The organism is Paracidovorax cattleyae (assembly GCF_900104515.1).
GTDB lineage: Bacteria > Pseudomonadota > Gammaproteobacteria > Burkholderiales > Burkholderiaceae_C > Paracidovorax > Paracidovorax cattleyae.
Genome location: NZ_FNJL01000004.1, coordinates 111,579 through 222,918, shown reverse-complemented (window position 1 = coordinate 222,918; position 111,340 = coordinate 111,579). Strand labels below are relative to the sequence as shown.

General features: G+C 67.6%; 109 protein-coding genes, 1 pseudogene and 1 riboswitch (2 of these 111 only partly in view). Of the genes and pseudogenes, 34 read left to right on the top strand and 76 right to left on the bottom strand.

What is annotated here, in order from left to right:
* The 5 genes in view from BLR05_RS05010 to BLR05_RS04990 are tightly spaced (at most 16 nt apart) and all read left to right on the top strand, a layout consistent with a single transcriptional unit that may run on beyond the window.
* Nucleotides 1-465, top strand: the end of a protein-coding gene (locus BLR05_RS05010) for a BMP family ABC transporter substrate-binding protein (RefSeq protein ID WP_092832719.1). The gene continues 642 nt to the left of window position 1, outside the view; the window shows 465 of its 1,107 coding nt (coding positions 643-1,107); its start codon lies beyond the left edge, outside the window; the stop codon is at nt 463-465.
* Between the two features lie 2 nt (nt 466-467).
* Entirely contained in the window at nt 468-1,976 is a 1,509-nt protein-coding gene (locus BLR05_RS05005; protein WP_092832718.1) for an ABC transporter ATP-binding protein, read from the top strand.
* Complete coding sequence (locus tag BLR05_RS05000; RefSeq protein WP_092832717.1) at nt 1,969-3,078, top strand: ABC transporter permease; 1,110 nt, start codon at nt 1,969-1,971, stop codon at nt 3,076-3,078. Before BLR05_RS05005 ends, BLR05_RS05000 begins: the two co-directional genes overlap by 8 nt.
* 16 nt (nt 3,079-3,094) lie before the next feature.
* Entirely contained in the window at nt 3,095-4,021 is a 927-nt protein-coding gene (locus BLR05_RS04995; RefSeq protein ID WP_092832716.1) for an ABC transporter permease, read from the top strand.
* Nucleotides 4,018-4,728 (top strand): cysteine hydrolase family protein, encoded by a 711-nt coding sequence (locus BLR05_RS04990; protein WP_092832715.1) that lies wholly within the window; start codon nt 4,018-4,020, stop codon nt 4,726-4,728. Before BLR05_RS04995 ends, BLR05_RS04990 begins: the two co-directional genes overlap by 4 nt.
* Before the next feature lie 22 nt (nt 4,729-4,750).
* Here BLR05_RS04990 and tyrS read toward each other — a convergent pair whose 3' ends face one another.
* On the bottom strand, nt 4,751-5,986 hold the full coding sequence (gene tyrS / locus BLR05_RS04985; RefSeq protein WP_092832714.1) for a tyrosine--tRNA ligase: 1,236 nt from the start codon (nt 5,984-5,986) through the stop codon (nt 4,751-4,753).
* Between the two features lie 182 nt (nt 5,987-6,168).
* Here tyrS and BLR05_RS04980 point away from each other — a divergent pair, with 182 nt between their 5' ends.
* Together BLR05_RS04980 and BLR05_RS04975 are read left to right on the top strand one after the other, a co-directional pair.
* Nucleotides 6,169-7,530, top strand: coding sequence for a M23 family metallopeptidase (locus BLR05_RS04980; RefSeq protein ID WP_092832754.1), 1,362 nt, complete (start codon nt 6,169-6,171; stop codon nt 7,528-7,530).
* A 189-nt stretch (nt 7,531-7,719) separates the two neighbouring features.
* Nucleotides 7,720-8,847 carry an anhydro-N-acetylmuramic acid kinase gene (locus BLR05_RS04975; protein WP_092832713.1) on the top strand — a complete coding sequence of 376 codons (1,128 nt, stop codon included), beginning with the start codon at nt 7,720-7,722 and terminating at the stop codon, nt 8,845-8,847.
* 21 nt (nt 8,848-8,868) lie between these two features.
* Here BLR05_RS04975 and mdtD read toward each other — a convergent pair whose 3' ends face one another.
* The 7 genes and pseudogenes from mdtD to BLR05_RS04940 form a co-directional block, all read right to left on the bottom strand.
* Nucleotides 8,869-10,317 carry a multidrug transporter subunit MdtD gene (mdtD, locus tag BLR05_RS04970; RefSeq protein ID WP_092832712.1) on the bottom strand — a complete coding sequence of 483 codons (1,449 nt, stop codon included), beginning with the start codon at nt 10,315-10,317 and terminating at the stop codon, nt 8,869-8,871.
* 78 nt (nt 10,318-10,395) lie between these two features.
* The gene (gene erpA / locus BLR05_RS04965; protein ID WP_011797076.1) at nt 10,396-10,761 is read right to left on the bottom strand and encodes an iron-sulfur cluster insertion protein ErpA; all 366 of its coding nucleotides are present in this window, start codon (nt 10,759-10,761) and stop codon (nt 10,396-10,398) included.
* Between the two features lie 66 nt (nt 10,762-10,827).
* Entirely contained in the window at nt 10,828-11,229 is a 402-nt protein-coding gene (locus BLR05_RS04960) for a bactofilin family protein (protein ID WP_092832711.1), read from the bottom strand.
* A gap of 71 nt (nt 11,230-11,300) precedes the next feature.
* Entirely contained in the window at nt 11,301-12,011 is a 711-nt protein-coding gene (locus BLR05_RS04955; protein ID WP_092832710.1) for a DUF6776 family protein, read from the bottom strand.
* 119 nt (nt 12,012-12,130) lie between these two features.
* Nucleotides 12,131-12,523 (bottom strand): 30S ribosomal protein S9, encoded by a 393-nt coding sequence (gene rpsI / locus BLR05_RS04950; protein WP_092832709.1) that lies wholly within the window; start codon nt 12,521-12,523, stop codon nt 12,131-12,133.
* Nucleotides 12,524-12,532: 9 nt separating this feature from the next.
* Nucleotides 12,533-12,961 (bottom strand): 50S ribosomal protein L13, encoded by a 429-nt coding sequence (rplM, locus tag BLR05_RS04945; RefSeq protein ID WP_011797080.1) that lies wholly within the window; start codon nt 12,959-12,961, stop codon nt 12,533-12,535.
* A gap of 201 nt (nt 12,962-13,162) precedes the next feature.
* A pseudogene (locus tag BLR05_RS04940) lies at nt 13,163-15,081 on the bottom strand (serine/threonine protein kinase).
* A 191-nt stretch (nt 15,082-15,272) separates the two neighbouring features.
* Here BLR05_RS04940 and BLR05_RS04935 point away from each other — a divergent pair.
* Nucleotides 15,273-16,172: a 23S rRNA (adenine(2030)-N(6))-methyltransferase RlmJ gene (locus BLR05_RS04935; protein ID WP_092832708.1), complete on the top strand. Its 900-nt coding sequence runs from the start codon at nt 15,273-15,275 to the stop codon at nt 16,170-16,172.
* A gap of 6 nt (nt 16,173-16,178) precedes the next feature.
* Here the strand turns inward: BLR05_RS04935 and BLR05_RS27005 are convergent, their stop codons facing one another.
* The 5 genes from BLR05_RS27005 to ahcY form a co-directional block, all read right to left on the bottom strand.
* Nucleotides 16,179-16,862: a septal ring lytic transglycosylase RlpA family protein gene (locus BLR05_RS27005; RefSeq protein WP_244160045.1), complete on the bottom strand. Its 684-nt coding sequence runs from the start codon at nt 16,860-16,862 to the stop codon at nt 16,179-16,181.
* Nucleotides 16,840-17,469, bottom strand: a complete 630-nt coding sequence (locus tag BLR05_RS04925) for a DUF4124 domain-containing protein (RefSeq protein ID WP_092832707.1) — start codon at nt 17,467-17,469, stop codon at nt 16,840-16,842. The genes BLR05_RS27005 and BLR05_RS04925 overlap by 23 nt, the downstream gene beginning before the upstream one ends.
* Nucleotides 17,470-17,542: 73 nt before the next feature.
* Nucleotides 17,543-18,391 carry a methylenetetrahydrofolate reductase [NAD(P)H] gene (metF, locus tag BLR05_RS04920; protein WP_092832706.1) on the bottom strand — a complete coding sequence of 283 codons (849 nt, stop codon included), beginning with the start codon at nt 18,389-18,391 and terminating at the stop codon, nt 17,543-17,545.
* Complete coding sequence (locus BLR05_RS04915; RefSeq protein WP_092832705.1) at nt 18,388-19,389, bottom strand: TlyA family RNA methyltransferase; 1,002 nt, start codon at nt 19,387-19,389, stop codon at nt 18,388-18,390. The genes metF and BLR05_RS04915 overlap by 4 nt, the downstream gene beginning before the upstream one ends.
* Before the next feature lie 365 nt (nt 19,390-19,754).
* Nucleotides 19,755-21,185, bottom strand: coding sequence for an adenosylhomocysteinase (ahcY, locus tag BLR05_RS04910; RefSeq protein ID WP_092832704.1), 1,431 nt, complete (start codon nt 21,183-21,185; stop codon nt 19,755-19,757).
* 69 nt (nt 21,186-21,254) lie between these two features.
* Nucleotides 21,255-21,350, bottom strand: a riboswitch (S-adenosyl-L-homocysteine riboswitch).
* A 97-nt stretch (nt 21,351-21,447) separates the two neighbouring features.
* Here ahcY and BLR05_RS04905 point away from each other — a divergent pair.
* From BLR05_RS04905 to BLR05_RS04880, 6 genes are all read left to right on the top strand, one after another.
* Nucleotides 21,448-22,485, top strand: a complete 1,038-nt coding sequence (locus BLR05_RS04905; RefSeq protein ID WP_092832703.1) for an acyltransferase family protein — start codon at nt 21,448-21,450, stop codon at nt 22,483-22,485.
* 176 nt (nt 22,486-22,661) lie between these two features.
* Nucleotides 22,662-24,290, top strand: a complete 1,629-nt coding sequence (locus BLR05_RS04900) for a peptide chain release factor 3 (RefSeq protein ID WP_092832752.1) — start codon at nt 22,662-22,664, stop codon at nt 24,288-24,290.
* The gene (locus BLR05_RS04895; protein WP_244160044.1) at nt 24,253-25,689 is read left to right on the top strand and encodes a hypothetical protein; all 1,437 of its coding nucleotides are present in this window, start codon (nt 24,253-24,255) and stop codon (nt 25,687-25,689) included. The genes BLR05_RS04900 and BLR05_RS04895 overlap by 38 nt, the downstream gene beginning before the upstream one ends.
* Nucleotides 25,690-25,741: 52 nt before the next feature.
* Nucleotides 25,742-26,095 carry an EamA family transporter gene (locus BLR05_RS04890; protein ID WP_092832701.1) on the top strand — a complete coding sequence of 118 codons (354 nt, stop codon included), beginning with the start codon at nt 25,742-25,744 and terminating at the stop codon, nt 26,093-26,095.
* Nucleotides 26,092-27,105 (top strand): glycosyltransferase family 2 protein, encoded by a 1,014-nt coding sequence (locus BLR05_RS04885; RefSeq protein ID WP_092832700.1) that lies wholly within the window; start codon nt 26,092-26,094, stop codon nt 27,103-27,105. The genes BLR05_RS04890 and BLR05_RS04885 overlap by 4 nt, the downstream gene beginning before the upstream one ends.
* Nucleotides 27,106-27,205: 100 nt before the next feature.
* Nucleotides 27,206-28,108: an HAD-IIB family hydrolase gene (locus tag BLR05_RS04880; RefSeq protein ID WP_092832699.1), complete on the top strand. Its 903-nt coding sequence runs from the start codon at nt 27,206-27,208 to the stop codon at nt 28,106-28,108.
* A 28-nt stretch (nt 28,109-28,136) separates the two neighbouring features.
* Here BLR05_RS04880 and BLR05_RS04875 read toward each other — a convergent pair whose 3' ends face one another.
* The 8 genes from BLR05_RS04875 to BLR05_RS04840 all read right to left on the bottom strand — a co-directional run bounded on the left by BLR05_RS04875 (nt 28,137) and on the right by BLR05_RS04840 (nt 35,286).
* A complete protein-coding gene (locus BLR05_RS04875; RefSeq protein WP_092832698.1) occupies nt 28,137-29,096 on the bottom strand; it encodes a tripartite tricarboxylate transporter substrate binding protein in 960 nt (319 codons plus the stop codon).
* A gap of 157 nt (nt 29,097-29,253) precedes the next feature.
* The gene (locus tag BLR05_RS04870; RefSeq protein WP_353615659.1) at nt 29,254-29,688 is read right to left on the bottom strand and encodes a hypothetical protein; all 435 of its coding nucleotides are present in this window, start codon (nt 29,686-29,688) and stop codon (nt 29,254-29,256) included.
* Between the two features lie 242 nt (nt 29,689-29,930).
* On the bottom strand, nt 29,931-30,668 hold the full coding sequence (locus tag BLR05_RS04865) for an amino acid ABC transporter ATP-binding protein (protein WP_092832696.1): 738 nt from the start codon (nt 30,666-30,668) through the stop codon (nt 29,931-29,933).
* 32 nt (nt 30,669-30,700) lie between these two features.
* The gene (locus tag BLR05_RS04860) at nt 30,701-31,393 is read right to left on the bottom strand and encodes an amino acid ABC transporter permease (protein ID WP_092832695.1); all 693 of its coding nucleotides are present in this window, start codon (nt 31,391-31,393) and stop codon (nt 30,701-30,703) included.
* 1 nt (nt 31,394) lies between these two features.
* Entirely contained in the window at nt 31,395-32,126 is a 732-nt protein-coding gene (locus tag BLR05_RS04855) for an amino acid ABC transporter permease (protein WP_092832694.1), read from the bottom strand.
* Nucleotides 32,127-32,251: 125 nt separating this feature from the next.
* Nucleotides 32,252-33,154 carry an amino acid ABC transporter substrate-binding protein gene (locus tag BLR05_RS04850; protein WP_092832693.1) on the bottom strand — a complete coding sequence of 301 codons (903 nt, stop codon included), beginning with the start codon at nt 33,152-33,154 and terminating at the stop codon, nt 32,252-32,254.
* Nucleotides 33,155-33,274: 120 nt separating this feature from the next.
* Nucleotides 33,275-34,165, bottom strand: coding sequence for an amino acid ABC transporter substrate-binding protein (locus tag BLR05_RS04845; protein ID WP_092832692.1), 891 nt, complete (start codon nt 34,163-34,165; stop codon nt 33,275-33,277).
* Between the two features lie 182 nt (nt 34,166-34,347).
* Nucleotides 34,348-35,286 (bottom strand): LysR substrate-binding domain-containing protein, encoded by a 939-nt coding sequence (locus tag BLR05_RS04840; RefSeq protein ID WP_092832691.1) that lies wholly within the window; start codon nt 35,284-35,286, stop codon nt 34,348-34,350.
* Nucleotides 35,287-35,476: 190 nt separating this feature from the next.
* Here BLR05_RS04840 and BLR05_RS04835 point away from each other — a divergent pair, with 190 nt between their 5' ends.
* The 3 genes from BLR05_RS04835 to BLR05_RS04825 are packed head-to-tail and all read left to right on the top strand — an operon-like array spanning nt 35,477 to nt 38,422.
* On the top strand, nt 35,477-36,046 hold the full coding sequence (locus BLR05_RS04835) for a TRAP transporter small permease (RefSeq protein WP_192883807.1): 570 nt from the start codon (nt 35,477-35,479) through the stop codon (nt 36,044-36,046).
* A complete protein-coding gene (locus BLR05_RS04830; protein WP_092832690.1) occupies nt 36,043-37,341 on the top strand; it encodes a TRAP transporter large permease in 1,299 nt (432 codons plus the stop codon). The genes BLR05_RS04835 and BLR05_RS04830 overlap by 4 nt, the downstream gene beginning before the upstream one ends.
* Nucleotides 37,342-37,393: 52 nt before the next feature.
* On the top strand, nt 37,394-38,422 hold the full coding sequence (locus tag BLR05_RS04825) for a DctP family TRAP transporter solute-binding subunit (protein ID WP_092832689.1): 1,029 nt from the start codon (nt 37,394-37,396) through the stop codon (nt 38,420-38,422).
* Nucleotides 38,423-38,432: 10 nt separating this feature from the next.
* Here the strand turns inward: BLR05_RS04825 and BLR05_RS04820 are convergent, their stop codons facing one another.
* Complete coding sequence (locus tag BLR05_RS04820) at nt 38,433-40,253, bottom strand: ABCB family ABC transporter ATP-binding protein/permease (RefSeq protein ID WP_092832688.1); 1,821 nt, start codon at nt 40,251-40,253, stop codon at nt 38,433-38,435.
* A gap of 45 nt (nt 40,254-40,298) precedes the next feature.
* Here BLR05_RS04820 and BLR05_RS04815 point away from each other — a divergent pair, with 45 nt between their 5' ends.
* Nucleotides 40,299-40,763, top strand: coding sequence for an acyl-CoA thioesterase (locus BLR05_RS04815; RefSeq protein ID WP_092832687.1), 465 nt, complete (start codon nt 40,299-40,301; stop codon nt 40,761-40,763).
* Between the two features lie 99 nt (nt 40,764-40,862).
* On the opposite strand, the gene BLR05_RS04810 is transcribed toward BLR05_RS04815, so the two are convergent.
* The 10 genes from BLR05_RS04810 to BLR05_RS04765 form a co-directional block, all read right to left on the bottom strand.
* Nucleotides 40,863-41,435 (bottom strand): bactofilin family protein, encoded by a 573-nt coding sequence (locus BLR05_RS04810; protein ID WP_092832686.1) that lies wholly within the window; start codon nt 41,433-41,435, stop codon nt 40,863-40,865.
* A 190-nt stretch (nt 41,436-41,625) separates the two neighbouring features.
* Complete coding sequence (locus BLR05_RS04805; protein WP_377777849.1) at nt 41,626-42,651, bottom strand: tripartite tricarboxylate transporter substrate-binding protein; 1,026 nt, start codon at nt 42,649-42,651, stop codon at nt 41,626-41,628.
* 112 nt (nt 42,652-42,763) lie between these two features.
* Nucleotides 42,764-43,537, bottom strand: coding sequence for an enoyl-CoA hydratase (locus BLR05_RS04800; protein WP_092832685.1), 774 nt, complete (start codon nt 43,535-43,537; stop codon nt 42,764-42,766).
* A 16-nt stretch (nt 43,538-43,553) separates the two neighbouring features.
* Nucleotides 43,554-44,381 (bottom strand): acyl-CoA thioesterase, encoded by an 828-nt coding sequence (locus BLR05_RS04795; protein ID WP_092832684.1) that lies wholly within the window; start codon nt 44,379-44,381, stop codon nt 43,554-43,556.
* Between the two features lie 187 nt (nt 44,382-44,568).
* Nucleotides 44,569-45,768: an acetyl-CoA C-acyltransferase gene (locus BLR05_RS04790; protein ID WP_092832683.1), complete on the bottom strand. Its 1,200-nt coding sequence runs from the start codon at nt 45,766-45,768 to the stop codon at nt 44,569-44,571.
* 46 nt (nt 45,769-45,814) lie between these two features.
* Nucleotides 45,815-46,336, bottom strand: coding sequence for a DUF4442 domain-containing protein (locus BLR05_RS04785; RefSeq protein ID WP_092832682.1), 522 nt, complete (start codon nt 46,334-46,336; stop codon nt 45,815-45,817).
* A gap of 8 nt (nt 46,337-46,344) precedes the next feature.
* The gene (locus BLR05_RS04780; RefSeq protein ID WP_092832681.1) at nt 46,345-48,747 is read right to left on the bottom strand and encodes a 3-hydroxyacyl-CoA dehydrogenase/enoyl-CoA hydratase family protein; all 2,403 of its coding nucleotides are present in this window, start codon (nt 48,745-48,747) and stop codon (nt 46,345-46,347) included.
* Between the two features lie 21 nt (nt 48,748-48,768).
* A complete protein-coding gene (locus BLR05_RS04775) occupies nt 48,769-49,203 on the bottom strand; it encodes a DUF2147 domain-containing protein (protein WP_092832680.1) in 435 nt (144 codons plus the stop codon).
* A 49-nt stretch (nt 49,204-49,252) separates the two neighbouring features.
* On the bottom strand, nt 49,253-51,058 hold the full coding sequence (locus tag BLR05_RS04770) for an acyl-CoA dehydrogenase C-terminal domain-containing protein (RefSeq protein WP_092832679.1): 1,806 nt from the start codon (nt 51,056-51,058) through the stop codon (nt 49,253-49,255).
* A gap of 65 nt (nt 51,059-51,123) precedes the next feature.
* Nucleotides 51,124-51,783 carry a TetR/AcrR family transcriptional regulator gene (locus tag BLR05_RS04765; protein WP_092832678.1) on the bottom strand — a complete coding sequence of 220 codons (660 nt, stop codon included), beginning with the start codon at nt 51,781-51,783 and terminating at the stop codon, nt 51,124-51,126.
* Nucleotides 51,784-52,066: 283 nt separating this feature from the next.
* Between BLR05_RS04765 and BLR05_RS25700 the strand changes: the two genes are divergently transcribed.
* Nucleotides 52,067-53,056 (top strand): AbiTii domain-containing protein, encoded by a 990-nt coding sequence (locus BLR05_RS25700; protein ID WP_143015858.1) that lies wholly within the window; start codon nt 52,067-52,069, stop codon nt 53,054-53,056.
* A 110-nt stretch (nt 53,057-53,166) separates the two neighbouring features.
* On the opposite strand, the gene BLR05_RS04760 is transcribed toward BLR05_RS25700, so the two are convergent.
* The 6 genes from BLR05_RS04760 to BLR05_RS04735 are packed head-to-tail and all read right to left on the bottom strand — an operon-like array spanning nt 53,167 to nt 59,727.
* Entirely contained in the window at nt 53,167-53,391 is a 225-nt protein-coding gene (locus BLR05_RS04760) for a hypothetical protein (RefSeq protein ID WP_092832677.1), read from the bottom strand.
* Complete coding sequence (locus tag BLR05_RS04755; protein ID WP_092832676.1) at nt 53,381-55,273, bottom strand: hypothetical protein; 1,893 nt, start codon at nt 55,271-55,273, stop codon at nt 53,381-53,383. Before BLR05_RS04755 ends, BLR05_RS04760 begins: the two co-directional genes overlap by 11 nt.
* 11 nt (nt 55,274-55,284) lie before the next feature.
* Complete coding sequence (locus tag BLR05_RS04750; protein ID WP_092832675.1) at nt 55,285-55,707, bottom strand: hypothetical protein; 423 nt, start codon at nt 55,705-55,707, stop codon at nt 55,285-55,287.
* Nucleotides 55,704-57,134: a LamG domain-containing protein gene (locus BLR05_RS04745; RefSeq protein ID WP_092832674.1), complete on the bottom strand. Its 1,431-nt coding sequence runs from the start codon at nt 57,132-57,134 to the stop codon at nt 55,704-55,706. Before BLR05_RS04745 ends, BLR05_RS04750 begins: the two co-directional genes overlap by 4 nt.
* Nucleotides 57,135-57,136: 2 nt before the next feature.
* Complete coding sequence (locus tag BLR05_RS04740) at nt 57,137-58,309, bottom strand: hypothetical protein (protein WP_092832673.1); 1,173 nt, start codon at nt 58,307-58,309, stop codon at nt 57,137-57,139.
* A gap of 8 nt (nt 58,310-58,317) precedes the next feature.
* Nucleotides 58,318-59,727 carry a hypothetical protein gene (locus tag BLR05_RS04735; protein ID WP_208605977.1) on the bottom strand — a complete coding sequence of 470 codons (1,410 nt, stop codon included), beginning with the start codon at nt 59,725-59,727 and terminating at the stop codon, nt 58,318-58,320.
* Nucleotides 59,728-59,737: 10 nt separating this feature from the next.
* Here BLR05_RS04735 and BLR05_RS04730 point away from each other — a divergent pair, with 10 nt between their 5' ends.
* From BLR05_RS04730 to BLR05_RS04695, 8 genes are read left to right on the top strand one after another with little or no spacing between them, the layout of a single operon-like run.
* Nucleotides 59,738-59,962 carry a hypothetical protein gene (locus tag BLR05_RS04730; protein WP_225978988.1) on the top strand — a complete coding sequence of 75 codons (225 nt, stop codon included), beginning with the start codon at nt 59,738-59,740 and terminating at the stop codon, nt 59,960-59,962.
* Nucleotides 59,959-60,255 carry a hypothetical protein gene (locus BLR05_RS04725; protein WP_092832672.1) on the top strand — a complete coding sequence of 99 codons (297 nt, stop codon included), beginning with the start codon at nt 59,959-59,961 and terminating at the stop codon, nt 60,253-60,255. Before BLR05_RS04730 ends, BLR05_RS04725 begins: the two co-directional genes overlap by 4 nt.
* A 4-nt stretch (nt 60,256-60,259) precedes the next feature.
* On the top strand, nt 60,260-60,547 hold the full coding sequence (locus tag BLR05_RS04720; RefSeq protein ID WP_092832671.1) for a hypothetical protein: 288 nt from the start codon (nt 60,260-60,262) through the stop codon (nt 60,545-60,547).
* 4 nt (nt 60,548-60,551) lie between these two features.
* Nucleotides 60,552-61,016: a regulatory protein GemA gene (locus BLR05_RS04715; RefSeq protein WP_092832670.1), complete on the top strand. Its 465-nt coding sequence runs from the start codon at nt 60,552-60,554 to the stop codon at nt 61,014-61,016.
* Nucleotides 61,009-61,299 (top strand): hypothetical protein, encoded by a 291-nt coding sequence (locus BLR05_RS04710; RefSeq protein ID WP_092832669.1) that lies wholly within the window; start codon nt 61,009-61,011, stop codon nt 61,297-61,299. The genes BLR05_RS04715 and BLR05_RS04710 overlap by 8 nt, the downstream gene beginning before the upstream one ends.
* On the top strand, nt 61,300-62,325 hold the full coding sequence (locus BLR05_RS04705; RefSeq protein WP_092832668.1) for a hypothetical protein: 1,026 nt from the start codon (nt 61,300-61,302) through the stop codon (nt 62,323-62,325).
* Nucleotides 62,322-62,657, top strand: coding sequence for a hypothetical protein (locus tag BLR05_RS26745; protein WP_092832667.1), 336 nt, complete (start codon nt 62,322-62,324; stop codon nt 62,655-62,657). Before BLR05_RS04705 ends, BLR05_RS26745 begins: the two co-directional genes overlap by 4 nt.
* A 4-nt stretch (nt 62,658-62,661) precedes the next feature.
* Entirely contained in the window at nt 62,662-63,081 is a 420-nt protein-coding gene (locus BLR05_RS04695; protein WP_092832666.1) for a Mor transcription activator family protein, read from the top strand.
* 465 nt (nt 63,082-63,546) lie between these two features.
* On the opposite strand, the gene slmA is transcribed toward BLR05_RS04695, so the two are convergent.
* The 6 genes from slmA to BLR05_RS04665 all read right to left on the bottom strand — a co-directional run bounded on the left by slmA (nt 63,547) and on the right by BLR05_RS04665 (nt 69,292).
* Complete coding sequence (slmA, locus tag BLR05_RS04690) at nt 63,547-64,221, bottom strand: nucleoid occlusion factor SlmA (RefSeq protein WP_092832665.1); 675 nt, start codon at nt 64,219-64,221, stop codon at nt 63,547-63,549.
* Between the two features lie 55 nt (nt 64,222-64,276).
* Nucleotides 64,277-65,710 (bottom strand): sensor histidine kinase, encoded by a 1,434-nt coding sequence (locus BLR05_RS04685; protein ID WP_092832664.1) that lies wholly within the window; start codon nt 65,708-65,710, stop codon nt 64,277-64,279.
* Between the two features lie 17 nt (nt 65,711-65,727).
* A complete protein-coding gene (locus tag BLR05_RS04680) occupies nt 65,728-66,447 on the bottom strand; it encodes a response regulator (protein ID WP_092832663.1) in 720 nt (239 codons plus the stop codon).
* Nucleotides 66,448-66,475: 28 nt separating this feature from the next.
* Nucleotides 66,476-67,366, bottom strand: coding sequence for an acetylglutamate kinase (gene argB, locus BLR05_RS04675; protein ID WP_092832662.1), 891 nt, complete (start codon nt 67,364-67,366; stop codon nt 66,476-66,478).
* Nucleotides 67,367-67,478: 112 nt separating this feature from the next.
* The gene (locus BLR05_RS04670) at nt 67,479-68,582 is read right to left on the bottom strand and encodes an MraY family glycosyltransferase (RefSeq protein WP_092832661.1); all 1,104 of its coding nucleotides are present in this window, start codon (nt 68,580-68,582) and stop codon (nt 67,479-67,481) included.
* On the bottom strand, nt 68,579-69,292 hold the full coding sequence (locus BLR05_RS04665; RefSeq protein ID WP_092832660.1) for a glycosyltransferase: 714 nt from the start codon (nt 69,290-69,292) through the stop codon (nt 68,579-68,581). Before BLR05_RS04665 ends, BLR05_RS04670 begins: the two co-directional genes overlap by 4 nt.
* Nucleotides 69,293-69,462: 170 nt before the next feature.
* Between BLR05_RS04665 and BLR05_RS04660 the strand changes: the two genes are divergently transcribed.
* A complete protein-coding gene (locus BLR05_RS04660; RefSeq protein ID WP_092832659.1) occupies nt 69,463-73,347 on the top strand; it encodes a methyltransferase domain-containing protein in 3,885 nt (1,294 codons plus the stop codon).
* A gap of 68 nt (nt 73,348-73,415) precedes the next feature.
* Here the strand turns inward: BLR05_RS04660 and BLR05_RS04655 are convergent, their stop codons facing one another.
* The 18 genes from BLR05_RS04655 to gspE form a co-directional block, all read right to left on the bottom strand.
* On the bottom strand, nt 73,416-74,273 hold the full coding sequence (locus tag BLR05_RS04655; protein WP_092832658.1) for a class I SAM-dependent methyltransferase: 858 nt from the start codon (nt 74,271-74,273) through the stop codon (nt 73,416-73,418).
* On the bottom strand, nt 74,270-75,220 hold the full coding sequence (locus BLR05_RS04650; RefSeq protein ID WP_092832657.1) for a hypothetical protein: 951 nt from the start codon (nt 75,218-75,220) through the stop codon (nt 74,270-74,272). The genes BLR05_RS04655 and BLR05_RS04650 overlap by 4 nt, the downstream gene beginning before the upstream one ends.
* A gap of 7 nt (nt 75,221-75,227) precedes the next feature.
* Entirely contained in the window at nt 75,228-76,520 is a 1,293-nt protein-coding gene (locus BLR05_RS04645) for an ABC transporter ATP-binding protein (protein WP_092832656.1), read from the bottom strand.
* Complete coding sequence (locus BLR05_RS04640) at nt 76,517-77,317, bottom strand: ABC transporter permease (RefSeq protein ID WP_092832749.1); 801 nt, start codon at nt 77,315-77,317, stop codon at nt 76,517-76,519. The genes BLR05_RS04645 and BLR05_RS04640 overlap by 4 nt, the downstream gene beginning before the upstream one ends.
* Before the next feature lie 90 nt (nt 77,318-77,407).
* Complete coding sequence (locus tag BLR05_RS04635) at nt 77,408-78,307, bottom strand: peptidylprolyl isomerase (protein ID WP_092832655.1); 900 nt, start codon at nt 78,305-78,307, stop codon at nt 77,408-77,410.
* Nucleotides 78,308-78,404: 97 nt separating this feature from the next.
* Nucleotides 78,405-80,009, bottom strand: a complete 1,605-nt coding sequence (locus tag BLR05_RS04630; protein ID WP_092832654.1) for a cell surface protein — start codon at nt 80,007-80,009, stop codon at nt 78,405-78,407.
* A 513-nt stretch (nt 80,010-80,522) separates the two neighbouring features.
* Nucleotides 80,523-80,942, bottom strand: a complete 420-nt coding sequence (locus tag BLR05_RS04625) for a hypothetical protein (RefSeq protein ID WP_092832653.1) — start codon at nt 80,940-80,942, stop codon at nt 80,523-80,525.
* A 24-nt stretch (nt 80,943-80,966) separates the two neighbouring features.
* Nucleotides 80,967-83,402, bottom strand: coding sequence for a type II secretion system secretin GspD (gene gspD / locus BLR05_RS04620; RefSeq protein ID WP_353615658.1), 2,436 nt, complete (start codon nt 83,400-83,402; stop codon nt 80,967-80,969).
* A gap of 80 nt (nt 83,403-83,482) precedes the next feature.
* Nucleotides 83,483-84,091 (bottom strand): hypothetical protein, encoded by a 609-nt coding sequence (locus BLR05_RS04615; RefSeq protein WP_092832651.1) that lies wholly within the window; start codon nt 84,089-84,091, stop codon nt 83,483-83,485.
* The gene (gspM, locus tag BLR05_RS04610) at nt 84,088-84,648 is read right to left on the bottom strand and encodes a type II secretion system protein GspM (protein WP_092832650.1); all 561 of its coding nucleotides are present in this window, start codon (nt 84,646-84,648) and stop codon (nt 84,088-84,090) included. Before gspM ends, BLR05_RS04615 begins: the two co-directional genes overlap by 4 nt.
* Nucleotides 84,645-85,967: a PilN domain-containing protein gene (locus BLR05_RS04605; protein ID WP_092832649.1), complete on the bottom strand. Its 1,323-nt coding sequence runs from the start codon at nt 85,965-85,967 to the stop codon at nt 84,645-84,647. The genes gspM and BLR05_RS04605 overlap by 4 nt, the downstream gene beginning before the upstream one ends.
* A 6-nt stretch (nt 85,968-85,973) precedes the next feature.
* The gene (locus tag BLR05_RS04600; protein ID WP_225978989.1) at nt 85,974-86,789 is read right to left on the bottom strand and encodes a general secretion pathway protein GspK; all 816 of its coding nucleotides are present in this window, start codon (nt 86,787-86,789) and stop codon (nt 85,974-85,976) included.
* A 41-nt stretch (nt 86,790-86,830) separates the two neighbouring features.
* Nucleotides 86,831-87,508 (bottom strand): prepilin-type N-terminal cleavage/methylation domain-containing protein, encoded by a 678-nt coding sequence (locus tag BLR05_RS04595; RefSeq protein ID WP_092832647.1) that lies wholly within the window; start codon nt 87,506-87,508, stop codon nt 86,831-86,833.
* Entirely contained in the window at nt 87,508-87,915 is a 408-nt protein-coding gene (locus BLR05_RS04590; RefSeq protein ID WP_092832646.1) for a prepilin-type N-terminal cleavage/methylation domain-containing protein, read from the bottom strand. Before BLR05_RS04590 ends, BLR05_RS04595 begins: the two co-directional genes overlap by 1 nt.
* The gene (locus BLR05_RS04585; protein WP_092832645.1) at nt 87,912-88,358 is read right to left on the bottom strand and encodes a GspH/FimT family pseudopilin; all 447 of its coding nucleotides are present in this window, start codon (nt 88,356-88,358) and stop codon (nt 87,912-87,914) included. The genes BLR05_RS04590 and BLR05_RS04585 overlap by 4 nt, the downstream gene beginning before the upstream one ends.
* Before the next feature lie 26 nt (nt 88,359-88,384).
* Nucleotides 88,385-88,840: a type II secretion system major pseudopilin GspG gene (gene gspG, locus BLR05_RS04580; RefSeq protein WP_092832644.1), complete on the bottom strand. Its 456-nt coding sequence runs from the start codon at nt 88,838-88,840 to the stop codon at nt 88,385-88,387.
* A gap of 28 nt (nt 88,841-88,868) precedes the next feature.
* Nucleotides 88,869-90,149: a type II secretion system F family protein gene (locus BLR05_RS04575; RefSeq protein ID WP_092832643.1), complete on the bottom strand. Its 1,281-nt coding sequence runs from the start codon at nt 90,147-90,149 to the stop codon at nt 88,869-88,871.
* On the bottom strand, nt 90,142-91,878 hold the full coding sequence (gspE, locus tag BLR05_RS04570) for a type II secretion system ATPase GspE (RefSeq protein ID WP_092832642.1): 1,737 nt from the start codon (nt 91,876-91,878) through the stop codon (nt 90,142-90,144). Before gspE ends, BLR05_RS04575 begins: the two co-directional genes overlap by 8 nt.
* Before the next feature lie 155 nt (nt 91,879-92,033).
* On the opposite strand from gspE, the gene BLR05_RS04565 reads away from it, so the two are divergent.
* Nucleotides 92,034-93,941, top strand: a complete 1,908-nt coding sequence (locus tag BLR05_RS04565) for a hypothetical protein (protein ID WP_244160043.1) — start codon at nt 92,034-92,036, stop codon at nt 93,939-93,941.
* 19 nt (nt 93,942-93,960) lie between these two features.
* Here the strand turns inward: BLR05_RS04565 and rfbC are convergent, their stop codons facing one another.
* The 4 genes from rfbC to rfbB are packed head-to-tail and all read right to left on the bottom strand — an operon-like array spanning nt 93,961 to nt 97,430.
* Entirely contained in the window at nt 93,961-94,506 is a 546-nt protein-coding gene (gene rfbC / locus BLR05_RS04560) for a dTDP-4-dehydrorhamnose 3,5-epimerase (protein ID WP_092832640.1), read from the bottom strand.
* A 47-nt stretch (nt 94,507-94,553) separates the two neighbouring features.
* Nucleotides 94,554-95,429 (bottom strand): glucose-1-phosphate thymidylyltransferase RfbA, encoded by an 876-nt coding sequence (gene rfbA, locus BLR05_RS04555; RefSeq protein WP_092832639.1) that lies wholly within the window; start codon nt 95,427-95,429, stop codon nt 94,554-94,556.
* Between the two features lie 28 nt (nt 95,430-95,457).
* Nucleotides 95,458-96,348, bottom strand: coding sequence for a dTDP-4-dehydrorhamnose reductase (gene rfbD, locus BLR05_RS04550; protein ID WP_092832638.1), 891 nt, complete (start codon nt 96,346-96,348; stop codon nt 95,458-95,460).
* Entirely contained in the window at nt 96,345-97,430 is a 1,086-nt protein-coding gene (rfbB, locus tag BLR05_RS04545) for a dTDP-glucose 4,6-dehydratase (protein ID WP_092832637.1), read from the bottom strand. Before rfbB ends, rfbD begins: the two co-directional genes overlap by 4 nt.
* A gap of 272 nt (nt 97,431-97,702) precedes the next feature.
* On the opposite strand from rfbB, the gene BLR05_RS04540 reads away from it, so the two are divergent.
* A complete protein-coding gene (locus tag BLR05_RS04540; protein WP_092832636.1) occupies nt 97,703-98,368 on the top strand; it encodes a TetR/AcrR family transcriptional regulator in 666 nt (221 codons plus the stop codon).
* Nucleotides 98,369-98,403: 35 nt separating this feature from the next.
* Nucleotides 98,404-99,180 (top strand): hypothetical protein, encoded by a 777-nt coding sequence (locus tag BLR05_RS04535; RefSeq protein WP_092832635.1) that lies wholly within the window; start codon nt 98,404-98,406, stop codon nt 99,178-99,180.
* On the opposite strand, the gene BLR05_RS04530 is transcribed toward BLR05_RS04535, so the two are convergent.
* Nucleotides 99,177-99,947, bottom strand: coding sequence for a type III pantothenate kinase (locus BLR05_RS04530; protein WP_092832634.1), 771 nt, complete (start codon nt 99,945-99,947; stop codon nt 99,177-99,179). The two genes, BLR05_RS04535 and BLR05_RS04530, sit on opposite strands and share 4 nt — an antisense overlap.
* 175 nt (nt 99,948-100,122) lie before the next feature.
* On the opposite strand from BLR05_RS04530, the gene lysM reads away from it, so the two are divergent.
* Nucleotides 100,123-100,614, top strand: a complete 492-nt coding sequence (gene lysM, locus BLR05_RS04525) for a peptidoglycan-binding protein LysM (RefSeq protein WP_092832633.1) — start codon at nt 100,123-100,125, stop codon at nt 100,612-100,614.
* A 45-nt stretch (nt 100,615-100,659) separates the two neighbouring features.
* Here lysM and pdxR read toward each other — a convergent pair whose 3' ends face one another.
* On the bottom strand, nt 100,660-102,144 hold the full coding sequence (gene pdxR / locus BLR05_RS04520) for a MocR-like pyridoxine biosynthesis transcription factor PdxR (RefSeq protein ID WP_092832632.1): 1,485 nt from the start codon (nt 102,142-102,144) through the stop codon (nt 100,660-100,662).
* 130 nt (nt 102,145-102,274) lie between these two features.
* On the opposite strand from pdxR, the gene BLR05_RS04515 reads away from it, so the two are divergent.
* Nucleotides 102,275-102,916, top strand: coding sequence for an FMN-binding negative transcriptional regulator (locus BLR05_RS04515; RefSeq protein ID WP_092832631.1), 642 nt, complete (start codon nt 102,275-102,277; stop codon nt 102,914-102,916).
* Nucleotides 102,917-102,922: 6 nt separating this feature from the next.
* Here the strand turns inward: BLR05_RS04515 and BLR05_RS04510 are convergent, their stop codons facing one another.
* From BLR05_RS04510 to glyQ, 7 genes are all read right to left on the bottom strand, one after another.
* Complete coding sequence (locus BLR05_RS04510; RefSeq protein WP_167361195.1) at nt 102,923-103,366, bottom strand: rhodanese-like domain-containing protein; 444 nt, start codon at nt 103,364-103,366, stop codon at nt 102,923-102,925.
* Nucleotides 103,367-103,412: 46 nt separating this feature from the next.
* Complete coding sequence (locus BLR05_RS04505; RefSeq protein ID WP_092832629.1) at nt 103,413-104,324, bottom strand: M48 family metallopeptidase; 912 nt, start codon at nt 104,322-104,324, stop codon at nt 103,413-103,415.
* Complete coding sequence (locus BLR05_RS04500) at nt 104,324-105,079, bottom strand: lysophospholipid acyltransferase family protein (protein WP_092832628.1); 756 nt, start codon at nt 105,077-105,079, stop codon at nt 104,324-104,326. The genes BLR05_RS04505 and BLR05_RS04500 overlap by 1 nt, the downstream gene beginning before the upstream one ends.
* Nucleotides 105,080-105,163: 84 nt before the next feature.
* Nucleotides 105,164-105,715 carry a D-glycero-alpha-D-manno-heptose-1,7-bisphosphate 7-phosphatase gene (locus BLR05_RS04495; protein WP_092832627.1) on the bottom strand — a complete coding sequence of 184 codons (552 nt, stop codon included), beginning with the start codon at nt 105,713-105,715 and terminating at the stop codon, nt 105,164-105,166.
* 8 nt (nt 105,716-105,723) lie between these two features.
* On the bottom strand, nt 105,724-106,380 hold the full coding sequence (locus BLR05_RS04490) for a hypothetical protein (RefSeq protein WP_167361194.1): 657 nt from the start codon (nt 106,378-106,380) through the stop codon (nt 105,724-105,726).
* A gap of 6 nt (nt 106,381-106,386) precedes the next feature.
* Nucleotides 106,387-108,510 (bottom strand): glycine--tRNA ligase subunit beta, encoded by a 2,124-nt coding sequence (glyS, locus tag BLR05_RS04485; RefSeq protein WP_092832626.1) that lies wholly within the window; start codon nt 108,508-108,510, stop codon nt 106,387-106,389.
* Nucleotides 108,507-109,517 carry a glycine--tRNA ligase subunit alpha gene (gene glyQ / locus BLR05_RS04480; RefSeq protein WP_167361193.1) on the bottom strand — a complete coding sequence of 337 codons (1,011 nt, stop codon included), beginning with the start codon at nt 109,515-109,517 and terminating at the stop codon, nt 108,507-108,509. Before glyQ ends, glyS begins: the two co-directional genes overlap by 4 nt.
* Nucleotides 109,518-109,858: 341 nt before the next feature.
* Between glyQ and BLR05_RS04475 the strand changes: the two genes are divergently transcribed.
* Nucleotides 109,859-110,902 (top strand): c-type cytochrome, encoded by a 1,044-nt coding sequence (locus tag BLR05_RS04475; RefSeq protein ID WP_092832625.1) that lies wholly within the window; start codon nt 109,859-109,861, stop codon nt 110,900-110,902.
* Here the strand turns inward: BLR05_RS04475 and fabB are convergent.
* On the bottom strand, nt 110,896-111,340 hold the 3' end of the coding sequence (gene fabB, locus BLR05_RS04470) for a beta-ketoacyl-ACP synthase I (protein ID WP_092832624.1). It continues 782 nt past the right edge of the window; 445 of the gene's 1,227 nt are visible here — the last part of the coding sequence; its start codon lies off the right edge, out of view; the stop codon is at nt 110,896-110,898. The two genes, BLR05_RS04475 and fabB, sit on opposite strands and share 7 nt — an antisense overlap.

Below are 111,340 nucleotides of genomic sequence, written 5' to 3'. Positions count from 1 at the left end.
GCCCTCATCGACCAGGGTGCCGACGTGATCGGACAGCACGTGGACAGCCCCACGCCCCAGATCGTCGCCCAGGAGCGCGGCGTCCACGGCACGGGCCACCACCGTGACCTGCGGCAATTCGCGCCCAAGGCCACGCTGTGCTCCTCCGTGTGGGTGTGGGACAAGTTCCTGATCCCCGAGATCCGGAAGATCATCGCCGGCGGCTGGAAGCCCGCGCCCTATGGCGCCTTCATCCCGATGAGCGCCGGCGGCACCGACATCGCCGGCTTCGGCCCGGCCGTGCCGCCCGACAAGGTCAAGGTGATCCTCGCCGAGCGCGACGCCCTGCTCAAGGGCAAGCAGATCTTCGCGGGCCCCCTGAAGGACCGCGACGGCAAGGAGCGTGTCGCCGCGGGCGCCGTGCTCCCGGATGCCGATCTCTGGAAGATGGACTGGTTCGTCAAGGGCGTGGTCACGCAGAAGTGACCATGGCCAGCGCACTCGAATTGCGGAGCATCCGCAAGAGTTTCGACGGCTTCGTCGCACTGGACGACGCGCACTTCCATGCGAGATGGGGAGAAGTGCATGCCCTGCTGGGCGAGAACGGCGCGGGCAAGTCCTCGCTGATGAACATCGCCGCCGGGCTCTATGCCCCCGAGCAGGGCGAGATGCTGGTGGACGACAACGCCGTACGGCTGGCAGGCCCGCGTGACGCAGCGCGCCACCGCATCGGCATGGTGCATCAGCACTTCAAGCTCGTGCGCCCCTTCACCGCGGCACAGAACATCCTCCTCGGACTCTCTGCCGGGGAACACGGCCACCGGCAGCAGCTGGCCGCGCTGGAAGAGCGCATCCGCGTCCAGGCCGCGGCACTGGGCTTCGACATCGATCCCCGCCAGCGCGTGGACAGCCTGTCCATCGCCGAGCAGCAGCGCGTGGAGATCCTCAAGGTGCTGCTGGCGGGCGCGCGCATCCTGATCCTGGACGAACCCACCGCCGTGCTCACCGACCAGGAGGCCGCGCGCCTGCTGGGCACCATGCGCGAGCTGGCATCGCAGGGCTGCGCGGTGGTGCTGGTCACGCACCGGATGGCCGACGTGAAGGCCTACGCCGACCGCGTGACCGTCATGCGCGGCGGACGGACGGTGGCCACCGTGGATCCGCGCGCCACCTCGGCCGAGGAACTCGTGCGCATGACGGTGGGCGCGGCGCCCCCGCGCGAGGCCCGCACGCGCAGCGCACCGGGTGCGGCCTGCCTGTCGCTGCGCGCCCTGTCCACGCCTGCGCGGGACGGCCGGCAGGCACTCGTCGGCGTGACGCTGGATGTGCATGCGGGCGAGATCTACGGCATTGCCGGCGTGGGGGGCAACGGCCAGGGCGAGCTGGCCGGCGCCATCATGGGCCTGCCCATCGAGACCTCGGGCGACATCGCCCTCTCCGGGTTCGGCGACCTGCGCAAGAAGACAGCCACCGCACGACGGGCCGCGGGGCTGGCCTGCATCCCGGCAGACCGCTACAGCCACGCGCTGGCGGGCGGCCTCTCGATCGCGGAGAACTTCGCCATCGGCCAGGTCCACAACGGACGGTACGGCACGCCCTGGTGGGTGCGCCGCCGCACGATCGATCAGGAGACCCGCGAAGCGGTCGCCGCCTTCGACGTGCAGGGCGTGCGCGCCCTGTCGCAGAAAGCCGCACTGCTGTCCGGGGGCAATGCGCAGAAGCTGGTGATCGCGCGCGAGTTCAGCAAGCAGCCCCGCTTCATCCTGGCGCACAGCCCCAGCCGGGGCCTGGACGTGCGTGCGACCGCCCAGGTGCACGAGCGGCTGCGTGCGGCGCGCGATGCCGGCGCTGCGGTGCTGCTCATCAGCGAAGACCTGGACGAGGTGATGTCCCTGTCCGACCGCATCGGCGTGATGGCCGGAGGCCGCATCGTGGCCGAATTCGATCCCGCCGCGGACCGCCAGGCCATCGGCCGGGCCATGGTGCACCATGACTGAAGCCGCACTCGCTCCCCCTGCCGCCGGGCGCCCGCAACCGCTGGCGAGCCGCCGCTACACGCTCGAAATCCGCCAGCAGATGCCCCTGCCGCGGCAGGCCCTGGTCCTGGGAATGGCCGTGCTCGCGGGACTGGCCCTGTCCGGACTGATCCTGGTGGCCGCCGGGGTGCCCGCGCGCGAGCTGTTCAACGAGTTCATCGTGAGCACGCTGTTCGACCTGCAGAGCCTGCAGGCCGTGCTGTTCCAGGCGGCCCCGATGATCATGATCGGCCTGGCCGCATCGATCGCATTCCGGGCGCGGTTCTGGAACCTGGGGCTCGAGGGGCAGATGGTCTGGGGCGCGATCGCCGCGACCTCCCTTTCGCTGTACGACATCGGCCCGCCCGCGCTGCGCCTGCCGCTCATGGCGCTGGCGGCCCTCGCGGGCGGCCTGCTCTGGGCCGCGGGGCCCGCGCTGCTCAAGCTGCGCCTCGGGGTCAACGAGATCATCTCCACGCTGATGCTCAACTACATCGCCGGCAATTTCCTGCTGCACCTGGTGTACGGCGCCTGGAAGGATCCGAAGGACTCCTTTCCCTACTCGCCGCAGTTCCGCAGCTTCGAACGCCTGCCCGAATTCCTCGGGCCCTCGGGCGTGGCCGTCCTGCTGTCGCTGCTGGCGATGGCGCTGGCCTGGTGGTTCGTGCAGGCCAGCCGCGCGGGCCTGTACCTGCGCTTCGTCGATGCGAATCCCCGCATGGCGCAGGCCGCGGGGGTTCCGGTGCGCGCCGTCATCCTCGGCACGGTGCTCGGATCGGGCGCACTGGCCGGGCTGGGCGGCTTTCTGGTGGCGGCCGGGCAGGAGGGGCGGCTCACCCAGTCCTTCTACCAGGGCTATGGCTTCTCGGGCATCCTGATCGCGTTCCTGGCACGCAACCATCCCGTGGCCGCCGCCGTCGTCGCCGTGCTCGTGGCCACGCTCTTCGTAGCGGGGCGCAACCTGCAGGTCTTCTACCAGATCCCGTTCTCGATGGTGCAGCTGATCCAGGCCATCATCGTGGTCTGCGTGGCGTCGTCCGACTTCTTCATCCGCCACCGGCTGCGCCGCGTGGCATCGTCCTGACCGCCGGGGATCCGCCATGGACCTGTTCACGCACTGGATCGGCAGCATCCCCGATTTCGCGGTGCCCTATGCGCTGGCGGCCCTGGGCCTGATCATCGCGGAGCGCGCGGGCGTGCTCTCGCTGGGGGCGGAGGGCCTGATGCTGGTCGGTGCGCTCTCCGCGATCGGCGCGCAGCTCGCGTTCGGGGCCACGGGCGTCTCGCTGGTGCTGGCCATGATGGCGGCGGCCCTGGTGTCGGTGCTGTTCGCGGTGATGGTGGTGTGGCTGCGCATCAACCAGGTGATCTCCGGCCTGGCGCTGGTCTTCTTCTGCCAGGGGCTCACCAGCCTCGTGGGCACGCTGATGGGCTGGACCAACCAGCCGGTGACCTCGGCGGGCCCCGTCCCCCTGGGCCCGCTCGCGCAACTGCCCGTGCTGGGCCGGCTGCTGTCGCAGAACGCGGTGGCCTACCTTACGCCGCTGGTCTTCTGGGCCGCGGTGCATTACCTGCAGCACACGACCTCGGGCCTGCGCCTGCGCGCCGTGGGCGAGAACCCCCAGGCCGCCGATGCGGCCGGCATCCCGGTCGCGGCCTACCGCTTCGCCGCGGTGGTAGCGGGTGCGGCCCTGGTGGGCCTTGCAGGCGCCTACCTGTCCCTGCTCTCGACCAAACTGTGGATCGCCGGCATGACCGGCGGGCGCGGCTGGATCGCGGTGGGCCTGGTGATCTTCGCGCGCTGGTCCCCGTGGAAGGCGCTGGCCGGCGCCCTGCTGTTCGGATGCATCGAGGCCTTGATTCCGCAACTGGCGGCCGCGGGCGTGCGCCTGCCGCAGTACTTCGTGCTGATGACCCCCTACGCGGTCACGCTGGCCGTGATGGTCTGGGTGGCGCTCGGCCGCAGCCGCCTCGACGGCGAGCCCGGCGCCCTCGGAGAACCCTATGTGAGAGAGGAACGGCGATGAAAGCCTGGATCTACGGCAAAGAGCGCGCGCTGGACGGCGGGCATTTCGCCGACTACCTCGATCCGGCGACCACCGCGGTGGTCTCCATCGACATGCACCGGGGACACCTGGAAGACAGCCCGGACTGCCCCTGCCCCGCCCCGAGGGCCCGCGACGTGGTGGCGCCCATCGACGCCTTCCACGACCAGGCCCGGGCATCCGGCGTGCGCATCGTGCACGTCAAGTCGGTCCTGCGGCCCGGCGGCGAGGACGACCTGCACGGCATTCCCGCCGCCTGGCGCCGCACCTTTCCTCTCCACGTGGGCGACATTCCCAATGCCGGCGCGCATGCGCTCGAAGGCAGCCGCTGGACCGAATGGGTCACACGCGTGGAACCCGGCGACCTGCGCGTGGAGAACAAGCGCCGCCTCTCGGCCTTCTACCCCACGGACCTGGACTTCCTGCTGCGCAACCAGCGCATCACGACGGTGGTGCTCGATGGCGGATTCACGGACTGCTGCGTGCTGAACACGGCATTCGATGCCAACAACCACAACTACCGCGTGATCGTGCTGCGCGACCTTGTGCGCGGCACCGACGACCACCTGGAGGGTGCCGCGCTGGCCATGGTGTCGCTGCACCTGGGCCTGGTGATGGATTCGGCCGAGCTGCTGCGCGTGTGGCAGCAACGGCGCATCGCCGCCGCCAGCGCGGTCGCCGTGGACTGAACGGCCCCCGCCCCTTCCGCGCTCAGGCGCCCAGCGCAACCCGGGCGAACTTGCGCTTCCCCACCTGCAGGACGTAGGTACCTGCGTCCAGCTTCAGGCCCTTGTCGCCGACCACGGCGCCATCCACCCGCACGCCGCCGCCGTCGATCAGTCGGTTGGCCTCGCTGGTCGAGGGGGCGAGGTTCGCCTGCTTGAGCAGCGCGCCGATGCCCAGCGGCGCACCGGAGATCTGCACCTCTGGGATCTCGTCCGGCACCCCGCCCTTGCTGCGGTTGATGAAATCCTGCTCGGCCGCTTCCGCCGCGGCCGCGCTGTGGAAGCGTGCCGTGATTTCCTTGGCCAGCGCCACCTTGGCGTCCTTGGGGTTGCGTCCGCCTTCGATCTCTGCCTTCAGCGCGGCGATCCCGGCCAGGCTCTTGAACGACAGCAGCGTGTACCAGTCCCACATCAGCGTGTCGCTGATGGACAGCACCTTGGCGAACATGGTGTTGGCATCCTCCGTGATGCCGATGTAGTTGCCCTTGGACTTGGACATCTTGTCCACGCCGTCCAGCCCCACCAGCAGCGGCATGGTCAGAATGCACTGCGGCTCCTGGCCGTATTCCTGCTGCAGGTGGCGCCCCATCAGCAGGTTGAACTTCTGGTCGGTGCCGCCCAGCTCCAGGTCGCTCTTGAGCGCCACGGAGTCGTAGCCCTGCAGCAGCGGGTAGAGGAACTCGTGCAGGCTGATGGAGCTGCCGTCCGTGAACCGCTGGTGGAAATCATTGCGCTCCATCATGCGGGCCACGGTGTACTTGGCCGCCAGCTGGATCATGCCGGCGGCGCCCAGCGGCTCGCACCACTCGCTGTTGTAGCGGATCTCGGTCTTCGCGGGGTCGAGCACCATGCTCGCCTGGCGGTAATACGTCTCGGCATTTACCTTGATCTGCTCCGGCGTGAGCGGCGGGCGCGTGGAATTGCGCCCGGACGGGTCACCGATCAGCGTGGTGAAATCGCCGATGAGGAAGATCACCTGGTGCCCCAGGTCCTGCAGCTGGCGCATCTTGTTGAGCACCACCGTGTGGCCGATGTGGATGTCCGGCGCCGTGGGGTCCAGGCCCAGCTTGATGCGCAGGGGGACACCCGTGGCCTCGGAGCGCGCGAGCTTGCGCGTCCATTCCTCCCGGGGCAACAGTTCGTCGGTCCCGCGCAACGACACCTCCAGCGCCCGTCCTACACCATCGGTGACCGGGAATGTTGTAACAGCGGATTGATTCATAAGGGTTTTACGGGGTTCGGCGGGTAGGTCGGTGGCTATACTTCCTGCCACCTTTGCAGCGGCGGATTCTAGTGCGCCCGCCGGCTCCGCCTTCCGGCCCGGTGCCAGCCGCTGCGACCACGGACTTTCCCTGCATGCCGCCTTCCCGGGCCCGCATGCGCTTCACCCTGGGGTACAGACTCTTGAACAACGGCTTGACATCCGCCGGCCTTGCACTGCTGGATCGGCTCTCGCGCTTTGCCCAGACCCATCCCAAACGCATCACCGCCGCGGTCGCGGCCGTCCTGCTCACCGGCGGAGGTGGAGCCTTCGCCGTGGCGTCGTTCGCGCCGGACCCGGGAGACTTGCCCCGCACCACCGTCGAGTATCCGGTCGAATCCCTCGCAGCCGGCCAGCCGCTGTCCGCTCTGGTGGACATCCCCAGCTACTCCCTCTACCGCACCGACCAGACCCGCAGCAGCGACACGGCCGAAGCGATCCTGCAGCGCATGGGCGTGGCCGACCCCGAAGCCGCCGCGTTCCTGCGCGGCGACGGACAAGTGCGCCAGAACCTGCTGGGCCGCGGCGGCCGTTCGGTGTCCGCCGAAACCACTGAGGACCACCGGCTGGTGAAGCTCACGGCGCGCTGGGTGCAGGACGACAGCGGCAATTTCCGGCGGCTGGTGGTCGAGCGCCAGGGCGGCGCCTTCTCCTCCCGCATCGAGACGGCCCCGCTGACCGTGGGCAACCGGCTCGCCGGCGGCATCATCCGCAGCTCGCTCTTCGCCGCCACCGACGCAGCCAGCATCCCGGACGCCGTCGCCATCCAGCTGGCGGAAGTCTTCTCCAGCAACATCGACTTCCACCGCGCGCTGCGCAAGGAAGACCGCTTCTCGGTGGTGTACGAAACGCTCGAGGCCGACGGCGAGCCGCTGCGCAGCGGCCGCGTGCTGAGCGCCGAGTTCCACAACAACGGCAAGACCTACGACGCCGTCTGGTTCCAGGAGCCTGGAGCGTCCAAGGGCTCGTACTACACGCTGGAAGGCGAGAGCATGCGCCGCGCCTATCTCGCCTCGCCGGTGGAGTTCTCGCGCGTGACCAGCGGCTTCAAGATGCGCTTCCACCCCATCCTGCAGAAGTGGCGCGCCCACCTCGGCACGGATTTCGCCGCGCCCACCGGCACGGCCGTGCGCACCGTCGGGGACGGCACGGTGGACTTCGCCGGCGTGCAGAACGGCTACGGCAACGTCATCTACATCAAGCACAACAACCAGCACGTGACGGTGTATGCGCACCTGAGCCGCATCGATGTGCGCAAGGGCCAGTCCGTGGAGCAGGGCCAGACCATCGGCGCCGTCGGCGCGACGGGCTGGGCGACCGGCCCCCACCTCCACTTCGAATCGCGCGTGAACGGCCAGCACCAGGATCCGATGGTGCTCGCACAGCAGAGCGCGGCAGCCCAGCCCGTCTCGGCCGCCTCGCGCGCCGCGTTCAACCGCCTGGCAGCAAACATGCGCGTACAGCTGGCCTCGGCCTCGCAAGTGCAGCAGGCCAGCGCGCAATAGCAGGGTGCATCCCCCTGAGGCGCTGCGCGCCTTCCCCCTTCTCTCGCGCTGCGCGCGGGAAGGGGGACGACGCCAGTGGACCGGCGGAGCCGGATCCACGGCGTCTCTGGCCTCTGGCCGCGCCGACTTCCACGCTGTGAACTGATTCAGCCGGCAAGGCACTTCACCTCCTTCCTGCATTCCTTTGCCGTGACTTCCGCCGCTTCCATCGAACGCTATATCGGACTCATGTCGGGCACTTCGCTCGACGGGGTGGATGGGGCGCTGGTCGAATTCGGGGAGGGGACGCCACTGCGGGTGGCAGGTTTTGCGTCGGCGCCGCTGCCCGATGCGCTCAAGGCCGAGCTGCTGGCGCTCAATGCCAGCGGCGCGGACGAGCTGCACCGCGCTGCGCTGGCGGCCAACGCGCTGACGGGCATCTATGCCGAGGTGGTCCAGCGGCTGCTGCTGGCCGCACAACTCGGTCCGGCCGATGTGCAGGCCATCGGCGCACATGGCCAGACCGTGCGGCACCGGCCGGGCCTCTTCGACGGCACCGGCTACACCCTGCAGCTCAACAGCCCGGCCCTGCTGGCAGAGCGCACCGGCATCGCCGTGGTCGCCGACTTCCGCAGCCGCGACGTGGCCGCGGGCGGCCAGGGCGCACCGCTGGTGCCGGCCTTCCACCAGGCCGTGTTCGGCCGGCCCGGCGCTACCGTGTGCGTGCTGAACATCGGCGGCATCGCCAACCTCAGCGTTCTCGGCGCGCAGGGCGGGGTCCTGGGTTTCGACTGCGGACCGGGCAACGCGCTGATGGACCACTGGTGCGGCCTCCACACCGGCCAGCCCTACGATGCCGACGGCGCCTGGGCCGCACAGGGCACCGTACAGCCCGCATTGCTGGAACGCCTGCTTCCGGAACCCTACCTGCACCAGCCGCCGCCCAAGAGCACGGGCCGCGACCTGTTCAACGCGGCCTGGCTGCAGGCCCATCTCCAGGGACTGTCCGCCCTGCCACCCCAGGATGTGCAGGCCACGCTCACCGAACTGACGGCCCGCGCCTGCGCGATGGCCATGGAAAGCCACGGCCAGGGTGGACGCCAGCTCGCCGTGTGCGGCGGCGGTGCCCGCAACGGCCTGCTGATGCGGCGGCTGGCCACCCTGCTGCCCGGGGTCAACGTCCAGACGACGGCCGCCTTCGGCCTGCCGCCGCAGCAGGTCGAGGCGGCCGCATTCGCCTGGCTGGCCCGCCGCGCGCTCCAGCACTTGCCCGGCAACCTGCCGCAGGTGACCGGCGCCGCAGGCCCGCGCGTGCTGGGCGCCATCTACCCCGCCTGAGGCCCGGCCCAGGCTCCGTGTTCAGCCCTGGCCCGACACCTCGGGCCCCTCGCGGGGCGGTGTGCGCGCCTCCCGCGGCAGCTGCCAGAACACGGCCGCCGAGACGATGGTGATGAAGCCCACCGTCAGGAAAGTGGACTGGAAGGCGTGCAGCACCGCGCCCGGCACCTCGGCACCGCCGTACGCCTGGCTCCACTCCGAGAGCACCGCGCCCGCCACCGCCACGCCCAGGCTCATCGCCAGCATCTGCACCATCGACAGCAGGCCGTTGCCGCTGCTGGCGCTGGCACCGTCCAGGTCCTTGAGGGTGATGGTGTTCATCGCCGAGAACTGCAAGGAGTTGACGGCGCCGAAGGCCGCCAGCTGGAGCACCTGCCACGCCAGCGGCCAGCCGGGCTCGCGCAGCGCGAAGCTGGCCATCAGCATCCCCAGCAGCGCGGTATTGGCGACCAGGATGTTCCGGTAGCCGCACCGGCGGATCAGCGGCGTCGCCACCCGCTTGATGGCCATGCCCGCGAGGGCCGCGGGCAGCATCATCATGCCGGCATGCATGGGCGAGTACCCCAGCAGCAACTGCAGGGACACCGGGATCAGGAACGGCATGGCCCCGCTGCCGAGCCGGCAGAACAGGTTGCCCAGCAGCCCGACCGACAGGGTCCGCACCTGGAACAGCTGGGGTGAATAGAGCGGCCGCTCGTGCCGCGCGGCGTGCAGCCAGTACACGACCAGCGCCACCAGGCCGCCCACGCCCAGGGCCGCCGCCCCGCCGCGTCCGACCACGCCTGCCGCCTCGATGGACAGCGAGATGGACACCATGCCGAAGGCCAGCAGCACGTAGCCCGCCCCATCGAAGGGATCGGGCCGCTCCGCCCGCAGCACGGGCATGAAGCGGGCTGCCGCCAGCAGGCCGATCAGGCCCACCGGCAGGTTGATGAGGAACACCCAGTGCCACGATGCGCTCTGCACCAGCCAGCCGCCCAGCGTGGGCCCCAGCAGCGGTCCGATGAGCCCGGGAATGGCGACGAAGCTCATCGCCTCCAGGAATTCGCCCCGGGGGAAGGTGCGCAGCACCGCCAGGCGCCCCACGGGCAGCAGCAGTGCGCCGCCCAGCCCCTGCAGCACGCGCGACGCCACCAGTTCCCCCAGGTGCCGCGATGCCGCGCAGGCCAGCGAGCCGAGCGAGAAGACGGCGATGGCGAACAGGAACACGGTGCGGGTGCCGAACCGGTCCGCCAGCCAGCCCGAGGCCGGGATCAGCATGGCCATGGTCAGCGAATACGCGACGATCACCGACTGCATCCGCAGCGGGCTCTCGCCCAGGCTCGCCGCCATCGCCGGCAGGGCCGTGTTGACGATGGTCGCGTCCAGCGTCTGCATGAAAAAACCCACCGCCACGATCCACAGCAGGATGCGGCGGTCCGGGGAAGGGGCAGGCGGGAGGGACGGTTCGGATGCGGCGCTGGTGGACATGGGGCAGGCAGATGTCTGACAGGAACAGGCAGGAACAAAAAAGCCGCCCTGGGGCGGCTTGCTGTCATCGGGACGGGGTCAGACCGAGAAGCTCGATCCGCAACCGCAGGTGGTCGTGGCGTTCGGGTTCTTGATGACGAACTGGGCGCCCTGCAGGTCTTCCTTGTAGTCGATCTCGGCACCCACCAGGTACTGGTAGCTCATGGCATCGATCAGCAGCGAGACGCCGTTCTTCGTCATGGTGGTGTCGTCCTCGTTCGTGATCTCGTCGAACGTGAAGCCGTACTGGAAGCCCGAGCAGCCACCACCCTGCACGAACACGCGCAGCTTCAGGTCGGGATTGCCCTCTTCGGCGATCAGGTCGGCCACCTTGGCGGCTGCGCTGTCGGTGAAGACGATGGGGGCGGGCATTTCGGTCTGGATGTTCTCGGCTACTGCGCTCATGGGGGTGTCTCCGGCTGAGGGGAGGAATTGGCTTCCGATGGTACTGCAATGGCGTTTTCGCGCCGCTCAGCCCGCCTTTGACGCCAATTTGAGTGTGGGCATTTCCTCGACGAGCACCGAGGTCGGGCTCATCTGCCCGGCGATGGTGGCCCCCTGGTGCATCTCCAGGGCCTTGTAGTGCACGTTGCCGGTGATGCGCGCCTTGGGCTGCAGTTCGAGCAGCTCGGCCGCATGCACCGGGCCGATCACCGTGCCGTTGATGATCACGTGGGCGGCATGCACGGCCCCTTCGACCCGGGCCGATTCCGATACCACCAGGATGGTGGCGTGCTCGCCATCCTGGGCGCGCACGTCCCCGGCCACCTCGCCGTCGATGCGCAGGCCCTCGGCGAACACGACCTCGCCATTGATGCGGGTGCCATGCGCGATGAGGCTCTTGATGGGGGGCTGCTTCTTGCGGGAAAACATGGTGAAACCTCCTTGGCGGGACAGCCACGCCCCGGTCCCTCTTCTCTTCGTTTCCGCAGGCGCGCCGGCGGTCACTGCATCGAGAACTGGTGGGCGGCACGGACCGCACTGCCCTCCAGGACCCGCGCGGTCACGGTTTTTACCACGGCGCCGGACGGAATGTCCGACACCCCCTCCACGCGGCGGTAATGCTCGAACTCCAGTGCCTGGGCGCCACCGGGCAGCGACTGCGCCCAGGGCTTGCCGTCCCGCACCCCTTCCACCAGCAGTTCCAGGCGCCCCCTGAAGGCGGGCGCATTGCGCACCGGCTGGATCACCAGCACCTGCCAGCGCAACTGGCCCGCACCCATGGCCTCGGCCTGCAGGCCGCGGATGCTCACGCCATCGGCCCTGCCGGCGGGAATGAGCTTCTCGAAGAAACCCAGGTCGTCGCGCAGCGTGCGGTTGTCGGCTTCCAGTTGCCGCATCCGCGCCATCACGCGCTCCAGCGCCGCGCGCTCGGCAGTGAGCAGGGAACCCTCGGCGCTGGTGGCCTCGTCGTGCGCACGGGTCTCCTCGCGCAGCCGCGACACCTCCTCGCGCAGCCGCACCAGCTCGTCCCGCGAGCGCGAATCCAGTCCGGCGATGCTCTTGCCGAACTCGAAGGCCCACAGGGCGATGGCCGCGCACAGGCCGAAGAACACGGCCAGCACCATCCAGCGCAGGGGCCAGGGCATGGCGTTGCGGATCGCCACCCGCGGGGCGCTCACGGTCAGCCTGCGGCGCAGCAGCTTGAGTCGCATGCGTCAACCCTCCTCCAAAAAGCGTTCGCCCAATGCAAAAAACCGCCAATGATGGCGGTTTTTCGTGGCCGGAAGCACTCCACAGGAGAACCTCGCGGCCGGGTGCAGCGCACCGAAGATCAGCGCTTCGAGAACTGCTTGGCGCGGCGTGCGGAGTGCAGACCGACCTTCTTGCGCTCGACTTCACGGGCATCGCGGGTCACGAAGCCGGCCTGGCTCAGTGCAGGCTTCAGCGTTGCGTCGTAGTCGATCAGGGCACGGGTGATGCCGTGGCGGGTGGCGCCGGCCTGGCCGGACTCACCGCCGCCGTGCACGTTGACCTGGATGTCGAAGGTCTCGACATGGTTGGTCAGCACGAGCGGCTGCTTGGCGATCATGATGGAGGTTTCGCGGCCGAAATACTGCTGAATGTCCTTGCCATTCACAGTGATCTTGCCGGAACCCTTCTTCAGAAACACGCGGGCGACGCTGGACTTGCGACGGCCGGTGCCATTGTTCCATTCACCAATCATGTCGGCTCCTTAGATTTCCAGCGCCTTGGGCTGCTGAGCGGTGTGCGGATGCTCCGCGCCGCCGTAGACCTTGAGCTTCTTGATCATGGCGTAGCCCAGGGGGCCCTTGGGCAGCATGCCCTTGACGGCCTTCTCGAGTGCGCGGCCGGGGTGCTTGGCCTGCAGGTCGCGGAAGTTCGTCGCCGTGATGCCACCGGGATAGCCGGAGTGGCGGTAGTACACCTTGTCCAGGGACTTGGTGCCGGTGACCTTGAGCTTCGAGGCGTTGATGATGACGATGAAATCGCCGGTATCGACGTGAGGCGTGTAAATGGCCTTGTGTTTGCCGCGCAGACGGAGAGCAACTTCGCTGGCTACTCGTCCGAGGACCTTGTCGGTCGCGTCAATCACAAACCACTCGTGCACGACCTCAGCGGGCTTTGCGCTGAAAGTGGACATGAGTTTCTCTTGCATGTAAGAGGGTTTGGCGGTCCTTTTCCACGGTCGGTGCTTCTCTGTACGGAAGCCTCTTAGGTGGTGTCTTGCGCCTCGCCGCGGGACCTGGGAATTCGCTGCGAAGCCCACCATTATACGAAAACCCTCAAGGCCACTGCAATGCCCCTGCCAGGAGCCGGCCGTGGCCGCACGATGCGGCCAGGCTCATTGGGGCTGCATCAGCCGGCGGCGCTCCTCGGCCTCCAGACGGCGCCGGTTCTCCACGCACAGCGGATGGTTCGCCACCGCGGGGCGTTGGCATTCCTGGTGGATGCACATCGGCCGCGCCAGGAAGCCGGCGTCCGCACATGCCTCGTCCGGGCCGATCACGCGCGGCGCGGGCTTCGGCGGCGGCGCGGGCACCGCCGAAGCCAGTGACGCCGCGGGCGTGGCGGGGGCCGCCGCCACGGCGGCTTCCGCCTTGCGGACCGGCGGCCGTGACCGCGGGGAAGACGCCGCCGCGGCGGCCACGGCCGGCACCGAGACCGCAGCAGACCGGGTAGCGGCCTGGGCTGCGCCCGGCGGCGGCATGGGGTCCGGCACGGCCGCGGCGGAGGACGCCGCCGGAGCCGCTGCGGCCGCGGGTGCAGGCTCCTCCTTTTCCGTGATGATCTCCTCTTCCGGTGTCCTCGGCACAGCCGCTGCAGCCATGGCCGCCGCCACGGCCGGCTTGCCGTCGGCAGAACGCGCTGCCCACCACGCGCCGCCGGCGGCCGCCGCCGCCAGCGCCACCACGGCGAGTGCCGCCACGGCCCACATGCGCGGCCTGCGGCCCGCAACGGCCCCGGCGGGCATGGCAACGCCACCCGATCCGTGCGCGCCCGCGGCCCCGAACCAGGAGTCTCCGGCATCGGTGGCACTGTCGAGGAAGACCGTATCGTCCCCCACCGCTGCGGCGCGGGAGGAGCGCCCCGGCTCGGCAGCAGGCACGGGGCTGCGGCGCAGCACCGTGGTGACCGCGGCGGGCTCGGGGACGTGCACGGCTGCGGCCATGGGCTCGGGCACCGGCAGACCCGACGTCGGCGCCGGCACGGAGGTGATGTCGATCATCGGCACGGCGACGCCCGCGGCGCGGCGGTCGGCCGGCTCGACCCAGATGTCGCCCAGTTCGGCACGGAAGTCGAATTGCTCCATGCCTTCCGGCGGGGCCGCCATCTCCAGGGTGCGCAGGAAGTCGTCGATGCTCTGCGGCCGGTCCTGCGGCTGCAGCGCGAGCGTCTGCGAGATCGCGGCGACGAAGGGCGGCGAGTACTCGACGCCGAACTGGCGCTTCACGGTCTTCGCGACACGGGAGAACGGCACCATCCGGTCGCGGATCGCGCGCAGCGTCGCAGGCAGCGGCGTGTCGTTGCACAGGCAGCCGTGCACGACGGCCCCCACGGAATACAGGTCGCTCCAGGGCCCCTGGCGCAGGTCGTTGCCTTCGTCGTTGTACTGCTCGATCGGTGCGTAGTTGACCTTCAGCACCGCCGTGAGCCGGTGGGAATGGTCGGTGATGGCATGCCGGGCGGCGCCGAGGTCGAGCAGCACCGGCAGCCCCGAGTCCTGCAGGAAGATGTTGTCGGGTGAAATGCGCGGTGCAGGGTCTGGCCCTCGTGCAGTACCCGCAGCGCGCCCAGCACGGACCAGAGCACCTTGCGCAGCCAGGCCTCGGGCGGCGGGGTGCGCATGTGGGCGCGCGCCTGCTTGAGCGTCATGCCCGCGTACAGCGGCATCACCATGTAGGCGGTCTGGTTGGCCTCCCAGAAACGGAAAACCTTCACCAGCGAGGGATGGTCGAACTGCGCCAGCAGCCGGGCCTCGGCCACGAAGGACGCCAGCCCCGCCTGGAACGACTGCTCGTGCGAGGAGGAGCGGACCCAGAGCGACTGCCCCTGCGCACGCGCGGCCAGCGCTGTCGGCATGTATTCCTTGATGGCCACGAACCGCAGCAGCGAATGGTCGAACGCCTTGTAGACCATGCCGAAGCCCCCGACGCCGAGCAGCGAGACCACCTCGAATTCTCCGAGGCGGGATCCCGCGGGCAAGGCATCCACGTGGTGCGCTTCGCTCTGGGGTTCGGTGACGAGGGTGGGAACGGACATAGGGAAAAAGCAAAAATCCAGGGGGGCCGGCACGCACGTGCGGCGGATGCTGCAGCGGCCGATGGCCGCCATCATGCAGCAACCGGGCCGCGGACGGGCAACAAAGCGCGTCCCGGGCCCGGAAACCGCCGCGACGCCAGGCACCGGTCGTTCCGGGCGGACGCGGGCGGGGCTGGTTACCATCGGGGCCTATGTTCAGCTACCGCCACGCCTTCCATGCGGGCAACCATGCCGACGTGCTCAAGCACACGGTATTGATCGCCACCCTGCAACACCTCACCCGGAAGGACGCCGCGCTCGCCGTGCTGGATACCCATGCCGGCGCGGGCCTCTTCCGGCTGGACGGCGACTACGCGGCCACGAGCGGCGAGGCGGCCGACGGCATTCTCCGCCTGCTGCCCGCGGCGCTGCCCCAGGGCACCGAGCTCGCCCCGGCGCTGCAGGCTTACGTGGACATGGTGCAGGAGTTCAATACCGGCCCGGCGGCGAAAGTCTATCCGGGCTCGCCCTTCATCGCCCACCGGCTGCTGCGCCCGCAGGACCGGCTGAAGCTGTTCGAACTGCATCCCACGGACATGCGCTCCCTCGCGGGCAACGTCGCGCAGCTCGACGCCGGGCGGCAGGTGGCGGTGCTGCACGAAGACGGCTTCGAGGGCATCCGCAAGTTCCTGCCCCCGCCTTCCCGGCGGGGTTTCGTGCTCTGCGATCCCAGCTATGAAATCAAGAGCGACTATGGCAAGGTGCTGGACATGGTGGCCGAAGCGCTCAAGCGCTTCGCCACGGGCACCTATGCCATCTGGTACCCCATCATTCCGCGGCCCGAGGCCCACGACCTGCCGCGGCGGATGAAAACGCTCGCCACCCGCGCCGGCAAGCCCTGGCTGCATGCCACCCTGACGGTGAAATCCAGCAAAATGACCTCGGACGCGGACGGAACGCAGCGGCGACCCGGCCTGCCCGCGAGCGGCATGTTCGTCGTGAACCCGCCCTACACGCTCAAGGCAGCGCTGCAGCCCGCCCTGCCCCAGATGGCACAGTTGCTGGCACAGGACGCGCAGCACGCCGCCCATAGCCTCGAATCGGGCGGCTGAGGCCGCTCACGGCGCCACCGAGTCGTCGCTGGAGCCGGGACACGGTACGTCCGGATCCGCGGGCGCCAGGCTGATCGCCACCGGCTTGATGCCCAGGCCCAGCAGGCCGAGGGATTGCGCGGCCGCCCGGCTCAGGTCCACGATGCGGCCGGGCGAATGGGGGCCCCGGTCGTTGATGCGCACCTGCACCGAACGCCCCGTGACGAGGCTGCGGACACAGACGCGCGTGCCGAAGGGCAGCGTGCGGTGGGCCGCCGTGAAGTCGTTCATGTCGAACCGCTCGCCGCTGGCGGTGCGGCGGCTGTGGAAGCGGGCGCCATACCACGAAGCCATGCCCTCCTCGCCGAATCCGGCCAGTTCGCCGCCCAGACCGAACCCCGTCCCCGAGGAACGCTCGTCTTCCGGCACCCGCGGCTCCTTCGGACGGTCGGCCGGCGCGCGCTCCGGGGCCACGGCGTCCTGGGCAGGCGCGGGCGCCGGGGCCGGACTGCGGGACGGGCGCGCCGCCGGTCTGGCAGGCCTCTCTGCCGGGGGCTTGCCCTGCACGGCAGGGGCAGGAGCCGGCGCGGCCGGCGCAGTGGAATCCCCGGGAGCGGGCGCGACCGCGCAGGCGGCCGCCAGGGCGCACAGCCCGAGCATGGCCAGCCGGCCTGCGGGGCGGCACCAGTCAGCGCTGGCAGCGCGATGCAAAAACCTCTTCAAAACGCTTCAAATCCTTCTGTTCGCCATCGGTGAGATCGGTGCGTGACCGCCTGGCCGCGAGGATGCGGCGCGATTCCGCGCACTGCTCGGCCCGCCGGGTGGTTTCCGCGCGGGCCGCCAGTTCGGCCGCTTCGGCCTGCCGGAGTTCCTCGCGGCGCTGCTGGCGGGATTCGCGCTGCTCGCGGTAGAACCGCGCGGACGCTTCCTGCTCCTCTTCCCTGCAGTCCCTTTCGTACTCCCGGCGCAGGCCGTGCAGCACATCGGACTGCAGGCCGCGCGCAGGCCCCGACCGGACGGCGTCCTGGAGCGTGCGGCACTGGGCACTCATGTACTTCCGGTATTCGTTCGCCTCCGGGAAGGTGCGCAGCGGCGGCGGGGACGGCGGCTCGTACCGCGCAGGTCCCGGGGCCACAGCGGGCTCCAGGGGCCCGGCTGCGGCGGCGGTGGTCACCGTGCCCGCCGGGCAGGGACGCGAGAGGGAGAAGACATTCCCCATGCTGTCACGGCAGCTGTAGCGCAACTGGGCCGCGGCAGAAAGGGGCAGCAGGGCCCACAGCAGGGCCGCCGTCATGGAAGAAGCGAGAGCGGGAATCATGTCAGGGTCGCGCAGGGAGGCGCCATATTACCCAACACGGCCGAGCGCGCGACCGCCCCCTTTCGAAGGAGGCTCAAAGGCCCAGGCGCCGGCAGATCTCCAGCGTCGCGGCGCTCTGGTTCATGGTGTAGAAGTGCAGCGAAGGTACCCCGCCGGCGCGCAGGCGCTCGCACAGTTCGGTCACCACGTCGAGCCCGAAGGCACGGATGCTGGCAGCGTCGTCGCCGAAGCCCTGCAGCCGCAGCCGGATCCAGCGGGGGATTTCCGCGCCGCACGCGTCGGAAAAGCGCATGAGCTGGGTCGATCCCATGATGGGCATGATGCCCGGCACCACCGGCACGTCGAGCCCCAGGGCGCGCACGTCGTCCACGAAGCGCCAGTAGGCATCGGCATTGAAGAAGTACTGCGTGATGGCCGAATGCGCTCCGGCGCGCACCTTGGTGGCGAACGCCTGCAGGTCGGCCTCGGGAGAACGGGCCTGCGGATGGACTTCCGGATAGGCGGCCACCTCGATGTGGAAATCGTCGCCCGCCTCGGCGCGGATGAAGGCCACGAGGTCGCTCGCGTAATGGAACTCCCCGCCGGCGCCGTAGCCGCTGGGCAGGTCGCCGCGCAGCGCCACCAGCCGGGACACGCCCATGGCCTTGAGCTGCGCGAGCTGTCCGCGCACGCCCTCGCGGGTGGCCCCGATGCACGAGAAATGCGAGGCCGCCTGCACGCCTTCGGACAGGATCTCGCGCACCGTGCCGAAGGTGCCTTCCTGGGTGGAGCCGCCCGCGCCGTAGGTGACGGAGCAGAACTCGGGACGGAGGGCGTACAGCTTCTGGCGCACGGCGCGCAGCTTGTCCGCGCCTTCGGGCGTCTTGGGGGGAAAGAACTCGAAGCTGACCGGAAGGCCCGCCGTGTGGGTGGAAAGGCTCATGCCCTCCTCCTTGCATGGATGAAGAATTCGCAGTTGCCGTCGCCGCCATCGATCGGGCTGTCGTGCCAGCCGGCCACGTCCAGGCCCAGCGCGGCGCAGCACTCGCGCAGGCGCTGCTCGACCTGGGCATACAGGGCCGGATCGCGCACGATGCCGCCCTTGCCCACCTGCCCCGGCTGCAGCTCGAACTGCGGCTTGACCAGCATCAGCAGCTCGCCGTCCGCCTTGAGCAGCGGCACCACCGCCGGCAGGATCAGCGTGAGCGAGATGAAGGACACATCGCCGGTGACGCAATCGAATTCGGGCGTGATGTCCACGTCCTCGCGCCCCGCACGGCGGCGCAGCTCGGTGGGCAGCGCACCCTCGGCCCGGGCGCGCGCCCTGGCCTCGCGCTCGGCCTTGAAAGCCTCCACCTCGTGCTCCTTGGCATCGTCGCTGTCGTCGTACTCGTCGTCCACCTGGCCGCCATTGCGCATCCAGGCATAAGGCGCCTCGGGCTGGGTTTCGTTGTCTTCCGGATCGCGCTCCACGCGCTCGGACAGGGCTTCCTCGCACGCCTCCCGCAGCGATTCGGCAGTCACGGAACGGGCATTCAGCCCCTCCACGCCCACCACGCGTGGGTCATCGCGCAGCCGCTCGTGCAGCTGACCATGGCCCACATCCACGCCGATCACCTGCGCCGCACCGTGCTGCAGCAGGCAGTCGGTGAAACCGCCCGTGCTCTGCCCCACATCGAGGCAGCGCAGCCCGGCCACCCGCAGGCCGGTGGTGAGCAGCGCGCCCTCCAGCTTCAGGCCGCCACGCGACAGGTACCGGGCCTCGGCAGCGTCCAGCAACTCGACTTCGGCGATCGCCGGAATGTCGTCACCGTTCTTCGCCACCTTCGTCCACGGCAGGCTGGCCGCCAGCCGCCACTGCACACCGGCCGCGATCAGGCGCTGGGCCTGAGACCGCGTGGCCGCATGGCCGCGCTCCACCAAAAACACATCCGCGCGCATCGGCGCCTTCCTCTCCAACAGGGCGGGCCGCACACGCGGCCCGCCACATTTCAATCTTCAATCGATTGCAGCGGCTGGCAGAAATGACCGGCGCCGTTGCTGCACGTTGCTGTACGGCACCTGTTGCCGCATACGGTCGTTGCGCCCAGATCGGTTCACCGAGCGCCACCAGCCGCGTTCAACCGACGACCCACGCGGACAGCCCCAACGGCCCTCAGCGCTTGCCGTTCGCCAGGGCACTTGCACACCCCCAGGCCAGCAGACGCCGTGGAACCGGCTCCGCCGGGCCACCGGCGTCGTCCCCCTTCCCGCCGCGCGCAGCGGGGCGAGAGAAGGGGGAAGGCGCGCAGCGCCTCAGGGGGATGTCAGTACCGATACGTATCGGCCTTGTACGGACCTTCCTTCTTCACGCCGATATAGGCGGCCTGCGCATCGGTCAACTCGGTGAGCTGGGCGCCGACCTTCTTCAGGTGCAGGCGCGCGACCTTCTCGTCCAGCACCTTGGGCAGCACGTACACCTTGCCCGCCTGGTAGGCGTCGGGCTTGGTGAACAGTTCGATCTGCGCGATGGTCTGGTTGGCGAAGGAGGACGACATCACGAAGCTGGGGTGGCCCGTGGCGCAGCCCAGGTTCACCAGGCGGCCCTTGGCCAGCAGCGTGATGCGCTTGCCGTCCGGAAAGATCACGTGGTCCACCTGCGGCTTGACCTCTTCCCACTGGTACTTCTCGATCGAGGCGACGTCGATCTCGTTGTCGAAGTGGCCGATGTTGCAGACGATGGCCTCGTTCTTCATCGCCACCATGTGTTCATGGCGGATCACGTCCTTGTTGCCGGTGGTTGTCACGAAGATATCGGCCTTGTCGGCGGCATACTCCATGGTCACGACCTTGTAGCCTTCCATGGCGGCCTGCAGGGCGTTGATGGGGTCGATCTCGGTCACCCACACCTGGGCGCGCAGGGCGGCCAGGGCCTGGGCGCAACCCTTGCCCACGTCGCCGTAGCCAGCCACCAGCGCCACCTTGCCGGCGATCATCACGTCCGTGGCGCGCTTGATGCCGTCCACCAGCGACTCGCGGCAGCCGTAGAGGTTGTCGAACTTCGACTTGGTGACCGAGTCGTTCACGTTGATCGCGCGGAACAGCAGCGTGCCCTTGGCGGACATCTCGTTCAGGCGGTGCACGCCGGTGGTCGTCTCTTCGGTCACGCCGATGATCTCGGCCGACTTGCGGGTGTACCAGGTCGGGTCTTCTGCCAGCTTCTTGCGGATGGCCGCGAACAGAATGCGCTCTTCCTCGCTGCCGCCGTTGCCGGCCACGAGCGATGCGTCCTTCTCGGCGCGCTGGCCCAGGTGCATCAGCAGCGTGGCGTCGCCGCCGTCGTCCAGGATCATGTTCGGGCCTTCGCCCGGGGTGCCCCTGGCGCCGAAGTCGAAGATGCGGTGGGTGTAGTCCCAGTAGTCTTCCAGCGATTCGCCCTTGATGGCGAACACCGGCGTGCCGCCCGCGGCGATGGCAGCGGCGGCATGGTCCTGCGTGGAGAAGATGTTGCACGAAGCCCAGCGCACGTCGGCACCCAGGGCCTTCAGCGTCTCGATCAGCACGGCCGTCTGGATGGTCATGTGCAGCGAGCCGGTGATGCGCGCGCCCTTCAGGGGCTGCGCCGCCGCGAATTCCTCGCGGATGGCCATCAGGCCAGGCATCTCGGTTTCCGCGATCTTGATTTCCTTGCGGCCCCAGTCGGCCAGGGAAATGTCGGCGATGGCCAGGTCGGCCTGGGGCTTGAGAACTGCGCTCATGGTTTTTCTCCGGTGAAGAAGGTGTAAACCACGCAATGCAGGGGGAATGGATCACTCACCGCACAAAAGCGTGGGCGAGCGTCGTTGCAAAATGATGATCCGAGCCTCGCGTCCCTGCAGTACCCGGGTACCGGGATGAAGGACGCTGCAACGCTCCTCGGAATGACCAGGATTATATGGAGATCGGGCCCCAGCAGCCCGCCACTCCCCGATTGCAAATGGATCTGCCCCCGGAAAGGGCCCGACAAAGGAACCAGCGCCCATGTCCACACCGCACAGGAGCAACCTGTTCGATCTGCTGCGCATCGCCGCGGCGAGCGCCGTGATCTTCAGCCATCACTTCCACATCACGCGCACGGCGCCCCCCTCCTGGCTGCACTCCAACATGGTGGGCGGGGTGGCTGTGATGACCTTCTTCACGATCAGCGGCTATCTGGTCACCCAGAGCTGGCTGCGGCAACCGCAGATCGTGCCGTTTCTCTTCAAGCGCTTCATGCGGATCTGGCCGGGGGTGCTGGTCGCGGTGTTCAGCAATATTTTCCTCTTCGGTCTTTTCTTCACCTCGCTGCCTGCTGCGGATTTCCTGGCCCATCCTGAAACGCTCGGTTATTTCCGCAACCTGCTGCTGATCAAGGACTACCCCAACCTGCCCGGCGTCTTTGAAAACAACCCGCTCAAGCATCTGATGAACGGCCCCCTGTGGACCATCCCGATGGAAAGCCTGTGCTACCTCGTGCTGGCAGGCGCTGGATTGCTGGGTGTGTTCAAGTCGCGTGCGATCGCATGCGTTGCCGGCCTGGCCTACATCGCATTCTTTCTCACGGCCCGCAATGCGGACCTGACGGGCGAGATGCGGCACTGGTTCGAGTACCCTGCCTATTTCACCTACGGCGCGCTCATCGCCGTCTTCCGCCAGGAGTTCCATGCCTGCTCCGGCCGACTCATCCTCGTGCTCGCCCCCCTGGCCGCTCTGCTCTTCTTCGGCCTGCATCTGGAGCATTCGGCAGGCCTGCTGCTGCTGCCGCCGCTGCTGATTTTCCTGGGCTCGCTGAACGTACCCTCCCTGGCCTTCCTGCAGCGCGGCGGCGATCCGTCATATGGCATCTACCTCTACGGATGCCCGGTGCAGCAGTCGGTGTATGCGCTCTACCCGGACATGCCCTTCATCCCGAGCCTGCTGCTGTCGATCGCCCTGGCGGCGGTGGCCGGATACGCTTCATGGCACCTGGTGGAGTCGCCGGTTTTGCGTTTCAAGCGCTTTTCTCCACGGATGAGGACACAGCTTCCGGGCACAGCCTGAAAGGAGCCGGCGGCGCGATGGCAGCCCCGGCGAGCCGGGAACGGCCCGGCCCGGGGGCCGCCGCTAGAATACTGCCACTTCCCCCGGCTGCTTTCCCCTTGCGGCAGTGCATTGGCGCACAGCCGCAGCGCCCGTATTTCGACCCTGCGCTGCGCCGCGCCTTCACCAGAAACACTGTGTCCTACGCTTCCGAAACACGGCGCCGCCGCACGTTCGCCATCATTTCCCACCCTGACGCGGGCAAGACCACGCTCACGGAAAAGCTGCTCCTGTTCTCGGGCGCGATCCAGATCGCCGGCGCCGTGAAGGGCCGCAAGGCCAGCCGCCACGCCACGTCGGACTGGATGGAAATCGAGAAGCAGCGCGGCATCTCGGTGGCCTCGTCGGTCATGCAGATGGCCTACCGCGACCACGTGGTGAACCTGCTGGACACGCCCGGCCACAAGGATTTCTCGGAAGACACCTACCGCGTTCTCACTGCCGTGGACTCCGCGCTCATGGTGATCGACGCGGCGAACGGCGTGGAATCGCAGACGCGGCGGCTGATCGAAGTCTGCCGGCAGCGCGACACCCCCATCATCACCTTCGTCAACAAGATGGACCGCGAGGTGCGCGAGCCCCTGGACATCCTCGACGAAGTCGAGCGCGAACTCGGCATGCCCTGCGTGCCCATGACCTGGCCGGTGGGACAGGGCAAGAGCTTCGGCGGCATCATCAACCTGCGCACGCAGGCCATGACGGTGTTCGAGTCCGGCAGCGAGCGCCGCCCACAGGATTTCGAGACCATCCCGCTCAGCGACGCGGACGCCCTGCGCGCACGCTTCGGCCCCACTTTCGACGAGGCGCTCGAAAGCATGGAGCTGGCCGTGGGCGCATCCCCGGCCTGGGACCACGAGGCCTTCCTCGCGGGCAAGCAGACGCCCGTGTTCTTCGGCTCCGGCGTGAACAACTTCGGCGTGATGGAAGTGCTCGACGCCCTCGTGGACCTCGCGCCCTCGCCGCGTCCGCGCACCAGCAACCTCGTGGTCAACAGGCAGCCCGTCGAGAAAACGGTGATGCCCGAGGAGCAGAGCTTTTCCGGCGTGGTGTTCAAGGTGCAGGCCAACATGGACGCCAACCACCGCGACCGCATCGCCTTCGTGCGCGTGGCCTCCGGCAGGTACACCCCGGGCATGAAGCTCAAGGTGCAGCGCACCGCCAAGGAGCTGCGCCCCACCAGCGTGGTGACTTTCATGAGCCAGCGGCGCGAGGCCGTGGAAGAGGCCTACGCGGGCGACATCATCGGTTTCACCACGCATGGCGGCGTGCAGTTGGGCGACACCATCACCGATGGCGCCAGCCTGCAGTTCACCGGCCTGCCCTTCTTCGCGCCCGAGATGTTCATGACCGTGGTGCTGAAGAACCCGCTGCGCACCAAGCAGCTGCAGCAGGGTTTGGCCCAGCTGGGCGAGGAAGGCGCGATCCAGGTCTTCAAGCCCGACGCGGGCGGCAACATGCTGCTGGGCGCCGTGGGCCAGCTGCAATTCGAGGTCGTGCAGCACCGCCTCAAGTCCGAATACGACTGCGACGTGCGGCTGGAAAACTGCCAGTACACGGGCGCGCGCTGGATCACGGCGGACACGCCGCCGGAGCTGCGGGCCTTCACGGACGCCTACCCGATGCGCATGGCGCACGACGCGGCCGACACGCTGGCCTACCTGTGCACCAGCCCCTACGACGTCCGGCTGGCGCAGGAGCGGTTCCCGAAGATCCATTTCCATCCGCTGCGTGAACACGCGGGACTTGCACTGCAAACCAATGCTTAAGACACACACCATGCCGCTCACCGGGGGCGCGACCGACGGCTCTACGTCCGACTGGCGCTCGGCCTCGGACTGGTGCCCGTTCGTGGTGTGCCTGGCAATATTGACGACCGTCTATGTCCTGTGGCTGATGGTGTTCTGGCCCGGGGTACTGGGAGAAGACAGCCTGGGAGTCTTGCTGGAAGTCCAGGATCCGGTCACGAACCGGTCCGGCAAACCCGTCTTCTGGTACTACTTCGTCAAGATCTTCTATGAGCCCGCCCGGAGGGTGGAGGTGCCGATTGCGGTGCTCATGATGATCTGTGCGGTGGTCTTCTCGCGCATTCTCGCGTGGTCCTGGACGCAGGGCTTCCGGAAGACGACGATCTTCCTGCTCGTGTTCATCGCGCTGGCCCCGCACACTGTCTATTTCATCGAAACGCTGTATCCGGACGGCATCTACTCCGTCGCCGTGGCAGGGCTGACCTTTGAAATATGGTTGACCGCGCGGCGCCGCAGCCTGAGCCGCGCTTCCGTGGCGATGATCGCGCTGACCCTGCCGTTCGCTGCATTCGCCAGGCCGAACGGCATCATCTTCCTGCTGCCGGTGGCCCTGCTGGCCCTGATGGTGGAAAAGGCCGGCCGCCGCTGGCTCGGCGCCATCCTGATCGTGTGGTGCGGATTGCTGGTGGCAGCATCGCAGGCGCACAAGAGCAAAGGCCATGGAGTGCTCTACCCGCTGGCCATCTACGAGACCGTCAACTTCCTGCAGCCCCGCCCGATGAACCTCTGGACTGCACAGCCGAGGGTCATGCCGGAAACGGTCGAACTGCTGAAGAAGTACAACTCCCTGGACGTCTATCTGAGCCACTACGACCCGGACTACTGGGATCCGCTTCAATTCTCTCCCAAAGGCCCCAGGGTCTCGAGCCTGACGAATGCGGACAGCAAAGCGGTCGTGAAGCAGTTCTTCAAATACAACCTGTGGCACAACATGCCGAAGTTCCTGGGCAGCCGGGTGAACATCTTCTTCGTTTCCGCCTTCGCCATGGGAGGCTTCCCGGGGCCGAAATATGCAGAAGTCATCCTGCGCCAGTTGAACACCCAATCGACCTACCGGCTCTTCCAGTGGACCGGCGCAGAGAAGATCGCGGACAGGATCTTCGAGTTCAGCTTCGAATACCGCTGGCTCCTCTGGACGCCCTTCCTGGGCATTTTCCTGGTGTTCTGCGCATTCCTCAAAGGCGCGAGGCAGCGGGATGCCGCCCTGCTGCTGGCGGCGACCCCCATGGTTGTGCAACTGGGGGCCATTTTCATCTTCTCCATTGCGGGCGAATACCGGTATTTGCTCCCGTTCTTCATGATCGCCATGCCGCTGCTGCCCATATTGCTGGCCCACCGCGGCAGGGGCGCAGCGCATTGAGGCGCCCGGACGACCGCCCTGTGCGGACATCTTCCTTCCACCCCAACTTTCTATGTCGCTGTTACTGACTTCCCTGACGCTTCTGTGCGTCCTCGGCATCTCCGTCGGACAACTCCTGTTCAAGAAGGCCGCCATGCTGCTGCCACCGCAACCCGCGATCACGGACTGGCTGTTCAACGGCTGGCTCATCGTGGCCCTGGCGCTGTACGGCCTCACGACGTTGCTATGGATCTGGGTGCTGCGCAGCGCGCCCCTGCATCTGGCCTATCCCTTCATGGGTCTTGCCTTCCTCATCGTTCCGACCTTGGGCTGGCTCTTCCTGGGCGAGCCGCTGCACCTGCAGACCTTCATCGGCGGTGCGTTGATTCTTGCGGGCATCGCCGTGGCCGGGAGGGCCGGGGCATGATGCGGACCCGCAGCACGATGTCCATCGCGGTGGCGATTCCCTGCTACAAGGTCACGCAGCACGTGCTGGGGGTGATCAGCGCGATACCGGCGTCCGTGGAACGCATCTATGCCGTGGACGATGCCTGCCCCGATGGAAGCGGCGCCTTCATCCAGGCGAACTGCACCGATCCGCGCTTGCAGGTGCTCTTCAATCCGGAAAACCGCGGCGTCGGCGGCGCGATCGTGACCGCCTACCACCAGGCGATCGCCGACGGCATGCACATCGTGGTGAAGATCGACGGCGACGGGCAGATGGACCCGGCACTGCTGCCGCACTTCGTGCGCCCGATCCTGGCGGGCCGTGCCGACTACACCAAGGGGAACCGCTTCTTCCGGCCGGAATCGGTGCGCGGCATGCCCCCGGTGCGGCTTTTCGGCAATGCCGTGCTGTCGTTCATGACCAAGCTGAGCTGCGGATACTGGACCATCATGGACCCGACCAACGGGTACACCGCCGTCCATACCAGCGTGCTCCGCGAGTTGCCGCTCGACAAGCTCGAGCGGCGCTATTTCTTCGAGACGGACATGCTGTTCCGCCTCAACACCCTGCGCGCCGTCGTGCGCGACGTGCCGATGGATTCCGTGTATGCGGATGAAGAATCCAACCTGAAGATCGGCAAGGTGCTGCCCGAATTCCTGAAGAAGCACGCCTCGCGCTTCCTGCGCCGCTATGGCTACAGCTATTTCGTGCGCGACTTCAACGCGGGATCGATCTACAGCATCTTCGGCCTGCTGCTGCTGGCCTGGGGCAGCATCTTCGGCGCGCGGCAATGGATCCACAGCGCCATGGGAGACCAGCCGGCCACCAGTGGCACCGTCATGCTGGCCGCGCTTCCCGTCATGGTGGGCATCCAGTTCCTCGTGGCTTTCCTGCACCACGACGTGAGCAGCGTGCCGACGGAGCCCCTGAGCCCGCAGCTGGCCGACGAGTGCGAGCCGGACATCGGCCGCCACGCCTCGTCCTGCTGAGCCGTCCACCCGGCAGCCTGCCGCGCGCGATGGCAGGACCGCGCCACCGGGGGAAACCGCCATTCCGTGGACTGCAACCGCCCATTTACACGACCCGCAGATGCCCCACTCCGACGTGCCTGCCCTTGCTGCTGCAGGCCTTCTCCCCCTGTCCCTCTGGAAGCCCCCCGGCGACCTGATCGGCGTCTTCACCGACATCGACGACACGCTGACCACCGACGGCGCCATCACGGCCGACGCGCTGGACGCGCTGCAGGCGCTCCGGGATGCCGGGCTCATGGTCATCCCCGTCACCGGCCGCCCCGCGGGCTGGAGCGAACCTTTCGCCCTCTCCTGGCCCGTCCATGCGATCGTGGCGGAGAACGGCGCGGTGGCGATGGTGCGCCTCCCTGGTGGCGCCGACGCTGCCGCCGGACACCTGGATGGCGTGCTGGTGCGCCCAACCGGTCCCGGCGAGCCGGCGCTGCGCAAGTTCTACCAGCAGGACGCGGCCACGCGCGCGGCGCAATACGCGCGCATGCAGCAGGTGCTGGCGCGGATCGAGAACGAGGTGCCGGGTGCCCACCGGGCCACCGACTCCGCCGGGCGGGAGTGCGACATCGCCATCGACCACAGCGAATTCACACACCTGCCGCAGGCCGCCATCGATGCCGTCGTGCGGCGCATGCGCGCCGAGGGCATGCACGCCACGGTGAGCAGCATCCACATCAATGGCTGGTACGGCGACCACGACAAGCTCGCAGGCGCACGCTGGATCGTGCGCGAGCTCTTCGGCCGCCCGCTGGACGAGGAGATCGGGCGCTGGGTGTACGTGGGCGATTCCACCAACGACCAGAAGATGTTCGAGGCCTTCCCGCACAGCGTGGGCGTGGCCAACATCGCGCGGTTCGTGCCGCAACTGGCGCACCGGCCCCGCCACGTCACGCGCGCGGAGCGCGGCGCCGGTTTCGCAGAAGTGGCGCGCGCGATACTGCAGCCCGGCCGGCCGCCGGAGCGCCGCTGACGGCGGGCCACGAAGCGGAGGCCGCGAGTCAGGCGGGTTTGGCCAGCCCCAGCCGCTCGATGATGGCCTTCTCCCGCGAGTAGGTGTCCTGGGCGAACTGGCGGTACGCCGCCGTGTCCATGTAGATGGGCACCATGTCGTAGCGCGCCAGGGCGCTGCGGTAGTTCTCCTGGTCCATGGCGACCTTGAAGGCGTCGTGCAGGCGGCGGACCACGTCCGCGGGCGTTCCCTTCGGAGCGCCGATGCCGAAGGGGGAGTTCTGCACGATGTCGATGCCCAGTTCCTTCAGCGTGGGCGCATCCGGGAACTTGGCAAGCCGCTCCGCGCCCCAGGTGTTCAGCACCCGCAGCTTGCCGGCCTCCACCTGCGGCGCGAAGCCCGTGGAGTCCGCGGCGGCCATGAGCTGTCCGCCCAGGATGCCCTGCATGAGGTCCGCGCTGCCCTTGTAGGGCACGTGCAGCAGCTGCAGGCCCAGTTGCTGCACCACCCGCTCCATGGTCAGGTGCGGGCTCGTGAGCGCACCGGTGGAACCGTAGCTGAGCTTGCCGGGATTCGCCCTGGCATAGGCCACGAAATCCGCCCAGGTCTTGAAGGGAGAGTCGGCCGGAACGACCACGCCGAACGCATAGCCCGTCACGTTGATCACGTAGCTGATGTCCTTGACGGGGTCCCAGTTGATCTTCGTGGTGTAGGGCATGCGGAAGACCCCGAGCGGGATCTGCGCGACCGTGTAGCCATCCGCTGGCGAGGACTGCAGCATCTGCGCGGGCAGCGTCCCCCCGGCGCCGGGCTTGTTGTCGATGATGACGGGCTGGCCCAGCACCTTGGATGCGTTTTCCGCGAGCACCCGCATCGTGATGTCGGTGGGCCCGCCCGCGGGGAAGGCGACGACCAGCTTGACGGGGCGCGCGGGAAAGCCCTGGGCCCGAGCCGCAAGGGCGGGCGCGAGGGCGGCGGCGCCCCACTGGATCCAACGACGTCGCTGCATGTACGTGACTCCTGAACGAAAACGGAAGAAAGAAAATGGCTCGGGGCATTGCAGCGCAGCCCGCCCGGCGTGCCAACACCGCAAACCCTGACCCACTGTCACCCGCGCGTCACGCTGGAGTGCGACCTCGGCGCCCGGAAGCCCACCGGCAGCCGGATCAACGGTCGCGGTCGGTGCGATGGACCGGCACGGGCGCCACCTGCAGCGGCGGAGCGTCGCATCCCTGCCCGGCCGCGATCCACCGCCGGGCCAGCCGGGCCATCCAGCGCAGCGCCCAGGCGCGGCGCCAGCCGGTGACGGCGGCCGGGTCCGCCACCAGGCCGCAGACATAGCGGCCGGCGATGCCCGGAGCCGTGCCCGGGCTCCACCGCAATGCCGCGCACGGCCCGCTGCGGCGGCGCGAGACCACCATGCCCAGCGGGCACGGCTCTGCCAGGCAGCACAGACCACAGCCATTGCAGGGCGCGCCGAAGGCCGGCTGGGGCGGAGCGTCGCGATGCCGGAACACCACCCGCCCGGCAACGGCGAAACCATCGGCCAGCCCCCCAGCATCCGGGACGGGGGCATCAGCAGACGATTCGGGGGAGGTCATGGTCGGGGGCCGGGGTCGGGCGGGAATGGGGTCGGGAGCGGTCAGCGGGGCAGGGGGATCCAGGATGCCCATCATCCCGTGGCCGGCACCGGAGGGCAAGCAGGACCGCTCCGCCCCCGGGGCCATCGCGCCCGGGGAGCCGGCCCAGGCAAAAAAAAGCGCCCGGAGGGCGCCTTCTTCGGTTCACGGGCCGGGATGGCTCCCGTCCGCTGGTGCGCAGCGCGGCTGTCGCCGCGCCCGCCTCAGTGCTGCAGGATCTTGTTGAGAAAGTCCTTCGTGCGGGGCTGCCGCGCATCGGGATTGTTGAAGAAGTCGTCCTTGGAGCAATCCTCCAGGATCTTGCCGCCCACGTCCATGAAGATGACGCGGTTGCTCACCTTGCGTGCGAAGCCCATCTCGTGGGTCACGCACATCATGGTCATGCCTTCGTTGGCCAGGCTCACCATCACGTCCAGCACCTCGCCGACCATTTCCGGGTCGAGGGCCGAGGTGGGCTCGTCGAAGAGCATCACGATGGGGTCCATCGACAGCGCGCGCGCGATCGCCACGCGCTGCTGCTGCCCGCCGGACAGCTGGCCCGGGAACTTGTCCTTGTGCGCGGACAGGCCCACGCGGTCGAGCATCTTGAGGCCGCGCTGCTTCGCCTCGTCGGCGCGGCGCCCCAGCACCTTGATCTGGGCGATCGTGAGGTTCTCCGTCACCGACAGGTGCGGGAACAGCTCGAAGTGCTGGAACACCATGCCGACCTGGCTGCGCAGCTTGGGCAGGTTGGTCTTCGGGTCGTGGATGGCCACACCGTTGACATAGATCTCGCCCTTCTGGATGGGCTCCAGCGCGTTGATCGTCTTGATCAGCGTGGACTTGCCCGAGCCCGAGGGGCCGCACACGACCACCACTTCACCCTTGCGGATGCTGGTGGAGCAGTCGCTCAGCACCTGGAAGCTGCCATACCACTTGGAAACGTTCTTGAGTTCAATCATTTGCTTTATTCCTCACTCACTTGCCGCACGGGTCAGCGGATGATGGCGATCTTGCGGTGCAGTCGCTTCACCGCCCACGAGAGCGCGAAGCACATGATGAAGTACACGACCGCGGCCAGCAGGTAGGCCTCGATCGGGCGGCCGTAGTTCTTGCCTGCGGTCTCGAAGCCCTTGAGCATGTCGTAGGCGCCGATGGCATACACGAGCGACGTGTCCTGGAACAGGATGATGGTCTGCGTCAGCAGCACCGGCAGCATGTTGCGGAACGCCTGTGGCAGGATCACGATTTTCATGTTCTGGCCGTAGGTCATGCCCAGCGCCTGGCCTGCGAACACCTGGCCGCGCGAAATGGACTGGATGCCGGCCCGCATGATCTCGCTGAAGTACGCCGCCTCGAAGGCGATGAAGGTGATGATGGCCGACAGCTCGGAGCGGTAGCTCGAGCCGATCCCGCCGGGCAGGGCCGCGTAGAACGAAGCCGGCACCAGCAGGAAGAACCACAGGATCACCATCACCAGCGGAATGCTGCGCATGCCGTTGACGTAGATGGTGGCCGGCACGTCCAGCCACTTCCTGCCCGAGAGGCGCATCAGCGCCAGCACGGTGCCCAGCAGGATGCCGCCGATCGTGGCGATCAGCGTCAGCATGATGCTGAAATAGAAGCCCTTGACGACGAACTTGCTGATGATGTCCCAGCTGTAGAAGGAAAAGTCGAGATTCATCATGTCAGTGGCCTCCCCCCGTGCCGCCAGCGACGATGAAGCCCGGGACGCGCGCACGCTTTTCGATGAAGGCCATGATGCGGTTGATGGCGAACGCCGAGACGACGTAGAGCCCCGTCACCGCCAGGTAGATTTCGATGCCGCGCGAGGTCTCCTCCTGCGCCTGCATGGCGAACATGGTCAGCTCGGTCACCGACACGGCGAAAGCCACCGACGAGTTCTTGAAGATGTTCATCGTCTCGCTGGTCAGCGGCGGCAGGATGATGCGGAATGCCATGGGCAGAAGCACGTAGCGGTAGTACTGCACCGTGGTGAAGCCCAAAGCCATGCCGGCGTAGCGCTGGCCGCGCGGCAGGGCCTGGATGCCCGAGCGCACCTGCTCGGCGATCCGTGCGGACGTGAAGAATCCCAGCGCCAGCACCACGAGGACGAAGCCGGAAACGCTCTTCATCACCGGGAAGATGGCCGGCACCACGTGATACCACAGGAAGATCTGCACCAGCAGGGGAATGTTGCGGAACAGCTCCACCCACGCATTCCCGAAGCCGGTCAGAAACTTGTTGTCCGGCAGCGTGCGCAGCGTGCCGATGACCGAGCCGGCCACCAGCGCGATCACCAGCGCCAGCAGGGCCACCGACACGGTCCAGCCCCAGGCCGAGAGCATCCACTGGAGGTAGGTCGGATAATCGCCCCCCGGGTCCTGCAGGAAGACCTGCCAATCCCAATTCGATCCCATGGGAATTCCTTCTCAAATCGTCATACGTCCTGAAATCCGACGGCCGTCCGCCCACCGCAGCGGGACAACAAGCAAACGCCCACCGGCGAGGTGGGCGTTCGCAGGAGCGGACAGGTCCGTGCGCATCAATCCTTGAGCGTGTATTCCTCCATGGGCTTGTCGTTGGGGTTCGCCCACGCGGCCTTGGTGGCTTCGCTCACCGGCAGGCCGATCTTCACGTTGTTCGGCGGGATGGGCTGCATGAACCACTTGTCGTAGAGCTTGGCCATCTCGCCCGACTTCATCATGCCCTTCAGGCTGTCGTCCACGGCCTTCTTGAAGGCCGGGTCGTCCTTGCGGATCATGATCGCGATGGGCTCCACGCTCAGCGTTTCGCCGACGATCTTGAAGTCGTTGGGAGCCTTGGACTTGGCGATGTTGGACGCGAGGATGGAACCGTCCATGATGAAGGCGTCCGCACGGCCCGACTCCAGCAGCAGGAAGCTGTCGGAATGGTCCTTGCCGAACACTTCCTTGAACGTCAGGCCGTCGGCGCGCTTGTTCTTGCGCAAGGTCTGCACCGAGGTGGTGCCGGTCGTCGTGGCGATGGTCTTGCCGTTCAGGTCCTTGATGCCGGCAATGCCGGAGTTGGCCTTGACGGCGATACGCACTTCTTCCACGTAGGTGGTCACGGCGAAGGCCACATCCTTCTGGCGCGCCTGGTTGTTGGTGGTCGAGCCGCACTCGATGTCCACGGTACCGTTCTGCACCAGGGGGATGCGGTTCTGCGAGGTCACGGGCTGGTACTTGGTTTCCAGCTTGGCCAGGCCGAGCTGCTTCTGCACGTCGGAGATCACGCGGGCGCAGACGTCGTAATGGAAGCCGGTGTACTTGCCGTCGCCCAGGGTGTAGGAGAGACCGGAAGACTCGCGCACGCCCTCGGTAATGGTGCCGGAGGCCTTGATCCTGGCCAGCGTGTCGTTCGACTGGGCGAACGCGCCGCCCGCAGCGAGCGCCATCACGGCAACTGCCAACAATTGTTTCTTCATCACGATCTCCTTAGCTTATGGATACAAGGGAAGGGGTCATTCTAGATAGACGCAGGCAAGGCACTCGCCGTTGCAGGGAATATCCCGAATGGGGGAAACGCGCGTGCCCGGAGGCCTGCGTCAGAACGGAACCTGGTCCGAGGGGTATTTCCAGAACTCCCGCAGCAGGTAGCTGACAGGCAAGTTCAGTGCCCGGTTGGAGGGCGGGATGGGCTGGAGGAACCACTTGTCGTAGATGGGATGGATCTCGCGGCTCGTGATGAGCCGGCGCATCTCGTCGTCCACCACCTTCTTGAATTCAGGATCGCCCTTGGGCAGCATGATGGCCAGCGCCTCGGCCGTGACGAACTTGCCGACCACTTTCAGCGCCTTGGGGTCGGGGCGGCCCGCGGCGAACGCGTAGAGCAGCACGTCGTCCATCGCGAAGGCATCGGCCTCGCCCTTTTCCACCATCTCCACGGCCCGCTGGTCGTCCGGTGACTCGATCACGTTGATCTGCAGGGCGCGCTCGCGGTTGAGTTGCTGCACGGCCCGCAGCGCGGTCGTGCCGCGGGTGGACACCAGCTTGTGCCCGCCCATGTCCTCGATGCGGTCGAGCGGGCTCGATGCCTTGACCAACAGGCGGGTGCCGGTGATGAAGTGTGGAATGGTGAACGCGACGATCTGCCGGCGCTCCGCATTGTTGGTGGTGGAGCCGCATTCGAGGTCGGCCCGTCCCCGGGTGATGGCGTCCATCCGGTTGCCGAGGTCCACCGGGACGTAGGCGATGTCCATGTCCTTGCGGCCCGTCTTGCGGCGCACGGCATCCGCCACCCGCTGGCACAGCTCCACGGCATAGCCGGCCGGTCGCCCCGCGGCATCCTTGAAGGCGAAGGGAGAAGCCGCGTCCCGGTACGCCACGACCAGCTTGCCGCCCGAAGCGATGCGCTCCAGGACTCCCGCATGGGAGGCCACGGCACAGCAGAGTGAGGCCATCCCCAGGAGGGTACGCCACGGGCGAACAGGATTCATGGTTTGTCTCGGCATGGAATACGAACCAACGCAAAAACCGCGCCAGCTGGGCATCTCTTTTGACTGCAGTTCAGTAACTGCTGCCTGGAACCGGTCGGGACTGTAAGTCCTGTCCCCACCACTTTCCAATGCCGATTGCAGGATTACATCATGCAATCAAGACATAACCAAGCCAGCGCATGCTACAGCGGCTTGTCGGTGCCATGGGCCTGCAGGTAAGCCCACAGGGATTCCACCGTCCCCTTGGCGCGCTCCTTGCCGGAGGACTTCTGCCGGTAGGCACGCACTTCCATCGACATCTGCATGTCCGGCATGCCCTCGCGCACCGCGCTCGCCAGCCGGCGCGAGCGCAGTTCCTTCTTCACCGCACTGTGCGGCAGAAAGGCGACGCCGTGACCTTCCAGCGCCATGGCCTTCAGGCCTTCGGCCATGTCGGTCTCGTACACGCGGTCCAGGTGGATGGGGATGCCGGACTGCTTGAGGATGAGTTCCGTCACCCGGCCCAGGTAGGCCCCGGGCGCATAGCCCAGGTAGGGCAGCGGATGGGCCGGTTCGCCCGGCAGCGCGTAGAGCGGCCGGCCATCGGCGTCCGCCCGGGCATACGGCGACAGGATCTCCTGCCCCAGCGTGAGCATCTCGTACCGGTCGGAATCCAGCTGCAGGGGCTGCGAGGGATGGTGGTAGGCGATCAGAAGGTCGCAGCCCCCTTCCACCAGGCGCAGCACCGCATCGTGCACGTTCAGGGCGATCAGCCGGCTCTTCACCGGCCCGAAGCGCTCGCGCAGGCCGGAGAGCCAGGCGGGAAAGAAGGTGAAGGCGAGCGTATGCGGAACCGCGAACTCGACCATGTCCTTGTCGGCGCTGGTGTGCGCCCTCAGCATGGCCCGGGTGTTCTGCAGCGACTGCAGCACGTCCAGCGCTTCCTCGTACAGGGTCTTGCCCGCCGGCGTGAGCCGGGTGGGATAGGAACTGCGATCCACCAGATCGGTTCCTGCCCAGGCTTCCAGGGCCTGGATGCGCCGCGAGAACGCGGGCTGGGTTACGTGACGCAGCTGCGCCGACCGGCTGAAGCTGCGCGTCTCCGCGAGGCTGACAAAGTCCTCGAGCCACTTGGTTTCCATGGGGCGCCATTATCGGCTCCGCGGCGTCCGCACGGCCGCGTGCACTTCGGGAAATCCTGCACCGGATTCGCATACATCCGGTTGCACAATGCTCGCCTGCGCCTACCCGGCGCCATCGACCGTCCAGCCCGGGGCCCACCACGCCGCGGACACCGGACCGCAGCCGTCCTCCGTCCGCCCGCCGCCCCCCATGCCCGAATCCCTGCCACCCGACGCAGAAGCCGATGCTTCCGCCGCCCCCACCGCGCCCGTGGCCCCCCCGCCTTCCGCGGATACCGCCACCGAGCGCTCGCTGCGCTTCGAGGACTGCCTGACCGTGGCCATCATGGCCCTGCTGGCGCTCATCACGTTCGCCAACGTGCTCGTCCGTCATTTCACCAACTCCTCCTTTGCCTGGACCGAGGAGATCTCCGTCTTCCTGATGATCGTGCTGGCGCTGGTGGCAGGCTCGGCCGCAGTGGCGCGGGACGTGCACATCCGCATCGAGTATTTCGCCGAGGGCGGCTCCGCGGCGCGCCGGCGGCGCCTCGCCCGGTTCGGGGCCCTTTCGGTCGCGGTCCTGTTCGCAGGCATCGCCGTGCTCAGCGCCCGGGTCACGTGGGACGACTGGCGCTTCGGCGAGACATCGCCGGGCATCGGGGTGCCGCAGTGGTGGTACTCCGCCTGGCTGCCGCTGCTGTCGGCGCTGATCACGCTGCGCGCCCTCGGCCTCTTCCGCCGCCAGGACGCGGCAGCCGGCACACCGGGTGCCCGGCCATGATCGCGGCGCTGCTCTTCGCGGTCTTCCTGGGCATGATGGCCGCCGGCGTGCCGATCGGCGCCGCGCTCGGCCTGGCCGGTACCGCCGCCATCGCCATCGCCAACGCCGACGCACCCTGGTTCGGGCTGCTGGCCGTGCCGCAGAACTTCTATGCAGGGCTCGGCAAGTACCCCCTGCTCGCGATTCCCATGTTCGTGCTGGTCGGATCGATCTTCGACCGCTCCGGCGTGGCGCTTCGCCTGGTGAACTTCGCGGTCGCCATCGTCGGCCGCGGCCCGGGCATGCTGCCGCTGGTGGCCATCGCGGTGGCGATGTTCCTGGGCGGCATTTCGGGCTCCGGGCCGGCGAACGCCGCGGCCGTGGGCGGCGTGATGATCGCTGCCATGTCGCGCGCGGGCTACCCGGGCTCGTTCTCGGCCAGCGTGGTCGGCGCGGCGGCGGCCACCGACATCCTGATCCCGCCCTCCGTCGCCTTCATCATCTACTCGGTGCTCGTGCCCGGCGCCTCCGTGCCCGCCCTGTTCGCTGCTGGCATGGTGCCCGGCGTGCTCGCGGGAATCGCGCTGGTGGTGCCCGCGGTCTGGCTGGCGCGCCGCCACCGCATGGGCGCGCTGGAGGCCACGATGCCCCGCCCCCCGTTCTGGAAGAGCCTGCGCGAAGCCTCCTGGGGCCTGGCCGCGCCGGTGGTCATCCTCGGCGGCATGCGCGCGGGCTGGTTCACGCCCACCGAGGCGGCAGTGGTCGCGGTGTTCTACGGCCTCTTCGTGGGCATGTGCATCCACCGCACCATCGGCCTGCGCGATCTGTTCCCGATCCTGCGCGAGGCCGGCGAGCTCTCGGCAGTGATCCTGCTGGTGGTCTCGCTGGCAGGCATCTTCGCGTTCTCGCTGTCCACGCTCGGCGTGATCGATCCGATCGCCAACGCCATCGTGCACTCGGGCCTCGGCGAATGGGGTGTGCTCGCGCTGCTGATCCTGCTGCTGATCACCGTGGGCATGTTCCTGGACGGCATCTCGATCTTCCTGATCTTCGTGCCGCTGCTCCTGCCCATCATGCAGCACTACCAGTGGGACCCCGTCTGGTTCGGCGTGATCCTCACCCTGAAGGTAGCGCTCGGCCAGTTCACGCCACCGCTGGCCGTGAACCTCATGGTGTCCTGCCGCATCGCGGGCGTGCGCATGGAGTCCACGGTGCGCTGGGTGGGCCCCATGCTGCTGGCCATGTTCCTCGTGATGGTGGCCGTCATCGCCTTTCCGCAACTGGCCCTCTGGCTTCCGGCACGCCTGGGCTATTGAAGCCCGCGCGTTTTTCCCTTTGACGAAATCGACGACGAACAGGAGACCATCCATGCAACTGCGCACCTTCCTCGCCACCGCCGTGGCCGCCGCGGCCGCCCTCGCGTTCAGCGCGGCACCGGCCGCCGCGCAGAACTACAAGAGCGAATACCGGATGTCGCTGGTGCTGGGCACCGCCTTCCCGTGGGGCAAGGGCGGCGAGCTCTGGGCGAACAAGGTGCGCGAGCGCACGCAGGGCAGCATCAACATCAAGCTCTATCCGGGCGTCTCGCTCATCCAGGGCGACCAGACCCGCGAGTTCAGCGCGCTGCGCCAGGGCGTGATCGACATGGCCGTGGGCTCCACCATCAACTGGTCGCCGCAGGTCAAGGCCCTCAACCTCTTCTCCCTGCCCTTCCTCTTCCCCGACTACGCCTCGGTGGACGCGGTCACGCAGGGCGAGGTCGGCAAGAGCATCTTCCAGACGCTCGACAAGGCCGGCGTGGTGCCGCTCGCGTGGGGCGAGAATGGCTACCGCGAAATCTCCAACTCCAAGCGTCCGATCAAGACACCCGCCGACCTCAAGGGCCTGAAGATCCGCGTGGTCGGTTCGCCGCTGTTCCTCGACACCTTCACGGCGCTGGGCGCCAACCCCACCCAGATGAGCTGGGCCGATGCCCAGCCCGCCATGGCGAGCGGCGCCGTGGACGGGCAGGAGAACCCCGTGTCGGTGTACATGGCGGCCAAGCTCTACACCGTGGCGCAGAAGTACGTCACCATGTGGGGCTACATGAACGATCCGCTCATCTTCGTGGTGAACAAGGACATCTGGAATTCCTGGACGCCCGCGGACCGCGAGATCGTGCGCCAGGCCGCCATCGACGCCGGCAAGGAGCAGATCGCCATCGCGCGCAAGGGCATGGTCGAGGCCGACAAGCCCCTGCTCAAGGAGATCGCCAGCCACGGCGTCACCGTGACACAGCTCGGCCCGCAGGAGCGCCAGGCCTTCGTGCAGGCCACCCGCCCGGTCTTCGACAAGTGGAAGGGCCAGATCGGCGCCGACCTGGTGGACGCGGCAGAAAAGGCGGTGGCCAAGAAATAGCCCGGATCGGTCACTCTTCGCGCGACTGCTGGCGCCACATGTCCGCGTAGCGTCCACCGAGCGCCAACAACTGCACGTGCGTGCCGCGCTCGACGATCCGTCCCGCATCCATCACCAGGATCTCGTGCGCGTCCACCACCGTCGAGAGCCGATGCGCGACGAGCAGCACCGTCTTGCCCTGGGCGGCGCTGCGCAACTCGGCCTGTATCGCCCGCTCGTTGGCCGTATCGAGCGCGGAGGTGGCCTCGTCGAACACGAGGATGGGCGGATTCTTGAGCAGCGTGCGGGCGATGGCCACGCGCTGTTTTTCGCCACCCGACAGCTTCAGGCCCCGCTCGCCCACCTGCGTGCCATACCCTGCCGGCAGTCCCGCGATGAAATCATGGATGCGCGCGGCCCGCGCCGCGGCCTCGATGTCCGGCTGCGATGCGCCCGGCCTGCCGTAGGCGATGTTGTAGGCGATGGTTTCGTTGAACAGCACCGTGTCCTGCGGCACGGCTCCCACGGCGCGGCGCAGGCTGTCCTGGGTGACCTCCCGGATATCCTGCCCATCGACCGTGATGCGTCCCGCCTGCACGTCGTAGAAGCGGAACAGCAGCCGCGCGAGCGTGGACTTGCCCGAGCCCGAGGGGCCGACCACCGCCACCGTGCGCCCGGGAGGGATCTCGAAATCGACGCCGTGGAGGATGGTGCGCGCCGGCTCATAGGCGAAATGCACGCCTTCGAACCGTAACGACGGCGCAGATGTGCCCAACGACAGCGGTAACGCCTGCGGCGCGTCCCGCACTTCCTGCTCACGGTCCATGAGCGTGAACATCTTGTCCAGGTCGGTCAGGCTCTGCTTGATCTCGCGGTAGATCACGCCCAGGAAGTTGAGGGGAATGTAGAGCTGGATCATGAAGGCATTCACCATCACCAGGTCCCCCAGCGTCATGCGGCCATCGGCCACGCCCTGCGCCGCGCGCCACAGCATGGCGACCAGGGCCGTGGCGATGATGAGCTGCTGCCCCGCGTTGAGCAGCGACAGCGACGTCTGGCTCTTCAGGCGCGCGCGCCGCAGCTGCTCCAGGCTCTCGTCGTACCGGCGCACCTCGAAAGGCTCGTTGTTGAAGTACTTGACGGTCTCGTAGTTCAGCAGCGAATCCACGGCCTTGGTATGGGCCGCGGAATCGAAGGCATTGGCCTCGCGGCGAAAGTGGGTGCGCCACTCGGTGAGCATCACGGTGAACAGGATGTAGCAGGCCAGCGCGGCCAGCGTGATCCAGGCGAAGGCCGGATCGAACTTTCCCCCGAGCACCGCCAGAACCAGGAACACCTCGATCAGCGTGGCACCGATGTTGAAGAGCGTGAAGGAGATCAGCGACTCGATGCCGCGCACCCCGCGCTCGATGTCGCGCGTCATCCCACCGGTCTGCCGCTCCAGGTGGAAACGCAAGCTGAGTGCGTGCAGATGCTCGAAAGTCTGCAGCGCGATGCGGCGCGCGGCGCCCTGCGTGGCCTTGGCGAAGACGAGTTCGCGCAGCTCGGTGAAGACCGAGGTGCTCAGCCGCAGCAGGCCGTAGGCCGCAAGCAACCCTGCGGGCACCATCACGATCGCGGCGGCGGAACCCGGCGCGGGAGCCATCGCATCCACGATGCGCTTGAGCAGCAGCGGCACGCCAACGTTCGCGAGCTTGGCGCCAATGACGAATACCAGCGCGGCCATCACCCGCCAGCGGTAATGCAGCAGGTAGGGGATCAGGCGGGCGCTCGTGGCGCGGTCGCTGCGGGCGGCGGCGGGCACGGCCGCAGGAGGGGAGGAGGCAGTGGCTGGGTCGCCGTGGGGGCGCATGGGGGACAATCCCGGTCGTTGTTCGTTCTTACCGGGATTGTGCCCATGACCTCCACCCTGCCCCCGCAAAGCGCCCTGCCCATCGACAAGGAGCTGGTGCTGAAAGTGATCCCTATGCCCGCGGATTGCAATGCCAACGGGGATATCTTCGGCGGCTGGGTGATGGCCCAGGTGGACCTGGCAGGCTCCGTGCTGCCTGCGCGCCACGTGCAGGGTCGCATGGCGACCGTGGCAGTCAACGAATTCGTCTTCAAGCAGCCCGTGCGGGTGGGAGACATACTATCGTTCTTTTCCACCATCACGCGGATCGGCCGCACGTCGGTGACCGTGGAGGTGGAGGTGTACGCGGAGCGCTTCGCGGCGCAGGGGCGCTACGTGAAAGTGACGGAAGCGCGGCTCACCTACGTCGCCATCGATGCGTCGGGCAGGCCGCGGCCCGTGCCGCGGCCTGCCGGGGAGGAGGCAGGACATGCCGGCCCCGCGGCACATGCAGGGACCGGAGCCCGCTGACCCGGGAGGGCAGGCAGTCCCGCGGGCCGTGCCCCGCAGCGGCGCCCCTGGCGGGCGGTGGCGTCCTTCCCCCCCCGCCAGGGACTGCCGCGAGAAGGATCAGGCGGCGAGCGGCTGGGATTCGCTGCGAGAGACGTTCGCAGCAGCGTGGTTCTGGGGCCGCACCGAGGTCACGGTGCCGGCCTCGATCTCGCCGGCCAGCTGGCCGCCTTCCTCGATCACCACCTTGCCGTAGCGGATCTTGCCGTTGACTTTGCCGGTGCTGTAGATGACGAGCTTCTGCCGGACGGTGAGCGTGCCGTCGAACTCCCCATGGATTTCGGCGATGTCGATTTCGGCCGAACCCCGGAAGGCCCCCTGCTCCGCGATCTGGATCACCCGGGAGTCCATGGTGGCCTCCACCGTTCCCTCCACGACGAGCGTGTCGCAATCGGTGATCTCCACGCCCTTGAGCTTGATGTTCGGGCCGACGGTGAGCTTGCTGCCCGCGCCTTCGGACGGCGCAACGGCTGCGGACTTGTGGACCCCAGGCTGGGTGGTGGTGGTGGTAGTTGCTGCAGCGGACGCGGCGCCGTTCACCGCGCTGCCGGAACCGCCGAGCACCGAACTGGGCGGGCGGGGCTGGAAGGACTCGGGTTCACGCTTGCCGAAGAAGGGGTTTTGCACAGCCATCAGATCTCCTTGGAAAAAGTCCGTCCGATGCTAGGAGGCCTCCTCCGGCAAAAATCCATGCGTTACGCAAGAACGGTAACCAAACCCTTCGTTCGTTGCATGCACTTGCAGGGCTTGCAGGGTCATACAGCACCGCGACCGTGCGTAGGCGGGCGACGAACCCGCGTGTCGGCCCGCGGCGCCATGTCTTTCAGGGCTGGAAGCCCGAACGGCGCACCACCGGCACCCACTGCGCCCGGTAGGCTGCCAGCATCTGCGCCGTCTGCTCCCGGGACAGGGCCACGGGTACCATGTCCGCACTGGTGAAACGCGCCTGCACGGCCTTGTCTCCCATGGCCTGGAAAACGGCCTCGGCGATGCGCCGCGCGCGGGGCCCGGGCAGCCAGGCAGGCGCGTAGAGCGCGTTCCAGCCCTGCGCGGACAGCGCCAGCCCGGCCTCCTTGAAGGTCGGCACCGTGGGCAGCGCCGGCGCACGCTGGTCGTCGGACATCGCCAGGATGCGCAGCCTGCCCGCCTTGTGCAGCGGCTCCAGCGCGTCCAGCGCATCGATGGCCATCGGAACATGGCCGCCCATGAGATCGTCCAGCAGCGGACCGGAGCCCCCGTAGCCCACCACCGGCAATGTCAGGCCGAGTTGCTCTGCCAGCATGAGCGCGAAGAAATGGGGCAGGCTACCGGTGGCCGGGATGCCGGTGGACAGCTTGTCCTTGTGGGCCAGCATCCAGGCATGCAGGTGGGAGAAGTCGCGCACCGTAACGCCCGTGCCCACGGCCACGCCGAACGCATAGCGGGTGACCTGCGCAAGCACCGCATAGTCCTTGTCGGGATCGTAGCCGTTGTCCTTGAAGACCAGCGGAGCGACCAGCATGGTGGCCGGGTTGGCCAGCACCACCACGTTCTGCCCGGTAGGGTCGCGGTGCAGTTGTTGCAACGCGAGCCGCCCCCCCGCGCCCGCGCGGTTGTCCACGACCACCGGCACGCCCAGGCGGGGCCCCAGGGCTTCGGCCAGCAGCCGGGCCGCTCGGTCGGAAGAGCCCCCCGGCGGGTAGGGCACGACCAGCCGCAGCGCCCCGCCGTCCAGCGGCCCCGCCGCAGCCTGGGACCACGCCGGCGCCCAAGGCGAAGCAGCGGCCCCGGCCAGGACTCCCCAGCGGAGCAGCGCCCTGCGAGGAACGGCCGGAGCATCAGCGGAAGAGGTACGGTGCGTACGAATCATGCCGGCAGCATCCGTCGGTGGAGATGTTGCCGAATGTAGCGCCGACCGGCCACCTGCGGCAGCTATCGTTACCCCGGGGATGCGCCGGCGCGACAGACCGGGCAGCCTGCGGTCAGCTGGCGTTGAAGTCGGGCCTGCGCTTCTGCATGAACGCCGTGAAGGCTTCGCGGGCGGCCGGCTCCTGGAGCATGCGGCCGAAGACGACGCCTTCCTCGGCGATGCGCTCGAGCAGGGGCGCCGTCTGGTCCTTCTTCATGAGGCGCTTGGTCTCGACCAGGGACGACAGCGGCTTGGACGCGAGCTTGCGCGCCTGCGTCTGGGCGACCATATTGCATTCCGTCGGGGGCACCACGCGGTTCACGAGGCCCACCTCGAGCGCGGCCTCGGCCATGAACGGCTCGCCCAGCAGCAGGGCCTCGGCGGCGCGGTGGTACCCCATCATGCGTGGCACGAGCAGGCTGGAGCCGGCCTCCGGGCACAGCCCCAGGTTCACGAACGGCATGGAAAACGCCGCGTTGTCTCCCGCATAGACGAGGTCGCAGTGCAGGAGCATGGTGGTGCCGATGCCCACCGCAGGGCCGCACACGGCCGCCACCACCGGCTTCGGGAACGTGGCGATCGCCTGCAGGAACCGGAACACAGGCGACTCCTGCGTGGAAGGCGGGCTGTTGAGGAAGTCGCCAATGTCGTTGCCGGCACTGAAGATGGCCACGTCGCCCTGCAGCACCACCACGCGCACGGCGGCATCCTGCGCCGCGGCATCGAAGGCGTCCGCCAGCGCTGCGTACATGACCCGCGTGATGGAGTTCTTCTTCTCCACACGGTTGAAGGTGATGGTCATCACACCGGCTTCGGTATGCGTGAGGATGTCCTGGGGTTCGGTCATCGAAGGCTCCTGCGCTTCATTCTTTGTAATAGACGATCTGGTGGCTGCTCGCGAGCATGGTGCCGCCCTGGTTCCAGAGCTGCACCGTCTGGTCGAAAAAGCCGTTGCGGAACTCCTGGGCGCGCGCCTGCCCGAGCAGGTAGCCGCATCCCGAATCCGCCAGTTGCTCGCGGCCCGCGTGGAAGTACACGGTGAGCGACACCGTCCCGGCCGGTACCTGGCGCGCACGGCGCAGCCAGACGCGGGGAAAGAATACATCGGAGAGGGCCGCGAGCGCACAGAAATCTAGCGGCCGGGGAGGCTCGTCGCGCATCCACAGCTGGCTCAGGCTGCTGTCGCCGCCGCCGTCCCAGCGCGATGGCAGCGCGCCGGTCATGGGCCGCAGGTCGTAACGGTCGAGCCATTTCACGGGCATGCCGCGCAAAATGCGCTCCAGACCCTCCGGGCCCGTCACCTCGGGCATCGGTGTGTCCGGCAGGCTCCAGGTCTCGCGCCGCACCGCCGTGACGGCCGTGGCGGTAGTGGTCACCACCGGCTCGCCGGCGGCACCGGGCTGCAGCACCGACAGCGTCCAGTGCTGCGTGGAGCGGTTGGTGCGCACGGGCTCGGCCTGCACCGTGAATTCACCCTCGGCGATGGCGCCCGCGTAGTTCACGGTGAGCGACAGCGGATCGCCCAGGCGCTGCGGATGCTGCATCACGGCCTGCAGCAACGCAGCGGCCGTGATGCCGCCGAACGGCCCGACCATGTTCCAGTAGGCGGGCGACGTCCGCGCCCTGTAGCGGCCGGGCCCGGCCTCCGTGAGCGCCAGCGCGTCGTCCAGGGGATGGAGTGCAGGGTTCATGGGAAGCGAGTGTGCCGTGGTTGCAAGCGTATGGCCGTCGTACCGGTGACTGGACAAGGCAGAGCGCCAACGGCTCCTGCCAGCAGACGCCGTGGAACGGGCTTCGCCCGGCCACCGGCGTCGTCCCCCTTCCCGCGCGCCAGCGCGAGAGAAGAGGGAAGCGGCGAAGCCGCTCAGGGGGATGTACTCACACTTTTTCGAAGATGCCTGCCGCGCCCTGCCCCATGCCCACGCACATCGTGACCATGCCGTACTTCAGGTTCTTGCGGCGCAGCGCGTGCACGACCGTGGCCGAGCGGATGGCGCCCGTGGCGCCCAGCGGGTGGCCCAGCGCGATCGCGCCGCCCATGGGGTTCACCTTGGCCGGGTCCAGGCCCAGCTGGCGCAGCACGGCCAGCGATTGCGCAGCGAAGGCCTCGTTCAGCTCGAACCAGTCGATGTCCTGGTGCTTCAGGCCGGCGTAGCGCAGCGCGGCCGGAATGGCCTCGATCGGGCCGATGCCCATGATGCTCGGCGGCACGCCCTTGCTGGCGAAGCTGACGAAGCGCGCCAGGGGCGTCAGGCCGAAGCGTTTCACGGCCGATTCGCTGGCGAGGATCAGTGCACCGGCACCGTCGCTGGTCTGCGAACTGTTGCCGGCCGTGACCGAGCCGCGCGCGGCGAACACCGTCTTGAGCTTCGCGAGCCCCTCCAGGCTGGTGTCGGGCCGCGCGCCCTCGTCCAGGGTCACCGTGCGGGTCTTGGCGATGCTTTCGCCCGACTCCAGGTCCGCGGTGCGGTCCGTCACTTCGATCGGCGTGATCTCGTCGGTGAACTCGCCCGCCTGCTGCGCGGCCAGCGCGCGCTGGTGCGACTGCAGCGCGAAGGCGTCCTGGTCTTCGCGAGACACCTTCCATTGCTGGGCGACCTTCTCGGCCGTGAGGCCCATGCCGTAGGCGATGCCCACGTCGCCATCCTTCGCGAAGATGCTGGGCGACAGCGAGGGCGTATTGCCCATCATCGGCACCATGCTCATGCTCTCGACACCCGCGGCGATCATCACCTCGGCCTCGCCCACGCGGATGCGGTCGGCCGCCATCTGCACGGCCGAGAGGCCCGAGGCGCAGAAACGGTTGACGGTGATGCCGCCCACGCTGGTGGGCAGTCCCGCCAGCACGGCACCGATGCGCGCCACGTTCAGGCCCTGCGCGCCTTCGGGAATCGCGCAGCCGCAGATGATGTCCTCGATGGCGGACGGGTCCAGCCCCGGCACCTGGGCCAGCGCGGCCTTGAGGGTCGTGGCCAGCAGTTCGTCGGGCCGGGTGTTGCGGAAGTAGCCGCGGTGCGACTTGCCGATGGGCGTGCGCGTGGCGGCGACGATGTAGGCGTCCTGCATTTGTTTTGCCATGGAGAAGGCTCCTTCAGTCGATCCGTCGATCGGTCTAGTCAATCGTTTACCTGGCGGGGCGGCTGGACGGAATCCAGACCCACGTGAATTCGCATTGCACCGGCTCGGCACCGGACTCGTCCGTCACCGTGACGGGCACCTGCAGCTCGCCTTTGTCGCCGTCACGCATCGCCTGGCGCTGCGCGTCGGTGAGCACCGCCACCGCGCGCAGCGCACCCGTGGCGCGCTGGCGGAAAGCCATCTTCATGTCCTTGGCGAGCGGCACGCAGTCGTCGCGCACGTTCAGCCCGACGGCCATGCCGGTGGCCGTCTCGGCAAGCAGGTTCATCGCCGAGGCATGGATGCCGCCAATGTGGTTGCGCACGCGCGGCACGTTGGGCAGGCGCACCTCCACGCGGTGCGGCGACATCTCGATGAACTCCACGCGTGCCGTCTTCGTGAAAGGCACTGCGCGGCGCAGCACCAGGTTGCGCACCCAGGGGCGCAGGAACGCCGGGAACTCGTCCACCTGTTCCAGTTGCAATTGCAGGCGGTTCGGCGCGAAAGGGGTGGCGGGAGTGGCGGTCATGCGGGCGGTCAATTGCGCAGCGGCTTGCCGGTGTTCAGCATGCCCAGGATGCGCTCCTGCGTTTTGGGATGCTGGATCAGGCTGCAGAACGCCTTGCGCTCCAGCGCCATCAGGTATTCCTCGCTCACCAGCGTGCCGGCATCGACGTCGCCGCCGCACACGATCTCGGCGATCAGCGTGGCGATGTGCTGGTCGTGGTCGCTGATGAAGCCGCCATCGCGCATATTGACCAGCGAGCCGCGGATCGTGGCGATGCCGCTGCGACCGGCGACCGGGAACAGCCGCTTGTTGGGCGCGCGCCAGCCGCTGGCGGCCATGGCCTTCGCCTCGTTCAGCGCGACGAACAGCACCTCGTCCTTGTGCGGCACGACGATGTCGCTCTCCAGCAGGTAGCCGAGCTTGCGCGATTCGAGCGCGCTCGTGCCCACCTTGGCCATGGCGGCGGCGGTGAAGCCTTCCGTGAGGAAGGGCAGCAGGTCCTTGCCGGTGGACGCGGCAGCGTTCTCGGCCGCGCGGCGCGCGATGTAGGTCAGGCCGCCCGCACCGGGCACCAGGCCCACGCCCACTTCGACGAGGCCGATGTAGCTCTCCATGTGGGCGACGCGGCGCGACGAATAGACGGCCAGCTCGCAGCCGCCGCCCAGCGCCATGCCGTGGATGGCGGACACCACCGGCACCTGGGCGTAGCGCAGCCGCAGCATCAGATTCTGCAGCTCCTGCTCCACGCCTTCGATCGCCGAGATGCCGGCCACGACGAAGGCCGGCATGGTGGCCTGCAGGTCGGCACCGACGCTGAAGGGCGCGTCGCCGGACCAGATCACCAGGCCGTCGTAGTCGCGCTCGGCGGTGTCGATGGCCTCCATCAGCCCTTCCATCACGTCGGGGCTGATCGCATGCATCTTGCTTTGGATGCTGGCGATGAGCACCTTGCCATCCAGCGTCCAGGTGCGCAGCGCATCGGATTCGGACACCGTGGTGCCGGCCGTGCGCCAGTCCGGCAGATGGGTTTCGCCCAGCAGTTTTTCGGGGAAGTGCTGGCGCTCGTAGACCGGCAGCTGGCGGCGCGGCACGAACTTCTGCTTCGACGCGCTCCACGAGCCCTCGGCCGTGTGCACGCCGCCGGCCTCGGCCACCGGGCCCTTGAAGACCCACTCGGGCAGCGGCGCTTTGGACAGCGCCTTGCCCGCGTCGATGTCCTCCTGGATCATCTTCGCCACTTCGAGCCAGCCGGCCTCCTGCCACAGCTCGAACGGGCCCTGCTTCATGCCGAAGCCCCAGCGCATGGCCTGGTCCACGTCACGGGCGTTGTCCGCGATGGTGGCCAGATGCACGGCGGCATAGTGGAAGCTGTTGCGCAGGATGGCCCAGAGGAAGCGGCCCTGCGCGCCCTCGGCGTTGCGCAGCAGCTTCAGGCGCTCGGCGGCCGGCTTCTTGAGCATGCGGCCGTACACCTCGTCGGCCTTCTGGCCGCCGGGCACGTACTCGCCTTCGGCCAGGTCGAAGCGCAGGATGTCGCGCCCCACCTTCTTGTAGAAGCCGGCCTTGGACTTCTGGCCCAGGTGCTTCATCTCGATGAGTTTGTTCAGCACCTCGGGCGTGCCGAAGCTGCCGTAGAACGGATCGGTCTCTTCCGTCAGGTTGTCCTGCAGCGTATTGATGACGTGCGCCATCGTGTCCAGGCCCACCACGTCGGCGGTGCGGAAGGTACCGCTGGAGGCGCGCCCCAGCTTCTTGCCCGTGAGGTCGTCCACCACGTCGTAGGTGAGGCCGAAGTTCTCCACCTCCTTCATCGTCGCCAGCATGCCGGCGATGCCGACGCGGTTGGCGATGAAGTTGGGCGTGTCGTGCGCGCGCACCACGCCCTTGCCCAGCCCGCTCGTGACGAAGGCTTCGAGCTGGTCCAGGACTTCAGGCCGGGTGGTGGGCGTGTCGATCAGCTCCACCAGCGTCATGTAGCGCGGCGGGTTGAAGAAGTGAATGCCGCAGAAGCGCGGCTTGATCGCATCGGGCAGCGCCTCGGAGAGCCTGGTGATCGACAGCCCCGAAGTGTTCGATGCCACGATGGCCTGCGGCGCGACGAAGGGCGCGATCTTCCTGTAGAGGTCGAGCTTCCAGTCCATGCGCTCGGCGATCGCCTCGATGATGAGGTCGCAGCCGCGCAGCTGCTCGAGATGCTCTTCATAGTTGGCCTGGCCGATCAGCGCGGCATCGTCCGCCACGCCCAGCGGCGAGGGCTTGAGCTTCTTCAGGCCCTCGATGGCCTTGGTGACGATGCCGTTCTTCGGGCCTTCCTTGGCAGGCAGGTCGAACAGCACCACGGGCACCTTCACGTTGGCGAGGTGGGCGGCGATCTGCGCGCCCATCACGCCCGCGCCGAGCACGGCGACTTTCTTCACTTGGAATCGGGACATGGTGGTTTCTTGTCGAATGGGTTACTGCACGCGCTGCCAGACTTGGGTGCGCCAGAACGGACCCAGGTAGCCGCGCACCTCCAGCTTCGCGCCGCCGTCGATGGGCGTGAAGCTGGCGCGGTATTCCTTGCCGTTCTCGGGGTCGAGGATCCTGCCGCCTTCCCACACATCTTTGCCTTCGGCCTTCTTGCCGCCGCGGATGATCTCCAGGCCGGCAATGGGCTGACCCTTGCGGTCGTCGGTGCACTCGAGGCAGGTGGCGTCGGGCCTGGTGTCCTTCTTCAGCGACTTCTCGATGCGGCCCGACAGCGCGCCATCCGCCTCGGTAATGCGGATCTCGGCCTTCGCCTCGCCAGTCTTGTCATCGATGCTGCGCCATGTCCCCACCGGAGACATCTGGGCCCAGGACGGCAGCGCGGCGGCGGCCAAGGCAATAGCCAACAAAGCGGTTCTCATAGCGGCATCCCTGTGGTCTGGTTGAAATGAAGGCCGGGTCGACAGGAGGTCAGGCCAGGGCGGCATCCGTGTCCATCAGCGGCTTGGCACCGGTGCGCGCGGTGCGCATCAGGGTCGCCGTCTCGGGGAACAGCTTGGCGAAGTAGAAACGTGCCGTCTGCAGCTTGGCCTGGTAGAACGGGTCGGTATTGCCGGCGGCGATCTCGCGCAGGGCCACCTGGGCCATCCGGGCGAACATGTAGCCGAACACCAGGTGCCCCGCCACACGCAGGTAGTCCACCGCGGCGGCGCCCACCTCGTCGGGGTTCTGGAAGCCCTTGAAGCCGATCTCGGTGGTGAACTTGGTCATCTGGTCGCCGAGATAGGCAATGGGGTTGATGAACTCGGCCATCTTCTCGTTCACGCCCTCTTCCTCGACCAGCTTGCCCACGAGCTTGCCGAACTTCTTCAGCGTGGCGCCGTTGTTGCCCAGGATCTTGCGGCCCAGCAGGTCCAGCGACTGCACGGTGTTCGTGCCTTCGTAGATCATGTTGATGCGGTTGTCCCGCACGAACTGCTCCATGCCCCATTCCTTGATGAAGCCATGGCCGCCGAAGACCTGCATGCAGGCGTTGGTGGAGATATGTCCGTTGTCGGTGATGAAGGCCTTGACGATGGGCGTGAGCAGCGCGACGAGCTCGTCGCTGTCCTTGCGCACCTTCTCGTCGGGATGGCTGTGCGCCTTGTCCAGCAGCAGCGTGCAGTAGATCTGCAGCGCGCGGGCGCCTTCGGCGTAGGCCTTGGCCGTCAGCAGCATCTTGCGCACGTCGGGGTGCACGATGATCGGATCGGCTTCCTTGTCCTTGGCCTTGGTGCCCGACAGGCTGCGCATCTGGATGCGATCCTTGGCATAGGCCAGCGCGTTCTGGAAGGCCACTTCCGTCAGGCCCAGCGACTGGTTGCCCACGCCCAGGCGTGCGGCGTTCATCATCACGAACATGGCCTGCAGGCCCTTGTGCGGCTGCCCCACGAGCGTGCCGATCGCGCCGTCGATGGAGATCTGGGCGGTGGCATTGCCATGGATGCCCATCTTGTGCTCCAGGCCTGTGCAATAGATCGGGTTGCGCTCGCCGATCGAGCCGTCGGCGTTCACGTTGTACTTGGGCACCACGAACAGGCTGATGCCCTTGCTGCCCTTCGGCGCGTCCGGCAGGCGGGCCAGCACCAGGTGCACGATGTTCTCGGTGAAATCATGCTCGCCCGCGCTGATGAAGATCTTGTTGCCGGTGATCTTGTACGTACCCTCGGGCGCGCCGGCCACGGGCTCGGCCTTGGTGCGCAGCAGGCCCAGGTCGGTGCCGCAGTGGGGCTCGGTCAGGCACATCGTGCCGGTCCACTCGCCGCTGGTGAGCTTGGGCAGGTAGAGCTTCTTCTGCTCTTCGGTGCCGTGAGCGTGCAGCGCCTCGTAGGCACCGTGCGACAGTCCGGGGTACATGGTCCAGGCCTGGTTGGCGCTGTTGAGCATTTCGTAGAGGCACTGGTTCAGCACGAAGGGCAGGCCCTGTCCACCGTACTCGGGCTCGCACGACAGTGCCGCCCAGCCGCCCTCCACGTACTGCGCGTAGGCCTCCTTGAAGCCCTTGGGCGTGGTGACCTCGTGCGTCGCCTTGTCCAGCGTGCAACCCTCCTCGTCACCGCTCATGTTGAGCGGGAACGCCACGCCTGCGGCGAACTTGCCGGCCTCTTCCAGCACGGCGTTCACGGTGTCGGCATCCACTTCCGCATGGCGCGGAATCGCCTTGAACTCCTCCGTGACCCGGAAAACCTCGTGGAGGACGAACTGCATGTCGCGCAGGGGGGGCGTATAGGTCGGCATGGATGGACTCCTTGTTCGGTGCGTTGAATGGGTGGAATGCGCAGGCGGAAAAAGACGGGAAACGTTCAACCCGCCGGCCTGGCGGCATAGCGGGCGAGGATGTTGTCGAAGCCGGCCGTGGCCCGGCCCAGGGAGCCGGGCGTCTGCAGGAAGCGCGCCTCGTAGTGCAGCGCGAGGATCAGGCCGTGGATCTCGAACAGCATCTGCTCGGACTCCACGTCGGCGCCCACCTCGCCCAGTTCCTTGCACTGGTCGATCGCCCGCTTCATGGCGGCGTGCCAGGTGAGGACCGAATTCGCGAGCGCGTCGCGCACAGGCCCGGTCCGGTCGTCGAACTCGACGGCCCCGCTGATATAGATGCAGCCGGAGTCGATCTCGATGGAGGTGCGCTTCATCCAGTTGTCGAACAGCGCTCGCAGGCGGGGCAGTCCGCGGGGCGCCGACATGGCGGGATAGAACACCTCATGCTCGAATCGCACGTGGTACTCGCGGACGACGGATATCTGCAGTTCCTCGCGCGAGCCGAAGTGCGCGAAGACGCCCGATTTGCTCATGCCCGTCACGTCGGCCAGGGCCCCGATGGACAGCCCCTCCAGCCCGATGTGCGTGGCCAGCCCCAGCGCCGCATCGACAATGGCCGCCTTGGTCTGCTGGCCTTTCTGCAGTGCGCGGCCCTCCCGCGTGGCGACAGGACGCTGGTTTTTGGGGGAGACATTGGATGGCACGGTAGCGCGAAATAAAACGAACGATCGTGCTATTTTGCAGCAAAAGGATGGCGGCAGCCAGCCCCGGCCCGGCGGCCGCCAGTAATTAAGGGTAAACACCGAGGATTGCGCGCCGCGCACTTTGGCGCGTTTTGACGCTTGCTTTGGCGCTTCGTAACGGTGCCTTTGGCACTGTGGTTAAAAAAACTCAGGGGCAGCACTCTGATCGTGGACGAGCTTGCCGAAGTTGGATGCCTCGCCTGGGCAACGAAATTGCAAAATGTGCACCCAAACGGGAGAACACATGTCCACTGCAATCTCAACGCTCATCGCTGCCGCCTCCGATGACTCGGTCAATCTCGAGAGACTTCTGAGGGCGACAACTTTGGCGGCTAGATCGATTCAGGACCAGCCGATGGCTGACTGGTGCATGCTCGAACTCGCTGGCTATGCAGGGGCGGGAGATGAGTTGCCAAACTATCGGCGGCTGCCTGCTCAACTCATAGCGTACGACGGATTTCATGAGGTGCCGGTTGTTTCCGAGAGCAGCGACGTCATGGCAATGATTTCCTTTCACCCTACTCTGGCACCAATAGCTCTCATCCAAACCTACGCTGATGCCAAGGAAGGGGCGCACATCAAAGCTGATCTTCCTCCTGAGAATGCAGCACTGATTCGGGCATGGGCCGGGAAGAACGACGTGCAAGTTTTCCACAAGCTTTCCGCACAGACCTTCAGACTGGTGTTGACCTCAGTTCGGCAGAAAATTTTTGGCTGGACTGTGGATAACGGAAGTGCAGATGTACATCTGCCGCCTGGCTTGACCGTTGGCAAGATCCTTGGACTTGCAGAGGTTGCCCTCAGCGCTGACCAGCCCCGCGCGCCAGAGGTCCCTAATCGTGCTTCTGTGCTGCCTTCACCAATCAATATTTCCATGGGCGATGGAAGTCAGCTGAGCTTTGTACAAAGCTCTCCGGGGTCTACCGTGACTCAAGAGCAACGGCCCAATGTAACTGAAGCTCTGACGCAGCTACTTAGCGCGCTTGAGACGGCGATAAGCGCTGCCGCCGCGGAAGGGGTCACGCCGAAGGACCTTGAAGCAGTGCAAGTATTGGTTGAAGAGATTCAGCATCTCTCGACAATTAAAAGCCCCCGCCCTGCACTCGTAAAAGCCACGCTAGATGGCGTGCGCGAACTTGCGCTGGCGACCGGTTCAGCGATCGCTGCAGAAATCGCCAAGCCCTACGTGATGAACGCGCTCACGCTAACAGCGGCGGCGTTTGGTCTGAGCTAGAAACAGCGCTGCCTACCCGCCCAGTTTGACCAGCCTACTGCACGATGCCGTCGTGAAGGAGTAGGCCAGTAGGCTCCTGCCCTCCGGTAGTTGGGCCAGAACTGCCAGCCCTAGGCCTCTCCCTCCACGTACGTTAGCGACGGGGCGGGGCCTTGGACGGCGCCGCTCTGGACGAAAACCCGCTGACCCACAGCCGCCTCGCCCCGGGCCTGCAACTGCGCACCACCAGGTAGCTGCACGGTAGCGACGCCACCCGTGACGGCCACCACGTCGCCGACGAGCAGTGGATCGGCCGGGATCAGGGCGAGAAAGGCCCGATAGGGGTTATGCAGCATGGGTCTCGACCTCCAGCGTCTGGCGCAGCGTAGGCAGGCTCCAGTCGATCGCTGTGCGCCTCACGATGCCCACCACCGTCCGGTCGCCCACGTACCGGACGAACCGCCCGGGCACGATCACCCCGGTGTCAGGCAGCACCTGCATCCGGAGGGAGATGTGCTCCTGGCGGCCAGTGTCCGACAGCTCGGCGATGCCGCGAGCGCGGTGCACGTCGGCGTGCGTGATCAGCGCGTGATTGACCGGCGGCGCCAGGGTCGTGCCGGCGGAACCTGCGCGCGTGAAGGGGCCGAACACGCCGGCACCCACACCACCCAAGAACACCCGATCGTAGGCCGGCTTGTCCAAGTGCTCGATGCCCACCACCTCGGCGGCCGAACCCGGGATTTCGTAGTCCGGCACCACGCCGCCCCAAGTCCAGGACGCGGCGGGGTAGCGGGGCAGCACGCGCAGCACCGGGTCGGTGGCATGCGGCTGCACGTAGCCGCCCGCTGCCGCGACGATGTCGTTGATCGCGTCGATCGGTGTGCCCTGCATCGACCAGGCGCCGGCAGGCACTAGCCAGTCGACGATCTGCCAGTCCAGCGCCCAGCCGTTGCTCACGCCGTTGACTGTGAGTGCGTCGGCGGCGAGTTGCTGCGCCGTGCTGGCCGCCGTGCTCGCGAACGTCCGCGTGGGCGCATAGAACGCGCCGAGGAGCATCGCCTTGCCCTTGCCCGAAACCGACCACCGCAGTTGGGGCAGGAATCGCCGATCCTCAACCAGGCGCTCCAGTCTCAGGCGGAAGGGCACGCCGTTGACGACGGCCTCCAGCTCGGCCGGGTCGCCCGCGCTATCGCGGCCCAAGTGCGCCGCAGCATCGTAGTGGAGCGATGCAGACCAAGTCCAGGTCCACGACTGGTAGTCGAGCGACATGCTCATGCTGTGAGCATGCAGCTCGGCGCCGGTTTCGACCCGGCGAAGGGTGATGGCGTTGTTCACGATGTAGACCCTCCGGACGGGAACGACGATGGTGCTACCTGGCTCCGGCTCGGAGTGGCGATCACAAACGAAAACAAGATGCGCGGGCAGGCTGCTACTGGCCGCCACGTCGAAAACGAGGTGCGAGGGCAGCACCGGCACGTAGCAGGGATCTGGCTTCGGCGGCTGGGGCGGCGGCGTGATGCCTGGTGCTGGTTTGCGTGCCTCCTCGTAGAGCGAGGCCCAAGGCTGCGAGAGCGGCCAGCCATGCCGGAAGCCCGATCGCACCGCTGCGCTGACGTGATCGGCATCCTGCAGTTGCTGCACCAAGGCCAGACGCAGCCGCACCGCTTCCTGGAAGCTCTGGAGCGTGCCTGCGCTACGCGGCAGGGCTTCCTGGAAGCCTTGGCACATGCCGGCGCGCAGCCGGGCTGCATCCTCCATGCGCTGGAGCATTGGTTCGGTCGCGAGGCGATCGGCATCCTGCCATGCCACGCGAGCCATGTGGGCCAGGCGTGCCGCTTGCTCCCAGCGCACCTGCAGGGCCGCCGCAATGCCGCGGGCGTCCTGCCATGCCTGCACCGCGCCCACGCGCAACTGCTGCCCCTGCTCGATGCGCAGGACGGTGGCCACGTGCAGGCGGGTGCCCTGCTGCCACCCGCCACGAAGAGTGCCAACCACCGGGCGCTCGACGTTGATGTCGTACCGCACGGGCGCATGGCCCCGCATGCCCGTGATCCTGCCCACCGCCACTGCCCGAGCGACCGTTCGGATCGCGACGTGGCCACGCATACTGGTGATCCGCCCAACCGCCCGCAGTTCGACGGATGAGGGCGTCTCGGAATCGTCATCACCGAAACGAATGCGGACGGGGCTGCTGGCCGGGCTGGCGGCTTGGCTGAAACGCAGATTGACGGGCGCCACACGTCAGGCCCTCAAGACAACGCGGTGGCGCCGAGCTGCACGAGGCCACCCGCGCGCAGCAGCGGGGACGTCTCGCCGGCCGGAGTCTCACCGGCCACCAGGCGCCACCCGCCGTCGTGCTCCGTGTCCGTGACGTCGGCCCGGGCAAGGATGGCGCCGCTCGCCGCGACCAGGTCGCCCCATCGTGGGATGCCCGTCTGCATCACCATGCTGGCGTCTTCTGCGGGATGCATCACCAGCACGCCGCCGACAACGGACGCGCAGGGCTTCGCGAGCACGATCTCGACCTGCGGGATCTCAGAGTGCGCGCTGATCGATGCGGGTCGATCGGACGTATAGACCCGCACCCGCGCGAAGCCCGAGCCTTGGTCGGCGCGTGCGATCGTGGCGAGCAGTTGGGCAAGGGACAGCTCGGGGCCGACCTCCCAGCTCATGCGGCCTCCGGCACCAAGCGGCTGGCGGCGACCGGGCGGTAGTTGCCGGCCGCATCCTCGACGAGCACGAGGAATTGCTGCCGCACATCGATACCTGCGAACTCGAAATGCCCGGTCTGCGGATCACTCCACGTCTCCCGCGCCAGCAGCTTGTCGCGCTGGCGCAGCAGCACGACACGCGCCCGCGCAGGCACCTCCGGCGTGCCCTTGATGGCGGTGTCGCCCCATATGCGGCCCCGCCCCCCGAACTCGGTATCCAGCGCCGGCGCCGAGCCAGGGCCGCGGACGACATCAACGTCGCCCAGGGCCTCGGCACCGAGCACCAGCTGCCGCGGGGCACGTGTGCGCAGCGGCAAAGGAAGGAAGCTGGAGCCCCCGCCTTGAAGCGGCCAGGGCGCATTGGGCGGCGTGAACGTGTCGGTGTACAGCCCGACGCCCTTTTTTATCCGAAGCGCGCCGAGATATCCGTTGAACGCCGGGTGCGCCGCATCGTAGACGCGGCCTATGTAGCAGTGGTTTGCGATCTTCGTGTCGCCCTCGGAGAACACGGCACCCACCTGCCCGTCGATGAAGAGCCGGCTCGTGCCCGCCGCGCGTGCCACGGCGACGTGGGACCACTGCTGCAGGGGCACCGTGATGGAGGTGTTGACCTCCCCCGAGTAGTACAGACCGAGTTGACGGCCCGAGTTGAGCTTGAAGAGCGTCGCGCCGTTGCCGCCCGGCGAACTGCGAATGTCGGTGATCGCCGCATAGCCGCCCGAGGGAGCGGACGGAAGCCAGATCCACGCCTCAATCGTGTAGTCGCCCGCTCCAAAAGCGAAGTCAGCTGAGGAAGGCACAACCGCATAGTCCGTCCCACTGCCCGGGAACAGCATGGAGCTGCCGCCGAACGGCGCCCGCTCGCTTGAGAGCTGCACCGCGCCCTGGACGTTGACGGGGTGCGCGCTGGCACTGCGATCTGAGAATGCCTGCCCGTCGAGCAACAGCACATTGCTGCTCAATGTGGGGTCTCCGGCGACTGGCGCTGCGGTGAGCGCATTGGCGCCAGGCCATGCATAGCGGCCCTGCATGCCGCCCATGACCCAACGCGCCCCGTCGAAGTACTCCAGAGCGTGCTGAACCAGGAATAGGTCCGGATCTGCGGCCGAGCCGATACGGACGCCGATGACCGACACGGCGCGGCCGAAGTCCCACACCAACCTGAAGCCTGACGACCGGACTGCTTGGCCACCCCAGCGACACACGGTCGTCAAGTCCCCATCCTGCAGGGCCGCGATCGAGCCCGAAATCGGTGCGTGGCTGCATGTGGGCAGCACGCTGGCATCGAGCGGACCGCCCTGGCCGTGCAGCCGCAGCTCGCTCAGGGCCAGGTCACCGCCCGCCACCGTCTCAACAGCGGAGACGCGCCAGAATCGCGCGGAGGACATGCTCAAATCCTCCAGGGGCCAGTGGCATCCACGAACACCGTGCCGGCACTGGATAGCTGCGCCCCAGGCGGGCCAGCACGCAGTGCCACGAACGTCCTGCCGGCGAACTCACCCTGGCCGTCCACGCGGTCACCGCTGCCGAACGCATCTCCCATCACCTGAGCGCTGTGGTAGAGGCCCGCAATGCGCCCGCGCAGGCCGCCCATGCCCTGCGCCACCTCCACGACCGATAAGCGCAGGCTGTTGTCCGCCCCATTGGGGTACGGCCAGCCGTTGCCGCTGTACCCCGAGGTCGCCGAGTAGCCGCCCCCAAGGTTGTAGGGCGCTACCTTTCGCGCCAGCTGGGCGCCGCCGAGGCCCGTATCAGAGCGCGCCAGGAAAGCGTTGGCGCCAGGGTTTGCCGCGGACCCGTAACCCAGGCATCCAGGCTGTTCCGAGCCCGACGCATGCACATTGCCGTCACCGCCCACGAGCAGGCTGCACCATGCGTCTCCGCTGCGGTAGCTTTGCAGATCGCCATAGGACGCCAGGAACCCGTGCGTGCCATATCGCGGCGCCACCCACAGGTGGAATGCGCGTGCATCGGCGATCACACGCCATGCGCGCGCGCTGCTGTCTCCGGCATCGCTCTTGGGCCAGTACATGCCGCCGCCGATCTGCGCGGGAGTCGGAAACGGCCCCACTCCCGTATTGATGTCGCTCATCGACTCATAGCCAACCACGCGAGCCGAAACCGTCCCTGTATCGTCCACGCGCAGCACGCATCCAGTGGCCTCGGCCACGCTGGGCGTGAGAGCAATCACGTTGGACAACTGGCCGGCGAACAGCTCCAGCCAGCCCGCGGCTGCCACCTTGTGCGTGATCGTCCCTGACGCGGCTCCGTCCGCGACACCGGCCGCGGCGAACGTGATCGACCCCGATGCCACAGACAAAACGCGCTGTTGCCCGTTGAGGCCGGACGGTGTCGCACCGGCGATCTGCACCACAGTACCGATCTTGTAGGGATGAGCCGCGCCAAACGTGGCCGTGGCCACGCCGCCGCTCACGGCCAGGGACGACACGGCGCCTGCGCCGAAACCATCGACCAAGCACGCTTTGATGACCGAGCGGAGCGTCCCAGCTGTACCGGAGAGGACCGGCGCGCCGGCCATCGAGGAGTCGTAGTTGTAGATCATGGGCGGTTTTAGATGACAGGGTTGGTGGGAGCGCGATCGACGTCGCCGCGTGCGGTGACCTCGAAGGCATAGTCGGTGCCCACAGCCTCGCTCGGTTGCACCGTGCGAATCGCGGCGAAGGGGAAGTACACACCGACGGTGGGCAAGAAGAGCGTGTTGCCCGCGGCCCAGCCGCTGCCCCAGCCCGCGGCGCGGAGGAGGAAGAAGGGTGCGCCCGACACCGGGTTGATCGGTGCGATATCGGTGTTGCGGCTGTACGTGCCCACGTTGCCGACGTGCTCGCCGATCACCTCGACGTCGGTGCCGTTGGAAAGCACGCGCAGCGCGAAGCGCTCGGTGAGCGCTCCGGCGTTGGTGACCACCGGAGGAAATGCCCCGTCGTTGTAGGTGGCTGGAGCCGGGTTGCCGATCGTCGAATCGGCCCAGGTGAAGCCGTCCCACGACCCCTGGTCGAACACCGGCAATGCCCGCGCGCGCAGCGTGCCGGCCATGATGGCCGAGGACACCACGGCGCCGGCCGGGTAGGCGTGGCTCAGCTGCTTGGAGAGGTGCAGCGTGCCGTCGATCTGCACGTCGGTGCAGCGCGCCATTTCCTCGATCCGGTGCTTGACCACTACCGGCTGCACCCAACCCGTGACGTCCGTCACCGCGATCGTGCCGGCGTCCAGGTTGAGCGTGTAGCCGCTGCGGACCAGCTTGCCATCCGCGCCGACCAGGTAGACGCGCGAGAGCCTGGCGCGGCCGCAGTTGATCGTCATGCCGGCGCTGTACGTCGCTGCCGGCACCCGACCCGTGTGCCCGACGACCACATAGGTGCCCTTTCGATAGATCGGCACGCGGCCGTCGGGCGGAAGGCGCACCGGGTCGAGGCCCAGGATGTCGGCGTCGATTGGCAGGTACGAGTAGGACACCGAGTTGATGCGCAGCGTGGTCGGGTCCACGGGCCAGGGGCGCCAGATCTTGCCCGCCTCGACCGCGCCGAGGTCGGCCGCGCTGTACCACCACTCTGCCTTCTGCGAGTCGGTCAGGGAGGCTGGGTCCACGAAATCCCCGAACTGCAGCTCTCCCACGCCGCTCTCGAAATCCATCCTGCCGCGCATGTGCGTGCCAGTGAAGGTGCCATCCGTGCCGGCCGTGGCCGTGAGTGCGGTGCCCTGCAGGTCCAGCACCGACAGCACGACGCCGCCGGGTTTAAGGGGGGCGGACTGCGTGCGAAAAAACACGCTGGCCGTGCTCCACGGCACGCGCCGCGTCCACAGGCTTTGCAACGTGACAGTGCTGGGCGACGGACCCACCACGTAGTCGGTCATCCGGGCGAGGCCGTTGGCGTAGTCCAACATGCCGGAGGCGATGCCGGGCGCGGTGCCGGTGCGCCCGCGATAGAGGATGCCCTCGTAGTCCTCGTAGCTCTCTCCCATCCATGGCCCGGTGCCGGACGGCCACATCTGCGTTTTCAAACCCGGCCAGCGCACCACCGTCCTTGAAGAGATCACCGCAGATCGCGTCGAGTGCATCTCGCGGGCAGAGAACGCCCGCCGTAACCACCCGCGCAACAAGTCGCCCGAGCTGGCCAAGCTCGTACAGCTCAAGGGCGCCATCACCCGCCAAGTCAACCGCATCGCCCGCGAGGCGAAGGAAGGAGCATCGACATGAACGCGCCCCAAGCACCCCACATCAGCCAGCTGCGCCAGCACCTGCTCGACACGCTCGCGGATCTGCGCGACCGCGACAAGCCCATGGACCCGGACCGTGCCCGCGCTGTAGCTCAGGTCGCGGGGGTCCTGGTGGACTCGGCGAAGGTCGAGGTGGAGTATCTCAAGGCCACAGGCCAGGACCGTGCCGGGTTCCTCGAGGAGGGGCCCGCAGTGTTACCCGCCCCACAGCGGTCAGGTGTTCCAAGCGCGCACAACCCGTTTCCCGGCAGCACACAGCACCGGATGGGGTGACGCGATGCCGTTCTACCGTCTGAAGACTGGCCTGGTGCATGTGCGGGGCACGAAGCTCCCGCCGCCTTGCAGTGCGCGCGTTCTGGTGGACGGCGAGCAACTGCGGTGCATGGCGCCGAGCGAGCTCCTCTGCGACGGCCCGAGCGCGACCGATCCTCGCAGCACCTGCGACGCGGCCCTGTGCGAGGCCCACGCGCACCGCGTCGGCACCAACCGTCACCACTGTCCGTCCTGCCACCTGGCGCACAACGATGCGTCCGGGCAGCGCAGCCTGTTCACCTCCATCGTTTAAAGCCATGGCACGCACCTTCGCATCCCACACGAACCGGCCCGCCGTGGAGGCCCAGCGCAAGCGCGACCTGGGCCTGATCCACCAGGGCAAGTCGGCACTGCATTGGTCCGACGACGACTACCGCTACCACCTCAAGCAGCTCACCGGCAAGACCAGCTCGAAAGACCTGGACCACGCCGCGCGCCGGAAGGTGCTGGCGCACATGGAGACGCTCGGCTTCAAGCCCAAGAGCACGTTCAGGCCTTTCGACCAGGCCGCGAAGATCCGGTGGCTCTGGCGCAAGCTGTCCGAGGCCGGAGGCGTGCGCGATGCCAGCGATGCGGCGCTGCTGGCGTTCGTCGGGCGCACCGCGGGCATGGGCGTCGCCGATCTCAAGTTCCTCCCGGTCGCTCAGGCCTCCACGGTGATCGAAGCCCTCAAGGCCTGGCTGGACCGCGCCAAGCGCGCACAGGCAGCGACCCATGGCTGAGGCGTTCGACATCTTCTTCCGCTGGACCGGCATCACGTTCTGGTGCCTGGCGGTGGGCCTGCCTTCGTTGGCGTTTCTCCGAGCGTTCGCCGACCTGGTCGATTACCTGCGCTGGCTGCGCCACATCCACGGCCCGGAGCAAGCGAGCTGGCGTGCACTCCCGCGTATCGGGTGGCGTAGTCGCGGCGACTTTCTGCCCTTCGGGCGTTCGTTCACGTCCGTATCCATCGGACGTTTTTCCTGGCACGGCCTGCGCGACTGGCGCGAAGAAAGGACTTTTTAAATGGCCCACACAACGACCACCGCCGCGGCAGCGGCACCCAAACCAGAAGCTCTGCGCTGCGCCGAATGGCTTGAGCACATCGCCCGGGGTGCCGAAGTCGTAACCATCGAAGGACTGGCGGGGGAGGCCGCGGCACAACTGCGCCGCCTGCACGCCCTGACCGCAGCACCGGCCGCCCAGGAGGCCGATCCCGCCCCGCTCCCGATGGAGACTGCGCCAAAGGACGGCACCATGGTGCTGCTGCTGGTGGAGCACGATGGCACGTCCTTCGAGGACAGCGACGAGCCCGGGTGGACGATCGGGTTCAACAACCTCGGGAACACCGGCGAAGACACGTGGCAGTTCGCGGGTTGGGACTGGTGCCAGGACAACTACACGCAGGGCGTCGGCAAGCCCGTTGCCTGGCTCCCGATGCTCGCCGCCGCTGCGCCCCAGGAATCCGACGCGGCCATCATGGATGCCATGGTGGACAAAGCATGGGGCCGCTTTGAGGCAGAGATGCAGCGCCAGACGGCGCGCGCCGCAGTAGCGCCTGCCCTGCTGGAGGGGCGGGCGCACCTCACCTACAAGCTGACCGCGGAAAGTGGATACGAGCAGACGGGTGAGCATCACAACATCACGCCCGAGATATTCGGCGCGATGACGGCTGCACTGCATTCGACTGCAGAGTCGGTTTTGATCGACGGCGTCGCCTATCTCATCCCGGCACCCGTAGCCGCCGAGTTGTTACGGTTGCACCTGGAGGTGCTGCCCAATGCGGCCGAGGTAGCGCCCCGGCCTGCCTCCCTGGAACGGATGAAGAAGTGGGAAAGGAGCGGAGAACTGGCAGAGCGTATGTGGGGTGCGTGCATGGACCTGGAGCGTGAAAACGCAGCACTGAAGAGGGATGCGGCCAACTTACGTGACGCGCTCACCATCGCCGTTGACCACATCGACATGGAGGCCCTTCGCATAAGCCATTGCAAAGATTCGGCCACCATCGACGCGGCACTCTCCAACCCGGACGCCAAGGAGCCCCGCCCATGATCCGCGTCATCGACGTCAAGGGCCGCGCCCACCTCATCAACGAGGCGCAGATCGTCCGCATCACCGAGGCCGACACCTCCAGCCAGTGGCACGGCATCCGCGCCTTCATCAAGATGCAGGACGGCGCCACCATCGAGGTCTGGGACACGGTCTCGGAGATCGCGCACTCCATCAACCAGGCCGAGTACGCCGCGCGCTACGAATGGCTGCGCAGCCGCGATCTGGATGCCATCCACCAGGGCGGCATTTTCGCCGGCAAGACACCCGACAACGTGGTGCTCAACGGCGCCGATCTGGACGCCGCCATCGACGCGGAACGTCGCCGGTACTGATCCCATGGACCACCTGGCCCCCGCCATCGACACCGAGCTGCTGCCGCCCCTGCTGCAGGACTTCGTGCGCCTGATCGGCTTGGAGGCCACCCTCACCCTGGTGCGCGCCCACGGCGGGCTGCGCATCTTCATCCCCACCCCCGCCCGCTGCAAAGAGGATCACCCCTTCGCGCAGCTCATCGGCCTGGACAACCTGCTCGCGCTGGCCCGCGAGTACGGAGCGTCGAACCACTTCGCACTCCCCAAGGCAGAGCGCGCACTGCTGGCCGTGCGCGACGCCCGCATCGCCCACGCCTACGCCCACCACAAGACCGCCCGCGAGCTGGCGGCCGAGTTCCACCTGACCGAACGCCATATCGAGCGCATCGTCGCTGCGGCCGGGGTGACGGCCCCGCGAGATCGGCAGCAGGGGACGCTGTTTTAAAAGGCGGCGCGGAGCTTTTTACCGTCCGACCCCGTCCATGGTCGGACGTCCACTGCGCTCTGTGGACAAGTGGGCTAAACCTCTGATTCGTTTGATTTTTCACAGGTCGGACGCTCCTGTACCCGTCCGACCATGGTGCGTCCGACCATGACGCCTCGATATAGCACGGCCGGAGACCGAGTCAGACGCTCGGTCCTTCCGCGCTTCCTCCAGTGAAACCGGGCGCTAAGGGCTCGGAACCGCTTTCTGGCACCCAAAGCCCGCCCGGCACCGGAATTCGCCCATTTCGGCCGATCTGGGCCTGCGGAGTGCCCATTTCGCGCCAATCCGGCCGTGACGCTATTGGAAGCCCCAATCGGCTGTAAACCCGCGCCAGCATTAGCGATCGCCCAACTTATCCACAGCCCCGGGCAGCGCCATACCGGTCACCCCCCCATCCGAGGCCCGCGCCTGCGGGCCCGACGCTCAGTGCAGCATCAACGCGAGCGTGGCGTTGAGGTGCTCGGTCGGCGGGCGGCGCAGTCCGCTGCGCGCATAGCGCTGCAGCCTGCCGCGCACGAGGTCGCACAGCGCGGCGGCGCGGACCTGCGCATCGACTGTCGGGGTGGAGGAGCCGGCCGCTTCGGCGGCCCCCCGCAGGCACTGGCGCAGCGTCGATTCGATCCGGTCGAAGAACTGGCCCATGCGCTGCTGCAGCCGCTCGTGCTCGAGGACGAGGGCATCGCCGACCATCACGCGCACCATGCCGGGGTTGCGCTCGCCGAACTGCAGGACCATGGCCACCACGCGTGCCGCACGGCGCGCCCCTTCCGCCGACGAGGGAGCATCCGGCACCTCGCGCTCCACGATCTGGGCGACGAGCGCGAAGACCGACTGCTCGATGAACTCGATGAGGCCTTCGAACATCTGCGCCTTGCTGGCGAAGTGTCGGTACAGGGCCGCCTCGCTCACCTGCAGCCGCGCGGCCAGGGCGGCCGTCGTGATCCGCTCGCCGCCAGGCTGCTCCAGCATGGCCGCCAGGGCCTGCAGGATCTGCACCCGCCGCTCGCCCGGCTTGGGCCGCCGACGGCCAGCGGCCGCGGGCGGCGCATCCCCGGCTTCTGGGCCGTCGTTGGAAGGAAGGGGAAGGGATTCAGCCATGGCCGCAAATGTATGCAATTGATTCTCGCATACCGTTTCCACCGCACGACGACCGCTACCCCGCGCCCGCATCCGCCGGAATGGCCACGCTGGCGCGCAGCCCCCGGCCCAGCCGGCCCGGCCGCAGCTGCAGCGCTCCCCCGTGCCCGCGGGCGATCTCGTCGGCGATCGCCAGCCCGAGGCCGGTCCCGTCCCCTGCGGCACCCGGAACCCGGTAGAACCGCTGCAGCACCTTGCCGCGCTCGGACTCCGCAAGGCCGGGGCCGTCGTCCTCCACCTCCAGGATCGCACAGCAAGGCCCGCTGCCACCAGGCCGCACCCCGCAGCGCAAGGTGACGCACCCACCCTCCGGCGTGTACCGGATGGCGTTGTCCACCAGGTTGGACAGCAGTTCACGCAGCAGCCACCCATGGCCGGACACCTCGGCCGGCTCCACTTCCAGCCCCAGATCGAGCCCCCGGGCAGTGGCAGCGTCCAGGAAATCCTCCAGCAGGCTTTCGCAGAGCGCCTTGAGATCCACCCGCTGCTGGGGCTGGGCATCCACGCTGCCCGCGTCGGCACGCGACAGGGCCAGCAGCTGGTGCACGAGCTTGGAGGTGCGGCGTGCCGCCCGGCGCAGCGCCTCGATGTCCTGCACGCCCAGAACAATGCCTCCCCGGACACGTCCATCCCCTTCGGCACGGCCGTGGTCCGCGGCCCGGGCGGCCAGTGCCCATGCCTCCACCTGGGCCTGCAGGCCCGCCAGCGGCGTCCGCAACTGGTGGGCCGCATCCGCGACGAAACGGCGCTGTCCCTCGGTCTGCGCATTGACCAGGACAAAAAGCCGGTTGAGCGAGTGCACCAGCGGGCGCACTTCGGCGGGCGAGGCTTCTTCCGGAATGGGGCTCAGGTCGCGCGGCGAGCGGTGCTCGACGGCCTCGGCCAGATCCACCAGCGGCTTGAATGCCTGGTGCACCGCCCAATGGATCGCCAGCCCCGCCGCCGCGACCAGCACGAGATTGGGCAGCAGAACCCGCAGCAGCATCTGCTGCCCCCACTGCTGGCGTGGATCGGACCCGTCGGCCAGCGAAACCACCAGTTCCCCTGCCCCGGTACGGGTCCGCTGCACGGCGACGCGATAAACCACGCTGTCGTGCTCCATGCTGTGGAACTCCGGCTCATGCGTGAGCGGCACGAAGCTGTAGAGCCACGGGTCGCCGAGCAGGATGCGCCCCGACAGGTCCTGCACGCTATAGCCCGCATAGCCGGTGTTCTGGCGCAGGAACTCCTCGACCGGAGGCGCCAGCAGCAGCACGGGGGGCTCCCCGTCGCGCCGGGAAGGCGCGGCCAGCGAATCGGCGAGCGCTGGCAGCAGCCGCACGAGGCGCTGGTCGTGCCGGCTGGCGGCAGCGTCCGCGGACCGGTAGTCGAGCCATGCACCCGCCAAGGCGAGGGCGCACAGCGGCAGCACCAGAAAGAACAGCAGGCGGTTGCGCAGGACCGACGTCATCGTGCCGGACGCAGCCGTCAGTCCTGCAAAGGCACCAGCAACTCCAGCCGGTAGCCAAAGCCCCGGATGGACCGCAGCGCCACGCCGCCGGGCTCCAGCTTGGAGCGCAGGCGGGACACATACACCTCCACGGCATTGGGGGTGATCTCCTTGTCCCAGCCGGTCAGCGCCTGGACCAGCTTTTCCTTGCTCGCCGGCTTGGGCGCGTGGATCAGCAGGTACTCGAGCACCGTCCACTCCCGCGGTCCGAGTTCGATGGGCTGGCGCACCGCCGGTCCGCCGCCTGCGGCAGGACAACGCAGGCTCGCGTGCCGGCCTGCCGTGTCCAGTTCCAGCGGCCCGAAGCTCAGCAACGCGGTGGTGGCGGCATGCGAGCGGCGCAGCAGCGCGCGCAGCCGTGCCAGCAGTTCGGGCAGTTCGTAGGGCTTGACCATGTAGTCGTCCGCCCCGAGGTCCAGGCCCTGGACCCGGTCGTGCAGGGCATCGCGGGCCGTGAGGATGAGCACCGGCATCGACGGGCTGGCCATCTCCGGATGGCGCAGGCGGCGCGTCAGCTCCAGGCCGTCCATACCCGGCAGCCCGATGTCGATGATGGCGGCATCGAACGTCTCGCCGCGCAGTACCTCTTCCGCCCGCTCTCCGCTGCCGACCCAGTCCACCGCATAGCCCGCATCCGTAAGGCCCAGCTTGATGCCGCTGGCCAGCATCACGTCGTCCTCGACGAGCAGCAGGCGCATAAAAGGACAAGCCGGCCGGCCGCCGCGCTCAATGGCTGCGGATCATCGTGCCGTAGGCCTGCTCGGTCAGGATCTCCAGCAGCATCGCATGGGGCACGCGGCCATCCACGATGTGCACCGCATTGACGCCGCTCTTGGCCGCGTCGATGGCCCCCGCGATCTTGGGCAGCATGCCTCCGGAAATCGTGCCGTCCACCACGAGCTCATCGATCTCGCGGGCCGTGAGCTCGGTGATGAGCTCGCCGGCCTTGTTCAGCACGCCGGGAATGTTGGTGAGCATCATCAGCTTCTCGGCCTTGAGCACCGTGGCCAGCTTGCTGGCGACCACGTCGGCATTGATGTTGTAGCTCTCGTTTTCCTCGCCGAAACCGAGCGGGCTGATCACCGGGATAAAGGCATCGTCCTGCAGGGCCTTGACCACGCTGGGATCGATGGACACGATGTCGCCCACCTGCCCGATGTCGTGCTCCTTGTTGGGGTCATCCTTGTCCAGCATCTTCAGCTTGCGCGCCCGGATCAGGCCGCCGTCGCGCCCCGTCAGGCCCACGGCCTTGCCGCCGGCCTGGTTGATCAGGCCCACGATGTCCTGCTGCACTTCCCCGGCCAGCACCCACTCGACCACCTCCATGGTCTCGGCATCGGTCACCCGCATGCCCTGGATGAACTGCCCCTGCTTGCCCAGGCGCTTGAGCGCCGTCTCGATCTGGGGGCCGCCGCCATGTACCACCACCGGGTTCATGCCGACCAGCTTGAGCAGCACCACGTCTTCCGCGAAATCGGCCTGCAGTGCCGGGTCGGTCATGGCGTTGCCGCCGTACTTGATGACGATGGTCTTGCCGTGGAACTTGCGGATGTAGGGCAGAGCCTGAGCCAGGATCTCGGCCTTGTCCCGGGGGGCGATGGATTGCAGATCGGTCATGGAACGCTCGACGTGGAAAAACAGGGCGGCAGTCAGTGGAAATGTGCGCATTGTGCCCGCTCTGCCGCACCCTGCGGCTCGCCGGAGGCCACGCCCCGGCGCGGACGACCGCTCAGTGCCTCAGCCAGACGGGCACCTTGAACCGCACGATGGCCAGGTAGGCCGTCACGTAGGTCAGGCCGAACAGCCCACAGAACACCATCAGGATCGGCGTATTGCTCCAGAACAGCACGGCCGGCACCACGGTGAGCATCGTGAAACCCCAGAGATAGGGCGATGTGCGGTTGTTGCGCATGAGCACCCTCCGCGACTCGTCGTCGTGGAACACGCCGCGCACGATGCGCCGGTAGATGAGCTGGTGGAAATGCAGCGCATCGGCCACCCCCGGCGAAACGCCCCGTGCCAGCTTGCGGTAGCTGGAAAACACCGTCTCCCATACGGGATACATCAGCAGCAGCATGGGAAACCAGGGAGACACGTCACGGTTGCGCTGCACCAGCGCGATGCTGCTGAGCGCGATCACCACTCCCCAGATATAGGCACCGCTGTCGCCCGCGAACAGCATGCCACGCGGGTAATTCCAGACCAGGAAGCCCACCGTGGCCGCCGCGGTGCAGATCAGCAGGGAAGCCAGGGCACGGTCGCCCACCTGCAGGCTCACGTGCGCCAGGGCGAGGCAGATGATCAATGCCACCATGCCCGCCAGCCCGTTGTAGCCGTCGATGATGTTGAAGGCGTGCGGCAGGCCCGCGACCGCCAGCACCACGATGAACATGCCCACCCAGGGCATTTCCGCCAGGTGCGCATCCAGCCAGGGCAGCCCCAGCCGGGGCACGTTCATGTTGAGCACCATCAGCGCGATCCCGCCGGACAGCGCGGTGAGCAGCAGCCTGTAGCGCACGGGCAGGCGCTGCGTCATGTCCTCCGCCATGCCACCGATGGCCGCCGGCAGCAGGCAGGCCATCCACCAGCCCACCCAGGAACCCATCCGCAGCGATCCCGGATCACCCCACCAGATCGACTGGAGGGCGCCCAGCGCCCAGCTGAGAACCATCCCCACCAGCAGCGCCGCGCCTCCCAGGCGAGGCACGTCCCCCAGGTGGAAACGCTGCGGCATGGCCTCGCTGTAGTTCGCGGCGTGGTCTCGCCCCCAACGGACGATGCAGGCGGCAGCGAGGGCCGTCGCCATAAAGCTGACCAGAGACAACCAGATCATGGGGCGCCGATCCTACGCGCTTCGGCGGTATCCGCATGCAACAAAGATCGCGCCTGGTGATACACCGGCGACGTCCACAGCCTCAGAAGGCTGCGGACATGCCATCCCAGGTGGGCCATACGGCGCCGGCTGGCGCGCTGGCCGGCGTGGCCCACGCGCACCGGCACCCTGGCCAGCCGCCAGCCCCTCAGGCGCAGGCGCAGGCAGAGATCCACATCTTCGCAGTACATGAAATAGCGCTCGTCGAATCCCCCCACCGCCTTCCATGCGGCGGCCGGAAACACGAGGAACGCAGCATTCACCCAATCCGTACGGCGATCGGGTTGCCGGAGGATGCGCCGGCGCCAGAGGGCACCGGGCGTGGGCAGTTCCCGTTCGGAATCCTGGAGCACCCCACAGGCGTCCACCTGCTCCGGATAGGCGCAGCCGATGCCCGGCTCCGATGCAGCTCGGAGCAAGCGCTCGAATGGATCGGTGTCGAGAAAGGCGACATCCGGATTGAGAACGCCCACGAAGGGCTCCGTGGCGCCATCCAGCGCCATGTTGTGGTTGGCGCCGAAGCCCAGGGGCTGGGCATTCCGGCGGACATCCAGCGCGAACGGCCAACCCGTACGCCCCGGCGGTAGCGGCGGGGGCGGCTCCGGTATGTTGAAAGTCAACACGACCCGTGTCACGCTGCCGGCGCACCAGCGGGCCATGCCGTGCAGCATGGCATGCAGAAGAGGGCCGTGGCCGTGGCTGACGACCGATACAGCAAGGCCGCCAGATGGGAATGGTGTTGTCATGAACCGCGTATTGTCGCCTCCCCCGGCCGGCACCCCTGTAGGAGACCACTCACGCACACGCGGGAAGCCCATCAGGGCACGGTCATAATCCCGGGATGACCCAAACAATCGAGGATTTGCACGTCTATCTCCGCAGTATCCGCCCCGACGAGCGCACCTCACTTTCGGTGCTGGCAGAGCAGATCCGCCCCGGCGCGACGGTGCTGGACCTGGGATGCGGAAGCGGCGCATTGGGCCAGTATCTCGCGCAGACCCGCAGCGCGGTCAGCGACGGCGTGACCTGGAGCGAGGCAGAAGCCAGCCATGCACGCCCCCACTACCGCCGCGTCGTGGTCGATGATCTGGAAACCTGCGACCTCGTTACCGTTTTTACCGGCCAACGCTACGACTATATCGTCTGCGCCGATGTCCTGGAACATCTGCGCCGTCCGGAGCAGGTACTGCAGCAATGCCGCCACCTCCTGGCCCCTGCGGGGCGCGTGCTGATTTCCGTCCCGAATGCCGGCTACTGCGGGCTCGTCGCAGAATTGCTGCAGGGCGAGTTCCGCTACCGGGAAGAAGGCCTGCTGGACCGTACCCACCTGCGCTTCTTCACCCGGAGATCGCTGGCACGGTTCCTGGGGGAACAGGCCTGGGCCCTCGAAGACATCGACACCATCCGGCGCGAGATACCGGAATCCGAGTTCGACGCCGCCTTCGACAAGCTGCCGCCCGCAGTGGCCCGGCATCTGCTCGCCACGCCGGACGCCATCGCCTACCAGTTCATTGCGAGGGCCCTGCCGGCAGCGGAAGCGGTGGCCAGTGATGCAGCAGGTGAAGACCATGGCACGGAGCCCGCCCGGCCGCTTTTCACCGCCCAGCTCTACTGGGGCACCCGGCACGGCTTCGCCGAGGAGCAGAAGCTCACGGCCTGCGGGACGATCGGCGAGCACCGCCAGACCCTGCGCTTCGACCTCCCGGGTTCCAGCGAGCCCATCACCCAGTTGCGCCTCGACCCTGCCGACCGGCCAGGCTTCCTGCATTTGCACGGGATCACCCTGCGCGCACCGGATGGCAGCGCCGCCTGGTCATGGCAGGCCGACGCCTCCTCGCGCGCCGTGATGGAGAAGCAGCCGCAGCAACAGATGGCCTGGAATCTCCAGGCCCTTCCTGCCGCCGGTGCGGCCAGCCTGGTGCTCCTCACCGGGGACGACCCCTGGATGCAATTGCCGGTGCCTCCGGAGGCACTGGCCGCCGTGTGCACCCATCCTGGCAACGCCTGGCTGGAAGTGGACCTGGGCTGGCCCATGTCGGCCGACTATCTCGCGCTTTCCGGCACCGTCCGCCCGCTGCAGGACCAGATCGTCCAATTGAAGGACGAACACCATGCCACGCAGGTCAGGATGAATGCCGAGCTGGAGACCGCGCGCAATGCCTGGACAGAGGAGCGCCAGGCGATGGAAGGCTGGAACCAGACGCTGGAATCGCAACTCAGGTCTCTCCAGCAGGCAAACGGTAAGGTGCTACAGCAGTTCAACGAACTTCAGCAGCAACGCAACGAACTGCAGCAGCAGGCCTCCCAGTCCCTGCGCGACATCACGCGGCTGCAGCACGAACTGGGATGCGCGCGCCGGGACTTCAATTCGCTCTCCAGCCACCTGCATTCCATCGAAAACTCCACCGTGTTCCGCGCCACGCGCCCCATCGTCCACGCCAAGATGCGCCTCGACAAAATCCTGGGCCGGGCGCCACGCGCCGTGGAACCGGTCCGCCACATCCCCGTTCCCGTCGCGCCTCCCGCGCATCCTGTCGATGTCATCGTACCGGTCTACCGCGGACTGGCCGACACCCGGCTGTGCGTGGAATCGGTCCTCGCCAGCGGCTGCCACACGCCCTATCGCCTCGTCGTCATCAACGACTGCAGCCCCGAGCCTGAAGTCACTGCCTGGCTGCGTGAACGGGCGGCCGGGGACGACCGCATCCTGCTGCTCGAGAACGAGGAGAACCTCGGTTTCGTGGGTACGGTCAACCGCGGCATGGCGCTGAGCGGCAGCAACGACGTGCTGCTGCTCAACAGCGACACGGAGGTCGCCAACGACTGGCTCGACCGCATCCGCCAGGCCGCCTATGGCGACGCGAAGGTCGCCTCCGTCACCCCGTTCTCCAACAACGCGACGATCTGCAGCTACCCGCGCTTCTGCAAGGACAACAACCTTCCCCCGGGCTATGACACGGCGCGCCTGGACGCCCTGTGCGCCAGGACCAACCCCGGCGCCGTGGTCGATGTGCCGACGGGCGTGGGGTTCTGCATGTACATCCGGCGGGACTGCCTGCAGCAGGTCGGCCTTTTCGACACGGAACACTTCGGCAAGGGCTACGGCGAAGAGAACGATTTCTGCCAGCGCGCACAGGCCGCCGGCTGGCGCAACCTGCACCTGCTGGACACCTTCGTGCTGCACACCGGCGGCGTGAGCTTCGGCGACAGCAAGAGTCCCCGCGAGCTGGCTGCCATGGAGATCCTGCGCCGCCTGCATCCGAACTACGACCGCGACGTGCATGCCTTCGTGCGCGCCGATCCCGCGGCTCCTTACCGGCTGGCGCTCGATGCGGCACGCATCACGGAGGCCGGCCAACCGCTGGTGCTGGCCGTGCTGCACGACCGCGCGGGCGGTACGGTGCGCCATGTCCGCGAGCTGGCATCCCACCTGGGCGGGCAGGCGCAGATCCTCACGCTGACACCGGCGCACGGCCACAGCGTCAAGCTGCGCATGGCGAGCGAGGAGGAAGGGTTCGAACTGGCGTTCCGGCTGAACGACCAGTACGACGCGCTGATCGACGTGCTGCGCCGCCTGGGCGTAAGCCACGTGCACTTCCACCACCTGCTGGGCCATGGCCAGGAAGTGCGCAATCTGCCCCATCTGCTGGGCGTGGCCTACGACTTCACGGCACACGACTACTACAGCTATTGCACCCACATCTCCATGACCGGCACCGGCCACCGGTATGCCGGGGAGACCGGGCCGGGCCAGTGCCAGTGCTGCCCCGCCGACATGCAGGCACCGGCCGGAGGCACGGTGGCCCAATGGCGCCAGGCCAATGCCCGCCTGCTGGATGGCGCACGCTACGTGCTCGCCCCGAGCCAGGACACGGCCCGCCGCATCGCGGCATTCGCGCCCAATGCGCGGGTACTCGCCGTGCCGCACACCGACATGCCGAAGGCCTCCGCGCTGCCGGTGCCTGCGCCCCACCCGCTGCCGGAAGGCCGCAGGCTGAAGGTGGTGGTCATCGGCGCGCTCAGCGCCATCAAGGGCGCGGACCTTCTGGAGGCCGTCGCCATCGAAGCGGCCCGGCGCAATGCGCCCGTGGATTTCCATCTCATCGGCTACGGCTATCGCAGCCTGCAGACCCAGCCCCGCGCGCACCTCACCGTGCACGGCGAATACGCCGAAAAAGACCTGCCGCAACTGCTGCAGTGGCTGCAACCGGACATCGTGTGGTTCCCGGCCCAGTGGCCCGAAACGTACAGCTACACGCTCAGCGCCGCGCTCCTGGCAGGACTGCCCGTGGCCGTTCCGGACATCGGCGCATTCCACGAGCGGATCGTCGGCCGCCCCTGGAGCTGGGTGCACTCCTGGGATGCCACGGCCGCCCAGTGGCTGGCCTGGTTCGAAGGGATCCGCAGCACGCACTTCGCGACCGGCGAAGCACCTGCGTTGCCGCAGCCGCTGCCCCTCCCCGAAGGCATGGACAGCCAAACCGCGCCGGCAGGCTTCCACTATCGCGCCGACTATCTGTCGGGCGTCACGGCAATGGCGCCGTCGCAGCCACTGTCACTGGAGGAGCTGCAGCATCTCCAGCCCCAGGCGACTCCCGCCGCAGCGGCGAAATCGGGCCTGCTGTCGGCGGTGGTGTACCTGCGGTCACTGCCGGTTCTGCGGGGCGTGGCGCGGCGCATTCCATCCCATTGGCAACGCCGCGTGAAGAACTGGCTGCAGGCCTGACCTGAGCCAGGCAACGGCGACCCAGGCCCGCCAGGCCTGGCCGCCGCCATGGCCGCAGCCTGGAGGGCTCAACGTCCCAGCAGCAGGAATATCTCGTTGTTGAGCAGCCACTCGGGCGGATACTTGCCACGCAACGCTTCCGGGATCTCCATCTGCAGGCTCCGGCGTTCCTGCCGGATCACGTGGAAACCCGCCTCCGCCGTCAGGCCGACCAGTTCGTCCGCCGTAAGACGGTTCAAGGCCCGGTACTCATTGAAGACGAAGCGCTTGTACCCCTCCGGGCCGAAGTCCGCGAAACCGAAGTCGGTTTCCGCGGCATCGATGGGCCCTTCGTGCGCGCGGATGATTTCCCACAGCGCCTCTTCGCTCACCAGCAGGTGGTGCCATGGCACCTCGTCGTAGCGGCGCAGGTGAGACCCATACGGGGAATAGAACAGCGGCTCGATCTGGATGAAGAACACGCCTCCCGGCCGGAGGCATGCATGCAGATCCTTCAGGATGGGCAGCAGTTGGCCGCGATCCACGTGCTCGAAGGTGGACCAGCTCATGATCCCGTCCACGGGGGCCTGCCGGCCTGCCAGCGGCGTCCCGGGCTGGATCGTTTCGAACGTCAGTGCCGAGGGGATGCGCGACATGCCCAGTTGCTCGCGCGCGATACGCGGCAGCTTCCGGTATTCCTGGCGGATATCCACGCCATGGATGCCCGTGGCACCGTGCCTCAGCACCAGCGCCAGGTCGGTGATACCGTCCCCACACCCGAAATTCAGCAGCCTGGACGTGCGCAGATCCAGGGCCCCGCCGACCCAGTGGTTGACGACATCTGCCGCATACTCGAAATGCGCCCGGAACCATTCGTCCGTGATCCGCTTGCCATCCCAGGGAGCCATTCCCCAAAGACGCTCCTGCCACCGTCTCATCCAGTTCATGGGTTCACCGCCTTCTCCTCCATCGGATTGCGCCGGGCATCGGCACGCGCCCGGAAAAAACGCGGCGCCTCCGTCCATAGATGCCATGCGGCGGGCCGCTGCCTGAGCAGCCCGTCAAAATGCTCGAAGACCCTGTCGGTCAGTTCCTGCGGATCGGTGAACGTACCGAGCGGCGCGATCCGCAGCGTTCTGCGGCCCGAATGCAAATCGATGCCCATGTAGAAAACCGTGGCCGGCAACGCGTGGTCCACCGCCATTTGCGGCAGGACGGCAGGCACGCTGACCAGTTGCCCCAGGATGGTTGTGGTCCGCGTGACGTTGACCTGGTCTTCCGGCACATCGATGACCACCACCACCTGCTCGTCACGCCGAAGCGCTTGCCGCACGCCTTCCATGCCCCCAGGCACGAAAACCACCGGACGATGCAGCGCCATCTCCACCGAGCCCATGCGGGCACGCACGTACCGCCCGAACACCCATCGCCCGATGAAGTCACGCCCGCCAGGTGCTGCCAGCACCATGTTGCCCCGCATGCCCGCAGTGGATGCGTGGCAAAGCGCCCACATCCCGGCACCCCAATGGAAAGTGAGCAAAAGCCCCGGCTTTCCGGCGCCATCCCATGCACCGTCCACCTCGACATGGCGCTGCATCCAGGCCGCAGACCGCGTGCGGAAAAGATAATGGTCCGCATGGTCCAGCAAGGTCACCAACCTGCGTTCCGCAAGCCATTCTTCGGAAAGGCCGTGCACCCATCCCCGCGCGCTGGCCTGCGCCAGCGCTGCCTCGCAGGCGTCACGGTAAAGCCATCGCCAGCGCGCCATGCGGCGGAACAGGCGGAAGCACACCGTCCACGGCAGCACGGCCGCCAGACCGGGCAGCAGCACCACTTCCAGCAGATCCCGGCATTCCCTTGTCCACCGCGACCAGACACTGCCCCAACGCGTCATCACCGGTTCATTCCCAGCGATGCGGCAAACGGACAAGGCCTGGCATGGGCTTCGGGAAGGAAAAATGGAAGTGCAGGAACTGGAACCATTCGTCGTACACGACCAGCCCCGTCTCGTCGAAGAGATAGACGCTGATGACATAGTCGCCCGTATGCAACGGCAACTCGGGGAAAGTCAGTACCGAGCGCCAGGAGCCGTCCTCGAGCCGCACCGGCTCTGCGCCTTCTTCATGGGTTCCGAGCGAGGTAATGCCCACCCCACGTGATTGCTCGATCATGAATCCGATGTTCGGACGCTCATCTCCGCGGCCACGCACTACGATGGAGACCACCAGATCCTTGCTCTGCAGTGCGCCGGGGCGACCTCCCTGGGGCTCGGCAAGGTTTTCGACATCCACGGAAACGATGCAGGCACTACTGGCGTCGCCCGTGGTGGCTCGCGTCCGATCACGAGATTCCGCGGCAGCGGGCACTCCCCCCGGGGCCGGGTCTGCCGGAGGCAATGCCCCCGTAACGTGGTGCGGCTCCTCCTGGGAATCCTGGGAAGCGCCGTCGCGCAGACGGGTGTGCAGATCGTAGGCCGCCAGCACAGGCTCCGTCGGCCCGAACTGCTCCACGCAGCCATCCTTCAGCCACAGGGCAACGTCGCACAGATGCCGTATGTGATAGGGGCTGTGTGAACAGAACAGGATGGTGCAGCCCGCTTCGCGGAAAGCCATGATACGGTCCACGCATTTTTTCTGGAAATGCTGGTCTCCCACCGCCAATGCCTCATCGATGATGAGCACATCAGGCTGCACTGCAGTGACCAGGGCAAAGGCAAGGCGCACCGCCATGCCCGAAGAGTAGGTCTTCACAGGCCGGTCCAGCGCATGCCCGAGTTCGCTGAACTCGACGATCTCGGGCTCCAGGCGCCGCATCGTCTCGCGGTCTATGCCGATCAGGCTGCCGCCGAAATACAGATTGTCCCGTCCGCTGAAATCCGGATGGAAGCCGGCTCCCAGCTCCAGAATGGCCGTCACCCGCCCTACCCGCTCGATCGAGCCGGTCGATGGCTGAAGCGTTCCGGCCAGCAGTTTCAGCAGCGAACTCTTGCCGGCACCGTTGTCACCGATCACCCCGATGCACTGGCCGCGGCGCAATTCGAAAGATACGTCCTTCAAGGCCCAATGGCTGCGATGGTGGGAACGGCCGGTGATGAGCGACCTGAGACGCTGGCGGGGAGACGCATAGATGCGGTACTCCTTGCCGAGGTTCTTCACCTGGAGAACCGTCTCGGACAATGGCTGCAGCGCGGTCATAGCCAGTCCACCAGTTGGTCACGGCTGCGCCGGACAACGACATTCAGCGCCATGGCCACGATGACAAGCCATGCCGCGCCGGCCATCCACACACTCGCTGGAGGCCAGTCCCCCAGCAACAGCACCTGCTGGTACCCGATGACCAATGCGGTCATCGGATTGAGCCACAGTATCCAGCGCCAGTTCTCCGGGAACATGGTCAGGGGGAACAGGATGGGAGTGAGGTAGATCCCCACCGAAAGCAGGAAACCCACGATCTGCACCGTATCGCGCAGGGCAGCGGCAAGAATCGCCAGCAGGTATCCGATGAGCCAGCTCAGGAGCAACTGCAGCAGCAGCAACGGCACCATCGCCAGCAGGGCAGGACGCACGCCATGCAGAGGGGTATAGACCAAGGCCACCAGCAAAAGCAGCGGCCCGAAAATAACGCCGCTGGCCAGCACGGCCCGTGTCGTGAAGAGCACGGGCGGCAACGGATTCTTCTGCAGTGTTCCCCCCGCCTCGATCAAACTGTTCATGCCCCGGGACACGGCATCGCAGAACGCCATCCATGGCAGCGCCCCCACGACCAGGAATGTGCCTACTGCGTGGGTTGGGGCTCCAGTGCCGAGCCGCATGGAGAACACGACGTCGAAGACGAGATAGTAGGCCGCAACGGTCAGCAAAGGCTGCAGGTAAGGCCACAGGATTCCGACGGCCGTGCCCGCGTGGCGTGCCGCCACCTCTCGCCGGGTCAACACCCACACCAGAGAGCGGGCGCTCCAGACGGCACCCCACTCGTTCCTCAAAGTCTGCATGAAGAAAACCATCAGCGGCGGGCCAGGACCCGCCAGGCAACGCGCAGGAACGGACGTCCTGCGCCTCGAACGCAAACGCAGAGCTTACGCTTACGGGGCCGTCTTCACCGGCTGCGGATTGTAGCCAGCTGCAAAAGCTTCGATGGCTTCCTTGTTGATCTTCGCTTCCTTCTGCAGCGCCTGGGCATCGGCGACCCTGGCCTCCTGCTGCACGTTCGCACGGACTTCCTGCATCAGCTCGCCACGCACCTCATCGAAGCTGCGCGTTCTCGGAGCATGGCGACCTTCGAGTTGCAGAATGTGGTAACCGAACTTGCTCTGCACGATGCCGCTCAATTCGCCCGGCTTGGTCAGCGCGAATGCGGCCTTGTCGAACTCCGGCACCATCTTGCCCGCTTCAAAGAAGCCGAGGTCACCACCCTTGGCGGCACTGCCCTTGTCCGCCGAGCGCTCCTTGGCCAGTTGAGCGAAATCCGCACCGGCCTTGAGCTCCTGCTCGATCTTTTCAATTTGCGCCCGGGAATCCGCCCCCGTGCCTGCAATCAGGATGTGTCGAACCTGTACCTGTTCAGGCACCTTGAAACGCTCCGGCTTGGCCTTGTAGATGTTGCGAGCCAATCCTTCGGCAGTCGCATCCGAGAGCATGTTGTCCTTGTCCACCTTGGCCAGATAAGCATCGGACAGCACCTTGTCACGTGCTACCCGCAGCGCAGCGGCCACCTCCGGGTCCTTCTCCAACGCTGCGGCTTCGGCGCGTTGAGCCATGGCACGACGTGCATACAGATTGGAAGCGATCTGGGTCACTGTCTGCGGACGGGACAACACGGTATCGCGCATTTCCGGAGGCATGCGCAATGCATCGGCTCGCATATCGCTGCTGTCGATCGCGATATGCGGACCCTGGATCAACACGGATTCCTGGGCGTGGGCGGACAACATCAGTGCGGAGAGCAGGGCACCGGCGCAGAGGCGGAAAGCGGAACGTTTCATGTATGAGTCAACCATCAGTGAGAAATGAAAAAAGGCGGGGGAGACCCCCGCCTTTTTTGGATCACATTGCTGTGAAAAGTGCCGTAGCGACAGTGAATTACTGTGCAACCGGGAACGTGAAGCGGTGGGGCCACGTGATACCGTAGGTACCGGACGTGCCAGCCGATGCCAGCGGGTTGGTGAGCTTGATGAACGAGGCGCCGATGATCGGCAGACCACGGCCATTGTTCGGCACGTCCACGCGGCTCCAGCCGTTGGTGTAGGCACCGGTCGTCAGCTGTTGGGCTGCAACCGAAGCGCCCAGCACGGAGCCCGAAGAGAAGCTCAGCACGCTGGTTTCGCCGCAGAAGCGGGTCTGCGTCACGGAACCAGGCGAGAACACGGCGCCGGCGGTTTGCGTGTTTTCTTCGCGGTCATAGAAAGCCTGACCGGTGGAGTTCACGCAGATGGCGCCGCCCACAGCTTGCAGCGAGGTGTTGCTGGGATTGAAGCGCTCGTCGGCCACACCGCCGCTGGCGTTCAGGTCAGTGAACAGGCGGATGTTGGACGTGTCGGCGGGGCTTTGGTTAGCCGCAGCGTAGTTCGCAGCCACGTTGTAGCGACGGGTAGGCATGGAGAACAGCCAGTCCGTCTTGGCCGAGATGGAACCATCGGTAGCGTACTGGTTGGTGATGGAAGTCACAGCCAGGGCGTTCGTCAGGTTCGTGGCCTGCACCAGAGGCGTCACGGCAACACCGGCATTAGCGGTGTAAGGCGTGGACATGTCGGGCAGGTCATAGTTCGCAGCAGCGATCTTCGGCAGGTTGCTCGGAACAGCGTTGGCAGAGTTGTACACGTTCAGGGTACGGAACAGCGGGTCGGCCGTGTAGGCATCCGGCGTGTTGGCGTTGGACGCCATTTGCGGGAAGTGCACGAAGTTGCCGACAGCAGGCACGCCGTTGTTCTCTGCACGGATGGCCGTAGCGCCACCAGCGAACGTCGTGGTTTGCGCGACGTTGATGATGTACCAGTCACCGACCAGGCCCGTGGAGGGCGTATCGAAACCAGCAGCAGCCACGGCGGCAGGCGTCGTGAAGTTCTGCAGCGTTGCATTCAGAGCTGCGGGCGTGCAAGGAGCCACGCCATTCACGTGCTTGATGGCCGTGTACAGGGGGTTCGTCGTAGTCGTGCCGGCCAGCGTGGGCGGAATGTCAGCCATGTTGAAGATTTCAACGTAGCCTTCACGGGTCTGGTTGGCTTGGTCGGTGGACACGATACCTTGGTTCAGGCGGTCGGTCACGAAACGCTGGGGCACGTTCTTCGTCAGAGCGGGCAGCGTGCAGGTGCCATCAGCCGTCTGCAGTTGAGCCACGCCATCGGAGCCAGCCGTCACGGCAGCCGTCCACACGTCGCCAGGCGACATGAAGACTTGGAAGTCCAGAATGTCGTCAGAGTTCAGGGCGCCACGGAAACGAACCTTCACGGCCTTGCCGCGGGAGGTGTCGGTGTTCACCACGTGCAGAACGGTCATGTTGCCGTTTTGCGCGTTGAAGTAAGGCACCAGCAGTGCATGGCCCACGCCGCCTTCGGCGAACGACAGCGTCGTAGCGGTCGTTGCCGTCAGCGGAGCGGCGCCGACGACCACATCAGCGGATGCGGCGCCAGCGAAGCCCAGGCCACCAATCATGGCAGCAATGCTCAGGGCCAGAACATTTTTCTTCATATCGAGAACTCCAGTTAAAAAGTTGGTAAGCGCAACTACCACGATTGATTACGCCAAAGAATAGTAGCACAGCGCATTCACGGCCTGTACTGCGGAACCTCTGCCAATCCTTCGCCTGTTGATGAAATGCAACAGTGCCTGGAGACATCACCGCACGAGGCCCACCCGAGCACGGCAGGGGTGAGCCCGACCATTCTTTGGGGTAGGGCTTGCAGACACGGAAGAGCCTGCGCGAAGCACCCTCGCGGATGCCCGGCGGGTCTGCTTCTCCGACCTCTGCAAACCTTGGGGGCGAACAATACCAAAAGAACCCTGCATTCCCAAGCAAAAAAACCCAAATTCACACACATTTCGCTTGGTGCGACCAGATCGGTCGGGGCAACCCTGTCCTTGGACGGATGCCACCTGGTTGCAACGGCCCGCATCGGCGGCGCGCGACCGGGCGTTGCTGCCTGGGGGCTGGCTCAACAGGCAATCATCTTGGCGGGTTGCCTCCACGAGCTTTCTGACGCATCAAAGATCCTGGAACCTCCACCATTGCCCGTCCTCCTGCACCCAGGTTTCGTCAAGATAGGTATCGATGCTGTTGAGCTTGACGCCGATGATCATTGGCTTGGCGGTGAGCTTGATCTTCGCGACACACTTCTCCGGCTGGCACTCCACATTCGTGACCTCGACCTCGGTGACCGAGGCGGCATTGCCGAACTGGCGCGCGAATTGTTCCTTGGTGAAGACCTTCCTGTAAGAAGGAGGCGTCAGCGCATAGGTTTTCTCGTACTGCCCTGCCATACGGGCCTTCCAATACGCGTCAGCCCGCTCCTTCACCGCCTGCTCGGGGGTGGCCGGTGCCAGTGCAGCGCACCCCGCCAATACCATCGCACCCGCGACCATGCATGCCGAACCCGACTTGAGAATGAAAGATTTGAAGTTCATGGGGAAAAATGATAAGTGAATCCGTCACTGCGGAGGCAATGGCTGGATCGTTGTAGACGTACCCGACGGCGCAGCTGGGGTGCGTCCGTTCTCCTTCAACTCGATGATCTGCAACCCCTTCAGGCGGTCGCGCAGTTCATCGCTGACCTCGCGGATGTCGATATCGGTCCGCACCACTTTGGGCGTGATCACCACCAGCAGTTCCGTACGATTGCCCGTCTTGCCGTTGTTGCTGAAGAGGCTGCCGACCAGGGGAATGTCCTGGAGCAGCGGAACACCGGATTTGGATGCGTTGCTGGTATCACGGATGAGGCCGCCCAGGACGATGGCTTCACCCGAGCGCACCGCCACCTTGCTGGTGATCTGGCGCTGCTGGAACACGGGCTGCAGAGAGACGCTCCCCGAATTGTCCGCCACGACATCCGTCACGGCCTGGTCGATCTGCATGGTGACCAGGTTGCCGGCATTCACCGAAGGGGTCACCGCCAGGCTCACCCCGGTGTCGCGATACTGGATCGTGTCGGACACGGCATTCGAACCATTGACGACGGTGATGGAGCCCGTTCTCACGGGCTGCTGGTTGCCTACGCTCATCATGGCCGTATGGTTGTCCAGCACCATCAACGACGGACTGGAGATCACTTTCAGCAGCCGTTTGGTAGCCAGGGCATTGAGCACCACCCGGACATTGCCCAGCGAATTGGACAGCGCGTACGAGAAGCCGGAGGTGGTCGGCGTGGGTATGGAAGCACCTATGGACGAAGTACTGCTAGGAGCGTTGGTCAGCAACTGGCCCGCCCCGTTGAGGTTCGAGGGTCCACTGTTGCTGAAAGCCCATTGCAGGCCATATTGGAGCGTGTCGTCCAGGGTGACCTCCACGATCGACGCCTCGATCAGCACCTGCGTCGGGGGCAGGTCGAGCCGCTTCAGGGTGGCCTCAATCTTCATGTAATTGGATTTCGTTCCCCAGACCAGCACCGAATTGTTCAGTTCGTCGGCCATCAGCCGGACTCCGCCGAGGTTGGCACTGACCCCTCCCTGCTGAGCGCCTGCCTGGTTCTGGTTGCCGCGGTTTCCCTGGAACGATCCGAAACCGCTGCCGCTGCTGAAACCGCCGCCGAAACCTCCACTGCCGCCGAAGCCGCCACTGCCGCCGAAACCGCTGCCAAAGGACGAGTTGCCGGCCCCTGACGAGCCGAAGCCACTGTTGAAGGACGAGTTGCCGAAGCCCGATGAGCCGTAAGAATTGGACGACGCGCCTCCGAGGCCGGGTGCCACCCCGCTGTTCGCGACGCTGCCTCCGGTCTGCCCGCCGAAGATGCCGCTCAGCACGCTCGCCAGGTGCTTCGCATTGCCGTTCTGCACGTGGTAGATGAACAGCTGCGGCTCCGCTCCGTTGTCGCTGGGCTGGTCGAGCTTCTCGATCCAGCGGCGCGCTTCGTCCAGGTAGGCAGCGCGGGGCGTCACCACGAGGATGCTGTTGATGCGCTCGATCGGCATGATGCGCAGGGCGCCGAACAGCGGATTGCCCTCGCCGAGCGTCACGGGAGCGGCATTGGCCTGGTTCGCACCAGCCGCTGCGGTCGCCGCCGCGGCAGCACCCGTGGGCGTGCCGGGAACGGCACCGGGCGCGCTGCCGCCGCCACTCACCACGCGCAGCGCGGCTTCGACCTCCTTCACGGAGGCGTACTTGAGCGGAAAGACACCGACGGACATGCCCTTGAGCAGGTCCACGTCGAAGGTGTTCACGAGGTCCATCCAGGCCTCCGCCTGGGTCCGCGTCCCGGACATCACCAGCAGGTTGCGCAGGTTGTCCACCCGGATGATCGCGTCAGGCGTCACCATGGGCCGCAGGATGGCAGCCATCTCGGCCGCGCCGATGTACTGCAGCGGGATGATGACGGCCCCGTTGCCGGGCGGCAGAGGCTCGCCGCTGCGGAACTGGCGCAGCGTCCCGCCGATGGCGCGCAGGGCGTCCGGCCGGCCGACATGGTAGGTTCCGCGGGCGTCCCGGATCATCGCCAGGCCGTTGGCCTGCAACGCGCTTTCCAGCAGGAACATGGCCTGATCCGGAGGGATGGGGTTGCGTGTGGACAATGTGACCGTGCCGTTCAGAGGCGGATGCAGCACGTAGTTCGCCTTCGCGATATCGCCCAGCATCGTGCGGACCACCTCCGCCACCGGGGCCTCCTCGAAGCTGAAGGTCATGGGCGCACCGGTCAAGGCGGGCACAGGCTTGGGGTCGGCAAGCACCTTGTCGGTACCCCTCATGATGCGGGGCTGGCTGCCCTGATCCTCGCTTGCAGCAGAGTCACCGCCAGGCTTGCCGGCGGCCGCACCATCGGCAGCAGCACCGGACCCGACGGTTGCGGGCACGCCAGCCGGCTCGGTCACGACATTGGTGGCAGGCGCGCCACCGGGCACCGAGGTCTGTGCAGCAGCCAGCTGGCATACGGCCATGGCGATGGAGGTCAGAGCGTATCGATAGGAAATCATGACTTACGTACCCAGAAGATGGGAAAGCGCACCTGCGCTGGAATTCAAGGAGTCCGCATTCCGCCGAAGACGGCGCGGCGGGGCGGGCTGCCTGCACCCGCGGAGGGCGGTATCGCCGGTTGGCCGACGTTGGAAGCTGGGGAAGGGAGCGGCGCACCGGAATACACCGTCACCGCAGCCCTGGGCAACAGCAGCGTGCGCGTCTCGCCACCACGGCTGAAGGAAACCACACGATCCTGGATGGATTTCAGTACCCAGCCGTCGATGTTGTCGTTCATCCGCAGGCGCCGCTGCTTGCCCGCCACCAGGATGATGACGCCGCCCTCCCCGCCTCCCGAATAGACGCCCGACAGGCGTGCCGAAGAGAGATTGTCCGGGGGAGGTTCGCTGGCCGACGTAGGAGGCGGTGGCGGCGGGGGACGGCGGGTGGACGAAAAGAGCGGCCTTTCCAGCATGGCAATGAAGGCACGGGTATCGGCCGTGCCGACTGCGGGCAGCACGGGCAGCAGGCCACTGACGTCCGATTTGCGCGGTTCCGGGGGCTGCCAGCGGACATTGCGCAACGTTCCATCCGGAGAAATCCACATCCACAGGAGCACCAGCGCCAATATGGCGTTCACGAAGAGCAGCAGGTGCAGGGAGTAGCGCTTCATGACCGCTCCCTCAGTACGCTCAGGCCGAACGCAACGGACAACCGCGGCGCGTTCTTCGGATCGACGTTGCCGAACCCCGCGTTCACCTGGATTTCGAGATCGTCGATGAGGACCAGCGGCAACTGGCTGTTGAGCACCGCCAGGGCACTCTGAACCGCAAGCATGTCTCCTTCGGCCCGCACGTTCAGGGGAATTCGATCGAACCCCTTGTCTTCCTTCGGGGGCAGGACCTGGCTGCTGCTCACCTGAAGCCCTGCCGCGCCGAAGATGTCCCGCACCTTCTGCTGGGCAGCATTGCCGGTCAGGCTCGCGTCCTGGCCGGCGGGATAAATGTATTGCGCACGCGCTTCCCCCGCGTTCTGCAGGGCCGCGGCAATTTCCGACTTCTGGGCTTCCAGGCCCAACAGGCGCGCATGGCGGGGCTCCAGCGCATCCAGCCGCTCCTGCGCCTCCATGTGGCGCTGGGCGACATACAAGCCGATCAGCACCAGGGGCACCAGGGCAAGCAGCAGGGTGGCGGTCAGTATCAACCGCTCTCGGGAGGGCATGCGTTTCATGGTTTGTCGCGCGTTGCCGCAGCGGAAGGAGAGGAAGCGCTCCGGGCAGGCGCCGCTGCCGGCCGGGGAGCGGTGCCGCCGAAGGTCGCCACGCCGCCAAAAGTGGCCTGGGGCGCCGACGTTACCGGTGGCGGGACTGCCGCTGGAGCCGCGACGCCGGGTGCGCTGGCCGCAGGGGTGGCAGGCACAGGCATGGAAGCGGCAGAACCGGGGGCAGACGCAGACACTGCTGCAGGCAGGGGGGTCGCGGCGGAAGACGCCGCGGCTCCGGCAGGCGCGCTGGCAGATGCGCCGAACACCTGCGGATCGAGCATGAATTCAATCGCGAAAGACTCCTTGCCGGAGTTGCCCATCCGGGTCGCCGCGGATGGCGCCCGAACTTCCTTGAAACCTGCCTCATTGCCCAGAATCTGCATCAAGGCCGAAGCATTGGCAGTCATGCCGACGATCGTGACTTTGCCCCCCTGCAGCCGGAAGCTTTGGAGAGCAGTATCGTCCGGCAGCAACTGGGTCAGCCGGTCGAGAACTTTCAAGGGTTCGATGCGGCTGGAGACCAGTTCGGACAACTGGTTCAGCTTCTCGGCCGACTGCATGAGCGCTTCACGCTGCTGGACGACCGGAGCCACGCGCTGCGTGACTTCCCCATACGATTGCGCGGCTTCCAGCGCGCGCTCCCTCAGTTGCAGGCTGGGCGTGACGGCGATGGCCAGCAGCAGCAGTCCGATCGTGCCCAGCATCGCGAGACCCGTGCGTCGCCACCGCATGGCATGGGCCTTGCGCAATCCTTCGCCGTAGCCCTCCAGAACGATGGGCTCGCCGTCTCCTGCTCGCACCCAGATTTCCGGATCGGCGCCGGCCAGGGCACCCGCCCGGCTTGCCAGGTACTGCGCGATCTGCCGGCGCGATACGAGCACCAGGTCCACGCGCGCGTTGCCTCCGGGGAGCCAGTGGGCGCGATGGCCCCAGGCCAGATCACCGGCAGGGAACGGACTGATGGAGCGCGCTTCCAGCGAAGATGCATGGGCAACGTCGACGGCCGTCATGGGCGGCAAGGCCAGCGAGCGGCGCAGCACCAGGTCCTCGGGCAGTTCCACGGCGGTGAAGGGCGGCTTGGCGATGCCCGAGCGTTCACCCTGGCGGTCCTGCCCCATCCAGACGGACTGCCGGCCGTCGGGATGGATGACGCGTACCGGCGCCGCAGGCGTGAGCCAGGCGAAAACGGGCCAGTCATGCATGTGCGACCAGGGCTGGCGGATGTCGCGCCACAGCACGCGCAGATCGACTCCCAGAAAACGGGCTTCAGAAGAGAAAGAGGACATCGCTTTTCAGGGATTGCGGGCCACCGGCTCCACGCTGGAACCGGTACGGAAGGAATACCACGGTGCTCCGTCACGGGCGCGTGCGGTCAGATCGACGCTGCGCGACACGCGCAGCCAGGTGCCATCCGCCATGGGAACCCGGGCCTCCATGCGGATCCGCCGTACGGAGGAGCTGTCGAGGAAGGCGCTGTCGAGCGCGCTCGTGTCCACCCCGGGTTCACCTGCGTCGCGCTTGTCGGCGATGGCCCTGGCTGCGGCTGCGTTTCCGCCGGCCAGTACCGTCAGGACTTCGACGGAAGCAGCCAGGGGATTCACCAGCCCCCGGCCCCGCAGGTCAGCAGTGACGAGGGGAAAAAGTCTAGCATAGAGGTCATAGTCGACTCCTGGCACCCGGAGCAGATCCTCTTCTGCCTCGAAACGCTCCTGCAACCCGGAAGGCCCGCGCTGTTCGCGGAACTGCACCGTGGCCTGCGCCAGGGCGTCCGCCTGCCCGGCAGGCACTCCGCCCGCCACCGCATAGGCTCTGGCAAGGAGCGGCACGGGGGCGCTGTTGATGTCGATAAGGCCGTTGAGCGGCATCGCCCGCACCTGCATGGCAACGCCGGCGTAACGGACTTCCGACTGCAGCATGCGGGTGATGGGCGCGTTGCTGGCGACGATGGCCTGGAGGGCCAGCTGAATGGCTGCATCGCCCAGGGCCTGCGCCTGGACGCTCTGCCGAGCCAGCGTCATCATGCGGGCCTCTTCGCGGATGGTGCGCGTAACTCCGGTAACAATGATGCTGAGCGATGCGACGATCCAGAGCACCGCGATCAGGGCCATGCCGCCGGAGGAACGAGGAGAGCGGTGGCGAAGGAAACGCATCACTGGCTGCCTCCGAATACTGCACCGCCGATGGAGGAATCGCTGCTCGGCAGTGCCCGCATGGCCACCACGATCTCCGGCCAGGCATCCGTGGCGCTGCGGATCTGTATCGATACGCGCTGGGGAAGCCGGTCGGTGATCGTCCAGGGGGCGCCCCATTGCGGCGGTTCCTGCGAGGGATCTTCGTAGCGCAACTCCAACCCGGTGACGGCCGGCACCAGCACATAGCTTTCGGCCTGGCTCCAGTCCGGCACGGCGACTGCATTCGAAAAGGGCAGATACCGCAGCACCAGCGACTGGCCGACCGGCCCCTCCTCCAGCCCCAGCCGCAGGAAGAACCGCCCACCCACGCCATAGCGGGCGGGCATGATGCCCACCCACACCATTTCCTGCGGCCCTCCCAGGAAATAGTACGGGCTTTCGTTGACGGGAATGACGCCCAGCCGCTTGCGCATGGATACCCGGCCCAGCACCGCGCGCAGGAAACCATCGGTGGTCCGCAGGTCGTCCACCTTGCGCAGGCGGGCATCCACGCGCTCTTCCGTCTGCGCCGTGGTGCGCAGGGCGGAGGCCATGGCGAGCATGACCAGGGACAGCAGGGAGATCACGACGAGCAGTTCCACGAGGGTGAACCCCCGCGCCCGTCCCCGCTCGTGGCTTCTGCAGATCCTGCCCATCAGCCGCGTCCCGGTTCCGGCAGCCTGCGTTGCGGCCGCAGGGTGCTGAGTTCGAAGCTGCGGGCCCGGGTCCCGTCCGACCAGGAGATGACGATACTCACCTCGTGCAGAGGAGGGATGTTCGACCCCTTGACATCGGTGGGATAGGGTGCGCTGGCGATGCGCCATTGGTACCCGGCCGATTCGCCGGACTGGTTCCAGCCCTGCTCCGGCACCGCATCGCGCAAAGCCAGCAGCGACTGCGCCAGCACCACGGCTCGCTGATAGCGGTCCACGTCCGCGACGCTGCGGGCAGAGCCACCCATGGCGCGATAGAGCATGCCCATGGCGAGCGCCATGATGGCGAACGCCACCAGCAACTCCAGCAGGGTGAGCCCCTGCTGGCCGCGATGCCTGCGCCCGATCATCGGGTCAGCGCCTCCTGCGTCACCCGGCCGGAAAGCCAGTCCACCCGCAGGCGCGTGCCCACGCCGGGGGCCCTGAGGATTTCGATGCTGCCGCCCGTGGCACCTCCGCTGGGCAAAAAGCGGATGGATGCACGGCTCTGCGGATCCAGTTCGGAGTTGGCCACGATGGCCCGCAGCTGCAGCGGCTCGGGCAAGGGCTTCATGGCAGCGCCCACCCCGTAGAGACGGTTGCGGAGATCGACCGAAAAGCGCACCTCGCGGCCTTCGGCCATGGCCTGGAAGCGGGCCGAACGCATCTGGCTGGACATGGTGCGGACCGCGTCGCGATAGGACGAGGCTTCGCGCAGGCGCTCGAAGGCGAGCGGCGCGAGGCCCACCACGAGCGCCATGATGGCGAAGACGACCAGCAACTCAACCAGCGTGAAGCCGCGCTCGCGCCGCATGGCCAAACGGCAGGGAAACGAAAACGTCAGGGCTTGTTGCGGATGTCGGCCGCTTCGCCTTCTCCGCCCGGTGCGCCGTCCGAGCCCAGCGAGAGGATCTCGATGCCGCCGTTGGGACCGGGATTGGCGTAGCGGTACGGGTGGCCCCACGGGTCCGTGGGGACGCTGCCCTTGAGGTAGGGGCCGGCCCACCCGTTCACGGAGCCGGGTCGGGTGACGAGGGCGTTCAGGCCTTCTTCCGTGGTGGGATAGCGGCCGACGTCGAGCTTGAAGAGTTCCAGCGACTTGTCCAGGTCGGCGATCTGCACGCCGGCCGTCTTGGCCTTGGCGCCGCCGAGCTGGCCCAGCACGCGCGGACCGACCAGGCCGGCCAGCAGTGTCAGGATGGCCAGCACGACCAGCAGTTCGATCAGCGTGAAGCCGCGGGAGGATTTGCGTTGCATGGGCGTGCCACAGGAGCGGCGGGCAAGGATGTGCGCCATGGAAGAGGACTCCTTGGACAAACGAAAATTATACGGCGAGGTCATTGATGGACAGGATCCCGAGAAGGATGGACACGATGATGGCGGCGATCAGCACGCCCAGCACCAGGATGAGCACGGGCTCGACCAGGGTGAGAAGGCGTTTGATGCCGGTTTCGACCTCGCGGTTCAATATGTTGGACAGCTCGAGCATCATCTGGCCGATGCGCCCGGTTTCCTCGCCCACCCGGATCAGGTTGACCGCGATCGGCTCGAAGATGCCGGTGGCGGTGATGGCCTGCACCACCTTGCCGCCCTCCTTCACGATGGGCGCCACCTTGGAGAGCGCCTGCTGGAGCACGGCGTTGTTCACCGTCTCGGTGGCGATGTGCAGGGCCGTGAGCATCGGCACCCCGTTGCCGAGCAGCGTGCCCAGGGAGCGGGAGAACAGCGTCAGCTGGTACTTGAGGGCCAGCGGCCCCATGAGGGGCATCTTCAGCAGGCGCGACTGCCACCACATCCGGCCGGCCGGGGACGTGGCCCAGCGGCGCAAGAGCAGCCCGAGGCCCAGCGCCGCGATACCGATCAGGAGGCCATAGCGCGTGAACGCATGGCCCAGGGCCATCACCAGCTGGGTCGGCAGGGGGAGCGCGTCGCCCATGTCGGTGAAGAGCTTCTCGAACTGCGGCACGACGAAACCCAGCATGGCGACCAGCGACAGCACGGCCACGCCCAGCAGGATGGCCGGATAGATGGTGGCCGAGATGACGCTGTCGCGCAGGGCACGCTGGCGCTCCATGTGGGCGACGAGCCGCTCGAGCACGGCGGACATCTGGCCGCTGGCCTCGCCGGAGCGGATCATGTTGATGTAGAAGTCGCCGAAAAGGTCCCGGTGCTGCGCGAGTGCACGGCTGAGCGGCGTGCCGCCCTTGACTGCGTCTAGCACGCCCTGCAGCAGCGTGGCCATGGCGGGCTTGTGGCTCATGTCGATGAGCACCCGCAGGGCGTTGTCGAGCGCCAGGCCGGCACGCAGCATGATGGAGAGCTCCGACGTGAGCGCGAGCACGTCCGCCTGCTTGACCGGGCCCTTGCTGCCGCGCCCGCGGGGCGCGGGGACCACACCGGCGGCAGCGGCTGCTGTGGCGCTTTTGCCCGCGCCGTGCACGGAGACCGCAGCGACAGGAGGCGCTCCCGCGGCATCGCTGATGCCCAGGGGCGTGAGGCCCTGGTCGCGCAGCTGCTTGAGGACCTGCGCCTCGCTCGGCGCGGTCTGCCGGCCTTCGACGACCTTGCCGGATGCGGCGACGGCGCGCCAGGCGTAATCAGGCATCGCCCTGGTCCTGCGTCACGCGGCCGAGCTCGTCCAGCGAGGTTACGCCGGCCGCGACCTTGCGCAGGCCGTCCTCGTAGAGGTTGAGCATGCCGCCCTGCGCCGCGAGCGTATTGAGGGCATTGGCGTCCTTGCCATCGATGATCGCGCGGCGCATCGGCTCATCCAGGACGAACAGTTCATGGATGCCCGTGCGCCCCCGGTAGCCGGAGCCGCGGCAGTGCTCGCAGCCCACGGCACGGTAGATCGCCTGGCCGAAGCTGCTGAATCGCTCCAGCCCGGTGCTGCGCCGCACCTCGTCGCCGGGCTCGTAGGGTTCCTTGCAGTGCCCGCAGAGCGAGCGCACGAGCCGCTGGGCCAGCACGCCGTTGACGGAGGATGTGATCAGGTACCCCTCCACGCCCATGTCCTTCATCCGGATCACTGCGCCCGCGGCCGTGTTCGTGTGCAGCGTGGACAGCACCAGGTGGCCCGTCAGGGCGGACTGCACGGCGATCTGCGCGGTCTCGCCGTCCCGCATTTCACCGATCATGATGATGTCCGGATCCTGGCGCAGGATGGAGCGCAGGGCATTGGCGAAGGTCAGGTTGATCTGCGGATGGACCTGGATCTGGTTGATACCTTCCAGCTGGTACTCCACCGGGTCTTCCACGGTGATGATCTTGTTGGATTCCGCATCGATCTTGGACAGTGCCGCATACAGCGTGGTGGTCTTGCCGGAACCCGTAGGGCCGGTCACCAGCAGGATGCCGTGCGGCTTGGCCAGCAGCATGTTGAAGCGCTCGAGAGTGTCCTTCTCGAAGCCCATGGTCTCCAGCTGCAGGCGGACGCTCGCACGGTCCAGCACCCGCATGACCACGCTCTCCCCGTGCACGGTCGGTACGGTGGAAACGCGCAGGTCCAGCTCGCGCCCCTTGACGCGCGTCTTGATGCGCCCGTCCTGGGGAAGGCGCCGCTCCGCGATGTCGAGATGGGCCAGCAGCTTGACGCGCGAGCTGACGGCAGCGCTCAGGCGCGGCGGCACCAGTTCGCCCAGTTGGATGACGCCATCCACCCGGTAGCGCACGTGCAGGCCGTCGTCGAAGGGCTCCAGGTGGATGTCCGAGGCACGCAGGTCGATGACGCGGCCGATGATGGCATTGACCAGGCGGATGACGGGAGCTTCGCTGGCGAGATCCTTGAGGTGCTCGACGAAATCACCGCCATCGGCACCGTCGCCGAACCCGTCGTCGCCCTCCTCTTCGCCCGCCTGCTCCACCGGTTCGGCCAGCGCCTTCTCGATATCGCTCTCGAGCGCCAGGCGCGGCACCACGACCAGGCCGGTCGCCAGGTGCAGGGCCTTCACGACGAACGCATCCTGCGGCACGGCCATGGCCACGTGCAGGCTGCCGTCCTCGGCCGAAAGCGGATACACGCTGTTGGCTTGCAGGAACTCCGGCAGCAGGCCTTCCACCTCCGGCATCATGGCCGGGAAGTCCGTGGCGGCGATGAGCGGAATGTCCAGCTGGCGCGAAAGCGCCTGGATCACGTCGATTTCGGACACCAGCCCCAGCCGCACGAGCACGCGGCCCAGCAGCCCGCCCATTTCCTGCTGCGCCGAAAGGGCGCGTTCCAGGTCCCGTGCACTCAGCTTGCCCGACTGCACCAGCAACTCGCCCAGCAGGGGGCGCTGCACGGCGACGGCATCGACGCTCGGCTCTGTACGGTCGGGAAGGATGGTGGTGGTCATGAACGTGAGGAAAATGCCCTGGATGCGGGGCCGATGCCGGCAAGGCGGGGCAACCGGAATCGAAGCCCTCAAGTGTAGCCGGCCGGGTCAGCGTACCGCGCGGCTCCTGCCGCGGTGGCTTACAGTCGCAGGCCGCGCACCCAACCACCGATCGCATGCAGCCCCAGCACCAGCCCCGCCATTCCCGATCGATCCTGCCGCGCACCGCCATGGCCGCATCCGCCGCCGCGGTGGTTCTGGCCGGTGCCGCGGGCGTCCACCTGCTGCACCGCATGCAGCCGGAGGCCCGCTCGCCGCACGCAGCGCGCATGCTGCTGGCACCGATGATCGGGGTACTGGAACCGTGCATCTGGGGTTCGCCCCCTCTTCCCGGCCGGTTCGCCGACATGCAGGACCAGTGTCACAGCGCCCAGGGCTCGGCGGCGGCCCTTGTGGAATCCACATTGCGGGCATTGCAGCCCGCGCCGCAAACGGCCGCTTCCATAGACCTGGGCTACACGCTGCCGGTGCCCTTGCTGAAGCTGTTCCAGCCGGCTCCAGGGGGCGGCTGGCAGATCGACCAGGCGATCGTGGACCGCCTGGTGCGGACCCTGGGTGACACCCCTCGCCCGGCCATTCTGTATCTGTTCTCGACGCACTTCTCTTCCGAAGCCCCCATCGAGCCGGTCCTGGCGGCCGATCCGTCGAACATGGGATGGACGCGCGACGGTCCGCTGGGCATGGACGATTACTACGATTCGAAAGTCTTCAACTGGTCCTTCGCCACCACGCGCAATGCGCTGACCGAACGCAGGGCCGAGGCGGTCCGGGCGGTGGTGGACGCAGCGTGCCGCCTGCCGGCGGCTGACCGCGCGAAGATCCGAGGCATCACGCTGCTGGGTGAACTGCACCATTTGTTTCCGAATTTTCAGGCCGGCATGGGATTCGACGGCAGTTACCGGGTCACCGACTACAGCGCGGTGTCCATCGAGGGCTTCCGCCGCTACCTGCGCACCGAGTTCAGGGAGATCGCGCAACTCAACCGGGTGGTCGGCGCCAATTACGCCTCGTTCGACGAGGTGGAGCCCCCGTCGCGCGACATCCGGTCGGAACCCCTGCGCCGCTTCACGGAGCACATCGACGGATTCGCCCAGGGCACGCTGCCCGTGGCCGGCTGGGCCTACGTACCGGGCAGTACGCCGGAGCGCCCCGCCCGCGTGCATGTGTACCGCAATGGGGAACTGGTGGGACAGACCACCGTGCACTGGGGACGGCAGGACGTGCTCGCGGCCAAGCCGGAATTCGGCGATGCGAACACCGGCTGGCGCCTGGACCTGGATTTCCGGCGACTCCCGCCCGGCATGCACCGGCTGGACATCTTTCTGGAAACCCGCCCCGGCCAGCTGACCCACCTGGGAACGCGCGACATCGCGATCATGGACCGCTCGCAGTCCACGCCGAAGCCGATGCCCCAGCACGCCCTGCCGGCCGCGGCCCCGCCACGGGATGCCAGGGTCCAGGCGCACATCGACTTCCCCGCGCAGGCCTCGTCGTACTACTACAACCCGCTGGTACCGCTATGGCATGCATTCCGCGCCCGCCAGGTCGTGGACTACCTGCGCTACTTCGACGGAATCGTGAAGCAGTCCTGCCTGTCCGACGTGCCGCGCTATACCCACCAGATCATCCCGTTCACCAATCCCGGCTGGGATGCCAACAAATTCGCGATCCAGGACTCGCTGCACCCTTCGCGGACCGGCATCCGGCTGGGCGTGAGCCTGTACGGAGAGCCGACGTATGGCCGGCCCTACTTCGACTGGCTCGCCACCAGCGGCACCAGCCACTACGGGGTCACGGAATTCCATCCGCTCAAGGCCATGAATGCGGCGCAGATGCACCGCGTCCTGCAGGCCCATGCGGCGCACGGAGCGGAGTTCCTGTCCTTCTTCCTGGAGCCCCGCTGGAACGGCGAACTGGTGCCGCGCGGGCACAACATCTTTTCCTTCGACCCGGACAACCGGCAGTTCGCCTCGGACCGGCTCTACGAGGCCGTGCGCGGGGCCCTCGCACCGGCCCGGCCGTGACCGGGCCGACGGGGGTGCTTCAGGGGAAGACCTCCGCCTCGCGCAGGGGCGCGCCCTTCGCGTCCTTGGCGGACAGGCTGGGCTCCCCGGCAAAGCGCCAGTCGATGCCCAGCTCGGGGTCGTTCCAGGCGATGCAGCGCTCGTGTTCGGGCGCGTAGTAGTCGGTGGTCTTGTAGAGGAAGTCCGCGCTCTCGCTGAGCACGACGAATCCATGGGCGAAGCCCGGGGGCACCCACATCTGGCGCTGGTTCTCTTCGCTCAGTTCCTCGCCGACCCATTGGCCGAAGGTGGGCGAACTCCTGCGCAGGTCCACGGCGACGTCGAAGACTGCGCCCCGCACGACACGCACCAGTTTTCCCTGGGGCTGGCGGATCTGGTAGTGCAGGCCGCGCAGGACGCCACGCGCGCTGCGGCTGTGGTTGTCCTGCACGAAGGCGTGGCGGCTGCCGGTGGCTTCGTCGAAGGCGCGCTGGTTGAAGCTCTCGAAGAAAAAACCGCGTGCGTCGCCGAACACCCTGGGTTCGAGGACGACGACGTCGGGAATGCGCGTGGGAAGGACGTTCATGGAAAAGCGTTGGATCGATGGCGCGAGCAGGAGGCAGGACAAGGAAATCAGCCGCCCAGCAGCCTGAGCAGGTAGGCGCCGTAACCGCTCTTGGCGAGCGGCCTGGCGAGGCGTTCGAGCTGGCTGTCGTCGATGAGGCGATGCCGCCAGGCGATCTCTTCCGGGCAGGCGATCTTCAACCCCTGGCGATGCTCCAGGGTCGCGATGAACTGCCCGGCTTCGAGCAGGCTTTCGTGCGTTCCAGTATCGAGCCAGGCGTATCCGCGGCCCATGATCTCGACGTGCAGGGCCTCGCGCTCGAGGTAGAGGCGGTTGAGGTCGGTGATTTCCAGCTCGCCGCGCGGGGAGGGCTTCAGGCTGGCGGCGCGCTCGACCACGTGCCGGTCGTAGAAGTAGAGCCCGGTGACGGCATAGCTGGACTTCGGGGCCTTGGGCTTTTCCTCGATCGACAGGACCTTGCCGGTGGCATCGAACTCGGCCACGCCGTAGCGTTCAGGGTCCTGCACGTGGTAGGCGAATACGCTGGCCCCCTCCTCGCGCCCCATCGCACTGCACAGGAGGTCCTCGAAATCGTGGCCGTGGAAGATGTTGTCGCCCAGCACGAGCGCGCTGGGCTGGCCATCCAGGAATTTCTCCCCGATGAGGAAGGCCTGCGCCAGGCCGTCGGGGCTGGGCTGCACGGCATAGTTCAGGCGGATGCCCCACTGGCTGCCATCGCCCAGCAACTGCTCGAATCGCGGGGTGTCCTGCGGCGTGCTGATGACGAGGATGTCGCGGATGCCCGCCAGCATCAGGGCGCTCAGCGGGTAGTAGATCATCGGCTTGTCGTACACCGGCAGCAGTTGCTTGCTGATGGCGAGCGTGGCAGGGTGCAGGCGGGTGCCCGACCCTCCGGCCAGGATGATGCCCTTGCGTGCGGTCATGGTGTATGCAGGAAGTTTTTGGGGATTCTCAGAGGATTTCCGCGAGCATCCGGGCGATGCCCGCCTGCCAGTGCGGCAGGGCCAGGCCGAAGGTGGCCTGGAACCTGCGCGTGTCGAGCCGCGAGTTGTGCGGCCGGACGGCCGGCGTGGGAAATGCGCTGGTGGGTACGGCGGCCACGTCGCGCGCGACGAGCTTCAGCGCAGGCTGGATGCGCTGCGCCTGCTCGAGCACGTAGCAGGCGTAGGCATGCCAGTGGGTTTCCCCAGCGGCCACCAGATGGTAGAGGCCTGCGTCGGCCGGCCGCTGCTGCAGGTGGCGGATCGCATGGGCCGTGGCGTCGGCCAGCAGGTCGGCTCCGGTCGGAGCACCCCATTGGTCATCGATCACGGTCAGCCGCTCGCGCTCCTGCGCCAGCCGCAGCATGGTCCTGGCGAAATTCCCGCCCCGGGCGCCATAGACCCAGCTCGTGCGCAGGATGAGGTGCCGCGCGCCGCTCGCCTGGATCCGCTGCTCGCCTTCGAGCTTGGTGCGGCCGTAGACCGACAGCGGCCGCGGCGTATCGTCTTCCGTCCAGGGTCGGGATCCGCCGCCATCGAACACGTAGTCGGTGCTGTAGTGCACCAGCCATGCCCCCAGGCGTGCGGCTTCTTCGGCCAGCACGCCCGGCGTGAGCGTGTTGAGGGTGCGGGCCAGGTCCGGCTCGCTCTCGGCCTTGTCCACCGCAGTATGGGCCGCGGCATTGACAATGACGTCGGGCCGCAGGGCGCGCACGGTGCCGGCGATGTCATCAGGCCGGGAGAAATCCCCGCAGTGCGAGGTGCTGTCGAAATCGAGGGCCGTGACCGTGCCCAGGACGGCAAGGCTGCGCTGCAGTTCCCAGCCGACCTGCCCGCCCTTGCCGAAGAGGAGGATGTTCATGCGGTGGCGGCGTCCTGCACGGCGGGCTTGCGGTACTGCCGGTCGATCCACTCGCGGTAGGCGCCGCTGGTCACGGCATCCACCCATTCGCCATGCGCGAGATACCACTCCACGGTCTTGCGGATGCCGGTCTCGAAGGTCTCGGCGGGCTTCCATCCGAGTTCGCGCTCGATCTTGCGGGCGTCGATGGCATAGCGGCGGTCGTGGCCCGGGCGGTCCTTCACGTAGGCGACCTGGCTTTCATAGCGCTCGCCATCGGCACGCGGACGCAGCTCGTCGAGCAGGGCGCAGATGGTCTTCACGATCTCGATGTTGGGCTTTTCGTTCCAGCCGCCCACGTTGTAGGTCTCGCCGGGCTTGCCGGCCTGCAGCACGCGGCGGATGGCGCTGCAGTGGTCACGCACATAGAGCCAGTCGCGGATCTGCATGCCGTCCCCATACACGGGCAGCGGCTTGCCGGCCAGTGCGTTGACGATCAACAACGGGATCAGCTTCTCGGGGAAGTGGAAGGGGCCGTAGTTGTTGCTGCAGTTGGTGGTCAGCACCGGCAGGCCGTAGGTGTGGTGCCAGGCCCGGACGAGGTGGTCGCTGGCTGCCTTGCTGGCGGAGTACGGGCTGTTGGGTTCGTAGGAATGGGTTTCGGCGAAGGCGGGGTCCTGAGGCGCCAGGGTGCCATAGACCTCGTCGGTGGAGACGTGCAGGAACCGGAAGGCGGCGCGCTCATCCCCGGGCAGGGACTGCCAGTACGCGCGGACGGCCTCGAGCAGGCGGAAGGTGCCGACCACGTTGGTCTGGATGAAATCTTCCGGGCCATGGATGGAGCGGTCCACATGCGATTCTGCCGCGAAATTCACGATGGCCCGCGGCCGGTGCTCGGCAAGCAGCCGGGCGAGAAGCTCCCGGTCGCCGATGTCCCCCTGGACGAACAGATGGCGCGCATCGCCCTGCAGCGAGGCGAGGTTCTGCAGATTGCCTGCGTAGGTGAGCTTGTCGAGGTTGACGACGGGCTCATCGCCGCACGCGAGCCAGTCGAGGACGAAATTGGCGCCGATGAAACCCGCGCCGCCGGTGACCAGAATCATGGATCGTTTTGAGCAAAGACGCCTTGCGGCCGAACGCGGATTATCCCATCGCGTTACAAGCTGCCGTAACGAAGCGCACAAGGGGCAGCCGCGGGCCGGCAGGGTTGCCTTCCGCAAGACCCCGCATGATGCACTGCAACAGGACGCGGAGGCCGCGGCAGGGTAGAGTGGGCCGGCAAAGGAGCGGGGAACATGGGCCGGGGTCCGTCATGCACGGGCCAGCAAGAGCACGTCGACAACTACCCCCCGCCGAAGGCACAAGGGAGGCACAGATGGCAAAGAAAGCGCCGCGGCGCACCGCGGAGCGCATCCTGGAGACAACACTGGAGCTGTTCAACCGCTTCGGGGAACCCAATGTGTCCACTACGGCCATCTCGGCGGAGCTGCGCATCAGCCCGGGCAACCTCTACTACCACTATCCCGCCAAGGACGAGCTGGTCAAGGCGCTTTATGCACGCTATGAAGCGGAGTTATCCGAACTGCTGGAGTCGGCTCCGGAGGTCAGCGACGTGGAGGAGGCCCGGCTGCTGCTGCATGCAGTGCTCGAGCGCATCTGGCAGTACCGCTTCCTCTACCGGGACCTCAACGACCTGATGTCGCGCAACCGGCATGTCGAGACGCATTTCCGGGAGCTGCTGGCACGCAAGGCAGGCGCCGTGCGTGCCATGCTGCGGGGCATGGAGCAGGCAGGCTCGCTGCGGTTCGGCCCACGGGAACTCGATACCGTGGCCGACAATCTCATGGTGGCCGTCACGTACTGGCTGAGCTTCGAATACGTCCGCGATCCGCGGCACGCGCTGGAGCCTTCCAATGCACGGACCATGCTGCTGCGCGGGGCCCAGCATGTGCTGGGGCTGCTGGGGCCCTACCTCGCCGACGGTCAGCGCCTGCATCTCCAGGCTTTGGACGACAGTCACGAGCCGGCCGACGCCACATGATGCGCCCCTTTTTCCGGACGAACGCAGGACACGCCATGCCATCCTGGACCCCCTTCCCCTATGCCGGCGAGTACGCCCTCACCGCCGGCGATGTGCTGCGCGAATGGGAGCGGCTGCACCGGGGCGATGCGGAGCCCGTCCCCCGGGAACCCGCGGCGCTCGAGGCCTGGACACTGTTCCACAGCGGCAGGTTCGAGGAAGCCGCCCGGGTCGGGCTGGCGGCCGGCGGGGCGGGCGTCACCGCGGCCAACAAGGCGACGATCGTGCACGCGATCTACCTGGAGCCCAGCGAAAGCCGCCGGCTCGAGCTGCTCGGCGCGGCGGCGCAGCGTGCGCGGGCGCAGACCGATGCGGAGCCCGGCAACCCGAACGCCTGGTTCTGGCACGCGTACGCCCTCGGGCGCTACAGCCAGGGCATCAGCGTGGCCAAGGCGCTGGCGCTGGGCCTCACGCGCCAGGTGCGGACGGCGCTGGACCGCACGATCGCGCTCAGCGAACGCCATGCCGACGCGCGGCTGGCACTGGCCGTGTTCCATGCCGAGGTGATCGACAAGGTCGGTGAAATGGTGGGCAGCATCACCCACGGCGCGCGCCGCGAGGAAAGCCTGCGCCTCTTCGCGGAGTCCTTTGCCCTGAACCCCCACTCCGTGATCGGACGCATCGAGCATGCCCATGCACTCCTGATGCTGAACGGGGAGCAGTACGAGGACATGGCCGCCCAGCTCTACGAGGAGGCGGCGGGCGCCGAAGCCGCCGACGCGGCGGAACGCCTGGCCGTGGAACTGGCCCGGCTGGAACTCGCCGAAGGCTAGGGCCCGGGGAACCGCTCCGCCGCGATGGCGAGCAGTCCCTCGAAGATCAGGTTTTCGATGAGATCGAACGGACGGGTCATGCTGGGCGCCATTTTCCAGCCGGCCCCCCCGGTCATCATGCAGGCCGGCTCTTCGCCGCAGTGCTGGATCACGTGCTGCACCATCCGCTCCACGGCACCGGCGATGGCGTAGGTGCCGCCACTGGTGAGCGCATCGCTGGTGTTGGTGGGAAACAGCTTCACTTCGCCCGTGGGAACGTGCAGCCCCGCGGTGCCGGACTCCAGGGCTCTCAGCATGATGCCGTGCCCCGGAAGGATGAGGCCTCCCAGGAAGCGGCCTTCGGCATCGATGGCTTCCACGGTCACCGCCGTTCCGACCATCACCACCACCAGGGGACGCGCAGTGCCCTGCCTCAGCAGCCGGTGGCGCGCGCCGATCATGGCCACCCATCGGTCAGAGCCCAGGCGCGTGGGATGGTCGTACCCGTTGACGAGCCCTGCTTCCTGCGCGGAGGGAACGACCCAGTGGGACGGCACGTCCCACCACTCCATCTGCTCCATGACGCGCCGGCGCACGGCATCGCCGGCCACCACGCAGCCGAGCATGCGCGTGGGCGCGGGCAGCCCCGCCCAGGCGCTGTCCGCGAGCCGCTCGATGTGGTCGAGGAATTCGGCGCCGTGGGCCAGCACGGCGGCGCCCGGCTTGGGGGCGTCATACATCGCCCATTTCAGGCGGGTGTTGCCGACGTCGATGGCCAGAAAAGTCATGCGGCGGATTATCACGAGTTTTACAAACACGACTGTTCCGTGCGGCACACCCCGGCCCGGACCCACGGCCGGGCTCGGGCCGATGTCCGACAGGTCGGGCGCGTCACCAGGCGCTAAAGTGTTCCGGGCCGGCACCCGCCGGCCGTTCTTTCATCCAGAAAAAAGGAGCAATGCCATGGGACTTTTCAGCTTCGTCAAGGAAGCCGGGGAAAAGCTGTTCGGGGGCAAGGAGGCACATGCCGCACCGGCCGCTGCGCCCGCCGCACCGAGCCAGGAGGAACTCAACGCCACCGCCGGCAAGGCGATCGAGACCTACATCGCCTCCCAGAACCTGGGCGTGCGCGATGTGCGGGTGGCATTCGCGGGCCCGGAAGGCAAGGTGACCGTGCAAGGCGAGGCGCCGACCCAGGCCGCCAAGGAGAAGGTCACGCTGTGTTGCGGCAACGTGTCCGGCGTGACGAGCGTGGACAACCAGATGGCCGTGCAGGCGTCGGAGCCTGAGGCGCAATACCATGACGTGGTGCGCGGCGACACGCTGTCGGCGATCGCCAAGAAGTACTACGGCGATGCCAACAAGTACCCGCGCATCTTCGAAGCCAACCAGCCCATGCTGACGCACCCGGACAAGATCTACCCGGGCCAGAAGCTGCGCATTCCGCCCCTGTGACGCGCGCCGCGGCCAGGCGGACGCTGCATCGGTCCGGCCGCGCGCTCATACCCCGGGAAAAGCCGCCGCCAGACGGCGCACGCCCTCCTGCACCTGCGCCGGTTCCAGCAGGGCATAGCCCATCACGAAGCCCGCCGGACGGTCCGGCACATCGGCCTGTGAGGGCAGGTGGAACGGGCCCAGCGGATAGATGCGCACGCCGTGGCGCAATGCCCGGGCTGCCAGGTCCGGCTCCAGGCTGCACGACACACCGGGCAGCCGCACGACCACATGCAGGCCACCGGAGGCCCCCTCCACCACCGCACGGTCCCCGAAATACTGTCCGATGGACTCGAGGAGCGCGGTGCGCCGGGCGTCCTGCAGGCGCCGGATGCGGCGTACGTGGCGGTCATAGCTGCCGCTTTCCATCATCGCGGCGAGGGCCCGCTGCGTGCCGAACGGTGCATGCCGGTCACCCAGCCGGCGCGCGGCTGCGAACACGTCCGCGAGCGCGCGGGGCAGCACCATGTAGCCCAGCCGCAGCTGGGGCGAGAGCGTCTTGGAGAAGGTTCCCACGTAGATGACGGATTGGTGCGCGTCCAGCGTATGGAGCGTCGCGTCTGCCCGCAGCGCGTGGCGGTATTCGCTGTCGTAGTCGTCCTCCACGATCCAGGCGCCCTGCCGCTGCGCCCATGCCAGCAATGCATGCCGCCGGGGCACGGACAGGAAACTGCCCAGGGGGAACTGGTGGGTGGGCGTGACGCAGGCCAGGCGCGCACCCTCCCCGCAGGGAAGACGGTCGGTGCGCAGGCCCTGTGCGTCCACTTCCACCCCTGCGAGGTGCGCTCCCGCGGCCTCGAACACCTGGTGGGCCATGCGGTATCCGGGGTTTTCCACCGCGACGGTGTCGCCGGGATCCACCAGCAGCCTGGCGCACAGGTCCAGCGCCTGCTGCGAACCATTGACGATCATCAACTGGTCGGGATGGCAGGCCAGCCCGCGGGTGCGGCTCAGGTGCGACTGCAAGGCCGCGCGCAGGCCCGGGTCTCCACGGGGATCTCCGTAGGCCAGCCGCTCCGGGCGTTCGCGCCCGGCCTGCCGCACGGCCCGCTCCCAGGCAGACGTGGGGAAATCGCGCCCTGCGAGCGGGCCATAGACGAAATCGACGACGGCTGGATCCTCCGGCACGACCGCCGGCGTGGAGACGCGTGGGGGCTGCAGCTGCCGGACACGCTCGCCCAGCGCGGACAGCCGTACCTCGCCATCCACCCGGGACGCGCCGCCCGCCCCGGCTTCGAGCCCTCCGCCAGCCAGAGGCGCCGCGCCCTGGGCCACCCGGCTGGCGGCGCCGGATCGTGAATCGATGAATCCTTCGGCCGCCAGTTGCTCATAGACCGTGGACACGGTGCTGCGGGCCAGCCCCCGCTCCGCGGCGAGGCTGCGCGTGGATGGCAGGCAGGCACCGGCGGGGTAGGTCCCGTCGAGAATCCGCGCCTTGAGTTCGGCCTGGAGGTCCCGGCCCTTGCGGCGGCCGGAATGCGCAGCGGTCATGGGTCTCCCGACTGGTCTGCGTGAATCATGCCAAAGTGGCCGTTTCCATCATGCCACCGATGGGGCACAGTCGCAGGCAGTCCGGCGCCTTCCTCCTGCCGCTGCCGCCCATCTGCCCTCGCTTCCGACCATGTACCTGCCCGCCGCCTTCGCCGAAACCCGGATGTCCGAACAGCATCGCCTCATCGAAAGCCATCCGCTGGGGATGCTGGTCACCCAGGGTGCGCAGGGCCTGGATGCCAACCATCTTCCGTTCCTGCTGGATGCCGGCAAAGGGCCGCTCGGCACGCTGTCGGGCCATGTGGCGCGCGCCAATCCGGTGTGGACGGATGTGGCGGACGGGAGCGAGGTACTGGTGGTGTTCCGCGGCGCCGAGGGGTACATCTCGCCGCAGTGGTATCCCGGCAAGGCCGAGCACCATCGGCACGTGCCCACCTGGAACTACGAAGCCGTCCATGTCCATGGCCGCATGGCCGTACGTGACGACGAGGCGTTCGTGCGCGGGGTGGTCGCACGGCTCACGCGCAGGCACGAAGCCGCCATGGAGCGCCCCTGGAAGATGGGGGATGCGCCCGCGGACTACCTGGATGCGATGGTGCGGCAGATCGTGGGCATCGAGATCGCCATCACCCGCATGGAGGGCAAGCGCAAGCTCGGCCAGAACCGCGACGCCCGCGATTTCGCCGGAGCGGTGCAGGCGCTGCGCGACCGCGGGCAGGAGGCGCTGGCCGATGCCATGCAGGCGGCATCGCCAGCGCGCGAACCGCTCTGAGAAAGGTCAGCCCTGCCGCCAGGGCAGGCCGCGGAAGCGCCAGCCGCCCATGCGGTTGCGGTGGCCCTCGGCGTCCGCATCGCCTTCGAAGCCTTCGAGGATGTTGTAGGCCGTGAGCCCCAGCTCGGCCGCGCGGCGGGCCGCCGCCACGGAGCGCACGCCGCTGCGGCACAGCAGCACGGCCTGCCCGCCCGGGGGCACGGCGGCACGCAGGGCTTCGTCGAAGTCGGGGTTGGGCGCCATGCCTGGATAGACCTTCCAGGGAATGGCCACGGCCCCCGGCACGAAGCCCACCCAGTCGCGCTCCGCATCGGTGCGCACGTCCACCAGCACGGCCCGGCCGCCCTGCACCCACTGCCATGCGGTCTGGGGAGAGACATCGCCCGCGTAGCCTTCGGCGGGAAGAACCTCGGCGGCGGGGGAAGAAGAGGATGGAGAGAAAGTGGTCATGCCCGCATTCTGTGCCAGCCGGTCGGGCCGGGGCAACGCGGTGCGTTCAGTCCCACTGCGGCGCGGGATCCTCGCGCAGTCGGTCGCGCAGCGCGGCGTAGTCGGGCACCACGGTCGCCACCGTGTCCCAGAAACGGGGGCTGTGGTCCATGTGGCGCAGGTGCGAGAGTTCATGAGCGACCACGTAGTCGATGATGGCGGGCCGGTAGTGCAGCAGGCGCCAGTTCAGGCGGATGGATCCATCGGCGCGGGCGCTGCCCCAGCGGGTGTGCGCACTCGACAGCCGCAGCGTGCGCCACTGCACCCCCAGGAGCGGCGCGAAATGGTCCAGCCGGGCGGTGAAATGGCGGCGCGCGTCGCGCATCAGCCACGCCTGCACGGCATCGCGCACCTGCACGGGCGTGGCCGCGCGGGGCAGGCCGACATGGAGGCTGAGGGCTCCGCCCGGACCGGACACCAGTGCCCCGCCCTGCCCCCGGAAGCCGTGGGCGGGATCCAGCACGATGGTGAGCGGCTCGCCCATGTAAGGCAGCACGGCCCCGTCGCCCCAGGCGATGCGTGCGTCTTCCTGGCGCCGCTGGCGTTCCTGCGCCTCGCCGAGCTTGCGCAGGATCCAGGCGGACTTCTCCCGCACGGCCGCATCCACGTTGGCGAGCGAGACCCATCCGGGCGACCGCACGGAGAGCCCGTCCGCGCCCACGGTGAAGCCGATGGTGCGCCTGCGGGAACGCTGCAGCGCATAGGCCACCAGCACGTCGCCCAGCAGCAGTTCGCGGTTCGCCCGGGGATGGCGGAACTCCATGGGCCCGCGCAGCACGTTGTCGCGTCCGCCCGCTTCTGCCGGATCGCCCACGCCCGGGGGCGCGGCATCGGAGGTTAGGCCGCGCGCCGACACCGGCGGGGCGCTGCCGCCGTCGCCGCCGAAGAAATCCAGTGCGAGCTGCACCAGGCGCTGCATCACCGGTCCGTGCCGGAGGCTCCGTAGGCTTCCGGATCCAGCCGCCGCATCTCGCCTTCGATCCAGGCTTCGACTTCGGCCATGAGCTCGTCGGGCTTGCGCCCGATGGAGGGAATGGGGCGGCCGATGGAGACATCCACCGTGCCGGGACGCTTGACGAAGGCCTTGCGCGGCCAGACCCTGGCCGAGGTCACGGCCACGGGCACCACGGGCACGCCGGCCTCGATGGCGAGGCGCGTGCCGCCGCTCTTGTAATCACCCTTCTGGCCGCGGTCGATGCGCGTGCCCTCCGGGAACATGATGACCCAGGTACCGCGGGCCAGGAGCGCACGGCCCTGCTGCAGGACCTTGACGAAGGCGCGCGCACGCTGGTTGCGGTCGATATGGATCATGTCCAGGCTGCCGATGGACCAGCCGAAGAACGGGATCTGCAGCAACTCCTTCTTGAACACGTACGCCAGGGGGCGCGGCATGATGGCCGGCATCAGGAAGGTTTCGTAGGTGGACTGGTGCTTGACCAGCAGTACCACGCCCTGCCCCGGATCCTTCGGCAGGTGCTCCATGCCGGTGATGCGGGTGCGGATGCCCATGATCACGCGGGCCGCGTCGGTGCTGAGCTTGAGCCAGGCACGCGCGATGCGGTAGCGCACCCGCGTGGGCGCGCCGAACAGCCGGGCCACGAGGATGGCGAGGGTGTAGGGCACCACGGTGAGGGCCATCCAGAGCAGATGGAGAACGGAGCGGATGAAGGCCATGCGAGGGATGCGAGGAAGAAAAGGAAAAAGTCAGCGGGAAAAGCGGCCGGGAACGGTTCGGCGCGCCACGCCCCGGGGGGCGCGTCAGTCGCCGGCGGGCGGCGGGCGCTCTCCCGCAGCCAGGAGCTGGTCCGCGAAATCCGCGAGGCTGGCATGGCGTTGCACGCCGGGCGGCCAGGGACGGCTGCCTTCGGGTGGTTCGCCCACCGCATGGAGCCGTGCGCCGATGGCGGCCCCGGCCCACAGGTGCTCCGGGCAGTTGCCCACCACGAGGATCTCGCCGCCCTCCACGCCGAACCGGTCGCGGATCTGCTCCATCAGACCCGGCGCGGGCTTGCGGCAGGCGCAGCCCTCGTCGGGCGCGTGGGGACAGTAGAACACCGCCTCGATACGGCCGCCGGCGGCTGCCAGCACCCGGTGCATGCGTGCGTGGATGGCATTGAGCGCCAGCACGTCGAACAGGCCGCGCCCCAGCCCGGGCTGGTTGGTCGCCACGGCCAGCCGCCACCCTGCGCGGGTGAGGCGGGCCACGGCCTCGGGCGCGCCCGGCACGGGCACCCATTCCTCCGGCGCGGAGATGAATTCCTCGCCGGAAGCGTTGAGCGTGCCGTCGCGGTCGAGAATGGCAAGTTTCATGCGCGCGATTATGGAAGATGCGGCCCGCCGGGCACCGTGCCGCCGGTCGGCGGCGCATCCCAGCCGGTGGCGTAGAGGCCGCCGAACCGCCCCCGCGCCCACCGCAGGTGCACCGCCTGCCCCGGTTTCCAGGCTGCGGCAGGGTCATCGGGCAACGTGGCCTGCCGCAGCAGGGGGTCGGCAGCACCATCGTTTTCCGGCTGCCAGCGCAGCACGACCTGCGTTCCCCCCGGGCCGCGCAGGCTGGCCGGCTGTGGCCGGCTTCCCGCCACGACCACGCTGGCATCCGGCAGGGGCTGCAGCAGCCGGGCGTCCCAATGCCGCAGCGCCAGGGCCACGGCGCCGCCGGCGCAGGCCAGCAGCCATGCGCCGATGGCAGTGTGCCGTGCAGCCTGCCGGCCCCACCGCCGGGCCATCCAGCGCAGCAGCACCCCGGCGACGGCCACGGCCGCGGCCCCCAGGCCGAGAACGGCCAGGCCCGCACCGGGCGCCCGCGTGCCGTCGAACGGCGCCAGCGCCCAGACAACCGGCCCCGGCCAGCGGTCATCGTGCCATTGCAGCAGCCAGCGCAGCCCGACGAGCGCCGCGGGCGGCGCGAACAGCCACCAGGCGGTGCGGGTGGCACCGTCGGCGACGCCGCGCGCGGGCATGGCCGGCTCGCCCATGCAGGCTCAGGCGACGGCCAGGCGCGAGAGGTCGGCCACGCGGTTCATCGCCGCGTGCAGGCTCTGCAGCAGACCCTGGCGGTTGAGACGCAGGTCCAGTTCCTCGGCATTGACCATCACGTCGTCGAAGAATGCATCGACAGGCGCGCGCAGCACGGCCAGCGTCTGCAGGCTGCCCGTGTAGTCGCCCGCGGCGAAGAGCGCGTCGGCCTCGGGCACGAAGCGCTGCAGGGCGGCGTACAGGTCCTTCTCGGCCTGCTCGCGCAGCAGCTCGGGGTTGACGTGCGCATCCACGTCGCCGGCCTTCTTGAGGATGTTGGTGACGCGCTTGTTGGCAGCGGCGAGCGCCGGGGCCTCGGGCAGCGCGGCGAACGCCCGCACGGCGGCGAGCTGCTTGCCGACCAGGGCGAGGCGCTGCGGGCGCAGGGCCAGCACGGCATCGACTTCCTGGGCGCTGTAGCCCTGCTCGCGCAGGCTGCCGGCCAGGCGGTCGTAGATGAAGTCGGCCAGCGGCGCGGTGGCGTCCTGGATCTTGTCGCCGAAGGCGGGCAGCGCGCTGTGCAGCAGGGTTTCCAGATCGAGCGGCAACTCCTTCTCGACCAGCATGCGGATCACGCCGAGCGCATGGCGGCGCAGCGCGAACGGGTCGCGGTCGCCCGTGGGCAGGTTGCCGATGCCGAACATGCCCACCAGGGTCTCGAGCTTGTCGGCCAGCGCCACCACCACGCCCACGTCGCCGCGCGGCAGCGTGTCGCCCGCGAAGCGCGGCTTGTAGTGGTCTTCGATGGCATCGGCCACTTCTGCGGGCAGGCCGTCGGCCTGGGCGTAGTAGCGGCCCATGGTGCCCTGCAGTTCGGGGAATTCGCCCACCATGTCGGTGACGAGGTCGGCCTTGGCGAGATGCGCCGCCTGGTCGGCCTGGCGGGCCAGCTCCACGTCGCCGATCTGCTGGGCAATGGCGCGGGCGATGGCGCGCACGCGATCCACGCGCTCGCCCTGGGTGCCGAGCTGGTTGTGGTAGACCACCTTGGCGAGCGAGGCGACGCGGGATTCGAGCGTCTTCTTGCGGTCCTGGTCGAAGAAGAACTTGGCATCGGCCAGGCGCGGGCGCACCACGCGCTCGTTGCCGCCGACCACGGCGCTCGCGTCATCCGGGCGGATGTTGCTCACCACCAGGAAGCGGTGCGTGAGCCGGCCTTCGGCATCGAGCAGCGGGAAGTATTTCTGGTTGGCCTTCATCGTGAGAATGAGGCACTCCTGCGGCACGCCCAGGAATTCCTTCTCGAACTCGCAGACGAGCACGTTCGGGCGTTCGACCAGGGCGGTCACCTCGTCGAGTAGCGCGTTGTCCTGGATGGGGCGCACGCCGCCGCCCACCTGCCCGGCGGCAGCCTGCAGCTGGCGGACGATCTCGGCACGGCGCTCGGTGAAGCCGGCGATCACGGCGCCTTCTTCGGCCAGCTGCTGCGCATAGGTGTCGGCACTGCGGAGCACCACCGGGTCCACGGCCGCCTCGAAACGGTGGCCGTGGGTGGCGTTGCCGGCCGTGAGGCCCAGCACCGAGACGGAGAGCAGCACTTCGATGCCGTGCAGCGCCACGAGGCCGTGCGCGGGGCGCACGAAGCTCACGCTCGTCCAGCCCGGCTGCTCGCAGCCCGATTCGAGCTGGTAGCGCATCACCTTGGGAATCGGCAGCCTGGCGACGGATTCCTGCAGTGCCTTCTGCAGCCCCTCGGACAGCGTGGCACCGCGCGCCGTGCTGTCGAGGAACAGCGCCTCGGCCTTGCCGTCGGGTGCGCGGCGCAGGCCGGGCACGGCAGAGGCATCAGCGCCCAGGGCGGCGAGCTTCTTGAGCAGCGCCGGCGTGGCGTTGCCGGACGCATCCAGGCCCACCGTGACGGGCATGAGTTTCTGCGAGACGGCCTTGTCGGCCGCCTGCGGCGCGACTTCGGTGATGTGGGCGGCCAGGCGCCGGGGCGAGGCATAAGCCGTCAGGCGCGAGGCAGCGGAGGCGAGGCCCTGGGCCTGCAGCTGCGCCAGCAGCACCTGGGCGAAGGCGTCGCCGAGCTTCTGCAGGGCCTTAGGGGGCAGTTCTTCGACGAACAGTTCGACGAGAAGATTTTTGTTCACAGTTTCACCTTCTTCCCTTGGGCTTGCCTTTTCTCAGGCAGCGCGTTGTCCAGCTTGACGTGTTGCAGCAACGCCTTTCGCTCGGGGGCGGATACGCGGTCCAGCCCGTCATTGCCCAGCACCTCCACCGCGATGGTGGGGTCCGCCATGGGAAAGCCCAGGCGCTCGCGGCTTTCCAGGTAGCTCTTGGCCACGGCGCGCGCCAGGTTGCGGATGCGGCCGATGTAGGCGGCCCTCTCGGTCACGGAGATCGCGCCGCGCGCATCCAGCAGGTTGAAGCTGTGCGCGGCCTTGAGCACCTGCTCGTAGGCGGGCAGCGCCAGCTGCTGCTCCATGAGGTACTGGGCCTGCTTCTCGTGCGCCGCGAAGGCGGTGAAGAGGAAGTCGGCGTCGGAGTGCTCGAAGTTGTAGGTGGACTGCTCCACCTCGTTCTGGTGGTAGACGTCGCCGTACTTGAGCGTGTCGGTCCAGGCGAGGTTGTAGACGTTGTCCACGCCCTGCAGGTACATGGCCAGGCGCTCCAGGCCGTAGGTGATCTCGCCCGTGGCGGGCTTGCAGTCGATGCCGCCGACCTGCTGGAAGTAGGTGAACTGGGTCACCTCCATGCCGTTGAGCCAGACCTCCCAGCCCAGTCCCCAGGCGCCGAGCGTGGGGTTCTCCCAGTCGTCTTCCACGAAGCGGATGTCGTTCTTCTTCAGGTCGAAGCCGAGGGCCTCCAGCGAGCCGAGGTACAGCTCCAGGATGTTGGCCGGCGCGGGCTTCAGGACCACCTGGTACTGGTAGTAGTGCTGCAGGCGGTTGGGGTTCTCGCCGTAGCGGCCGTCCTTGGGGCGGCGGCTGGGCTGCACGTAGGCGGCCTTCCAGGGCTCCGGGCCCAGGGCGCGCAGGAAGGTAGCCGTGTGCGAGGTGCCCGCGCCCACTTCCATGTCGTAGGACTGCAGGAGCGCGCAGCCCTGGGCGTCCCAGTACGACTGCAGCTTCAGGATGATTTGCTGGAAGGTCAACATGCGTGTGTGTCCTGGCGGCCGGGCGGCTGCAAGCCGTCTGCCCGGGCGCGCGGTCTTGGAGAATGGTCGCGCTGCGCGCGGAACCGGGGATTCTACGGGGCCGGGCTGCCGCGCCTCCACCCCGGGTGGCGCCGCATTCCCAGCATGGATGGCAGTGCGCGCCGCGGGATGTCGGCGGCCTGGCATTTACAGCACAAGGTCGCGCGGATATATTCCGCACAACGGAATTCAATGCACGCCAATCGCCTGGGTTCCTGCGCAGGCTGCGGTCCCCGCAATTCCCTCCCCTTAAACAACGACTTTCCTGCTCCGAGGTGCGGTCACCCGGGGCAGCCCCGACGATGACCGTGAAACGCACGGGCCTGCAGGCCCTGGCCCTTGCACTGGCAGCCACTTCATTGACCGCCGGCGCCTTCGATATTGCTCCGCACCACGTGGGCGATGCCCTTTCCACCGAACAGGCCCGGGCCATGCTGGCACGCCATGCCGCCCGGCCGCCGCAGCCCTGGCGCGAACCGGATGCCACCCGGGTTCCCGCCGGGCCGAAGGGAGCTGAGGTGCGTGAAGGCATCGATCTCCTGCGCAACACGTCTTCGCGCGTCGGCCGGCTGGCGCCGGACGCCTCGAAGCGCCTGTCCTGGAACAGCCTGAACTGCGTGCACTGCCACCAGGCCGGCCCCTCGGGCCTGCCGGGCACCAAGCCCTACGCGCTGCCGCTCGTGAATGCCGTCAACGACTATCCGAAGTTCGACATCAAGTCCGGGAAGATCATCTCGCTGGAGCAGCGCGTCATCGGCATGTTCGGCCCGGGCAGCGTGCCCATCGGGCCGGACACGCCCGAACTGCGTTCCATCATGGCCTACCTGCGATGGCTGGCGCAGGGGACGGTGCCGCATTCCCCCATGGAGCGGACGGGGCTGCTGCCCATGCCGCCCGTCGCGCGGGCGGCCGACCCGCAGCGTGGCGCGCGGCTGTTCGCCTCGCTGTGCAGCGCCTGCCACGGCGTGGATGCCACCGGCCAGCGGCGCCCGGACTTCGCCCAGGGCGGCGGCTACCTGTTTCCGCCGATCGCCGGCACGGACACCTACGACAACGCGGGCCACATGTTCGCGGTGCCGCTGCTCGCGCGCTACATCCGCGCGTCGATGCCTTCAGGCACCTCCCACGATCGGCCGCTGCTCACACCCGGGCAGGCGCTCGACATTGCGGCCTTCCTGAACGACGACGCCACGCCCCGCCTGCAGAACCCGAACCGGCAACGCCTCTATCCGGACCCGGCCCTGCGGCCGCAGGGCTTCGCGATCCCGGAGCATTTTCCCGGCCAGCCGCAAGCCTACCGCCGCGCGAAGTTCGGTCCGTTCCGCAACGTCAACGAGAACTACTGACCATCCCAGCGCCGCAGCACCAGGCTGGCATTGGTGCCGCCGAAGCCGAAGCTGTTGGACAGCGCCGTGCGCAGCGGCGCCTCGCGCGTGGCGGTCACCAGGGGCATGCCTTCCACGGCGGGGTCGGGCGTCTCGACATTGGCCGAACCGGCGATGAAGCCCTTCTGCAGCATGACCAGGCAGTAGATCGCCTCCTGCACCCCGGTCGCGCCCAGCGAGTGGCCGGTGAGCGACTTGGTGGAGGAGAACGGCGGCACCGTGTCGCCGAAGACCGTGCGGATGGCGCGCAGTTCCGGCACGTCGCCCACCGGGGTGGAGGTGCCGTGGGTATTGATGTAGTCGATGGGCACGTCCAGGCCCTCGATGGCCTGGCGCATGCACGCGATGGCACCGTCGCCCGAGGGGGCGACCATGTCGGCGCCGTCGGACGTGGCACCG

What these genes read in the sequence shown, in the direction of transcription:
- BLR05_RS05005 (WP_092832718.1), top strand. Translation starts at nt 468, where the DNA reads ATGGCCAGCGCACTCGAATTGCGGAGCATCCGCAAGAGTTTCGACGGC.
- BLR05_RS05000 (WP_092832717.1), top strand. Translation starts at nt 1,969, where the DNA reads ATGACTGAAGCCGCACTCGCTCCCCCTGCCGCCGGGCGCCCGCAACCG.
- BLR05_RS04995 (WP_092832716.1), top strand. Translation starts at nt 3,095, where the DNA reads ATGGACCTGTTCACGCACTGGATCGGCAGCATCCCCGATTTCGCGGTG.
- BLR05_RS04990 (WP_092832715.1), top strand. Translation starts at nt 4,018, where the DNA reads ATGAAAGCCTGGATCTACGGCAAAGAGCGCGCGCTGGACGGCGGGCAT.
- tyrS (WP_092832714.1), bottom strand. Translation starts at nt 5,986, where the DNA reads ATGAATCAATCCGCTGTTACAACATTCCCGGTCACCGATGGTGTAGGA.
- mdtD (WP_092832712.1), bottom strand. Translation starts at nt 10,317, where the DNA reads ATGTCCACCAGCGCCGCATCCGAACCGTCCCTCCCGCCTGCCCCTTCC.
- erpA (WP_011797076.1), bottom strand. Translation starts at nt 10,761, where the DNA reads ATGAGCGCAGTAGCCGAGAACATCCAGACCGAAATGCCCGCCCCCATC.
- BLR05_RS04960 (WP_092832711.1), bottom strand. Translation starts at nt 11,229, where the DNA reads ATGTTTTCCCGCAAGAAGCAGCCCCCCATCAAGAGCCTCATCGCGCAT.
- BLR05_RS04955 (WP_092832710.1), bottom strand. Translation starts at nt 12,011, where the DNA reads ATGCGACTCAAGCTGCTGCGCCGCAGGCTGACCGTGAGCGCCCCGCGG.
- rpsI (WP_092832709.1), bottom strand. Translation starts at nt 12,523, where the DNA reads ATGATTGGTGAATGGAACAATGGCACCGGCCGTCGCAAGTCCAGCGTC.
- rplM (WP_011797080.1), bottom strand. Translation starts at nt 12,961, where the DNA reads ATGTCCACTTTCAGCGCAAAGCCCGCTGAGGTCGTGCACGAGTGGTTT.
- BLR05_RS04935 (WP_092832708.1), top strand. Translation starts at nt 15,273, where the DNA reads ATGTTCAGCTACCGCCACGCCTTCCATGCGGGCAACCATGCCGACGTG.
- BLR05_RS04925 (WP_092832707.1), bottom strand. Translation starts at nt 17,469, where the DNA reads ATGATTCCCGCTCTCGCTTCTTCCATGACGGCGGCCCTGCTGTGGGCC.
- metF (WP_092832706.1), bottom strand. Translation starts at nt 18,391, where the DNA reads ATGAGCCTTTCCACCCACACGGCGGGCCTTCCGGTCAGCTTCGAGTTC.
- BLR05_RS04915 (WP_092832705.1), bottom strand. Translation starts at nt 19,389, where the DNA reads ATGCGCGCGGATGTGTTTTTGGTGGAGCGCGGCCATGCGGCCACGCGG.
- ahcY (WP_092832704.1), bottom strand. Translation starts at nt 21,185, where the DNA reads ATGAGCGCAGTTCTCAAGCCCCAGGCCGACCTGGCCATCGCCGACATT.
- BLR05_RS04905 (WP_092832703.1), top strand. Translation starts at nt 21,448, where the DNA reads ATGTCCACACCGCACAGGAGCAACCTGTTCGATCTGCTGCGCATCGCC.
- BLR05_RS04890 (WP_092832701.1), top strand. Translation starts at nt 25,742, where the DNA reads ATGTCGCTGTTACTGACTTCCCTGACGCTTCTGTGCGTCCTCGGCATC.
- BLR05_RS04885 (WP_092832700.1), top strand. Translation starts at nt 26,092, where the DNA reads ATGATGCGGACCCGCAGCACGATGTCCATCGCGGTGGCGATTCCCTGC.
- BLR05_RS04880 (WP_092832699.1), top strand. Translation starts at nt 27,206, where the DNA reads ATGCCCCACTCCGACGTGCCTGCCCTTGCTGCTGCAGGCCTTCTCCCC.
- BLR05_RS04875 (WP_092832698.1), bottom strand. Translation starts at nt 29,096, where the DNA reads ATGCAGCGACGTCGTTGGATCCAGTGGGGCGCCGCCGCCCTCGCGCCC.
- BLR05_RS04870 (WP_353615659.1), bottom strand. Translation starts at nt 29,688, where the DNA reads ATGACCTCCCCCGAATCGTCTGCTGATGCCCCCGTCCCGGATGCTGGG.
- BLR05_RS04865 (WP_092832696.1), bottom strand. Translation starts at nt 30,668, where the DNA reads ATGATTGAACTCAAGAACGTTTCCAAGTGGTATGGCAGCTTCCAGGTG.
- BLR05_RS04860 (WP_092832695.1), bottom strand. Translation starts at nt 31,393, where the DNA reads ATGATGAATCTCGACTTTTCCTTCTACAGCTGGGACATCATCAGCAAG.
- BLR05_RS04855 (WP_092832694.1), bottom strand. Translation starts at nt 32,126, where the DNA reads ATGGGATCGAATTGGGATTGGCAGGTCTTCCTGCAGGACCCGGGGGGC.
- BLR05_RS04850 (WP_092832693.1), bottom strand. Translation starts at nt 33,154, where the DNA reads ATGAAGAAACAATTGTTGGCAGTTGCCGTGATGGCGCTCGCTGCGGGC.
- BLR05_RS04845 (WP_092832692.1), bottom strand. Translation starts at nt 34,165, where the DNA reads ATGAATCCTGTTCGCCCGTGGCGTACCCTCCTGGGGATGGCCTCACTC.
- BLR05_RS04840 (WP_092832691.1), bottom strand. Translation starts at nt 35,286, where the DNA reads ATGGAAACCAAGTGGCTCGAGGACTTTGTCAGCCTCGCGGAGACGCGC.
- BLR05_RS04835 (WP_192883807.1), top strand. Translation starts at nt 35,477, where the DNA reads ATGCCCGAATCCCTGCCACCCGACGCAGAAGCCGATGCTTCCGCCGCC.
- BLR05_RS04830 (WP_092832690.1), top strand. Translation starts at nt 36,043, where the DNA reads ATGATCGCGGCGCTGCTCTTCGCGGTCTTCCTGGGCATGATGGCCGCC.
- BLR05_RS04825 (WP_092832689.1), top strand. Translation starts at nt 37,394, where the DNA reads ATGCAACTGCGCACCTTCCTCGCCACCGCCGTGGCCGCCGCGGCCGCC.
- BLR05_RS04820 (WP_092832688.1), bottom strand. Translation starts at nt 40,253, where the DNA reads ATGCGCCCCCACGGCGACCCAGCCACTGCCTCCTCCCCTCCTGCGGCC.
- BLR05_RS04815 (WP_092832687.1), top strand. Translation starts at nt 40,299, where the DNA reads ATGACCTCCACCCTGCCCCCGCAAAGCGCCCTGCCCATCGACAAGGAG.
- BLR05_RS04810 (WP_092832686.1), bottom strand. Translation starts at nt 41,435, where the DNA reads ATGGCTGTGCAAAACCCCTTCTTCGGCAAGCGTGAACCCGAGTCCTTC.
- BLR05_RS04805 (WP_377777849.1), bottom strand. Translation starts at nt 42,651, where the DNA reads ATGATTCGTACGCACCGTACCTCTTCCGCTGATGCTCCGGCCGTTCCT.
- BLR05_RS04800 (WP_092832685.1), bottom strand. Translation starts at nt 43,537, where the DNA reads ATGACCGAACCCCAGGACATCCTCACGCATACCGAAGCCGGTGTGATG.
- BLR05_RS04795 (WP_092832684.1), bottom strand. Translation starts at nt 44,381, where the DNA reads ATGAACCCTGCACTCCATCCCCTGGACGACGCGCTGGCGCTCACGGAG.
- BLR05_RS04790 (WP_092832683.1), bottom strand. Translation starts at nt 45,768, where the DNA reads ATGGCAAAACAAATGCAGGACGCCTACATCGTCGCCGCCACGCGCACG.
- BLR05_RS04785 (WP_092832682.1), bottom strand. Translation starts at nt 46,336, where the DNA reads ATGACCGCCACTCCCGCCACCCCTTTCGCGCCGAACCGCCTGCAATTG.
- BLR05_RS04780 (WP_092832681.1), bottom strand. Translation starts at nt 48,747, where the DNA reads ATGTCCCGATTCCAAGTGAAGAAAGTCGCCGTGCTCGGCGCGGGCGTG.
- BLR05_RS04775 (WP_092832680.1), bottom strand. Translation starts at nt 49,203, where the DNA reads ATGAGAACCGCTTTGTTGGCTATTGCCTTGGCCGCCGCCGCGCTGCCG.
- BLR05_RS04770 (WP_092832679.1), bottom strand. Translation starts at nt 51,058, where the DNA reads ATGCCGACCTATACGCCCCCCCTGCGCGACATGCAGTTCGTCCTCCAC.
- BLR05_RS25700 (WP_143015858.1), top strand. Translation starts at nt 52,067, where the DNA reads ATGTCCACTGCAATCTCAACGCTCATCGCTGCCGCCTCCGATGACTCG.
- BLR05_RS04760 (WP_092832677.1), bottom strand. Translation starts at nt 53,391, where the DNA reads ATGCTGCATAACCCCTATCGGGCCTTTCTCGCCCTGATCCCGGCCGAT.
- BLR05_RS04750 (WP_092832675.1), bottom strand. Translation starts at nt 55,707, where the DNA reads ATGAGCTGGGAGGTCGGCCCCGAGCTGTCCCTTGCCCAACTGCTCGCC.
- BLR05_RS04745 (WP_092832674.1), bottom strand. Translation starts at nt 57,134, where the DNA reads ATGTCCTCCGCGCGATTCTGGCGCGTCTCCGCTGTTGAGACGGTGGCG.
- BLR05_RS04740 (WP_092832673.1), bottom strand. Translation starts at nt 58,309, where the DNA reads ATGATCTACAACTACGACTCCTCGATGGCCGGCGCGCCGGTCCTCTCC.
- BLR05_RS04735 (WP_208605977.1), bottom strand. Translation starts at nt 59,727, where the DNA reads ATGGGAGAGAGCTACGAGGACTACGAGGGCATCCTCTATCGCGGGCGC.
- BLR05_RS04725 (WP_092832672.1), top strand. Translation starts at nt 59,959, where the DNA reads ATGAACGCGCCCCAAGCACCCCACATCAGCCAGCTGCGCCAGCACCTG.
- BLR05_RS04720 (WP_092832671.1), top strand. Translation starts at nt 60,260, where the DNA reads ATGCCGTTCTACCGTCTGAAGACTGGCCTGGTGCATGTGCGGGGCACG.
- BLR05_RS04715 (WP_092832670.1), top strand. Translation starts at nt 60,552, where the DNA reads ATGGCACGCACCTTCGCATCCCACACGAACCGGCCCGCCGTGGAGGCC.
- BLR05_RS04710 (WP_092832669.1), top strand. Translation starts at nt 61,009, where the DNA reads ATGGCTGAGGCGTTCGACATCTTCTTCCGCTGGACCGGCATCACGTTC.
- BLR05_RS04705 (WP_092832668.1), top strand. Translation starts at nt 61,300, where the DNA reads ATGGCCCACACAACGACCACCGCCGCGGCAGCGGCACCCAAACCAGAA.
- BLR05_RS26745 (WP_092832667.1), top strand. Translation starts at nt 62,322, where the DNA reads ATGATCCGCGTCATCGACGTCAAGGGCCGCGCCCACCTCATCAACGAG.
- BLR05_RS04695 (WP_092832666.1), top strand. Translation starts at nt 62,662, where the DNA reads ATGGACCACCTGGCCCCCGCCATCGACACCGAGCTGCTGCCGCCCCTG.
- slmA (WP_092832665.1), bottom strand. Translation starts at nt 64,221, where the DNA reads ATGGCTGAATCCCTTCCCCTTCCTTCCAACGACGGCCCAGAAGCCGGG.
- BLR05_RS04685 (WP_092832664.1), bottom strand. Translation starts at nt 65,710, where the DNA reads ATGACGTCGGTCCTGCGCAACCGCCTGCTGTTCTTTCTGGTGCTGCCG.
- BLR05_RS04680 (WP_092832663.1), bottom strand. Translation starts at nt 66,447, where the DNA reads ATGCGCCTGCTGCTCGTCGAGGACGACGTGATGCTGGCCAGCGGCATC.
- argB (WP_092832662.1), bottom strand. Translation starts at nt 67,366, where the DNA reads ATGACCGATCTGCAATCCATCGCCCCCCGGGACAAGGCCGAGATCCTG.
- BLR05_RS04670 (WP_092832661.1), bottom strand. Translation starts at nt 68,582, where the DNA reads ATGATCTGGTTGTCTCTGGTCAGCTTTATGGCGACGGCCCTCGCTGCC.
- BLR05_RS04665 (WP_092832660.1), bottom strand. Translation starts at nt 69,292, where the DNA reads ATGCTGCACGGCATGGCCCGCTGGTGCGCCGGCAGCGTGACACGGGTC.
- BLR05_RS04660 (WP_092832659.1), top strand. Translation starts at nt 69,463, where the DNA reads ATGACCCAAACAATCGAGGATTTGCACGTCTATCTCCGCAGTATCCGC.
- BLR05_RS04655 (WP_092832658.1), bottom strand. Translation starts at nt 74,273, where the DNA reads ATGAACTGGATGAGACGGTGGCAGGAGCGTCTTTGGGGAATGGCTCCC.
- BLR05_RS04650 (WP_092832657.1), bottom strand. Translation starts at nt 75,220, where the DNA reads ATGACGCGTTGGGGCAGTGTCTGGTCGCGGTGGACAAGGGAATGCCGG.
- BLR05_RS04645 (WP_092832656.1), bottom strand. Translation starts at nt 76,520, where the DNA reads ATGACCGCGCTGCAGCCATTGTCCGAGACGGTTCTCCAGGTGAAGAAC.
- BLR05_RS04640 (WP_092832749.1), bottom strand. Translation starts at nt 77,317, where the DNA reads ATGCAGACTTTGAGGAACGAGTGGGGTGCCGTCTGGAGCGCCCGCTCT.
- BLR05_RS04635 (WP_092832655.1), bottom strand. Translation starts at nt 78,307, where the DNA reads ATGAAACGTTCCGCTTTCCGCCTCTGCGCCGGTGCCCTGCTCTCCGCA.
- BLR05_RS04630 (WP_092832654.1), bottom strand. Translation starts at nt 80,009, where the DNA reads ATGAAGAAAAATGTTCTGGCCCTGAGCATTGCTGCCATGATTGGTGGC.
- BLR05_RS04625 (WP_092832653.1), bottom strand. Translation starts at nt 80,942, where the DNA reads ATGAACTTCAAATCTTTCATTCTCAAGTCGGGTTCGGCATGCATGGTC.
- gspD (WP_353615658.1), bottom strand. Translation starts at nt 83,402, where the DNA reads ATGGCCGTATGCCAGCTGGCTGCTGCACAGACCTCGGTGCCCGGTGGC.
- BLR05_RS04615 (WP_092832651.1), bottom strand. Translation starts at nt 84,091, where the DNA reads ATGAAGCGCTACTCCCTGCACCTGCTGCTCTTCGTGAACGCCATATTG.
- gspM (WP_092832650.1), bottom strand. Translation starts at nt 84,648, where the DNA reads ATGAAACGCATGCCCTCCCGAGAGCGGTTGATACTGACCGCCACCCTG.
- BLR05_RS04605 (WP_092832649.1), bottom strand. Translation starts at nt 85,967, where the DNA reads ATGTCCTCTTTCTCTTCTGAAGCCCGTTTTCTGGGAGTCGATCTGCGC.
- BLR05_RS04600 (WP_225978989.1), bottom strand. Translation starts at nt 86,789, where the DNA reads ATGGCCCTGATCGCGGTGCTCTGGATCGTCGCATCGCTCAGCATCATT.
- BLR05_RS04595 (WP_092832647.1), bottom strand. Translation starts at nt 87,508, where the DNA reads ATGGGCAGGATCTGCAGAAGCCACGAGCGGGGACGGGCGCGGGGGTTC.
- BLR05_RS04590 (WP_092832646.1), bottom strand. Translation starts at nt 87,915, where the DNA reads ATGATCGGGCGCAGGCATCGCGGCCAGCAGGGGCTCACCCTGCTGGAG.
- BLR05_RS04585 (WP_092832645.1), bottom strand. Translation starts at nt 88,358, where the DNA reads ATGCGGCGCGAGCGCGGCTTCACGCTGGTTGAGTTGCTGGTCGTCTTC.
- gspG (WP_092832644.1), bottom strand. Translation starts at nt 88,840, where the DNA reads ATGGCGCACATCCTTGCCCGCCGCTCCTGTGGCACGCCCATGCAACGC.
- BLR05_RS04575 (WP_092832643.1), bottom strand. Translation starts at nt 90,149, where the DNA reads ATGCCTGATTACGCCTGGCGCGCCGTCGCCGCATCCGGCAAGGTCGTC.
- gspE (WP_092832642.1), bottom strand. Translation starts at nt 91,878, where the DNA reads ATGACCACCACCATCCTTCCCGACCGTACAGAGCCGAGCGTCGATGCC.
- BLR05_RS04565 (WP_244160043.1), top strand. Translation starts at nt 92,034, where the DNA reads ATGCAGCCCCAGCACCAGCCCCGCCATTCCCGATCGATCCTGCCGCGC.
- rfbC (WP_092832640.1), bottom strand. Translation starts at nt 94,506, where the DNA reads ATGAACGTCCTTCCCACGCGCATTCCCGACGTCGTCGTCCTCGAACCC.
- rfbA (WP_092832639.1), bottom strand. Translation starts at nt 95,429, where the DNA reads ATGACCGCACGCAAGGGCATCATCCTGGCCGGAGGGTCGGGCACCCGC.
- rfbD (WP_092832638.1), bottom strand. Translation starts at nt 96,348, where the DNA reads ATGAACATCCTCCTCTTCGGCAAGGGCGGGCAGGTCGGCTGGGAACTG.
- rfbB (WP_092832637.1), bottom strand. Translation starts at nt 97,430, where the DNA reads ATGATTCTGGTCACCGGCGGCGCGGGTTTCATCGGCGCCAATTTCGTC.
- BLR05_RS04540 (WP_092832636.1), top strand. Translation starts at nt 97,703, where the DNA reads ATGGCAAAGAAAGCGCCGCGGCGCACCGCGGAGCGCATCCTGGAGACA.
- BLR05_RS04535 (WP_092832635.1), top strand. Translation starts at nt 98,404, where the DNA reads ATGCCATCCTGGACCCCCTTCCCCTATGCCGGCGAGTACGCCCTCACC.
- BLR05_RS04530 (WP_092832634.1), bottom strand. Translation starts at nt 99,947, where the DNA reads ATGACTTTTCTGGCCATCGACGTCGGCAACACCCGCCTGAAATGGGCG.
- lysM (WP_092832633.1), top strand. Translation starts at nt 100,123, where the DNA reads ATGGGACTTTTCAGCTTCGTCAAGGAAGCCGGGGAAAAGCTGTTCGGG.
- pdxR (WP_092832632.1), bottom strand. Translation starts at nt 102,144, where the DNA reads ATGACCGCTGCGCATTCCGGCCGCCGCAAGGGCCGGGACCTCCAGGCC.
- BLR05_RS04515 (WP_092832631.1), top strand. Translation starts at nt 102,275, where the DNA reads ATGTACCTGCCCGCCGCCTTCGCCGAAACCCGGATGTCCGAACAGCAT.
- BLR05_RS04510 (WP_167361195.1), bottom strand. Translation starts at nt 103,366, where the DNA reads ATGACCACTTTCTCTCCATCCTCTTCTTCCCCCGCCGCCGAGGTTCTT.
- BLR05_RS04505 (WP_092832629.1), bottom strand. Translation starts at nt 104,324, where the DNA reads ATGCAGCGCCTGGTGCAGCTCGCACTGGATTTCTTCGGCGGCGACGGC.
- BLR05_RS04500 (WP_092832628.1), bottom strand. Translation starts at nt 105,079, where the DNA reads ATGGCCTTCATCCGCTCCGTTCTCCATCTGCTCTGGATGGCCCTCACC.
- BLR05_RS04495 (WP_092832627.1), bottom strand. Translation starts at nt 105,715, where the DNA reads ATGAAACTTGCCATTCTCGACCGCGACGGCACGCTCAACGCTTCCGGC.
- BLR05_RS04490 (WP_167361194.1), bottom strand. Translation starts at nt 106,380, where the DNA reads ATGGGCGAGCCGGCCATGCCCGCGCGCGGCGTCGCCGACGGTGCCACC.
- glyQ (WP_167361193.1), bottom strand. Translation starts at nt 109,517, where the DNA reads ATGTTGACCTTCCAGCAAATCATCCTGAAGCTGCAGTCGTACTGGGAC.
- BLR05_RS04475 (WP_092832625.1), top strand. Translation starts at nt 109,859, where the DNA reads ATGACCGTGAAACGCACGGGCCTGCAGGCCCTGGCCCTTGCACTGGCA.